Source organism: Mycobacterium sp. IS-1590 (assembly GCF_001500025.1).
GTDB lineage: Bacteria > Actinomycetota > Actinomycetes > Mycobacteriales > Mycobacteriaceae > Mycobacterium.
In genome coordinates, this window is sequence record NZ_LQIW01000049.1 from 57672 (window position 1) to 173014 (window position 115343).

At 68.5% G+C, this 115343-nt stretch carries 95 protein-coding genes, 2 tRNA genes and 2 pseudogenes (2 of these 99 cut by a window edge); 71 read left to right on the top strand and 28 right to left on the bottom strand.

Features of this window, described 5'->3' with window-relative positions; all coding sequences use genetic code 11:
- Positions 1-765, top strand: the 3' portion of a protein-coding gene (locus tag AU197_RS22660) for a hypothetical protein (protein WP_231745165.1). It extends 222 nt beyond the left edge of the window; only the last 765 of its 987 coding nucleotides appear in the window; its start codon lies beyond the left edge, outside the window; its stop codon occupies positions 763-765.
- Here AU197_RS22660 and AU197_RS22665 read toward each other — a convergent pair.
- Together AU197_RS22665 and AU197_RS22670 are read right to left on the bottom strand one after the other, a co-directional pair.
- Positions 755-1975, bottom strand: coding sequence for a peptidoglycan DD-metalloendopeptidase family protein (locus AU197_RS22665; RefSeq protein ID WP_064405965.1), 1221 nt, complete (start codon positions 1973-1975; stop codon positions 755-757). The two genes, AU197_RS22660 and AU197_RS22665, sit on opposite strands and share 11 nt — an antisense overlap.
- Before the next feature lie 175 nt (positions 1976-2150).
- A tRNA-Gly gene (locus AU197_RS22670) sits at positions 2151-2224 on the bottom strand.
- Positions 2225-2379: 155 nt separating this feature from the next.
- Here AU197_RS22670 and AU197_RS22675 point away from each other — a divergent pair.
- From AU197_RS22675 to AU197_RS22705, 7 genes are all read left to right on the top strand, one after another.
- Positions 2380-2453 (top strand) — tRNA-Pro (locus AU197_RS22675).
- A 41-nt stretch (positions 2454-2494) separates the two neighbouring features.
- Complete coding sequence (gene tig, locus AU197_RS22680; RefSeq protein WP_064405966.1) at positions 2495-3898, top strand: trigger factor; 1404 nt, start codon at positions 2495-2497, stop codon at positions 3896-3898.
- 47 nt (positions 3899-3945) lie between these two features.
- Complete coding sequence (locus AU197_RS22685) at positions 3946-4608, top strand: ATP-dependent Clp protease proteolytic subunit (RefSeq protein ID WP_082696809.1); 663 nt, start codon at positions 3946-3948, stop codon at positions 4606-4608.
- Positions 4605-5252 carry an ATP-dependent Clp protease proteolytic subunit gene (locus AU197_RS22690; protein WP_064405694.1) on the top strand — a complete coding sequence of 216 codons (648 nt, stop codon included), beginning with the start codon at positions 4605-4607 and terminating at the stop codon, positions 5250-5252. Before AU197_RS22685 ends, AU197_RS22690 begins: the two co-directional genes overlap by 4 nt.
- Before the next feature lie 91 nt (positions 5253-5343).
- A complete protein-coding gene (locus AU197_RS26350; RefSeq protein WP_064405696.1) occupies positions 5344-5652 on the top strand; it encodes a hypothetical protein in 309 nt (102 codons plus the stop codon).
- Positions 5653-5942: 290 nt separating this feature from the next.
- The gene (clpX, locus tag AU197_RS22700; RefSeq protein ID WP_064405698.1) at positions 5943-7223 is read left to right on the top strand and encodes an ATP-dependent Clp protease ATP-binding subunit ClpX; all 1281 of its coding nucleotides are present in this window, start codon (positions 5943-5945) and stop codon (positions 7221-7223) included.
- Between the two features lie 359 nt (positions 7224-7582).
- Complete coding sequence (locus tag AU197_RS22705; protein ID WP_156434534.1) at positions 7583-8950, top strand: MFS transporter; 1368 nt, start codon at positions 7583-7585, stop codon at positions 8948-8950.
- Here the strand turns inward: AU197_RS22705 and fdhD are convergent.
- Positions 8834-9670, bottom strand: a complete 837-nt coding sequence (gene fdhD, locus AU197_RS22710; RefSeq protein ID WP_064405700.1) for a formate dehydrogenase accessory sulfurtransferase FdhD — start codon at positions 9668-9670, stop codon at positions 8834-8836. The two genes, AU197_RS22705 and fdhD, sit on opposite strands and share 117 nt — an antisense overlap.
- Before the next feature lie 106 nt (positions 9671-9776).
- Between fdhD and AU197_RS26355 the strand changes: the two genes are divergently transcribed.
- The 6 genes and pseudogenes from AU197_RS26355 to AU197_RS22735 all read left to right on the top strand — a co-directional run bounded on the left by AU197_RS26355 (position 9777) and on the right by AU197_RS22735 (position 15959).
- On the top strand, positions 9777-9920 hold the full coding sequence (locus tag AU197_RS26355) for a hypothetical protein (protein ID WP_156434529.1): 144 nt from the start codon (positions 9777-9779) through the stop codon (positions 9918-9920).
- A 319-nt stretch (positions 9921-10239) separates the two neighbouring features.
- Positions 10240-12195 (top strand): 2-oxoacid:acceptor oxidoreductase subunit alpha, encoded by a 1956-nt coding sequence (locus AU197_RS22715; protein WP_064405967.1) that lies wholly within the window; start codon positions 10240-10242, stop codon positions 12193-12195.
- Complete coding sequence (locus tag AU197_RS22720; RefSeq protein WP_064405702.1) at positions 12192-13262, top strand: 2-oxoacid:ferredoxin oxidoreductase subunit beta; 1071 nt, start codon at positions 12192-12194, stop codon at positions 13260-13262. Before AU197_RS22715 ends, AU197_RS22720 begins: the two co-directional genes overlap by 4 nt.
- A 10-nt stretch (positions 13263-13272) precedes the next feature.
- Complete coding sequence (gene mobA, locus AU197_RS22725) at positions 13273-13863, top strand: molybdenum cofactor guanylyltransferase (protein ID WP_064405704.1); 591 nt, start codon at positions 13273-13275, stop codon at positions 13861-13863.
- Positions 13864-15002: 1139 nt separating this feature from the next.
- Positions 15003-15227, top strand: a pseudogene (locus AU197_RS22730) (transglycosylase family protein); the annotation flags it as partial.
- 213 nt (positions 15228-15440) lie between these two features.
- Complete coding sequence (locus tag AU197_RS22735) at positions 15441-15959, top strand: transglycosylase family protein (RefSeq protein ID WP_064405706.1); 519 nt, start codon at positions 15441-15443, stop codon at positions 15957-15959.
- On the opposite strand, the gene AU197_RS22740 is transcribed toward AU197_RS22735, so the two are convergent.
- Together AU197_RS22740 and AU197_RS22745 are read right to left on the bottom strand one after the other, a co-directional pair.
- Complete coding sequence (locus AU197_RS22740) at positions 15925-16503, bottom strand: VOC family protein (RefSeq protein WP_064405708.1); 579 nt, start codon at positions 16501-16503, stop codon at positions 15925-15927. The genes AU197_RS22735 and AU197_RS22740 overlap by 35 nt on opposite strands.
- A complete protein-coding gene (locus tag AU197_RS22745; protein WP_064405710.1) occupies positions 16500-17666 on the bottom strand; it encodes an FAD-dependent oxidoreductase in 1167 nt (388 codons plus the stop codon). Before AU197_RS22745 ends, AU197_RS22740 begins: the two co-directional genes overlap by 4 nt.
- Positions 17667-17759: 93 nt before the next feature.
- Here AU197_RS22745 and AU197_RS22750 point away from each other — a divergent pair, with 93 nt between their 5' ends.
- The 11 genes from AU197_RS22750 (at position 17760) to proB (ending at position 32793) form a co-directional block, all read left to right on the top strand.
- Entirely contained in the window at positions 17760-19784 is a 2025-nt protein-coding gene (locus AU197_RS22750) for an alpha/beta hydrolase family protein (RefSeq protein ID WP_064405712.1), read from the top strand.
- 10 nt (positions 19785-19794) lie between these two features.
- On the top strand, positions 19795-21084 hold the full coding sequence (locus AU197_RS22755; protein WP_064405714.1) for a saccharopine dehydrogenase family protein: 1290 nt from the start codon (positions 19795-19797) through the stop codon (positions 21082-21084).
- Positions 21085-21170: 86 nt separating this feature from the next.
- On the top strand, positions 21171-23831 hold the full coding sequence (locus AU197_RS22760; protein ID WP_064405716.1) for a valine--tRNA ligase: 2661 nt from the start codon (positions 21171-21173) through the stop codon (positions 23829-23831).
- Positions 23828-25309 (top strand): bifunctional tetrahydrofolate synthase/dihydrofolate synthase, encoded by a 1482-nt coding sequence (folC, locus tag AU197_RS22765; protein ID WP_082696811.1) that lies wholly within the window; start codon positions 23828-23830, stop codon positions 25307-25309. Before AU197_RS22760 ends, folC begins: the two co-directional genes overlap by 4 nt.
- The gene (locus AU197_RS22770; RefSeq protein WP_064405717.1) at positions 25306-25701 is read left to right on the top strand and encodes a DUF4233 domain-containing protein; all 396 of its coding nucleotides are present in this window, start codon (positions 25306-25308) and stop codon (positions 25699-25701) included. Before folC ends, AU197_RS22770 begins: the two co-directional genes overlap by 4 nt.
- A gap of 39 nt (positions 25702-25740) precedes the next feature.
- On the top strand, positions 25741-26148 hold the full coding sequence (gene ndk, locus AU197_RS22775) for a nucleoside-diphosphate kinase (RefSeq protein ID WP_064405971.1): 408 nt from the start codon (positions 25741-25743) through the stop codon (positions 26146-26148).
- Positions 26149-26453: 305 nt separating this feature from the next.
- Positions 26454-29363, top strand: coding sequence for a ribonuclease E (gene rne, locus AU197_RS22780; protein ID WP_064405719.1), 2910 nt, complete (start codon positions 26454-26456; stop codon positions 29361-29363).
- Between the two features lie 181 nt (positions 29364-29544).
- On the top strand, positions 29545-29856 hold the full coding sequence (rplU, locus tag AU197_RS22785) for a 50S ribosomal protein L21 (RefSeq protein WP_064405721.1): 312 nt from the start codon (positions 29545-29547) through the stop codon (positions 29854-29856).
- A gap of 11 nt (positions 29857-29867) precedes the next feature.
- Positions 29868-30134, top strand: a complete 267-nt coding sequence (rpmA, locus tag AU197_RS22790) for a 50S ribosomal protein L27 (protein ID WP_064405722.1) — start codon at positions 29868-29870, stop codon at positions 30132-30134.
- Positions 30135-30217: 83 nt separating this feature from the next.
- The gene (gene obgE, locus AU197_RS22795) at positions 30218-31663 is read left to right on the top strand and encodes a GTPase ObgE (RefSeq protein WP_064405724.1); all 1446 of its coding nucleotides are present in this window, start codon (positions 30218-30220) and stop codon (positions 31661-31663) included.
- On the top strand, positions 31660-32793 hold the full coding sequence (proB, locus tag AU197_RS22800) for a glutamate 5-kinase (protein ID WP_064405726.1): 1134 nt from the start codon (positions 31660-31662) through the stop codon (positions 32791-32793). The genes obgE and proB overlap by 4 nt, the downstream gene beginning before the upstream one ends.
- Before the next feature lie 9 nt (positions 32794-32802).
- On the opposite strand, the gene AU197_RS22805 is transcribed toward proB, so the two are convergent.
- The 5 genes from AU197_RS22805 to AU197_RS22825 are packed head-to-tail and all read right to left on the bottom strand — an operon-like array spanning position 32803 to position 37724.
- Entirely contained in the window at positions 32803-33474 is a 672-nt protein-coding gene (locus AU197_RS22805) for a hypothetical protein (protein WP_156434530.1), read from the bottom strand.
- Positions 33471-34322: an NAD-dependent protein deacetylase gene (locus AU197_RS22810; protein WP_064405728.1), complete on the bottom strand. Its 852-nt coding sequence runs from the start codon at positions 34320-34322 to the stop codon at positions 33471-33473. Before AU197_RS22810 ends, AU197_RS22805 begins: the two co-directional genes overlap by 4 nt.
- A gap of 17 nt (positions 34323-34339) precedes the next feature.
- On the bottom strand, positions 34340-34819 hold the full coding sequence (locus AU197_RS22815; RefSeq protein ID WP_064405729.1) for a hypothetical protein: 480 nt from the start codon (positions 34817-34819) through the stop codon (positions 34340-34342).
- Positions 34816-37149, bottom strand: a complete 2334-nt coding sequence (locus tag AU197_RS22820) for a molybdopterin oxidoreductase family protein (RefSeq protein ID WP_064405731.1) — start codon at positions 37147-37149, stop codon at positions 34816-34818. The genes AU197_RS22815 and AU197_RS22820 overlap by 4 nt, the downstream gene beginning before the upstream one ends.
- Positions 37150-37184: 35 nt before the next feature.
- Positions 37185-37724 carry a cysteine hydrolase family protein gene (locus AU197_RS22825; RefSeq protein WP_064405732.1) on the bottom strand — a complete coding sequence of 180 codons (540 nt, stop codon included), beginning with the start codon at positions 37722-37724 and terminating at the stop codon, positions 37185-37187.
- A gap of 43 nt (positions 37725-37767) precedes the next feature.
- Here AU197_RS22825 and AU197_RS22830 point away from each other — a divergent pair, with 43 nt between their 5' ends.
- Positions 37768-39822, top strand: a complete 2055-nt coding sequence (locus AU197_RS22830) for an NAD(+) synthase (RefSeq protein ID WP_064405734.1) — start codon at positions 37768-37770, stop codon at positions 39820-39822.
- Between the two features lie 14 nt (positions 39823-39836).
- On the opposite strand, the gene AU197_RS22835 is transcribed toward AU197_RS22830, so the two are convergent.
- The 4 genes from AU197_RS22835 to AU197_RS22850 form a co-directional block, all read right to left on the bottom strand.
- Positions 39837-40439 (bottom strand): methyltransferase family protein, encoded by a 603-nt coding sequence (locus AU197_RS22835; protein ID WP_064405736.1) that lies wholly within the window; start codon positions 40437-40439, stop codon positions 39837-39839.
- A 5-nt stretch (positions 40440-40444) separates the two neighbouring features.
- The gene (locus AU197_RS22840; RefSeq protein WP_064405738.1) at positions 40445-40774 is read right to left on the bottom strand and encodes an ArsR/SmtB family transcription factor; all 330 of its coding nucleotides are present in this window, start codon (positions 40772-40774) and stop codon (positions 40445-40447) included.
- A 66-nt stretch (positions 40775-40840) separates the two neighbouring features.
- Entirely contained in the window at positions 40841-41677 is an 837-nt protein-coding gene (locus tag AU197_RS22845; RefSeq protein WP_064405741.1) for an enoyl-CoA hydratase/isomerase family protein, read from the bottom strand.
- Positions 41674-42564 carry a ribokinase gene (locus tag AU197_RS22850; protein WP_064405743.1) on the bottom strand — a complete coding sequence of 297 codons (891 nt, stop codon included), beginning with the start codon at positions 42562-42564 and terminating at the stop codon, positions 41674-41676. The genes AU197_RS22845 and AU197_RS22850 overlap by 4 nt, the downstream gene beginning before the upstream one ends.
- A 74-nt stretch (positions 42565-42638) precedes the next feature.
- Between AU197_RS22850 and AU197_RS22855 the strand changes: the two genes are divergently transcribed.
- The 11 genes from AU197_RS22855 to AU197_RS22905 all read left to right on the top strand — a co-directional run bounded on the left by AU197_RS22855 (position 42639) and on the right by AU197_RS22905 (position 51066).
- Positions 42639-43895 carry a glutamate-5-semialdehyde dehydrogenase gene (locus tag AU197_RS22855; protein ID WP_064405745.1) on the top strand — a complete coding sequence of 419 codons (1257 nt, stop codon included), beginning with the start codon at positions 42639-42641 and terminating at the stop codon, positions 43893-43895.
- A gap of 15 nt (positions 43896-43910) precedes the next feature.
- Positions 43911-44786 (top strand): AAA family ATPase, encoded by an 876-nt coding sequence (locus tag AU197_RS22860; RefSeq protein ID WP_064405746.1) that lies wholly within the window; start codon positions 43911-43913, stop codon positions 44784-44786.
- Between the two features lies 1 nt (position 44787).
- On the top strand, positions 44788-46236 hold the full coding sequence (locus tag AU197_RS22865; protein WP_064405749.1) for a vWA domain-containing protein: 1449 nt from the start codon (positions 44788-44790) through the stop codon (positions 46234-46236).
- 91 nt (positions 46237-46327) lie between these two features.
- Positions 46328-46966 carry a nicotinate-nucleotide adenylyltransferase gene (nadD, locus tag AU197_RS22870; protein WP_082696813.1) on the top strand — a complete coding sequence of 213 codons (639 nt, stop codon included), beginning with the start codon at positions 46328-46330 and terminating at the stop codon, positions 46964-46966.
- The gene (gene rsfS, locus AU197_RS22875) at positions 46963-47364 is read left to right on the top strand and encodes a ribosome silencing factor (protein WP_064405753.1); all 402 of its coding nucleotides are present in this window, start codon (positions 46963-46965) and stop codon (positions 47362-47364) included. The genes nadD and rsfS overlap by 4 nt, the downstream gene beginning before the upstream one ends.
- A 20-nt stretch (positions 47365-47384) precedes the next feature.
- Positions 47385-48044 (top strand): glucosyl-3-phosphoglycerate phosphatase, encoded by a 660-nt coding sequence (gene gpgP, locus AU197_RS22880; RefSeq protein ID WP_064405754.1) that lies wholly within the window; start codon positions 47385-47387, stop codon positions 48042-48044.
- The gene (gene octT / locus AU197_RS22885) at positions 48034-48756 is read left to right on the top strand and encodes a diglucosylglycerate octanoyltransferase (RefSeq protein ID WP_064405756.1); all 723 of its coding nucleotides are present in this window, start codon (positions 48034-48036) and stop codon (positions 48754-48756) included. The genes gpgP and octT overlap by 11 nt, the downstream gene beginning before the upstream one ends.
- Entirely contained in the window at positions 48747-49583 is an 837-nt protein-coding gene (locus AU197_RS22890; protein WP_064405758.1) for a DegV family protein, read from the top strand. The genes octT and AU197_RS22890 overlap by 10 nt, the downstream gene beginning before the upstream one ends.
- 99 nt (positions 49584-49682) lie before the next feature.
- Complete coding sequence (locus tag AU197_RS22895; protein ID WP_064405975.1) at positions 49683-49967, top strand: ArsR/SmtB family transcription factor; 285 nt, start codon at positions 49683-49685, stop codon at positions 49965-49967.
- Positions 49964-50449 (top strand): SRPBCC family protein, encoded by a 486-nt coding sequence (locus tag AU197_RS22900; RefSeq protein ID WP_064405759.1) that lies wholly within the window; start codon positions 49964-49966, stop codon positions 50447-50449. Before AU197_RS22895 ends, AU197_RS22900 begins: the two co-directional genes overlap by 4 nt.
- Before the next feature lie 8 nt (positions 50450-50457).
- Positions 50458-51066 carry a maleylpyruvate isomerase family mycothiol-dependent enzyme gene (locus AU197_RS22905; RefSeq protein WP_064405976.1) on the top strand — a complete coding sequence of 203 codons (609 nt, stop codon included), beginning with the start codon at positions 50458-50460 and terminating at the stop codon, positions 51064-51066.
- 78 nt (positions 51067-51144) lie between these two features.
- Here AU197_RS22905 and AU197_RS22910 read toward each other — a convergent pair whose 3' ends face one another.
- The 3 genes and pseudogenes from AU197_RS22910 to AU197_RS22920 form a co-directional block, all read right to left on the bottom strand.
- Positions 51145-52197 carry an NAD(P)H-dependent amine dehydrogenase family protein gene (locus AU197_RS22910; protein ID WP_064405762.1) on the bottom strand — a complete coding sequence of 351 codons (1053 nt, stop codon included), beginning with the start codon at positions 52195-52197 and terminating at the stop codon, positions 51145-51147.
- 23 nt (positions 52198-52220) lie between these two features.
- Positions 52221-53026: pseudogene (locus tag AU197_RS22915) on the bottom strand (SDR family NAD(P)-dependent oxidoreductase).
- Between the two features lie 37 nt (positions 53027-53063).
- Positions 53064-53822, bottom strand: a complete 759-nt coding sequence (locus AU197_RS22920; RefSeq protein WP_231745166.1) for a hypothetical protein — start codon at positions 53820-53822, stop codon at positions 53064-53066.
- A 112-nt stretch (positions 53823-53934) separates the two neighbouring features.
- Here AU197_RS22920 and AU197_RS22925 point away from each other — a divergent pair, with 112 nt between their 5' ends.
- The 3 genes from AU197_RS22925 to holA are packed head-to-tail and all read left to right on the top strand — an operon-like array spanning position 53935 to position 57256.
- The gene (locus AU197_RS22925; RefSeq protein WP_064405763.1) at positions 53935-54753 is read left to right on the top strand and encodes a ComEA family DNA-binding protein; all 819 of its coding nucleotides are present in this window, start codon (positions 53935-53937) and stop codon (positions 54751-54753) included.
- The gene (locus tag AU197_RS22930) at positions 54750-56300 is read left to right on the top strand and encodes a ComEC/Rec2 family competence protein (protein ID WP_231745167.1); all 1551 of its coding nucleotides are present in this window, start codon (positions 54750-54752) and stop codon (positions 56298-56300) included. The genes AU197_RS22925 and AU197_RS22930 overlap by 4 nt, the downstream gene beginning before the upstream one ends.
- 14 nt (positions 56301-56314) lie before the next feature.
- Complete coding sequence (holA, locus tag AU197_RS22935; RefSeq protein ID WP_197415635.1) at positions 56315-57256, top strand: DNA polymerase III subunit delta; 942 nt, start codon at positions 56315-56317, stop codon at positions 57254-57256.
- 30 nt (positions 57257-57286) lie between these two features.
- On the opposite strand, the gene rpsT is transcribed toward holA, so the two are convergent.
- Positions 57287-57547 (bottom strand): 30S ribosomal protein S20, encoded by a 261-nt coding sequence (rpsT, locus tag AU197_RS22940; protein WP_064350435.1) that lies wholly within the window; start codon positions 57545-57547, stop codon positions 57287-57289.
- 148 nt (positions 57548-57695) lie between these two features.
- Between rpsT and AU197_RS22945 the strand changes: the two genes are divergently transcribed.
- The 3 genes from AU197_RS22945 (at position 57696) to AU197_RS22955 (ending at position 61232) form a co-directional block, all read left to right on the top strand.
- Entirely contained in the window at positions 57696-59342 is a 1647-nt protein-coding gene (locus AU197_RS22945) for a circularly permuted type 2 ATP-grasp protein (protein ID WP_197415631.1), read from the top strand.
- Positions 59343-59356: 14 nt separating this feature from the next.
- Entirely contained in the window at positions 59357-60328 is a 972-nt protein-coding gene (locus tag AU197_RS22950; RefSeq protein ID WP_064405768.1) for an alpha-E domain-containing protein, read from the top strand.
- 64 nt (positions 60329-60392) lie between these two features.
- A complete protein-coding gene (locus AU197_RS22955; RefSeq protein WP_064405769.1) occupies positions 60393-61232 on the top strand; it encodes a transglutaminase family protein in 840 nt (279 codons plus the stop codon).
- Between the two features lie 4 nt (positions 61233-61236).
- On the opposite strand, the gene AU197_RS22960 is transcribed toward AU197_RS22955, so the two are convergent.
- Positions 61237-62097 (bottom strand): ribonuclease Z, encoded by an 861-nt coding sequence (locus AU197_RS22960; RefSeq protein ID WP_064405772.1) that lies wholly within the window; start codon positions 62095-62097, stop codon positions 61237-61239.
- 208 nt (positions 62098-62305) lie between these two features.
- Between AU197_RS22960 and AU197_RS22965 the strand changes: the two genes are divergently transcribed.
- Positions 62306-62734 (top strand): CBS domain-containing protein, encoded by a 429-nt coding sequence (locus tag AU197_RS22965; protein WP_064405774.1) that lies wholly within the window; start codon positions 62306-62308, stop codon positions 62732-62734.
- Positions 62727-63332 carry a GNAT family N-acetyltransferase gene (locus tag AU197_RS22970; RefSeq protein WP_064405775.1) on the top strand — a complete coding sequence of 202 codons (606 nt, stop codon included), beginning with the start codon at positions 62727-62729 and terminating at the stop codon, positions 63330-63332. The genes AU197_RS22965 and AU197_RS22970 overlap by 8 nt, the downstream gene beginning before the upstream one ends.
- A 123-nt stretch (positions 63333-63455) precedes the next feature.
- On the opposite strand, the gene AU197_RS22975 is transcribed toward AU197_RS22970, so the two are convergent.
- Complete coding sequence (locus tag AU197_RS22975) at positions 63456-64067, bottom strand: type II toxin-antitoxin system PemK/MazF family toxin (RefSeq protein ID WP_197415636.1); 612 nt, start codon at positions 64065-64067, stop codon at positions 63456-63458.
- 21 nt (positions 64068-64088) lie between these two features.
- Here AU197_RS22975 and lepA point away from each other — a divergent pair, with 21 nt between their 5' ends.
- The 7 genes from lepA to AU197_RS23010 all read left to right on the top strand — a co-directional run bounded on the left by lepA (position 64089) and on the right by AU197_RS23010 (position 71968).
- Positions 64089-66002 (top strand): translation elongation factor 4, encoded by a 1914-nt coding sequence (gene lepA / locus AU197_RS22980; protein ID WP_064405987.1) that lies wholly within the window; start codon positions 64089-64091, stop codon positions 66000-66002.
- Positions 66003-66007: 5 nt separating this feature from the next.
- Positions 66008-66727, top strand: a complete 720-nt coding sequence (locus tag AU197_RS22985; protein WP_082696814.1) for a sensor domain-containing protein — start codon at positions 66008-66010, stop codon at positions 66725-66727.
- A gap of 64 nt (positions 66728-66791) precedes the next feature.
- On the top strand, positions 66792-67499 hold the full coding sequence (locus AU197_RS22990; RefSeq protein ID WP_064405992.1) for a sensor domain-containing protein: 708 nt from the start codon (positions 66792-66794) through the stop codon (positions 67497-67499).
- 118 nt (positions 67500-67617) lie between these two features.
- Complete coding sequence (locus tag AU197_RS22995) at positions 67618-68610, top strand: isopenicillin N synthase family dioxygenase (RefSeq protein ID WP_064405994.1); 993 nt, start codon at positions 67618-67620, stop codon at positions 68608-68610.
- Between the two features lie 63 nt (positions 68611-68673).
- Entirely contained in the window at positions 68674-69630 is a 957-nt protein-coding gene (locus AU197_RS23000; RefSeq protein ID WP_064405777.1) for a LysR substrate-binding domain-containing protein, read from the top strand.
- A gap of 43 nt (positions 69631-69673) precedes the next feature.
- The gene (locus tag AU197_RS23005; protein ID WP_064405779.1) at positions 69674-70906 is read left to right on the top strand and encodes an acyl-CoA dehydrogenase family protein; all 1233 of its coding nucleotides are present in this window, start codon (positions 69674-69676) and stop codon (positions 70904-70906) included.
- 15 nt (positions 70907-70921) lie between these two features.
- Positions 70922-71968 (top strand): uroporphyrinogen decarboxylase/cobalamine-independent methonine synthase family protein, encoded by a 1047-nt coding sequence (locus tag AU197_RS23010; protein WP_064405781.1) that lies wholly within the window; start codon positions 70922-70924, stop codon positions 71966-71968.
- A 21-nt stretch (positions 71969-71989) separates the two neighbouring features.
- On the opposite strand, the gene AU197_RS23015 is transcribed toward AU197_RS23010, so the two are convergent.
- On the bottom strand, positions 71990-74026 hold the full coding sequence (locus AU197_RS23015; protein WP_064405782.1) for a glycoside hydrolase family 15 protein: 2037 nt from the start codon (positions 74024-74026) through the stop codon (positions 71990-71992).
- A 70-nt stretch (positions 74027-74096) separates the two neighbouring features.
- On the bottom strand, positions 74097-75338 hold the full coding sequence (locus AU197_RS23020) for an FAD-dependent oxidoreductase (protein ID WP_064405784.1): 1242 nt from the start codon (positions 75336-75338) through the stop codon (positions 74097-74099).
- A gap of 32 nt (positions 75339-75370) precedes the next feature.
- Between AU197_RS23020 and AU197_RS23025 the strand changes: the two genes are divergently transcribed.
- The 7 genes from AU197_RS23025 (at position 75371) to AU197_RS23050 (ending at position 80807) form a co-directional block, all read left to right on the top strand.
- On the top strand, positions 75371-75568 hold the full coding sequence (locus AU197_RS23025; RefSeq protein WP_064405786.1) for a hypothetical protein: 198 nt from the start codon (positions 75371-75373) through the stop codon (positions 75566-75568).
- A gap of 140 nt (positions 75569-75708) precedes the next feature.
- Positions 75709-75801: an Ms4533A family Cys-rich leader peptide gene (locus AU197_RS26850; RefSeq protein WP_353612094.1), complete on the top strand. Its 93-nt coding sequence runs from the start codon at positions 75709-75711 to the stop codon at positions 75799-75801.
- Positions 75802-75918: 117 nt separating this feature from the next.
- On the top strand, positions 75919-76932 hold the full coding sequence (locus tag AU197_RS23030) for an extracellular solute-binding protein (RefSeq protein ID WP_064405788.1): 1014 nt from the start codon (positions 75919-75921) through the stop codon (positions 76930-76932).
- A complete protein-coding gene (gene cysT / locus AU197_RS23035; protein ID WP_064405790.1) occupies positions 76929-77795 on the top strand; it encodes a sulfate ABC transporter permease subunit CysT in 867 nt (288 codons plus the stop codon). Before AU197_RS23030 ends, cysT begins: the two co-directional genes overlap by 4 nt.
- Positions 77792-78604, top strand: coding sequence for a sulfate ABC transporter permease subunit CysW (gene cysW, locus AU197_RS23040; RefSeq protein WP_064405792.1), 813 nt, complete (start codon positions 77792-77794; stop codon positions 78602-78604). Before cysT ends, cysW begins: the two co-directional genes overlap by 4 nt.
- A gap of 17 nt (positions 78605-78621) precedes the next feature.
- Positions 78622-79677 carry a sulfate/molybdate ABC transporter ATP-binding protein gene (locus AU197_RS23045; protein WP_064405793.1) on the top strand — a complete coding sequence of 352 codons (1056 nt, stop codon included), beginning with the start codon at positions 78622-78624 and terminating at the stop codon, positions 79675-79677.
- 65 nt (positions 79678-79742) lie between these two features.
- Positions 79743-80807: a class I SAM-dependent methyltransferase gene (locus AU197_RS23050; protein WP_064405795.1), complete on the top strand. Its 1065-nt coding sequence runs from the start codon at positions 79743-79745 to the stop codon at positions 80805-80807.
- Positions 80808-80814: 7 nt separating this feature from the next.
- Here AU197_RS23050 and AU197_RS23055 read toward each other — a convergent pair whose 3' ends face one another.
- The 4 genes from AU197_RS23055 to AU197_RS26855 all read right to left on the bottom strand — a co-directional run bounded on the left by AU197_RS23055 (position 80815) and on the right by AU197_RS26855 (position 84128).
- Positions 80815-81522, bottom strand: a complete 708-nt coding sequence (locus AU197_RS23055) for a sirohydrochlorin chelatase (protein ID WP_064405797.1) — start codon at positions 81520-81522, stop codon at positions 80815-80817.
- Positions 81523-81529: 7 nt separating this feature from the next.
- Positions 81530-82222 carry a phosphoadenylyl-sulfate reductase gene (locus AU197_RS23060; protein WP_197415637.1) on the bottom strand — a complete coding sequence of 231 codons (693 nt, stop codon included), beginning with the start codon at positions 82220-82222 and terminating at the stop codon, positions 81530-81532.
- An 8-nt stretch (positions 82223-82230) separates the two neighbouring features.
- Positions 82231-83913: a nitrite/sulfite reductase gene (locus AU197_RS23065; RefSeq protein WP_064405800.1), complete on the bottom strand. Its 1683-nt coding sequence runs from the start codon at positions 83911-83913 to the stop codon at positions 82231-82233.
- A 113-nt stretch (positions 83914-84026) separates the two neighbouring features.
- Complete coding sequence (locus tag AU197_RS26855; protein WP_353612135.1) at positions 84027-84128, bottom strand: Ms4527A family Cys-rich leader peptide; 102 nt, start codon at positions 84126-84128, stop codon at positions 84027-84029.
- A gap of 154 nt (positions 84129-84282) precedes the next feature.
- Here AU197_RS26855 and hemW point away from each other — a divergent pair, with 154 nt between their 5' ends.
- The 4 genes from hemW to AU197_RS23085 all read left to right on the top strand — a co-directional run bounded on the left by hemW (position 84283) and on the right by AU197_RS23085 (position 92194).
- Positions 84283-85476 carry a radical SAM family heme chaperone HemW gene (hemW, locus tag AU197_RS23070; protein WP_064405802.1) on the top strand — a complete coding sequence of 398 codons (1194 nt, stop codon included), beginning with the start codon at positions 84283-84285 and terminating at the stop codon, positions 85474-85476.
- A gap of 132 nt (positions 85477-85608) precedes the next feature.
- Positions 85609-86124: a sigma-70 family RNA polymerase sigma factor gene (locus tag AU197_RS23075; protein WP_064405804.1), complete on the top strand. Its 516-nt coding sequence runs from the start codon at positions 85609-85611 to the stop codon at positions 86122-86124.
- Complete coding sequence (locus AU197_RS23080; RefSeq protein ID WP_064405805.1) at positions 86121-86828, top strand: anti-sigma factor family protein; 708 nt, start codon at positions 86121-86123, stop codon at positions 86826-86828. The genes AU197_RS23075 and AU197_RS23080 overlap by 4 nt, the downstream gene beginning before the upstream one ends.
- A gap of 182 nt (positions 86829-87010) precedes the next feature.
- Positions 87011-92194, top strand: coding sequence for a type I polyketide synthase (locus AU197_RS23085; RefSeq protein ID WP_064405808.1), 5184 nt, complete (start codon positions 87011-87013; stop codon positions 92192-92194).
- A 78-nt stretch (positions 92195-92272) separates the two neighbouring features.
- Here AU197_RS23085 and AU197_RS23090 read toward each other — a convergent pair whose 3' ends face one another.
- A complete protein-coding gene (locus AU197_RS23090; RefSeq protein ID WP_064405809.1) occupies positions 92273-93955 on the bottom strand; it encodes a (2,3-dihydroxybenzoyl)adenylate synthase in 1683 nt (560 codons plus the stop codon).
- 102 nt (positions 93956-94057) lie between these two features.
- On the opposite strand from AU197_RS23090, the gene AU197_RS23095 reads away from it, so the two are divergent.
- A complete protein-coding gene (locus AU197_RS23095; RefSeq protein WP_064405811.1) occupies positions 94058-97546 on the top strand; it encodes a non-ribosomal peptide synthetase in 3489 nt (1162 codons plus the stop codon).
- Here the strand turns inward: AU197_RS23095 and AU197_RS23100 are convergent.
- Positions 97538-98398, bottom strand: a complete 861-nt coding sequence (locus tag AU197_RS23100; protein WP_064405813.1) for an LLM class F420-dependent oxidoreductase — start codon at positions 98396-98398, stop codon at positions 97538-97540. The genes AU197_RS23095 and AU197_RS23100 overlap by 9 nt on opposite strands.
- A 122-nt stretch (positions 98399-98520) precedes the next feature.
- On the opposite strand from AU197_RS23100, the gene AU197_RS23105 reads away from it, so the two are divergent.
- The 7 genes from AU197_RS23105 to AU197_RS23135 all read left to right on the top strand — a co-directional run.
- Entirely contained in the window at positions 98521-100347 is a 1827-nt protein-coding gene (locus AU197_RS23105) for an ABC transporter ATP-binding protein (RefSeq protein WP_064405815.1), read from the top strand.
- Complete coding sequence (locus AU197_RS23110) at positions 100344-102080, top strand: ABC transporter ATP-binding protein (protein ID WP_064405996.1); 1737 nt, start codon at positions 100344-100346, stop codon at positions 102078-102080. Before AU197_RS23105 ends, AU197_RS23110 begins: the two co-directional genes overlap by 4 nt.
- Before the next feature lie 249 nt (positions 102081-102329).
- Entirely contained in the window at positions 102330-103076 is a 747-nt protein-coding gene (locus AU197_RS23115) for a thioesterase II family protein (protein WP_064405817.1), read from the top strand.
- The gene (locus AU197_RS23120; RefSeq protein ID WP_064405819.1) at positions 103066-104397 is read left to right on the top strand and encodes a beta-ketoacyl [acyl carrier protein] synthase domain-containing protein; all 1332 of its coding nucleotides are present in this window, start codon (positions 103066-103068) and stop codon (positions 104395-104397) included. The genes AU197_RS23115 and AU197_RS23120 overlap by 11 nt, the downstream gene beginning before the upstream one ends.
- Complete coding sequence (gene mbtD, locus AU197_RS23125) at positions 104397-107336, top strand: mycobactin polyketide synthase MbtD (RefSeq protein WP_064405821.1); 2940 nt, start codon at positions 104397-104399, stop codon at positions 107334-107336. The genes AU197_RS23120 and mbtD overlap by 1 nt, the downstream gene beginning before the upstream one ends.
- Positions 107333-112420, top strand: a complete 5088-nt coding sequence (locus AU197_RS23130) for a non-ribosomal peptide synthetase (RefSeq protein WP_064405824.1) — start codon at positions 107333-107335, stop codon at positions 112418-112420. Before mbtD ends, AU197_RS23130 begins: the two co-directional genes overlap by 4 nt.
- A gap of 41 nt (positions 112421-112461) precedes the next feature.
- Positions 112462-115343: the 5' portion of a non-ribosomal peptide synthetase gene (locus AU197_RS23135; RefSeq protein WP_064405998.1), read on the top strand. Its footprint extends 1462 nt past the window's final position; only the first 2882 of its 4344 coding nucleotides appear in the window; its start codon is at positions 112462-112464; the stop codon falls past the right edge of the window.

The window sequence follows — 115343 nt, forward strand, 5'->3', positions numbered from 1 at the left end:
GTTCGGTGGCTCATCCCTCGTCTCGACCTGCCCGCTGAACAGCTCGAGCGGATCGAGAACTTGGCGGACAAGCTGGGACTCATCGCCGAGTTACGGCCGCAGGGAACCGAGTTCGATCACCTCATCGTCATCGGCGGCGGGCGGTACACGAACCTGCTCCGCACTCGCTACGCGGCTGAGATGGCGGCGAGCTGCCGAGTCGGCCATGTCGTCCTGGCCGCGGCGTCTCGACGCCTGCTGGAGTCCGAAGCCGACGCCGTCGCCGCGTGCGCGCCGGGCGCCGGTACCGAGTTCGAGTTGATGGTCGCCGCTGCGCGCGACGTCTTCGGTCTCGACGTCGACGATGTTTACGACCACGTGCAGCGTCGGGTCGACCGCGTGCAGTCCAACGAGACGGTGTGGCGCTTTCCCCCTGACAGCAACGAATTCGGAGTTCCGGTCATGCTGCTCGAGACGCCGTCGCCGGATCCCGAACGCCGCCGGGCGAATTCGGCTGACACGTATACGTTCGCCGCACAGACCGCCGGCATGCGCGGCGCGTCGTGTCTGATGGTGACGGGTCAGCCGTTGGTGCCCTACCTACACTTCGAGGCACTACGAACATTGGCGTTGCGGTACGACATCCGTTTGCAGTCAGCGGGTTTCGGTGTGCACGAGTACAACCGGCTCAGCGCGACGGACCAGCAGCATCCGGCCAAGCTGCTTCAGGAGGTGCGTTCGACGATCCGGTCTGCGCGCGCCTTGGACGATCAGCTCAGACGATGATCGCGCACGGCGACGACGGCGGGAACGTGCCCGACACCGGGCGCGGACGGCCCGAAGGCGTCCACGGCTCGAGGCCCATGTTCGCCAGGTGGCGCACGGGGTTGACGTGCTCGCCGTCGACGCGGACCTCGAAATGCAGGAAACCATCGACAGATTCGGCCTGCGCTTGCAGGACGCCTATTTGCGCGCCCGCGTCGACCCGGGAACCCAGGTCGATCCGGCGATCGTCACCGGGCCTGAAGACGTAGCAGCTCTCACTGTCCGCCCCCGCGATCGTCACCGATTGCAGCCCTTCGTCATCGAGGCCCACGACGCGGCTGACGATGCCCGACATCGCGGCGTAAACCGGGGTTCCCGGTGCCGCCGCGAAGTCGACGCCGGGGTGGAAGCCCGTGGCGCGGCGGCCGTAGCCCGACGCGATTGCCAGCCGGTCGCGATCGATGGGCACCCGGGCGCCGGGTTCGGCGGGGTCGAAGTCACCTCGTGCCCGCCGCCGGTAATCGGAGCGAAGGAGGTCGAGCTCGTCGTAGGCGTACCCGAACAGCAGGGCGCGGTCGTAGGGCACGCCGTAGTTCAACTCGGAGTGGGGATCGAGCTTTTGGTAGTGCTCGACCTTGGCGATCCGCTCGGCCAGCGTCGACCACCCGGTGTGCAGCAGGCGTACGTCGGGGGCTACCCCGATGTCACCGTGTTCGGTGATGTTGGCCGGCCAGTGCGGGTTGTGGATCTCGCGCGTCCCGGCGCGCAGACCGGGACGCCAGCGCCAGAACGGTCCGCGCATCGATTCGGCCGTGCCCATCAGCGGGATCATGTCCGGGTAGTCCGGGTCGTCCCAGCTGGGGATCATCGGACACATCAGCGCCGCGACATCGTCGGGGACGTCGGCAAGCATCGCCGGGATATCGATGTCGGTGTGGACCACCTGATCGGAGTCGATCATGAATATCCAGTCGGGCCGGCAGAAGTCGGCCATGCGGTAGAGCAGTTCAAGCCCCGGCGGTTCGGGGATCAGCCACGGGGTCTGCGGGAGATCGGAGCGGGCGTGCACGACGTTGGTGACCGCGGGATGGTTGTGCAGGATCTGCGCGGTTGCGTCGGTGCTGCGGTCGTCGACCGCGTAGACGTCGTCGCACCAGCCGGCCAGGGCGTCGAGCACCCGCGGCAGCACTTCCTCGCCGTTGTGCACGCGGAACATCGCCAGCACCCGCATCATCGCCTACTTCCGCTGACCTGCGGTTCGGCGGTGTGGCATACCGGCGCGGAGAGCATCGCCGAGAGCATAACGATGATCATGTCCGTACCGCGGTCAGTTGCGGGGGTGTCGCCTGCAAGGGACCGCCGAGCGGTTCAAACGCGCGTGCCACCGCGCCGGCGCTGGTGGCCAGTGGAGCGGGCGACGGGAATCGAACCCGCGTAGCTAGTTTGGAAGACTAGGGCTCTACCATTGAGCTACGCCCGCATGTACAGCAAGACCAGATCGTACCGGCGGCAGCCAAATCAAATCCAATTGAAGGCTTCGCGTGTCCAGCCCGTAGTATCTCGCGTGGTCGTTCCGTGTTTTGCGGACGGCCCGCGCGGGCGCAGCGCTCAAGCGCCGGCGCGACGAGCAGAGCACGGGGTGTAGCGCAGCTTGGTAGCGCATCCGCTTTGGGAGCGGAAGGCCGCAGGTTCAAATCCTGTCACCCCGACTGCGACACCGACGACACCAGAAACAATGAGGAGCAAGATCGTGAAGAGCACCGTCGAGAAGTTGAGCCCCACCCGGGTGCGCATCAACGTGGAGGTGCCCTTCACCGAGCTCGAACCCGACTTCGACCGCGCGTTCGCGCAGTTGGCCAAGCAGGTCCGGCTCCCCGGTTTCCGTCCCGGCAAGGCGCCGCGCAAACTGCTCGAGGCCCGCGTCGGCCGCGAAGCGATGCTCGACCAGGTCGTCAGCGAGGCCCTGCCCAACCGCTACAGCGAGGCCGTCACCAGCTCCGAGGTGCAGCCGTTGGGCCAGCCGGAGATCGAGATCACCAACAAGGAGTACGGCCAGGACCTCACCTTCACCGCCGAGGTCGACGTCCGCCCGGAGATCGAGCTTCCCGACCTATCGGCGTTGACCCTGACCGTCGACGCCATCGAGGTGACCGACGAGGAGGTCGACGCCGAACTGCAGTCGCTGCGCGCGCGCTTCGGCACGCTCACGGGCGTGGAGCGCGGCGCCGAGAACGGCGACTTCGTCTCCATCGACCTGTCGGCCACCGTGGACGGGCAGGAGCTGCCCGAGGCCGCCACCGAGGGGCTGTCGCACGAGGTCGGTTCGGGTCAGCTGATCGACGGTCTCGACGAGGCGATCGTCGGCCTCAAGGAGGGGGAGACCCGCGTCTTCACCACCAAGCTGGCCGCCGGTGAGCACGCCGGCAAGGACGCGCAGGTGACCGTCACCGTCAAGTCGGTCAAGGAACGCGAGCTGCCCGAGCCTGACGACGAATTCGCCCAACTGGCAAGCGAATTCGACACCATCGACGAGCTCAAGGAGTCGCTCGTCGAGCAGGTGCGCCGGGTCAAGCGGGTGCAGCAGGCCGAGAAGATCCGCGACAAGGTGCTCGAGACGCTGCTCGAGCAGGTCGAGGTGCCGCTGCCGGAGAAGGTGGTGCAGGCCCAGGTCGACGACGCGTTGCACAACGCCATCCACGGGTTGGACCACGACGAGGCGCGTCTGGCCGAGGCGCTCGAAGCCCAGGGCAGCAGCCGCGAGCAGTTCGACGCCGACAACCGCACCAACGCGGAGAAAGCGGTCAAGACGCAGCTGCTGGTCGACGCGATCGCCGACAAGCTCGACGTCCAGGTCGGCCAGAACGACATCAGCGAGCGCCTGATGCTGATGTCGCAGCAATACGGCCTGCAGCCGCAGCAGTTGATCCAGTCGCTGCAGCAGAACAACCAGCTGCCCGCCCTATTCGCCGACGTGCGTCGCGGGCTGGCGCTGGCCGCTGTCGTCGAGGCCGCCACCGTCACCGACTCCGACGGCAACGTGATCGACACCACGGAGTTCTTCGGCCGCGCCGACGCGCAGACCGAGGATGCTGCCGACGAGGCCTCGGAGGCCGCCGAGCCCGAAGCGGACGAAGAGTCGGCCGACGCGAAGTGACGCTGTGAGCGAACGCGGCCCGTCTAGGGACTGCACGCCCGCGCGGGTTGGTTAGTGTCGGTGAGTATCAAGCTCTTGAAGAAAGCAGGTATCCAGTCGTGACCCACATGCGTGGCGCCTCGCAAGGCCTCAACCTTGTCGACTCGGTCTATGAGCGCTTGCTGGCGGAGCGGATCATCTTCCTGGGCTCGCAGGTCGATGACGACATCGCCAACAAGCTCTGCGCGCAGATTCTGCTGCTGTCGGCCGAGGATCCCACCAAGGACATCCACCTCTACATCAACTCGCCCGGCGGCTCCATCAGCGCCGGCATGGCGGTCTACGACACCATGGTGCTGGCCCCGTGCGACGTCGCCACCTACGCCATGGGTATGGCCGCCTCGATGGGCGAGTTCCTGCTCGCGGCGGGCACCAAGGGTAAGCGCTACGCCCTGCCGCACGCCCGGATCCTGATGCACCAGCCGCTGGGCGGTATCACCGGCGGCGCGGCCGACATCGCGATTCAGGCCGAGCAGTTCGCGGTGATCAAGAAGGAGATGTTCCGGTTGAACGCCGAGTTCACCGGGCAGCCCATCGAGCGGATCGAAGCGGACTCCGACCGCGACCGTTGGTTCACCGCGCAGGAGGCCCTCGAGTACGGCTTCGTCGACCACATCATCACCAGCGCGAGCGTCAACGGCTCAGGACCAGGAGCAGGACTAGACAAATGACCGATCACACCGACGCTCGCCTTACGCCCCAGGCTCGCTACATCCTGCCGTCGTTCATCGAGCACTCCAGCTTCGGCGTCAAGGAGTCCAATCCGTACAACAAGCTGTTCGAGGAACGCATCATCTTCCTCGGTGTGCAGGTCGACGACGCCTCGGCGAACGACATCATGGCCCAGTTGCTGGTGCTGGAGTCGCTCGACCCCGACCGCGACATCACGATGTACATCAACTCGCCGGGCGGCTCGTTCACCTCGCTGATGGCGATTTACGACACCATGCAGTACGTGCGCGCCGACATTCAGACGGTGTGCCTGGGCCAGGCCGCTTCGGCCGCCGCGGTGTTGCTGGCCGCGGGAACCCCCGGAAAGCGGATGGCGTTGCCCAACGCTCGTGTGCTGATTCACCAGCCCGCGCTGTCCGGTGTCATCCAAGGCCAGTTCTCCGATCTCGAGATCCAGGCCAAGGAGATCGAGCGGATGCGCACGCTGATGGAGGTGACGCTGGCCAACCACACCGGCAATACCCCCGAGCAGATCCGCAAGGACACCGACCGCGACAAGATCCTCACCGCCGAAGAGGCCAAGGAATACGGCGTCATCGACACCGTCCTGGAGTACCGCAAGCTGTCGGCTCAAACCGCCTGATCTCAGTCCCGCCGCGCAAACGCCGTGCTCGTGTGCGGTTGGCGTGGCACGCTGTTCGTCTGCATCGCCGGACGGCCAGGGGAGGATTGCGATGACGGTTGGGACGCGAGCGGGTTTTGCGATGACCGCGTGGGCGGCGACGGCCGCGGTGTGCGCTCTGGCGCAGATCACCTCACCGGCGGTGAGCCGGGCTCAGGAGCCGGCCTGTCCCGCCGGGACGTACTGGGACATGTACACCGATCAATGCGTCCCCAATGACGTGAACGTCTATCTCAATCCCGCTCCGGTCGTCGGGCCCGCGGGCCCCGTCGGTGTCGGAGGAGTGGTGGGCCCCGCGGGACCGGGTCCGGTCGGGCCGGGACCGGCGGGGCCGGGTCCCGCCGGCCCCGGGCGCCGATAGCCTGACTCAGATCGGCGGCGTGCACCGCGCCGATTAACGGGTACTTTGGGTGCCGACGCCCTCTCGGTCCGGTCACGGCGACGACACGCCAATGACACGGCGGCGCGTTCGCTGGGGTCCGAGGGTGATCAGACGATATGTTGGCGCGAACACAGATGAATACCACTGGCGCGATTCGGCTTTATCGGTCGCCTCGCGCGGGAACAAACGGGTAGCGTCGGGTTCACCAAACCGAGGCAACCACAGAGAAGAAGCTTCATCGGCTGCGAGGAAAGTAGGGCCCCACCACCATGGCGCGCATTGGAGACGGCGGTGACCTGCTGAAGTGTTCGTTCTGCGGCAAGAGTCAAAAGCAGGTCAAGAAACTCATCGCCGGTCCGGGCGTCTATATCTGCGACGAGTGCATTGATCTCTGCAACGAGATCATCGAGGAGGAGCTCGCCGACGCCGACGACGTGAAGCTCGACGAGTTGCCAAAGCCCGCGGAGATCCGCGAATTCCTCGAGGGTTACGTCATCGGACAGGACACCGCCAAGCGCACTCTGGCGGTCGCCGTCTACAACCATTACAAGCGCATTCAGGCGGGGGAGAAGACCCGGGATTCGCGCTCCGAGCCCGTGGAACTGGCCAAGTCCAACATTTTGATGCTCGGCCCGACCGGCTGCGGTAAGACCTACCTGGCGCAGACGTTGGCCAAGATGCTCAACGTGCCGTTCGCGATCGCCGACGCCACCGCGCTGACCGAAGCCGGATACGTGGGCGAGGACGTCGAGAACATTCTGCTCAAGCTGATCCAAGCGGCCGACTACGACGTCAAGCGCGCCGAGACCGGCATCATCTACATCGACGAGGTCGACAAGATCGCCCGCAAGAGCGAGAACCCGTCGATCACCCGTGACGTCTCCGGCGAAGGTGTCCAGCAGGCGCTGCTGAAGATCCTGGAGGGCACGCAGGCGTCGGTGCCTCCGCAGGGCGGCCGCAAGCATCCCCACCAGGAGTTCATCCAGATCGACACCACGAACGTGTTGTTCATCGTGGCGGGGGCGTTCGCGGGCCTGGAGAAGATCGTCTCCGACCGCGTCGGCAAGCGGGGCCTGGGCTTCGGCGCCGAGGTGCACTCGAAGGCCGACATCGACACCGCCGACCACTTCGCCGAGGTCATGCCCGAGGATCTGATCAAGTTCGGGTTGATCCCGGAGTTCATCGGCCGCCTGCCGGTCGTGGCGTCGGTGACGAATCTGGACAAGGACTCCCTTGTGCAGATTCTGTCCAAGCCCAAGAACGCGTTGGTGAAGCAGTACACGCGCCTGTTCGAGATGGACGGCGTCGAACTCGAGTTCACCGACGAGGCGCTGGAGGCGATCGCCGATCAGGCCATCCATCGCGGCACCGGTGCTCGCGGTCTGCGCGCCATCATGGAGGAAGTCCTGCTGCCGGTGATGTACGACATCCCCAGTCGCGACGACGTCGCCAAGGTGGTCGTCACCAAGGAGACCGTGCAGGACAACGTGCTGCCGACCATCGTGCCGCGTAAGCCGACACGCCCCGAGCGTCGCGACAAGTCCGCCTGACGACGATCAAGCGGCGAGGGACGAGCCGCGTTGAGGAGTCGGGCAATCAGACCCGCCTGACGACGATCAAGCGGCGAGGGTCGAGCCGCGTTGAGGAGTCGGGCAATCAGACCCGCCTGACGACGATCAAGCGGCGAGGGACGAGCCGCGTTGAGAAGGACCGGCCCGCGCGGGGGAGAGTCGGATGATCCGCGGCTGAGAGTCATCGCGATCACGTAGCCGCGCGTGGTCCTCCGATCGGGGGACCACGGATTCCACCCGGTAATCGTCTGATCCGCCGAAGCAGTGTCCGCGCCGGCGCTGTGACCATCGTCGACATGGTTGCAATTGCAGCGCCCGCCCCTGCTGCGTCCCCGTCGATGCGACGCATCTCGATGGCCAGCTATGTCGGCTCGGCCATCGAGTTCTACGACTTCTTCATCTACGGCACCGCGGCCGCGCTGGTGTTCCCGACGGTGTTCTTTCCCGATCTGGGTCATGTCATGGCGACGACGGCCGCGCTGGGCGCGTTCGCGGCGGCATTTCTGGCGCGTCCGGTGGGCGCGGCGGTGTTCGGCCACTTCGGTGACCGGATCGGCCGCAAGCAGACGTTGGTGATGACGCTGCTGCTGATGGGCATCGCCACCGTCGGCGTCGGCCTGATCCCGAGCACCGCGTCGATCGGCATCGCGGCACCGCTGCTGCTCATCACCATGCGACTGATCCAAGGCTTCGCGGTCGGCGGTGAGTGGGCCGGGGCGGTACTGCTCAGCGCGGAGAATGCACCGGCGCACCGCCGCGGCTTCTACGGCATGTTCACCCAGCTCGGACTCGGTACCGCGGTGGTGCTGGCCAACGTGGTGTTCCTGCTGGTGCACTTCGGCTTCGGCTCGCACAACGACGCGTTCCTGCAGTGGGGGTGGCGCATCCCGTTCCTGCTGTCGGCGGTTCTGATTGGGACGGCGCTCTACATCCGGTTGCACGTGGCGGACTCGCCGGCGCTGGACGAGGAACCCGCCGAGCCGGTCACCCCGATCTTGGCGCTGTTGCGACGTCAGGGCCGCCAGATGCTGCTCGCGTCGGGCGTCGCCGTGTGTGCTCCGATGCTCGTCTTCCAGGCCAGCACCTTCTTCACGCATTACGCCACGGACCACTTGGGCTATTCGACGAACTTCGTGCTTCTCGTCGGTGTGATCGGCGGATTGTGCGAGGTGCTGTTCGTGATAGCGGCGGCCGCGCTCAGCGACACCTACGGGCGCAAGCGCGTGGCGGCCGTCGGGTTCGCCGTCGCGGTGCCGTGGTCGTTCGCGCTGTTTCCGTTGGTGCAGAACGGAAGTCGACTGGTGTTCGGCGTAGCGATCGTGGCGACCTACGCGCTGATCGGCGTGTGCATGGGGCCGCTGGCGGCCTTCCTGCCGGAGATCTTCGCACCGCAGTACCGCTACACCGGCGCAGCGCTGGCCCACACGTTCGGTGCCGTCATCGGCGGCGCGCTGCCGCCGGTGATCTCGCCGACCCTCCTCAACTCGTTCGGTGGATGGGCCGTGGCGGTGATGATGGGCTCGCTGGCGGCGGTGAGCCTGATCAGCACCGCCAAGCTGCCCGAGACCGCGGGATCGCGGCTGTCGAGGTCAGTGCACGACGCGGTCGGGACGGGTGTAGACGTTCATCGACCGCCCCCGCAGGAAGGCCACCAGCGTCAGCCCGGACTGGCTGGCCAGGTCGACGGCCAGCGACGACGGCGCTGACACCGCCGCGAGTACCGGAATCCCCGCCATCACCGCCTTCTGTGTCAGCTCGAACGACGCGCGCCCGCTGACCAGCAGCACGGTTCCCGTCAGCGGAATGCGGTCCTGCTCGACCGCCCAGCCGATGACCTTGTCGACGGCGTTGTGCCGGCCGACGTCTTCGCGCACGGCCAGCGTCGTGCCGTCTGAGGCGAACAGCGCAGCGCCGTGCAGGCCGCCGGTGCTGGCGAACACCTTCTGCGCCTTGCGCAGCCGTGCCGGCAGCTGCGACAGCGTCTGCGCGGTGATGGTCGTCGGATCGTCGCCTGGGCCGTGACGGCTGCTCAACTGCACCGCCTCCAGCGACGCCTTGCCGCAGACCCCACACGACGATGTGGTGTAGAAGTTGCGCGTGACATCGACATCGGGCGGCGCGACATGCGGAGCCAGCGTCACGTCGAGGACGTTGTAGGTGTTCTGGGAAAAACCGGCGTCGTCGACGCCCGTGCCCTTGCAGTAGCGCGCCGTGAGCACGTCGTCGCGTCCGCCGATGACACCCTCGGTGAGCAGAAAACCCTGCGCGAGTTCGACGTCGGAGCCCGGAGTGCGCATCGTCACCGTGATGGGCGCGCCGTTGACGCGGATCTCCATCGGCTCCTCGACGACGAGGGTCTCCGGCCGGCCCACCGCGGAGTCCATGGTCACGTGCTGTGCCCGTCGCCTGGCTGTGACCCGACCCATGACTCCACCCTAGAGCGAACCGACGTCGATAACGTTTCCGTGCTGTTCATAACCGGGACCCGCGCGCGGCGCGGCGCGATCGCCCATCGGACGGCACAATGTATGCGTGCACAACGAACTCCAACCGCACCGCCGCACGCCGGTCTGGCGTGATCCGCTGTCGGCCGGTTTCCGCGCGCACCGCCACCTGCTGTTACTGCGCCTGCGCTGGCACGAACGCCGCGGTGAGTCCGCGTCCACCCGGCACTGACAACGGGACGACCAGCATCGACGATGGGGTGCTAGCTACCGGCTACTGAACGGTAACTATTTCCTTAGGATTTTTGTCTCGTAGACGTGACGAACAACACAGTTATGTCTCACGGCGGGGATCGGCACATCGGCTGAGCAGTGTGTTCGACCCTTCGAAGGCGGCACGCCGCGGGCGAGTCCGGTGAAGGGCCGCCTAAGAAAAGTGCAATAATCGGTACTGGTAGTGACATCAAAAATTTTGGTGGACGTCCACCGACGGCGCGTCGACTCGACTGTGACTCGGAGGACGTCCCCACGCAGTGTGGAAGGCAGGCCTCGTGGCAGCGAACGACAACGCGGTCAGTCCGGGGAGTGCGAGTCCTCGACAGAAGCTCGAGAAGGTCGTCATCCGCTTCGCAGGCGACTCCGGCGACGGTATGCAGCTCACCGGTGACCGGTTCACCTCCGAAGCCGCCCTGTTCGGCAACGACCTTGCCACGCAACCGAATTACCCCGCCGAGATCCGTGCGCCGCAGGGCACCCTGCCCGGTGTGTCGTCGTTCCAGATCCAGATTGCCGACTACGACATCCTCACCGCGGGCGATCGTCCCGACGTGCTCGTCGCGATGAACCCCGCGGCGCTAAAGGCCAACGTCTCCGACCTGCCCCGCGGTGGATTGATCATCGCCAACTCCGACGAGTTCACCAAGCGCAACCTCGCCAAGGTCGGCTACGAAGCCAACCCCCTGGAGACCGACGAGCTGTCCGACTACGTCGTGCAGGCCGTGCCGATGACAACGCTGACGCTGGGCGCGGTCGAGCCCATCGGCGCGTCCAAGAAGGACGGCCAGCGCGCGAAGAACATGTTCGCGCTCGGCCTCCTGTCGTGGATGTACGGCCGCGAGCTCAAGCACAGCGAGGCGTTCATCCGCGAGAAGTTCGCGCGCAAGCCCGACGTCGCCGAGGCCAACGTGCTCGCGCTCAAGGCCGGGTGGAACTACGGCGAGACCACCGAGGCCTTCGCCAGCACCTACGAGGTCGCACCCGCAAAGCTCAAAACCGGTGAGTACCGCCAGATTTCCGGTAACACCGCGCTGGCCTACGGAATCGTCACCGCCGGTCAACTCGCCGACCTGCAGGTGGTGCTGGGCACCTACCCGATCACCCCGGCGTCGGACATCCTGCACGAGCTGTCCAAGCACAAGAACTTCAACGTGCTGACCTTCCAGGCCGAGGACGAGATCGCCGGCATCGGCGCGGCCATCGGCGCGTCCTACGGCGGCGCCCTGGGCGTCACCAGCACGTCCGGTCCTGGCATCTCGCTGAAGTCCGAGGCGATCGGTCTGGCGGTGATGACGGAACTGCCGCTGATCATCATCGACGTGCAGCGCGGTGGGCCGTCCACCGGTCTGCCCACCAAGACCGAGCAGGCCGACCTGCTGCAGGTGATGTACGGCCGCAACGGCGAGTCGCCGGTTGCGGTGGTCGCACCGCGCTCGCCGTCGGACTGCTTCGACGTGGCCGTGGAGGCCGCCCGCATCGCGGTCAACTACCACACGCCGGTGGTCATCCTCTCCGACGGTGCGATCGCCAACGGCTCTGAGCCGTGGCGGATTCCGGACGTCAGCGGCTACCCGCGCATCGAGCACACGTTCGCCAAGTCCGGCGAGCCGTTCCAGCCGTACGCCCGCGACCCCGAGACCCTGGCCCGGCAGTTCGCGATCCCCGGTACGCCGGGCCTCGAGCATCGGATCGGCGGCCTCGAAGCGGCCAACGGTTCCGGAAACATCTCCTATGAGCCCAAGAACCACGACCTGATGGTCCGGCTGCGGCAGGCCAAGGTCGACGGCATCGCGGTGCCCGATCTCGAGGTCGACGACCCGACCGGTGACGCGGATCTGCTGATGCTCGGCTGGGGTTCGAGCTTCGGGCCGATCGGTGAGGCGTGCCGGCGGGCGCGTCGCAAGGGCATCAAGGTCGCCCAGGCGCACCTGCGCAACCTCAACCCGTTCCCGGCCAACCTCGGTGAGGTGCTGCGCCGGTATCCGACCGTCGTGTGCCCGGAGATGAACCTCGGCCAACTCGCTCTGCTGCTGCGGGGCAAGTACCTGGTCGACGTCCAGTCGGTCACCAAGGTGGAAGGCATGGCCTTCCTGGCCGACGAAGTCGAGGGCATCATTGATGCGGCGCTGGACGGAACGTTGGGCGAGAAGGAAAGTGACAAAGTGAAGTTCGCACGACTGGCGGCGGCCACCGTCGAAGTCGGCGTGAGCGGTGTGGGAGCGAACGTATGACCGACCTGATCGGAGCAGATCTCGGGTTGACCGCAGGCACCAGCCGGGTGCCGACGACCGATCAACCGCAGAAGTCCAAGGACTTCACCAGCGACCAGGAGGTCCGCTGGTGCCCCGGCTGCGGTGACTACGTCATCCTCAACACCATCCGCAACTTCCTGCCCGAGTTGGGGTTGCGCCGCGAGAACATCGCGTTCGTCAGCGGTATCGGCTGCTCGAGTCGCTTCCCGTACTACCTGGAGACCTACGGGTTCCACTCGATCCACGGCCGTGCCCCGACGATCGCGACCGGCCTGGCCCTGGCCCGCGAGGATCTGTCGGTGTGGGTCGTCACCGGAGACGGCGACGCGCTGTCGATCGGTGGCAACCACCTGATCCATGCGCTGCGCCGCAACATCAACATCACGATCCTGCTGTTCAACAACCGGATCTACGGGCTGACCAAGGGCCAGTACTCCCCGACGTCGGAGGTCGGCAAGGTCACCAAGTCCACCCCGATGGGCTCGCTGGACTACCCGTTCAACCCGGTGTCGCTGGCGCTCGGCGCCGACGCGACGTTCGTCGGCCGTGCACTGGACTCCGACCGCAAGGGATTGTCCGAGGTGCTACGGGCGGCCGCCGCCCACCGCGGTGCGGCCCTGGTCGAGATTCTGCAGGACTGCCCGATCTTCAACGACGGCTCGTTCGACGCCCTGCGCAAGGAAGGCGCCGAGGAGCGGCTGATCAACCTCACCCACGGCGAGCCGGTCACGTTCGGCGCCGACGGCGAGTACTGCGTGGTGAAGTCCGGCTACGGGCTCGAGATCGCCAAGACCGCCGACGTGTCGGCCGACGAGATCGTCGTCCACGACGCCAACCTCGAGGACCCGGCCTACGCGTTCGCGTTGTCGCGACTGTCGGACCAGAGCCTCGAGCACATGGTGATGGGCATCTTCCGTCAGGTGAGCAAGCCGACCTACGATGACGCCGCCCGCCAGCAGATCGCCGCGGCCCGCACCGAGAAGGCGCACGACACGGCCGCACTTCAGTCGCTGCTTCGGGGCAAAGACACCTGGACTGTCGACTAACGTCACGGTCATGACGACCACCGTTCCGCTGGCCGGAATCATCCTGGCGGGCGGGGCTTCCCGCCGCATGGGCCGTGACAAGGCCACGTTGCCGTATGAGGGCACCACGCTTGTCGAGCGGATGGTGAGTATCTTGGCGCCGCGGTGCGCGCCGATCTTCGTCATCGCCGCCCCGGGACAGGCGCTACCCGCGCTCGACGCCGAGGTTCTGCGCGACGAGGTGCTCGGCGTCGGCCCGCTGTTGGCGACCGGCCGGGGGCTGCGGGCGGCCGCCGAGGCCGGATCCGAACTCGCATTCGTGTCCGCGGTGGACACCCCGCTGTTGACCGTCGAGCTGCTCGACACGTTGGTCGCCCCCGCGGTCCGCGTCGGAGCGGATGTGGTGTTGCCCTGGGACGGCCGCGACCATTACCTCGCGGGTGTCTACCGCACCGCGCTGGCCGACCGAGTGGACGCATTGATCGCCGCGGGGGAGCGCAGCATGCGCGCGCTGGTCGACCGGGTCGACACCCAGCGGATCGTGATGCCCGAACAGCGTGCGCTGACCAACATCAACACCGCCGCCGATCTGGCCGCCGTCCGCGACGCGCAAATCGCCTAGCAAATTCACTGCCTGAAATAGGTCCAATTTGCGATCGTGCGAATTGAATTCTTGCCAGTGAATTAGTTCGCATTCTTCCGTGATAAAGCGCACCAACGCGTCGATGAGTGCGCAGTGGGTAAAGCGCCGCGCTGTGATAGCGGTTGTGCGGATACGCTTGACTCCCAGCATCTTTCGGCGACAGCAGCCGCAGCGGTGCACGAATTCTGCCTCCACGGAGCCTGATTCGGTGCCCGAAGCCGTCCAATGGGCGGCTGCAACGGTTGGGCCTGACGTCGCGAAAATAAGCGACGCGCCGGGCGGCGCGAGTCCGCATGCGCGGATCGGCCGGCCGTGATGCGCTGAATGCGGTCGACCTCACCGGCCAAAGGTCCCGTGCCGCAACTGATTCCTCGATGAGCTGCCGACGGCTGCCGCGGACCTGCATATCCAGCCGCGTTCGGAAGTTCTCGTGATGTTGCTGACGCGCAAGGCGTTTCGACTGTCGAACTGCCCGGCGGGCCAGCGAAGTCGCGCCTGGATGGGGTCCGCGGGCGGGACTGGTGGGGTCGTTTCCGTCGACGACGCTGCGGTTTTCGCGGCCGAGGCCGGCCGAGACCGTCTGGAGCCGTGTTCCAGCTCACAAATTGGTCGTGAGATGGCTCACGAGAACGCACACCCACACGCGTTTTACCGCGCCCGTCAAAGCGCCGTACAACCTGGGATTATGCTGAGAATACTTCGCCGTGATCGTTTCGTTATCTTGCCGCGACACGCCTTCGCTCGATATGACGGCGGCCGAACTCTTTTTGTACGGTCCCCAATGGCTCTACCCGGAGCAAACAATTTGAAACCACGAACCTGTGTGTGAGTGGGGCTGTAGGAGGCCAACGGTCTCCGGCGGCCGCCGGCGCTGAGGCCCGGCGAGGCACTTCGGCCTCTCACTGTCGCACCCGACCGAGACGGTGCGGCCCAACTCCTGGCCTGGCCGACAGGCATGCCCACCCCGTGCGCTCTGCGCGGGTGTGGTTGGCGCGCGCGTGGCGAAAGGATAGAAGTTGAAGAACATCCGCAAGACACTTGGCCTGGCGACCTTTGCCGGAGCGCTCGCGTTGGCGCCCATGGCTCTGGCCACCGGCACTGCCAATGCGGACAGCGGTGTGGACTGGGACGCCGTCGCGGCGTGCGAGTCGGGCGGCAATTGGTCCATCAACACCGGTAACGGCTACTACGGCGGCCTGCAGTTCACCATGGGCACGTGGCAATCGAACGGCGGCAGCGGTTCCCCGCACAACGCCAGCCGCGAGGAGCAGATCCGCGTTGCCGAAAACGTGCTGCAGTCGCAGGGCATCGGCGCATGGCCGACCTGCGGCGGTCGCGGCTAAGCACGCGTTTCGTCTTTCAGAGGCGGTGCCGGGTGATCCCGGCACCGCCTCTTATTTCTCAGAAGGCTCTTACGCCAATTAAGTAACGAATAAAACTTTTGACCCTCGCGTAACACGTGACGTTCATCACCCGACACACCGGATAACCGCAGCGGAGATCGAGGGGTTCTCGGATGCGGGCCTTGTGAAAACGGTCGGGGAAGGACCGCAGAGATGAACGTTCGTAGCGCAGTCAGCAAGGGCCTCTTGGCCGCGGCGATCTCCGGAGCGCTGGCGATGGTGCCGATGGCACTGTCCGAGTCGTCGTTGGCCACCGCCAACGCCGATTCGGTGAACTGGGACGCCATCGCCGAGTGCGAATCCGGCGGAAACTGGGCGACCAACACGGGCAACGGCCACTACGGAGGCCTGCAGTTCAAGCCGGCCACCTGGGCCTCCAACGGCGGTGTCGGCAACCCGGCGACCGCATCGCGGGCCGAGCAGATCCGCGTGGCCGAGAACGTCCTGCGCACCCAGGGCCTGAAGGCGTGGCCGAAGTGCGGACCGCGAGGTGCCACGCCCGCCGTGTGGACCACGCCGTCGGGTCCGTCGGCTCCGACCGCACGCACGGTGCCCGCCTCGGCGACCGGTTGCGCGGCGATGCCGTCCAGCGGCCTGTTCGGCTTCGTCAACCCCCGTCAGATGTGCACCGCGCTGCTCAACCCGATCGGGACGATCGCCGGAGCACGCTGAACTCATTGCCCTGCGGGTCGATCGCCTTGTCGGCCCAGTCGACGCTCCATTGCCAGCGGTTCGGAACGACGCGCTCGTCCTCGACGCGGACGAACTTCCAGATGAGGTCCTCCCAGCCGGACGACCCGTAGAGCCACCGCGGCGTCCCGTCGGGGCCGTCCCGCAACTCGGCGCCCACCCGCGGCGCCCACCAGGCGGCGAGCTCTTCGGGCCGGTCGCTGTCCGTACAGACGGCGAAGACGCGGGCGGGAGGGCCCGCATCGGGCTCGCCCGGGAATGCGCAGAATTCGTTGCCCTCGATATCGGCGAAGGTCGTCCACCCGGGGTGTTCGGCGAGCACGCGGGCGCCGAGGTCGAGGAGTGCCGCGATGTCGCTGACGTACAGGTCCAGGTGCACGCGGTTCTTCACCGTCTTCGGGCGGTCCTGCGGACGGAAGACCAGCAGCCGGCGCTGCGCTTCGTCGTCCAGGACCGCCGCCCAGAAGGCCGACAACGCCGGCGGGTCCGCCGCGTCGACGTGCAGGGGGCCCAGCCGCACGCTCACGCCACGAACACGTCGCGGTCGGTGGGCGGTGTGAACGCCGACCGTGCCGCCACGGCGGCCAGGTGGCGGGCCACCAGTGCTTCGGGTCCCAGCACCGTCGCACGACTGACAAGGGCGCTGAGCGCCGGCGGCAGGTTCATGACGCGCCCGATGAACCGCGATTCGCGGACCAGCGAGCGGACCCGCGGCCGGCGAAACGCCGCGAACCGCGCGAACGTCGCAGCGATGTCGTCGTCGCCATCGAGGAACCGTGCGAGGATCGCGGCGTCCTCCAGGCCCTGACAACCACCCTGCCCGAGGTGTGGGCGCATCGGATGCGCGGCGTCACCGACCGTCACGATCGGGCCCCGCGACCACTGCCGCGCCTCGTCGCGGTCGTAGAGGTCATTGCGCAGAACCGCGGCGGGATCCGTGGCGGCCAGGATCTCGGGGACGGGCGGAGCCCAGGAGGCGAACCGCTCCCGAAGGTAGGCCAGTTCACCCTGCGGCGTCGTGGTCGCCTCGGGTACGCGTTCGGTGGCGAACCAATAGGTGTGGTCCTGCCCGAGCGGTACATGGCCGAACTCGACCGCGGGCCCGAGCGTCTCGCCCGCGAGCTCGGGATCGATCGTGCAGTCGGCCACCCCGCGCCAAGCCGTATAGCCGACGTAGCGGTTGTGCAGCGGTCCGTTGAGATGACGGGCGACCACCGAATGGGTGCCGTCGGCGCCCACCACGGCCTCGGCCTCCAGCACCGCCGAGTCGGCGAGTGTGATTCGGACGCCGTCGGCGGTCACCGCCAGCGCCTCCGCCGCCACTCCGGCCCTCACCGTGCCTTCGGCGAGCGCCCCGGCCAGGATCGACGTCAACGCCGAACGGCGGATGACCACCAGAGGTTCGCCGAGAGCCTTGATGAGGCGTTGCCGTTCGGGCCGTCGCAGCCAGCTGCCGTCACGCCAGCGCGCCGCTCCTGCGGTGATCCGGCCGCCGCCCCGACGCACGGGGTCGCCGAGGCCGATGTCGTCGAGTGCGGCCAATGCGTTGGGCCAGATGCTGATTCCGGCCCCGGACGACGTGTCGGTGCGCTCCTCGACAAGCGTGATGTCGTGTCCGCGCTGTTGTAGCGCGACGGCGGTCGCCAGCCCGGCGATTCCCGCCCCGATGACTACGATCCGCTTCGGCATGCGTCGAACGTAGCGCGCCGAGCGTGGCTGAGCGGCGGGTACCGGCGCGGCCGGTCGGGGGGAGGACAGGCGGCCTTGTGCTACGAACGGGGCATGACCGCGATGGCCCTTGACGCCTCGTCCCGCGCACCTTTCGACGACCTTGACGAGTACGTTGCGATGCCCCGCGTCTCGGGGCTGGCGCTGTCGCAGGACGGAACACGGCTGGTGACCACCATCGCGCAACTCAACGACAAGAGAACCGAATACGTCAGCGCGGTCTGGGAGCTCGATTCCACCGGCACCCAACCGGCGCGCCGGCTGACGCGGGGGACCAAGGGCGAGTCGGCCCCCGCGTTCGCGGCCAACGGCGATCTGCTGTTCGTCGCAGTCCGCCCGACCGCGGACGACGACGCGCCACCCGCCGCGCTGTGGCGGCTCCCGGCGACCGGCGGTGAGGCGGCGCAGGTGCTGTCACCGCCCGGCGGCGTCGAGGCGGTGCGCACCGCCCGCGAAGCCGACGTGGCGGTGGTGCGCTCACCGTTGATGCCCTCCGCACGGACCATCGCCGAGGACCGTCGGCTTCGAGACCTGCGCAAGGACAACAAGATCACCGCGATCCTGCACACCGGCTACCCCATTCGGCACTGGGATTCCGATCTGGGGCCGGGCGAGCCGCACCTGCTCGGCGTCGCACTGACCGACGATTCCGCGTGCGGTGAAGACGTGCGCGACCTGACCGCCGCGCCGGGCGGCGCGTTGCGCGAGTCCGACTTCGACATCAGTTCCGACGGGCGGTTCCTGGTCACCACGTGGCAACGGCCCGCGCCCGGTGCGTCCCGCCATTCGGTGCTGATGCGGATCGACCTCGACAGCGGCGAACGCTCGGTGGTGGTGGAGGAGCCCGACGCGGACGTGTGGAGCCCGGCCATCTCACCGGACGGTTCGACCGTGGTCTACCTCCGTGAGACGTTCTCGACGCCGGACACACCTCCGCGAATCACGCTGGGATGCATTCGGTTTGGCGAGAACCCCCGCGTCCTCACCGGCGATTGGGACCGGTGGCCGGCATCGGCGACATGGCTGCGAGACGGCTCGGCGGTGATCGTCACCGCCGATCAGGACGGCAGGGCCCCGGTTTTCCGGGTCGACCCCGCCGACGGTGCGGTAACCCAGCTGACGTTCGACGATCACTGCTACTCCGATGTGGTTGCCGCGCCGGACGGTGTGCTGTTCGCGTTGCGAAGCTCCTACGCCGCGCCACCCCACCCGGTGCGCATCGACCCCGACGGCGGCGTCACCGAGCTTCCGTGTGCGGAGCTGCCGCCGCTGCCGGGGACGCTGACCGAGCTCGAGACGACCTCTCCTGACGGCACGCGGGTGCGTTCGTGGCTGGTGCTGCCGGCCGGCGACGGAACGGCGCCGCTGCTGTTGTGGATCCACGGCGGCCCGTTGGCCAGCTGGAACGTGTGGTCGTGGCGGTGGAATCCGTGGCTGCTGGCGGCTCGCGGGTATGCGGTACTGCTGCCCGATCCCGGGATGTCCACCGGTTACGGGCAGGACTTCATCGCGCGGGGTTGGGGCGCATGGGGCGGTGCCCCTTTCGAGGATCTGATGGCCATCACCGACGCCGCGTGCGCGCATCCCCGCATCGACGCGTCGCGTACCGCGGCGATGGGTGGGTCGTTCGGTGGCTACATGGCCAACTGGGTCGCCGGCCACACCGACAGGTTCGACGCGATCGTCACCCATGCCAGCCTCTGGGCGCTCGATCAGTTCGGCGCCACCACCGACTCGTCGTACTACTGGCTACGGGAGATGACGCGCGACATGGCGGAGGCCAACTCGCCGCATCACCACGTCGGCGAAATCCGTACGCCCATGCTGGTCATCCACGGCGACAAGGACTACCGAGTGCCGATCGGCCAGGCGCTGCGGCTCTGGTACGAGTTGCTCACCCACTCCGCGCTGCCGGCCGATGCCGACGGCGACAGCCCGCACCGGTTTCTGTATTTCCCGTCGGAGAACCACTGGGTGCTCACTCCGCAACACGCCAAGATCTGGTACCAGGTGGTGATCGGGTTCCTAGCCCGGCACGTGCTCGGTGAGGACACCGAGGTGCCCGAGACGCTCGGGTAGCGTCGCGACCATGAGCGCACCGGAGCCGGACGGCCGGCGACCTTCGACATCCGAGCGGGAATTCGACATCGTCGTGTACGGGGCCACCGGGTTCGTCGGGAAACTCACCGCCGAATATCTGGCCAGGACGGCTTCGGGGGCCCGGATCGCGCTCGCCGGCCGATCGCACGACAAGCTGATCGCGGTCCGAGAGTCCCTGGGTGATGCGGCCCGCTCGTGGCCGCTGATCACCGCGGACGCCTCGCAGCCGTCGACACTGAACGCGATGGCCGCACAGGCGCGCGTCGTGGTCACCACGGTGGGGCCCTATGCGAAGTACGGCCTGCCGCTGGTCGCGGCGTGCGCGGCGGCCGGCACCGACTACGCGGATTTGACCGGGGAGTCGCTGTTCATCCGCGACAGCATCGACCAGTACCACAAACAGGCCGCCGACACCGGTGCGCGCATCGTGCACTCGTGCGGATTCGATTCCGTGCCTTCGGATCTCACAGTGTTCGCGTTGTACCGGCGGGCCCAGCGCGACGATGCGGGCGAACTCACCGACACCAACCTGGTGGTGCGGTCCTTCAAGGGCGGCGTGTCCGGTGGCACGGCCGCCTCGATGATCGAGGTCATGCGGGCGGCATCGTCGGACGCCGAGGCGCGTCGGGTGATGAACGACCCGTACACGCTCACCCCGGACCGCGCCGCCGAACCCGAGTTGGGCGGCCAACCCGATCTGCGGTGGCGGCGGGGCGGGGAGATCGCACCCGAGCTCGACGGGTACTGGGTGGCGCCTTTCGTCATGGCCGCGGTGAACACCCGTATCGTGCGGCGCAGCAACGCATTACTCGATTACGCCTACGGTCGACGACTCGAATACGGCGAACAGATGAGCATGGGCAAGTCGGCGCTCGCGCCGGTCGTATCGGCGCTGGCCGCGGCGGGTAACGCTGCGACGATGGCGTTAGGCAGCCGCTACTTCGACCGAGTGCCCGGCAAGCTGGTCGAGCGGGTGCTGCCGAAACCGGGCACCGGGCCCAGCGAGAAGGTCCGCGAAAGCGGCCACTACACCGTCGAGACGTATGCCAGGACCACCACCGGCACCCGGTACCGGGCCGTGATGTCGCAGAAGGGTGACCCGGGCTACAAGGCGACGGCGGTGCTGCTGGGGGAAAGCGCATTGGCGCTGGCTTTCGACCGCGACAAGCTCTCCGACCTTCGCGGCGTGCTCACCCCCGCCGCGGCGATGGGCGACGCGTTGCTCACCCGCCTACCGGCCGCAGGGGTGACGCTGGAGACGACGCGGCTGCAGGGGTAGCGCACGTCACAACGGGTCGGAGGGCGAAAAACCGCTCTGTTCGGGGCACTTGGCGACGCCGCGCGCTGCATTCCTAGAATTGCGGGGTGACCGCCAGCCCCCGATCCTCTGCTGAAGCCCTGCCCAAGTCCTGGGACCCGGCCGCGGTGGAGAGCGATCTCTACGAGGGCTGGGTCAAGGCCGGCTACTTCACCGCCGACGCGACCAGTGACAAGCCGCCCTACTCGATCGTGCTGCCCCCGCCGAACGTCACCGGCAACCTGCACATGGGTCACGCGCTGGACCACACGCTGATGGATGCGCTGACCCGCCGCAAGCGGATGCAGGGTTTCGAGGTGCTGTGGTTGCCGGGCATGGATCACGCCGGCATCGCCACGCAGTCGGTCGTCGAAAAGCAACTCGCGGTCGACGGCAAGACCAAAGAGGACTTCGGCCGCGACCTGTTCATCGACAAGGTCTGGGATTGGAAGCGGGAATCCGGCGGCACCATCGGCGCGCAGATGCGCCGACTCGGTGACGGCGTCGATTGGAGCCGCGAACGGTTCACCATGGACGAGGGCCTGTCGCGCGCGGTGCGCACGATCTTCAAGCGACTCTTCGACGCGGGCCTGATCTACCAGGCCGAGCGGCTGGTCAACTGGTCGCCGGTGCTCGAGACCGCGATCTCCGATCTCGAGGTCAAATACGAGGACATCGAGGGCGAGCTGGTGTCGTTCCGGTACGGCTCCCTCAACGACGGCGAGCCGCATATCGTCGTGGCCACCACCCGCGTGGAGACGATGCTGGGCGACACGGCGATCGCCGTGCACCCCGACGACGAGCGATACCGTGACCTGGTCGGCAAGACGCTGGCGCACCCGTTCGTCGACCGCGACATCGTCATCGTCGCCGACGAACACGTCGACCCCGAATTCGGTACGGGCGCGGTCAAGGTGACTCCCGCCCATGACCCCAACGACTTCGAGATCGGCCTGCGCCACGGGCTACCGATGCCGTCCATCATGGACACCAAAGGCCGAATCACCGGCACCGGAACGGAATTCGACGGCCAAGACCGCTTCGAAGCCCGGGTCAAGGTCCGCGAGGCGCTGGCCGCGCAAGGCCGCATCGTCGCCGAGAAGCGGCCGTACGTGCACAGCGTCGGGCACTCCGAACGCAGCGGTGAGCCGATCGAGCCCAGGCTGTCGCTGCAGTGGTGGGTCAAGGTCGAGGCGTTGGCCAAGGCCGCCGGTGACGCGGTTCGCAACGGCGACACCGTCATTCACCCGCCGAGCCTCGAGCCGCGGTGGTTCGCGTGGGTGGACAACATGCACGACTGGTGCATCTCGCGCCAGCTGTGGTGGGGTCACCGCATCCCGATCTGGCACGGCCCCGACGGCGAGACCGTCTGCGTCGGGCCCGACGAGACGCCGCCCGAGGGCTGGGAGCAGGACCCCGACGTGCTCGACACCTGGTTCAGTTCGGCGCTGTGGCCCTTCTCCACCATGGGCTGGCCGGACCACACGCCCGAGCTCGCCAAGTTCTATCCGACGACCGTGCTGGTCACCGGCTACGACATCCTGTTCTTCTGGGTGGCGCGGATGATGATGTTCGGCACCTTCGTCGCCGACGACCCCGCGATCACGGGAGACGGGCATGCGAAAAAGTCACGTCCGCAGGTTCCATTTGAAAACGTCTTCCTGCACGGTCTGATTCGCGACGAGCACGGCCGCAAGATGAGCAAGTCGCGCGGTAACGGGATCGACCCGCTGGACTGGGTGGAGATCTTCGGCGCCGACGCGTTGCGATTCACGCTGGCCCGCGGGGCGAGCCCCGGCGGTGACCTGTCCATCGGCGAGGATCACGCGCGAGCCTCACGAAACTTCGCCACGAAGCTGTTCAACGCCACGCGGTTCGCGTTGATGAACGGGGCCGCACCCGCTCCGCTGCCCGACACCGCCGAACTGACCGACGCCGACCGGTGGATTCTCGGCCGGATGGAACAGGTTCGCGTCGAAGTGGATTCGGCGTTCGACGCCTACGAGTTCAGCCGTGCGTGCGAGTCGCTCTACCACTTCGCCTGGGACGAGTTCTGCGACTGGTACGTCGAGCTGGCCAAGGTGCAACTCGCCGAGGGGATCACGCACACGACGGCCGTGCTGGCCGCGGTGCTCGACACGCTTCTCAAGCTGCTGCATCCGGTGATGCCGTTCGTCACCGAGGTGTTGTGGAAGACGCTGACCGGAGGCGAGTCGCTGGTGATCGCCGACTGGCCGACACCATCGGGTTTCACGCTCGATCCTCTTGCCGCGCAACGGGTCGCCGACATGCAGAAACTGATCACCGAGGTGCGCCGCTTCCGCAGCGATCAGGGACTCAACGACCGGCAGAAGGTGCCGGCGCGGTTGTCCGACATCGCCGCCGCGGACCTGCAGGCGCAGGTGCCCGCCGTGCGATCGCTGGCCTGGCTGACCACCGACGGTGACGGATTCACCCCGACCGCCGCGATCGAGGTGCGGCTGTCGCGCGGCACGGTGACCGTCGAGGTCGACACCTCCGGCACCGTCGACGTGGCAGCCGAGCGGCGCCGACTGGAAAAGGATCTCGCCGCGGCGCAGAAGGAACTGGCCGGCACGACAGGCAAACTCGGAAACGAGGCGTTCCTGGCGAAGGCACCCGCCGACGTCGTCGACAAGATCCGCGGACGCCAGCAGATCGCCCAGGAGGAAGTCGAGCGCATCACCGCAAGGTTGGCCGCGCTGCGATGACCGACCCCGACCCGGACGACCGGCCCTATCTCGACCCGGAGTCGCCCGGGCGACCGCCTCCGGATCGCGAACCCTCACCCGACGAGATCGCGGCGCTCCTGCAAGTCGAGCACCTACTCGACCAGCGTTGGCCCGAAACGAAACTCGAACCCAGCACGACGCGCATCTCGGCGTTGCTGGAACTGCTCGGTTCGCCGCAGCGCGGCTACCCGTCGATCCACATCGCGGGCACCAACGGGAAGACGTCGGTCGCGCGGATGGTCGACGCGCTGTTGACCGCGTTGCATCGCCGCACCGGCCGCACCACCAGCCCGCATCTGCAATCGGCCGTCGAGCGCATCTCGATCGACGGCAAGCCGATCAGTCCCGCGGCCTATGTCGACACCTATCGCGAGATCGAGCCGTTCGTGCACCTGGTCGATCAGCAGTCCGAGGCCGGCGTTCTCGGAAAGCCCGGGCCCGCCATGAGCAAGTTCGAAGTGGTGACGGCGATGGCGTTCGCCGCGTTCGCCGATGCGCCGATCGACGTCGCGGTGGTCGAGGTCGGCCTCGGCGGTCGCTGGGACGCCACCAACGTCGTGAACGCGCCCGTCACCGTGATCACCCCGATCGGGGTGGACCACGCCGAGTATCTGGGCGACACCCTCGCCGAGATCGCCGCGGAGAAGGCCGGGATCATCGGCAAACAGGAAGAAGATCTGGTGCCGACCGATACGGTCGTGATCATCGGCAGGCAGGCGCCCGAGGCGATGGAGGCGCTGCTGGAACAAACCGTGCGCGTCGATGCGGCGGTCGCCCGCGAGGATTCGGAGTTCGCGGTGCTCGGCAGGCAGGTCGCCGTCGGCGGACAGTTGCTCGAGCTGCAGGGGCTCGGCGGCCTCTACTCCGAAATCTTTCTGCCGCTGCACGGAGAACACCAGGCGCACAACGCCGCGCTGGCGCTGGCGGCGGTCGAGGCGTTCTTCGGCGCGGGGGCGCAGCGCCAACTGGACGTGGACGCCGTGCGGGCGGGCTTCGCCGCGGTGACCAGTCCCGGCCGGCTGGAGCGAATGCGCAGCGCGCCAACGGTTTTCATCGATGCGGCGCACAACCCGGCGGGAGCTGCGGCGTTGGCGCAGGCGCTGCAGGAGGAGTTCGACTTCCGGTTTCTGGTCGGCGTCGTGTCGGTGATGGGCGACAAAGACGTCGACGGCATCCTGGCCGCCCTGGAGCCGGTGTTCGACCAGGTCGTCGTCACCCACAACGGATCACCGCGCGCGCTGGACGTGGCGGCGTTGGCGCTGCTGGCCGAGCAGAGATTCGGCCCCGAGCGGGTGGTCACCGCGGCGACGCTGCCTGACGCGATCGAGACCGCCACCGCGATCGTCGAGGAGTCGGCCATCGAAGGCGAACTGATGGGCGGGGCGGGGATCGTGATCACCGGCTCGGTCGTCACCGCGGGAGCGGCCCGCACGTTGTTCGGAAAGGATCCGCAATGACCGAACCGGCGCCCGAGCAGCAGCCGGATCCGTGGAAGAGCTTCCGCGGGGTGATGGCGGGCACCCTGATCCTCGAAGCCATCGTCGTGCTGCTGGCGCTGCCGGTGGTGGCCAACCTCGGGGGCGGGCTCACGGCGGCCACCGGAGGTTTTCTCATCGGGATGGCGGTGATCCTGGTGCTGTTGGCCGGTGTGCAGGGCAGACCGTGGGCCATCTGGGTGAACGTGGGTCTTCAGGTCGTCTTGATCGCCGGCGTCGTCCTCGACGGGGCGATCGCCTTCGTCGGGGTGATCTTCCTGGTGGTGTGGCTGCTCATCGCATATCTGCGCGCGGAGGTGCTGCGCCGACAGAAGCGGGGACTCCTGCCTGGTCAACAGCGTCCGCCGGAGTAGTCGATCGCGGCGGCTATTCTGTCGGCCGTGACTGAGCCGATTGAACGGACCCTCGTGTTGGTCAAGCCCGACGGCGTCAAGCGGCGTCTTGTCGGCGAGATTCTTTCCCGAGTCGAACGCAAAGGCCTGGCGATCGCCGAGTTGAAGCTGGTGACCGTCAGCGACGAGCTGGCCCGCAGGCATTACGCCGAGCACGAGGGCAAGCCGTTCTTCGATTCGCTGCTCGCGTTCATCACATCGGGCCCGGTCGTGGCGGCGGTCGTCGAAGGCCCGCGTGCCATCGCCGCATTCCGTCAGGTCGCAGGCGGAACCGACCCCGTGGAGAAGGCCGCCCCCGGGACCATTCGCGGTGACCTGGCCCTGATCACCCAGGACAACCTCGTTCACGGCTCGGATTCCCCGGAGTCCGCCGCGCGCGAGATCGATCTCTGGTTCCCCAGCAAGTAGAGGATTTCGCGACCCGTCTCGCCCAGCCTGGTCGGGCGGGGCGTCGTGATGTGGGATACTCGACTCGGGTGACCGGCCGCCAACCGGGACCGGACACCCGAATGAAGACTTAGACGTGCGCGACCATCGCCACGCGTGATGCGGCGCCGACCGTCCAGCCATCATTCAGACCGGCACCGGGATGGTCCCCAGTGGGCCGCTCGGAGCGAGACCACAACAAGCTCGGGGAAGTCACCCGGGTCCATAGCGGAAGCCCTCGCGTGGCCGCGTCAAACATGACGCGCCCGGGGGCTTAAGGAGACTACGTGGCCGAAGATGCCCCAACCGAAGACCTATCTGAAGACACGCGAGAAGCGCAGGACTCTCAGCCGGAGTCGCTGAGAGTCGATTCGCTCGCTCAGGTGCTGGGCACCACCAGCGAGCGGGTTATCCAGGCGCTGACCGAGCTGGACGGACGCCCTCGCAGCGCCGACTCCACTGTCGAGGAGGACGAGGCGCAACGCGTGCGCGAAGCGCTTGCCGACGGTGCCGAGGCGCCGCAGACGCCCCAGGTCGTGGATGCCGCGGAATCCGCGGATGCCGCCGAACCCAGCAACGGAGAAGAGCCGGAGTCCCGTCTGCTCCTGGAGACCCCCACCGAGGAGGCGCCGGAGCGCGCCGAATACATGCCGTTGTTCGTCGCGCCGCAGCCGGTCCGATTCGATTACGACGCCGCCGACGACGATGAGGACGACACGGACGACGACGATGACGACGGCCAGGACAGCGACGACGACCAGTCCGAGCGTCCCTCCGGTCGCCGCCGCCGCCGCGGCAGGCGCGGACGAGGCCGCGGCCGTGGTGAGCAGAACGGCGATGACGCCGACGGCGAAGGGGACGCCGGTCAGGGCGGTTCTCAGGGCACCGACCAGAACGGCGACGACTCGGACGACTCCGACGAAGACAACGGCGACGACGAGAGCACCGGAGCCGACGGCGCGACCCGTCGTCGTCGCCGCCGCCGTCGCCGCAAATCGGGATCGGGCGACGACAGCGACGCGGGTTCGCCCGACGATCCGCCCAACACCGTCGTGCACGAGCGGGAACCGCGGAAGTCGACCAGGAACGACAAGGCCGGCAGCGGCGACGGAGAGATCCAGGGCATCAGCGGGTCGACCCGGCTGGAGGCCAAACGGCAACGCCGGCGTGACGGCCGAGACGCCGGCCGGCGCCGCCCGCCCATCCTGAGCGAGGCCGAATTCCTGGCCAGGCGCGAGGCCGTCGAACGGATGATGGTCGTCCGCGACAAGGTCCGCACCGAACCCCCGCACGAGGGCGCCCGCTACACCCAGATCGCGGTGCTCGAGGACGGCGTCGTCGTCGAGCACTTCGTGACCTCCGCGGCGTCCGCGTCGCTGGTGGGCAACATCTACCTCGGCATCGTGCAGAACGTGTTGCCCTCGATGGAGGCCGCCTTCGTCGACATCGGCCGCGGACGCAACGGTGTCCTCTATGCCGGCGAGGTCAACTGGGAAGCCGCCGGACTCGGCGGCGCGGCCCGCAAGATCGAACAGGCGCTCAAGCCGGGCGACTACGTCGTGGTCCAGGTCAGCAAGGACCCCGTCGGGCACAAGGGCGCCCGGTTGACGACGCAGGTGTCGTTGGCGGGCCGGTACCTGGTCTATGTGCCCGGGGCCTCGTCGACCGGCATCAGCCGCAAACTGCCCGACACGGAACGTCAGCGTCTCAAGGAGATTCTGCGCGAGGTCGTGCCGCCCGACGCCGGGGTGATCATCCGCACCGCGTCGGAGGGCGTCAAAGAAGAGGACATCCGCAACGACGTCGAACGCCTGGCGAAACGCTGGTCCGAGATCGAGGCCAAGGCCGCCGACATCACCGCCAAGAAGGCCGGTGCGGCCGTCGCGCTCTACGAAGAGCCCGATGTGTTGGTCAAGGTGATCCGCGACTTGTTCAACGAGGACTTCACCGGTCTGACGGTCTCCGGCGACGACGCCTGGAACACTATCAACGACTACGTGAATTCTGTTGCGCCCGAACTTCTTCCACGGTTGACGAAGTACGAGCCCGCTTCTCCCGACGGTCCCGACGTGTTCGCGGTGCACCGCATCGACGAGCAGCTGACCAAGGCGATGGACCGCAAGGTGTGGCTACCGTCGGGCGGCACGCTCGTCATCGACCGCACCGAGGCCATGACCGTCGTCGACGTCAACACCGGCAAGTTCACCGGGTCGGGCGGCAACCTCGAGCAGACCGTCACCCGCAACAACCTGGAGGCGGCCGAGGAGATCGTGCGCCAGCTGAGGCTGCGCGACATCGGCGGCATCGTGGTGATCGACTTCATCGACATGGTGCTCGAATCCAACCGCGACCTGGTGCTGCGGCGGCTGACCGAGGCGCTGGCCCGCGACCGGACCCGCCACCAGGTCTCGGAGGTGACCTCGCTGGGCCTGGTCCAGTTGACGCGCAAACGGCTCGGCACGGGTCTGGTGGAGGCGTTCTCGACGCCGTGCACACACTGCGGCGGACGCGGGATCGTGTTGCACGGCGACCCGGTCGACTCGACGTCGAGCGGCGGACGCAAGTCCGACACCGGCGGCCGGCGCGGTAAGCGCGGCAAGCGTGGCGGCAAGGCCGACGACGTCGCGGTGGCCAAGGTGCCGCCCCATCCCGCCGGCGAGCACCCGATGTTCAAGGCGATGGCCGCCGCCAACGGTCGCCACGACGCAGACGACGACACCGACGATGACACCACCGACGATGAGCGCCGGAAGCAGAAGCCGAAGGAGACCGCCGAGACCGACGCGGAAGCCCGTGCCGAAGCCAGTTCGGAGGCCATCCGTACCGCGGTGATCGAGTCGGGCGAGGACGATATCGAGGACCTCGAGGACGAGGACTTCGACGAGTCCGACGAGGACGACGACGAGGATTCCGAGGACGAGGACGAAATCGACCTGGATTCCGACGACGACGAGGACGACATCGACGACGACATCGAGGTCATCGGCGCCGACGACTCCGATGACGACTCCGATGACGACTCAGAGGATGACGACTCAGAGGATGACGACGAGGATTCCGAGGACGAGGATTCATACGAAGACGACGAGTCCGGCGACTACAACCCCAGGGGGGTCGCATCCGCGACCGTCTCCGGCGGGCGGCACCGACGCCGCGCGGCCGCACGACCCGCGGGCCCACCGCGCCGTGAGGACTGACCTGGTGACCGGGTGCCGACGAGCCGTGACCTGCGGTGATTTGACCCTCATGCGGCGGCTCAAGTAGCCTTGAGCAGTTGTCGCCAGGCTGGACCATGCGAGTCGGCGGCAGTCGCAAACCCAGACCAGCGCAGCGGGAAATCGCGCGCGCCCAATGAACGACGTAGGAGTTAGCAGCACGATGGCCACGTACGCAATCGTCAAGACCGGCGGCAAGCAGTACAAGGTCGCCGTCGGCGACGTGGTGAAGGTCGAGAAGCTCGAGTCCGAGCCGGGCGCCAGCGTCTCGTTGCCCGTGGCCCTGCTCGTCGACGGGTCGAAGGTGACCTCCGACGCCAAGTCGCTGGAGAAGGTCGCCGTCACCGGTGAGATCCTCGAGCACACCAAGGGACCGAAGATCCGCATCCACAAGTTCAAGAACAAGACCGGCTACCACAAGCGGCAGGGCCACCGTCAGCAGCTGACCGTCCTCAAGGTCACCGGGATCAAGTAGAGGAATCAGACATGGCACACAAAAAGGGCGCTTCCAGCTCGCGTAACGGTCGTGACTCAGCCGCACAGCGGCTCGGGGTCAAGCGGTTCGGCGGCCAGATCGTCAAGGCCGGCGAAATCCTGGTCCGCCAGCGTGGCACTCACTTCCATCCCGGTGTCAACGTCGGCCGCGGAGGTGACGACACCCTGTTCGCCACCGCCCCCGGCGCCGTCGAGTTCGGCTCTAAGCGCGGCCGCAAGACCGTCAGCGTCGTTCGACCGGCACCGCAGGAGGCCTGACTTCCCGCCGCGAATGTGATGCTGCTGCGACATCCCGGCTGAAGCTGGCAGTAGCTCACACTCGTCACGGAAAGGAAGGACCGATGCCTCGCTTCGTCGACCGCGTCGTCATCCACGCGCGGGCCGGCAACGGTGGTAACGGCTGCGCCTCGGTCCACCGCGAGAAGTTCAAACCCCTCGGCGGCCCCGACGGCGGCAACGGCGGTCGCGGCGGCAGCGTGATCCTGGTCGTCGATCCGCAAGTGCACACGCTGCTCGACTTCCACTTCCATCCCCACGTCGTCGCACCCTCGGGCAAGCAGGGCGCCGGCGGTAACCGTGACGGGGCAGCGGGCGCCGACCTCGAGGTCAAGGTTCCCGACGGCACGGTCGTGCTCGACGAAGACGGCCGGCTGCTCGCCGACCTCGTCGGCGCGGGCACCCGCTTCGAAGCGGCCGCCGGTGGCCGCGGCGGCCTGGGCAATGCCGCGCTGGCGTCGCGGGCACGCAAGGCGCCGGGTTTCGCGCTGCTGGGGGAGAAGGGTCAGGTCCGCGACCTGACGCTCGAACTCAAGACGGTCGCCGACGTCGGACTGGTCGGCTTCCCGTCCGCAGGCAAGTCCTCGTTGGTGTCGGTGATCTCGGCGGCCAAACCGAAGATCGCCGACTATCCGTTCACGACGCTGGCGCCCAACCTGGGCGTGGTGTCCGCAGGCGGGAACACCTTCACCGTCGCCGACGTGCCCGGCCTGATCCCCGGCGCCTCGCAGGGGCGCGGGCTGGGACTGGACTTTCTGCGCCACATCGAACGCTGCGCCGTGCTGGTCCACGTCGTGGACTGCGCGACCATGGAGCCCGGACGCGACCCCGTCTCCGACATCGACGCGCTGGAAGCCGAGCTGGCCGCGTACACCCCGACGCTGCAAGGTGATTCGACGCTGGGCGACCTCGCCGAGCGTCCGCGTGCGGTGGTGTTGAACAAGATCGACGTGCCCGACGCCCGCGAGCTGGCCGAATTCGTCCGCGAGGAGATCGGGCGGCGTTACGGCTGGCCCGTCTTCGAGGTGTCCACCGTGACCCGGGAAGGGTTGCGGCCGTTGACGTTCGCGCTGTGGGAGATGGTGTCGACCTACCGCGAATCCCAACCCCCGGTGGTGCCGCGGCGCCCCGTCATCCGTCCGGTCCCCGTGGACGAGAGCGGTTTCACTGTGGAGCCGGACGGACACGGCGGCTTCGTCGTGCACGGCGTCCGGCCCGAACGGTGGGTCGCGCAAACCGATTTCGACAACGACGAGGCGGTCGGCTACCTCGGTGACCGGCTGGCGCGCCTGGGCGTCGAAGACGAGCTGCTGAAGCTGGGCGCGCGGCCCGGATGTGCGGTGACCATCGGTGAGGTCACCTTCGACTGGGAGCCGCAGACACCCGCCGGGGTGGATGTGCCGATGTCGGGTCGCGGTACCGATCAGCGGCTCGAGCAGACCGATCGCGTCGGGGCCGCCGAACGTAAGGCAGCGCGGCGGGAACGGCGGCGCCCCGGCGGGGAGTCATGACGGACGCCGCGCGCTCCGCGGAGTCGGCGCGCTCCGCACACCGGGAAGCGGTCCGCACCGCGCGCAGCATCGTCGTCAAGATCGGTACCACAGCGCTGACCACACCGTCCGGAGTGTTCGACGCCGGCAGGCTCGCGGTGCTGGTCGAGGCCATCGAGGGCCGGATGCGGTCTGGCTCGGACGTGGTGATCGTGTCGTCGGGCGCGATCGCGGCGGGCATCGAACCGCTGCGGCTGAACAGACGCCCCGCCGACCTGGCCACCAAACAGGCGGCCGCCAGCGTCGGTCAGGTGGCACTGGTCAACGCGTGGAGCGCGGCCTTCGCGCGCTATGACCGCACCGTCGGCCAGGTGCTGCTGACCGCGCACGATATCTCCATGCGGGTGCAGCACACCAACGCCCAGCGCACACTCGACCGGTTGCGGGCGCTGCACGCGGTGGCGATCGTCAACGAGAACGACACCGTGGCCACCAACGAGATCCGGTTCGGCGACAACGACCGGCTCTCGGCACTGGTCGCTCACCTGGTCGGCGCCGACGCGCTGGTCCTGCTGTCCGACATCGACGGGCTCTACGACTCGGATCCGCGAAAAGGTAACGCGCACTTCATCGCCGAGGTGTCGCAGCCGGACGACCTCGACGGCGTGGTGGCCGGCACGGGAAGCCATCTGGGTACCGGCGGGATGGCGTCGAAGCTGTCCTCGGCGCTGCTGGCCGCCGATGCGGGGGTGCCGGTGTTGTTGGCGGCGGCCTCGGATGCGGCGACCGCGCTGGCCGACGCGTCCGTCGGCACGGTGTTCGCCCCGCGGCCCGAACGGATGTCGGCGCGGCGATTCTGGGTGCGCTATGCCGCCGAGGCCGCGGGCGCGCTGACACTCGACGACGGGGCGGTGCGCGCCGTGGTCACGCAGCGACGCTCGCTGCTGCCGGCCGGTATCACCGCGGTGTCGGGGCGCTTCTACGGCGGCGACGTCGTCGAGTTGCGCGCACAGGACGGGACGATGGTCGCGCGCGGTGTCGTCGCCTACGACCGCGGCGAGCTCGCGACGATGCTCGGCCGCTCGACGTCGGACCTGTCCCCGGAGCTGCGACGGCCCGCCGTGCACGCCGACGACCTCGTCGCCGTCTGAGCCGGTGCGTCAGTGATCGCCCAGCGATCGGATGCGCCTCGAGATCCCGTCGAGCACGGTCTTGATCTGCTCGGCACGCTCGTCGGCGCTGGCCATGACGTCGTCTTCGGCCGGCCGCACCCTCACGTCGTTGGCCTGGGCGGTGGCCTCGAAGCATTCGCGGACCACCGGATCGGCCAGGATCACCGCTGCGAGCATTCCCGGTGTGAGCTCGCGAGTGCCCAACAGGCCGTCATAGCGCACCTCCGCCGGGATCCGAATCTCCAATGCGCCGCCTTCGAGCTGCTGCTTGGCCGCTACCAGCAGAAGCGTCAGCGCCGCACGCGAAACCGCGCCGAGCACCTTGCGACGAAACGGGAACCACGGCAGCGGCAGCTTGTCGATCTGCTTGTCCACTCCGCCGGTGAACAGGTACTCGATCAGACTGCGGGTGCGAACCTCTTCGACCTTCGCCCAGTCGACGGTGTCCCCGTCGAACTCGACCGAATCCTCGCTGATGGCCACGCCGCCGAAGTGGTTGAGCTTGCGGATGAGCCACCGCAGTTTGTCCGGTGTCAGCGAGTGCCCGGCGATCACGTCGCCGATGCCCAGCGCCCACCGGCCGGTGACCGGCCCGGGATCAGGACGATGCCGGTCGATCAGCTCACGGAGCCACGAAGCGTCCTCTGATGTCTGCGTCACGCCGTCAATCCAACCGACGTCGCGACGCCTGGCAGCTCGTCGGCCAGCAGCGCCAGCATGGGCGAGCACCCGTTGTCGACCTTGACCGTCGCCAGCGCATCGCCGCGGGTGGGTCCGCGGTTGATGATCGCGATCGGCATACCGGCCGCCGCGGCGTGGCGCACGAACCGGTAGCCCGAGTACACCGTCAGCGACGACCCGGCGACCAGTAGCGCATCTGCCGCATCGACCAGCGAATACGCCTGGGCCACCCGCTCTTTCGGGACACTCTCGCCGAAGTAGACGATGTCGGGTTTGAGCATCCCGCCGCAACTGGGGCAGTCGACGACCCGAAACGATGTGGTCTCGCCGACGACGGCGTCGGCGTCCGGGGCGACCGCGATGCCGCCCACGGACTCCGCGACCCGCTGCGCGAACCCCGGGTTGGCCTCCTCCAACAGGTCGGCCAGGGCGGCGCGGGTCATAGTGTGCGCGCACTCGAGGCAGATCACCTGCGCGTACGTGCCGTGCAGATTGACGACGTTGTCGCTGCCCGCCTTGGTGTGCAACAGGTCGACGTTCTGGGTGATCAGCGCCGACACCGCACCCGCCGCCTCGAGCGCGGCCAGCGCCCGATGGCCGGCGTTGGGCAGCGTGGCATCCATATGGCGCCAGCCGAGGTGGTTGCGCGCCCAGTAGCGCTGTCGAAAAACGGGGTCGGAGGTGAACTGGCGGATCGTCATCGGGTTGCTCGGCGGAGAATCCGGACCACGGTAGTCGGGAATCCCGGAGTCGGTGGACATGCCCGCCCCGGTGAGCACGGCGATCCGCCGGTCACGCAGCAGGGCGACGAGTTCGGGTGCCTCCACCTAGTCGAGGGTAGGCGCTAGTTGGCCAGCGCCTGCGGCGAGAGCTCCTTGAGCATCGCGTTTGCCCACCGCATCTGTCGCAGGGCTTGTGGATGGCACCGCTGGGTCAGCTCGAGTAGCCGCTCGTCCTTGGCCGCCTGGGCGCCCTGGGCCAGCAGTTCCCAGTCCAGCGAGACGCCGGCCGACAGCCGGTGCAGCCGCCTCAGATCCGCCAGCAACAGCAGGGCGGGCTCGGGCCGTCGGCCCAGCCGGTCGCTGACCCACTGCTGGGCCACCTCGGTGACGGCCTTGGTCCGCGGATGCGCGCGCAACCGCACGCCGTAGCGACGCCCGATCTGCGCGATCAGGTCGACGTGCTCGCGTGACCAGACGGTGAGGTCCATCGCGACGTGATAGATGCCGTGGTCGTTGTGGTGGCGCGCGGCGATCGCGTCGAGCGTGCGGGCCAGCCGCAGTTCGGAGCGGTGCAATTCGCGCAACGCCAGGCCGAGTTTCATCGGGACTCCGTTCCGGCCGCAACGACGGCCAGCCGGGCCGCCGCGGTCTTGAAGATCGGTTGCTTGGACACGGGGTCCCAGTCGGTTCGGGTGAGCTCGTTGGCGGCCCGGTCGTGCTCACCGTCGCCGGCGTCCCAGTAGCCGTAGTGGAACGGCAGGAACAGCACGCCCGCGCGGATGCCGGTGATGCGTGCCTTGGCGCGGACGCGCCCGCGCGGTGTCTCGATCTCGGCAAGGTCGCCGTCGCGGACACCGAGGCGCCGCGCATCGGCCTCGGCCATTTCGACCCACACCTCCGGGGCCGCCGCAGTGAGCTCGGGGACCCGCCCGGTCTTGGTCCTGGTGTGAAAGTGATACACCGTCCGGCCGGTGATCAGCGCGAACGGGTAGTCGTCGCTCGGAACCTCATGCGCCGGAAGGTATTCGGCCGCCTTGATGATCGCCTTGCCGTCCGGATTCATCGCCCGGTATTCGGTCGGCTCCAGCGGTGCGCCGGTGATCAGGTCCTTGCCGTACGCCTCGCAGTAGTCGGGCGCCGCCCAGAATCTCCCGTCGGCGTAGAGGCGTTCGGTGCCGTCGGGATGCTCGGCGTTACACGGCCATTGGATTCCGCTGCCGCCGCGCAGCTTGTCGTAGCTCAGGCCGGTGTAGTCGCACGGCCGCCCGGCGCTGCAACGCTGCCACGCGGTGAACGCAGACTCCGGTCCCGTCCAGGACGGCAGCGGATTGCCGTCGCGGTCACGGAAATCCATGCGGCGCGCGTAGTCCAGGAAGATGTCGAGGTCGGGGCGGGCCTGACCGGGCGGGTCGACGGCCTTCTCCGACAGGTGCACGGTGCGATCGGTGTTGGTGAACGTCCCGGTCTTCTCGCCCCACGCGGCGGCGGGCAGCACCACGTCGGCGAGTTCGGTTGTCTCCGTGGGAAAGATATCCTGTACGACGACGAACAGTCGCTGCTGGCTCAGAATGCTGCGGATGCGGCGCAATTCGGGCAGTGACACCGCCGGATTCGTCGCGCTGATCCACAGCAGGCGCAGCGTGCCCTGTTCGGCGTAGCGGAACATCTGCATCGCATGCGTCGGGGGCGCATAGTGCGGGATCTGCGTCATGTCGAGGTTCCACAGTTGGGCCAATTCCTCGATGTGGCTGTCGTTGGACCAGTTCCGGAAGCCGGCCAGGTCGCCGTCGGCGCCGCACTCGCGGGTGTTCTCGGCGGTGGGCTGCCCGTTCATCTGCAGCACCCCACATCCCGGCCGGCCGAGCATGCCGCGCAGGATGTGCACGTTGTTGACCTGAACCGCGGCGGCCGAGGCCTGGTGGGACTGGTAAAAGCCTTGCAGCACCGTCGAAAGCAGTCGTTGCGCGGTGCCCAGCAAGCGTGCCGCGGCGCGGATGTCGGCGGCGGAGACGCCGCAGATCTCGGCGGCGCGCTCGGGCGGGAATTCCGCGACGCGCTTGCGCAGCTCGTCGAAACCGACGGCGTGCGCGCCGATGTAGTCGCGATCGATCCAGTCATTGGCGACGATCTCGTGCAGCAGGCCGTTCATCAGAGCGACGTTGGTGCCGGGCAGCGGTGCCAGATGCACCGTCGCGTGCTCGGCCACCGGGGTCTTCCGCGGATCGACGCACACGATGGCCGGCGGGTTGGGCCCGGCCAGCCGGTCGAGCACCCGCATCCACAACACGGTCTGGGTTTCGGCGACATTGTGGCCGTAGAGCGCGATGACGTCGGCGTGATCGACGTCGGCGTAGGAACCGGGTTGGCCGTCGCAGCCGAAGGACTCCTTGAGCGCCTCGGCGGCCGTCGCGGTGCACAACCGGGTGTTGCCGTCGACGTGGTTGGTGCCGATCGCGCCGTGGGCGATCACCCCGAGCGTGTAGTACTCCTCGAGGAACAGCTGCCCCGAGGTGTAGAACCCGAACGCCGAAGGGCCGTACCGGCGGAGCAGGCGCTTGCTGTGCCGCACCACCTGATCCATGGCGGTGTCCCAATCACATTCGGTCAGTTGCCCGTTGACGCGGACCATCGGCGTGGTGAGGCGATCGGGCGAGGCGTTGGCCTGCCACCCGTAGAAGTCTTTTGGGTCCAGTCGACCGTGGTTCACACGGTCACCCTCGCGGCCCCGCACGCCGACGATCCGGCCGTCCTTGACCGCGATGTCCAAGCCGTCGCCGTTGGAGTGCAGGATGGCTGCCGATTGCACCCAGCGGTCAACCGATTCCGGCGTCACGCCCTCGGCGAGATGCATGTCCGGTCGCGCGGGCCAGTGTCCGTCGCGTGGATACGGAGTCCGCGCGCCCCAGGGTTCGGCGATCCGATTGGCGGGCACCCGGACGGCCTACCCGGTCGAGGCCGGGTGAAACCTCACTGCAAGCACTGCGCCGCGGGCGTGATCTCGGCGCTCATATTGCTTTTCATCATGGTCAGTGCGGCGTCGCTGAGTTCGGGGTCGATATGGGCGACGGCGTCGGGCGGGACGACGACGGGGAAGTGGCGAACATAGGCGTCGAGCGCCGTGTAGAGGATGCACTGCTCGGTGACCTGTCCGGTCAGGATGACCCGCTGAGGCTTCAACTGCCCCAGCAGGTACGCGAGTGCCGTGGCGTAGAAGGCGCTGTGGCGCACCTTCGTCATCAGCCGGCAGCCCTTCTGGGGAACGATCGGCTCGACCAGGTCCGGCCGCTCACCCTTCAGGGCCGATTGCACGATGTCGCTGAATTCCGCGGTGAAATCGCCGTAGTTGTCGTTGACGTAGATGAGGTCCACGTCGTCGCGTTCCCGGGCCTCGGCGACGAGCTTGGAGAGCGGATCGATGATCTCGGCGACGTTCGGCGCCAGCTTCTCGGCGTCAGGATGTTGGTAGGTGTTCATCATGTCGATGACCAGCACGGCGGTGTCACTCATGGGGACTTGCATACCCTGTTCGGTTTTCGGGCAACAATGAGGCATGGATTTCTACTCGGCGTATCGGCACGGGTTCGTCCGCGTCGCAGCCTGCACGCACCACACGGCGCTCGCGGATCCGCAGGCCAACGCCGAGTCGGTGCTGCGGCTGGCGCGCGCCTGCCATGACGACAGCGTCGCGCTCGCGGTCTTTCCCGAGCTGACGCTGTCGGGATATTCCCTCGAGGACATCGTGATGCAGGACGCGCTGCTGGATGCGGTCGAGGACGCGGTGCTCGACATCGTCGTCGCCTCCGCCGACCTGATGCCGGTCCTGGTGATCGGCGCACCGCTGCGCTATCGCCACCGCATCTACAACACCGCCGTCGTGATCCACCGCGGCCAGGTGCTCGGTGTGGTGCCCAAGTCCTACCTGCCGACCTATCGCGAGTTCTACGAGCGCAGGCAGATGGCCCCCGGCGACGATGTGCGTGGCGCGATCCGGATGGGACGCGGGGGGGAGTGGGCCGACGTCCCGTTCGGGCCCGATCTGTTGTTCACCGCGGCCGACCTGCCCGGTTTCGTGTTGCACGTCGAGATCTGTGAGGACATGTTCGTGCCGATCCCGCCGAGCGCGCCGGCGGCACTGGCGGGCGCGACGGTGTTGGCGAACCTGTCCGGAAGCCCGATAACGATCGGACGCTCGGAAGACCGCTGCCTGCTGGCCCGCTCGGCGTCGGCGCGCTGCCTGGCTGCCTATGTGTACGCCGCGGCGGGGGAGGGTGAGTCGACGACCGACCTGGCCTGGGACGGTCAGACGATGATCTGGGAGAACGGCGAATGCCTGGCGCAATCCGAGCGCTTCCCCAAGGGCGAACGACGATCCGTCGCCGACGTCGATCTGGAATTGCTGCGGTCCGAACGCATCCGGATGGGCACCTTCGACGACAACCGCAGGCACCACGCGGCATCGACCGACGCCTATCGGCGGGTGGAGTTCCAGCTCGATCCGCCGACCGGCGATGTCGGGCTGCTGCGCCACATCGAGCGCTTCCCGTTCGTCCCGTCGGATCCCGAACGGCTGGAACAGGATTGCTACGAGGCCTACAGCATTCAGGTGGCCGGGCTCGAACAGCGCCTGCGCGCCCTGGACTTCCCCAAGATCGTGCTCGGGCTGTCCGGAGGACTGGACTCGACGCACGCCTTGATCGTCGCCGCGCGCGCGATGGATCGCGAACAGCGCCCGCGCAGCGACATTCTCGCGTTCACCATGCCCGGATTCGCGACCGGGGAGAGGACCAAGGGCAACGCCGAGCGGCTGGCCGAGGCGCTGGGTGTGACGTTCACCGAACTCGACATCAGTTCCACAGCGGAGTTGATGCTCACAAACATCGACCACCCGTTCGGTCGCGGGGAGAAGGTCTACGACGTCACGTTCGAGAACGTGCAGGCCGGGCTGCGCACCGATTACCTGTTCCGGCTGGCCAACCAGCGCGGTGGAATCGTGCTGGGCACCGGCGACCTGTCGGAGCTCGCGCTGGGCTGGTCGACCTACGGTGTGGGCGATCAGATGTCGCACTACAACGTCAACGGCGGTGTTCCGAAGACGTTGATCCAGCACCTGATTCGCTGGGTGATCTCGTCTCAGCAGTTCGACGACAAGGTCAACGAGGTGCTGCAGTCGGTGCTCGACACCGAGATCTCGCCGGAGCTGGTCCCCGCCGGCGAGGACGAGGAGATCCAGAGCAGCGAGTCCAAGGTCGGGCCCTACGTGCTGCAGGACTTCTCGCTTTTCCAAGTGCTGCGCTTCGGGTTCCGGCCCTCCAAAGTCGCGTTCCTGGCCTGGCACGCCTGGAGCGATCCCCAGCGCGGCGAGTGGCCGACCGGATACCCCGAGAACAAGCGTCCGTCGTATTCGCTCAAGGAGATCCGGCACTGGCTGCAGGTCTTCGCGCAGCGGTACTACTCGTTCGCGCAGTTCAAGCGGTCGGCGGTGCCGAACGGACCCAAGGTGTCCCACGGTGGATCGCTCTCGCCGCGAGGGGACTGGCGCGCGCCGTCGGACATGTCCGCCCGCACCTGGCTCGACGAGATCGAGCGCGAGATTCCCGAAGAGTAAGGGGCGCGATCGCGTCAGCGCCGTCCCACGACGGGAACAAACCGCCCGACGGTTGCGAGGTAGTCGCGGTAGGAATCGCCGTGCACGGTCAACAGGTACGGTTCCTCGACGACACGGACCTGGGTCTCGATCGTCGCGACCAGCAGCACGAAGCCGATCACCGCGACGAGATTCGGTGTGATCAGGGCGATCCCGAAGCCGAACACCATCATCGCGGTGAAGATCGGGTTGCGCACCCACCCGAACACGCCGTGGCGCACCAACGTGGTGGTCTCACTGGCGTCGACCCCGATGCGCCACGAGTCGCCCATGTCGACCTGCGCGTACAGCGTTGCGGCGATGCCGGCCACCGCGATCGCGATGCCTGCGACGTTGAGCCACGGGTGGTCGAGCGGCGCCAGCGGTGAGACGACGCCCGCCAGTTGCAGGATCGGGGCGAACACCGCGGCGCCCATCGAAACGATGAACCCCACGCCGGCTAACCATTCGAGCGACAGCGGGCGGCCGCTGATTCCGCGAAAGCCTGTCGATCCGGTGCGGCGCTTCTGTTGCCAACTGCGCCAACCGAATCCGAGCACGGCGAACACCACGAACAGGGCGATGGCGACGATCGGCATTGTCATCAGCAGCAGGCGTCCTCGGCGGCGGCGGGGCAGCAGGCCGGGTCGACCTCGAGCACCAGACCGACCAGGTCGTCGAGCGCATGCGCGATGCGCTCATCGGCGAGTTCGTAGCGGCTGCGGCGGCCCTCCGGCTGCGCGGTCACCAAACCGCAGCCCCGCAGGCATGCCAGGTGGTTGGACAGGATCTGGCGGGAGACGCCGATCTTGTCGGCCAGCTCGGACGGATATCCGGGGCCATCGCGCAGGATCAGCAGGATCTCGGCCCGCGTCGGGTCCGACAGGGCGCAACCGAACCGTGCCAGCGCATCGCTGTGAGTGACCGTCTGCATGACGCAGACGGTACATCACACGCTGTATTCAGCCAATGCTGAACTATCAGCCGTTCACGATCGCACTCAGAGGCGGCCGTCGATGCGCAGATCCGGGTGCACCCAGTTCGGCGAGCGGCGCTCCTTGAAGGCCATGAAGCCCTCGATCGACTCGGGCGCCCCAAGGCTGGCCTGCATGCCGATCCGGTCGTAGAGGCCGATGTAGTTGTCGAGGCTGGACTTGACCACGGTTCGGGCCGCCGGCGCGGTCCGGCAGCACTGCGCGAGCACCTCGCGGGCCGCGTCGGCCAGCTCGTCGTGCGGCACGACCCGCGCAACCATGCCCCAGTCGTGCGCCTCGGCGGCCGTCAGCGTCCGCCCGGTGAACATCAAGTCGCGGGTGCGGACGGGCCCGATCAGCCTCGCCAGCATGTGGCTGTAGTAGGTGTCGGCGATCCCGCGGTACAGCTCGGGCACCCGAAACGTGGCCCGGTCGCTGACCACGGCGATGTCGGCACACAGCGCGATCTGCAGCCCCCCGCCCTGGCACAGCCCGTTGACCGCGGCCACCACCGGCTTCGCCGACTGGCGCAGCGTGTCGAACGGCAACGCGTCCATACCCAGCGCCGACCCGAACGTCATCCAGTTGTCGGCGCCACCCCCACCCATGTCGCCGCCGGGAGCGAAGACGTCGCCGGTGCCGGTGATCAACAGGCCCGCGAGATCCGGGTCGCTCTCGACGTGCTTGACCGCGTACTTGATGCCGAAGTACATCGCGGGCGTCATCGCGTTGCGGGCCTCCGGCCGGTCGAGCCGGCACACCCCGAACGCACCCTCGCGGGTGAACTTCAGGAACGGGGTGCCGAGCCAGTCCCCCTCGGGCGGCCGCGGGGCGTCGGTGGTGCTCGGCTGGGTGGTCGTCATAACTGCCTTTCTGTTGCCTTGTTGGACACAGCGTCGTCGATGGCGTCGGCGTAGGGCGCGCAGTCACCCGCTCCCGGTATGAGAGTCGACAGGGCCGCCGCTGCGCAGGCCCTGCGCAGGGCGAGTTCGTGGCCGTCGAGCCAGTGCGTGGCGAGCACGCCGGCGAACACGTCACCCGCGCCGGTGGTGTCGACTGCGCGCGCCGCAGGGGCGGGGACGCTGAAGCGTTCGCCGTCGCCCAGATAGCTCGCTCCGCGCGCACCTCGGGTGATCACGAGATGGGGGACCGGCCAGTGCCACGCGCCCGCCTCGGTTTCGTTGACCACGACCACATCGGCCAACTCGGACAGTGCGAGCAGATCGTGCGGCGGTGCCCCGGCGGGCGAGGCGTTGACGACGACGACCACACCGGCATCGGACGCCACCTGCGCAGCGGCGATCGCGGTCGCGATCGGGATCTCCAACTGCAACAACACCACGTCGCTGTCGGCGATCAGGGCGCGCACATCGGCGGAGTCCACGGACAGGGCGCCGTTGGCGCCCGGTGCGACCACGATTGTGTTCTCCGCCGACGAGTCCACCGTGATGACGGCCGATCCGCTCGGCCCGGGCACGGTGACGACGCCGTCGAGTGCGACACCGTTGACGCTGAGGTGGTGGCGCAACATCTCCGCCGAACCGTCGGTGCCGAGCGCGGCGACCAGCCGCACCCGCGCACCCGCCCTGGCCGCGGCGACGGCCTGGTTGCCGCCCTTGCCGCCGGGGGCCATCGACAGATCCGACGCCAGCACCGTCTGGCCCGGGCGGGGCAGGGCGCGAACGGTGAACGTCAGATCGGCGTTGACACTGCCGACCACGCATACCCGGCTGCAGTCCCGCGGCGCCATGGCTCCCAACGCTAATGCAGGGCCCCTGCCTGACACGTGTCGAACGTCCGAACCTCGTTCGATACCCTGGATAAATGAGTGTGGAGGCACCCGTCGGCGCTGTGAGCACCGACCTGCGCCAGCAGGTGCACGACGCTGCCCGCCGGGCCCGCACGGCGGCCCGCGCGCTGGCCACCCTGAGTTCGGAAACCAAGAACCGTGCGCTGAACACCGCCGCCGACCATGTGCTGATGTCGGCGAGCCAGATCCTGGAGGCCAACGAGCGCGATCTCGAGGTCGCCCGTGCCGCAGGCACGCCCGAGGCGATGCTCGATCGGCTCGCGCTGAACCCGAAGCGGATCGACGGCATCGCCGACGGGCTGCGTCAGGTGTCGCGGCTGCCCGATCCGCTCGGCGAGGTGTTGCAGGGCCGCACGCTGCCCAACGGTTTGCAGTTGCGCCAGCTGCGCGTGCCGCTCGGCGTCGTCGGCATCGTCTACGAAGGCCGGCCCAACGTGACGGTCGACGCGTTCGGGTTGACGCTGAAGTCCGGTAACGCGGTGCTGCTTCGCGGTAGCTCCTCGGCGGCCAACTCCAACGCCGCACTGGTGAACGCGTTGCGGGCGGCACTGGCCACCGAACTGCTCGAGGTGGACGCCGTGCAGTTGCTGCCCAGCGCCGACCGCGCCAGCGTGACGCACCTGATTCAGGCCCGCGGGCTGGTCGATGTCGTCATCCCCCGCGGCGGCGCCGGCCTCATCGACGCCGTCGTGCGTGACGCGACCGTGCCGACGATCGAGACCGGTGTCGGGAACTGCCATGTCTACATCCATGAATCGGCCGACCTCGACGTCGCCGAACGAATCCTGCTCAACGCCAAGACCCGTCGACCCAGCGTCTGCAACGCGGCCGAATCGGTTCTGGTCGACGCCGCCATCGCCGACCGCGCGTTGCCGCGGCTGACCGAGGCGCTGCGGCGCGCCGGTGTGACGGTGCACGACGACCCGTCCGAGGACGAGTTGCGCGCGGAGTTCCTGTCGATGGACATCGCGATGGCGGTGGTCGACGGCGTCGATGCCGCGATCGCCCACATCAACGAATACGGCACCGGACACACCGAAGCCATCGTCGCCACCGACCTGGGTGCCGCGCAACGCTTCACCGACCGCGTCGATGCCGCCGCGGTGATGGTGAACGCATCGACGGCGTTCACCGACGGCGAGCAGTTCGGGTTCGGCGCCGAAATCGGCATCTCCACCCAGAAGCTGCACGCCCGCGGACCCATGGGTCTGCCCGAACTGACCTCGACCAAATGGATCGTGTGGGGCGACGGTCATACTCGCCCCGCCTGAACAGGAGACTTATTCGTGAGCGTCCCCGCGCGCCCAGCGCCGCTCTTCGCTGACATCGAAGACGTCGGCAGGCGACTCGCCGAAACCGGCTATCTTCCCGACACCGCAACCGCCACAGCGGTTTTCCTGGCCGATCGGTTGGGCAAGCCGCTGTTGGTGGAGGGGCCCGCCGGGGTCGGCAAGACCGAACTGGCCCGCGCCGTCGCGCAATCGACGGGTTCGGGTCTGGTGCGACTGCAGTGCTACGAAGGCGTCGACGAGGCCCGCGCCCTCTACGAGTGGAACCACGCCAAGCAGATACTCCGTATCCAAGCGGGACACGGCGATTGGGACAGCACGCGCGACGACGTGTTCTCCGAGGAGTTCCTGCTCTCGCGCCCGCTGCTGACCGCGATCCGGCGTACCGAGCCGACCGTGCTGCTGATCGACGAGACGGACAAGGCCGACATCGAGATCGAAGGCCTGCTGCTGGAGGTGCTCTCGGACTTCGCGGTGACCGTCCCGGAGTTGGGCACGATTACCGCCGAGCGGCCACCGTTCGTGGTGCTGACCTCCAACGCCACCCGCGAGCTGTCCGAGGCGCTCAAACGTCGTTGCCTGTTCCTGCACATCGACTTTCCCGATCCCGACCTGGAACGGCGCATCCTGCTGTCCCGGGTGCCCGAGTTGCCCGAGCGGCTCGCCGACGAGATTGTCAAGATCATCGGCGTGTTGCGGGGGATGCAGCTCAAGAAGCTGCCCTCGGTGGCCGAGACGATCGACTGGGGCCGCACGATCCTGGCCCTGGGCATGGACACCATCGACGATGCGACGATCGCGGCCACCCTCGGGGTGGTGCTCAAACACCAGTCGGACCAGGTCAAGGCGTCCGGCGAGCTGAGGCTCAACTGACATGGCCGTCCGCCGGACCCGGCCGCCGCAGCCGCTGGCGCCCCACGGCCTGCCCGGTCATCTCGTCGGGTTCGTCGAAGCGCTACGGGCGCAGGGTATTTCGGTAGGTCCGTCGGAAACCGTCGACGCCGGACGGGTGCTGTCGGTGCTGGGACTGGCCGACCGCGACGCGTTGCGCGAGGGCATCGCGTGCGCGGTGCTGCGCCGTCCCGACCATCGCGACACCTACGACGCGATGTTCGACCTGTGGTTCCCCGCCGCGCTGGGCGCCAAGACGATTCTTCTCGACGAGGAGGGTGAAGCCGACGCCGACCAGCCGGGCCTGCCGCCCGAAGATGTCGAGGCGATGCGCGCGGCGCTGCTGGACATGCTGGCCGAGAACGAGGACCTGGCCAACCTCGACGAGCGAATGGCCGCGATGATCGCCCAAATAGTCGAGGCGTACGGCCGCTACAACTCGAGCCGGGGCCCGTCGTACTCGTCGTATCAGGCGCTCAAGGCGATGAACCTCGACGACCTCGAGGGCCGGCTGCTGGCCGGTCTGCTCGCGCCCTACGGCGACGAGCCCACCCCGACCCAGGAGCAGATCGCCAAAGCGCTTGCCGCGCAACGCATCAACCAACTGCGCAAGATGGTCGAGGGCGAGACCAAACGGCGCACCGCCGAACAGCTCGGCCGTGACCACGTGCAGATGTACGGGGTGCCGCAGCTCGCCGAGAACGTCGAGTTCCTGCGCGCCTCCGGGGACCAGCTGCGCCAGATGCGACGGGTGGTCCAACCGCTGGCCCGCACCCTGGCGACCCGGCTGGCCGCGCGGCGACGACGGTCGCGCGCCGGGGAGATCGACCTGCGCAAGACGCTGCGCAAGTCCATGTCCACCGGCGGGGTGCCGATCGACGTGGTGCTCAAGAAACCTCACCCGGCGCGGCCCGAACTGGTCGTGCTGTGCGACGTGTCGGGTTCGGTCGCCGGCTTCAGCCACTTCACGCTGCTGCTGGTGCACGCGCTGCGCCAGCAGTTCTCGCGCGTGCGGGTGTTCGCCTTCATCGACACCACCGACGAGGTCACCGAACTGTTCGGCCCCGACGCCGACCTGGCGGTCGCGGTGCAGCGGATCACCCGCGAGGCGGGGGTGTACACCCGAGACGGGCATTCCGACTACGGCCACGCGTTCGTGTCGTTCATGGACCGCTGGCCCAACGCGCTCTCGCCGCGCAGCGCGCTGCTGATTCTCGGTGACGGCCGCAACAACTACCGCAACCCCGAGATCGAGTTGCTCGCGCACATGGTCAACTCGAGCAGGCACGCGCACTGGCTCAACCCCGAACCGCGACACCTGTGGGGCAGCGGCGACTCGGCCGTGCCGCGCTACTCCGACGTCATCACCATGCACGAATGCCGCTCGGCCAAGCAGCTCGCCTCGGTGATCGACCAGTTGCTGCCGGTCTGACCACCGGCGCGAACGTGGGTTACCCGCACGCCTCGGCGGCCCGAACCGTGACACGAGCCCCCACTCGGCGCGAGAAGTAAGCTGGCTCTCCATGGCTCCGCGACGCAGGCTCGGCGTAATGGGTGGGACGTTCGATCCCATCCACAACGGCCACCTGGTGGCGGCCAGTGAGGTGGCCGACCTGTTCGGGCTCGACGAGGTCGTGTTCGTGCCGACCGGACAGCCCTGGCAGAAGGACCGCGACGTCACCGCCGCCGAGGACCGCTACCTGATGACGGTGATCGCCACCGCGTCCAATCCCCGGTTCAGCGTGAGCCGCGTCGACATCGACCGGAGCGGGCCGACCTACACCAAGGACACACTTCGCGATCTGCACGCGCTCAACCCCGACGCCGATCTGTACTTCATCACCGGGGCCGATGCGCTCGCGTCGATCCTGACGTGGCAGAACTGGGAGGACATGTTCGCGATCGCGAACTTCGTCGGGGTCAGCAGGCCCGGTTACGAACTGGACGGCAAGCACATCGCCGCCGCGGTCAAGGAGTTGCCCGACGATGCGCTGCGGCTGGTCGAGGTGCCCGCGCTGGCCATCTCCTCGACCGACTGCAGAAAGCGCGCCGAGGAGAACCGGCCGATCTGGTATCTGGTGCCGGACGGCGTCGTTCAGTATGTGGCGAAGCGCAAACTCTATGCGAGACAACCACTGACAACCCAAGGAAAGCATCAATGAGCGCCTCCGACGAAGCCGTTCGCATGGCAGGAGTGGCCGCGAAGGCGGCGGCCTCCAAAGTGGCCGACGACGTCGTCGTGATCGACGTGTCGGGTCAACTCGTCATCACCGACTGCTTCGTGATCGCGTCGGCCTCCAATGAGCGTCAGGTCAACGCGATCGTCGACGAGGTCGAGGAGAAGATGCGCCTCGCCGGCTACAAACCTGCCCGCCGCGAAGGCGCCCGCGAGGGCCGCTGGACACTGCTCGACTACGTCGACATCGTGGTGCACATCCAGCATCAGGACGAGCGCAATTTCTATGCGCTGGACCGTTTGTGGAAGGACTGCCCGACCATCCCCATCGATGTCGACGAGCCGTCGGCGCACACAGCCGGCGACGAGGACGGCGGGCAGTGAGAAGGGTCCGACGCCTGGTCATGCTCCGCCACGGGCAGACCGGGTACAACGCGGGCAGCCGGATGCAGGGCCAACTCGACACCGATCTGACCGATCTGGGACGTCACCAGGCCGTCGCCGCCGCCGAGGTGTTGGCCAAACGACGACCGCTGGCGATCGTGTCGTCTGATCTGCGCCGCGCCCTCGACACCGCCGTCACGCTGGGGGAACACGCGGGTATGCCGGTGGTCGTCGACGTCCGCCTGCGGGAGACCCACCTCGGCCAGTGGCAGGGCATGACGCATCTGGAGGTCGACGCGGTCGCGCCGGGAGCGCGGTTGGCGTGGCGCGACGATTCGCGCTGGGCACCGCCGGGCGGGGAGAGCCGCGTCGACGTCGCCGCACGTAGCAGGCCGCTGGTCGACGAGCTCATCGACGAACACGGCCAGTGGGGGCTGGATCAGGCCGGTGACGGATCGGACCGGCCGGTGGTCCTGGTCGCCCACGGCGGGTTGATCGCGGCGCTGACCGCTTCGCTGCTCGACCTGCCGGTGGACCACTGGCCGATCCTCGGCGGGATGGGCAACGCCAGCTGGGTACAGCTGTCGGGCCACAGCGCCGCCGACGCCGCCGCCGCCGAAATACGCTGGCGGCTCGACGTGTGGAACGCCTCAGCGCAGGTTGCCGGCGATGTCCTCTGAGCGAAAGACCCTGCTGGTCTTCTGCGATTCGCTGTCCTACTACGGGCCGACCGGCGGGCTTCCGTCCGACGATCCGCGAATCTGGCCTAACATCGTTGCCGCACAACTAGATTGGGATGTCGAGCTGATCGGCCGGATCGGTTGGACCTGTCGCGACGTATGGTGGGCGGCCATCCAGGATCCTCGGGCGTGGGCGGCGTTGCCGCGGGCGGGCGCGGTCGTCTTCGCCACCGGCGGGATGGACTCGCTACCGTCGCCGCTGCCGACCGCGCTGCGCGAACTCATCCGCTACGTGCGCCCGCCGTGGCTGCGACGCTGGGTGCGCGACGGGTACGGCTGGGTGCAGCCGCGCCTGTCGCCGGTGGCCCGGGCGGCGCTGCCCCCGCACCTTTCCGCCGAGTATCTCGAGATGACCCGTGGCGCAATCGACTTCAACCGGCCCGGAATCCCCGTCGTCGCGTGCCTGCCGTCGGTCCACATCGCCGACACCTACGGCAGGGCGCACCACGGCCGCGACGGCACGGTGAGGGCGCTCACCGAATGGGCTGAGCAACATGAGGTTCCGCTCGTCGACCTCAAGGCGGCAGTCGGCGAATACGTCATGAGCGGCCAGGGCAACCCCGACGGGATCCACTGGAACTTCAAAGCCCATCAGGCCGTCGCGGACTTGATGCTCAAGGCGCTCGCCGAGGCCGGCGTGCCATGTCGGTGATCGTGGTGACCGACTCGTCGTCGCGGTTGGCGCCCGACGAGTTGAAACAGTGGGACATCCGGCAGGTGCCGTTGCACGTGCTGGTCGACGTGATCGATCTGCGAGACGGGATCGACGAGGTGCCCTACGACATCCACGACGTGCCGCGCGCCAGCACCGCCGGGGCGGCGCCCGCCGACCTCGCGGACACGTACCGGCAAGCACTGCGCGACAGCGGAGGCGACGGCGTGGTCGCCGTGCACCTGTCGTCCGCGCTGTCGAGCAGTTACAGCTCGGCGGTTCAGGCGGCCCGGGAGTTCGGGTCCTCGGTGCGGGTGGTGAACTCGCGTTCGGCGGCGATGGGCGTCGGGTTCACCGCCGTCGCTGCGGCCAAGGCCGCGGCGGCCGGCTCGGACTTGGATTCGGTTGAGGCCGTTGCCCGCTCGGCTGCACAACGCACCCATGCGTTCATCGTGGTGCACCGGCTGGACAACCTGCGCCGGAGCGGGCGGATCGGCACCGCGGCGTCGTGGTTGGGGACCGCGCTGTCACTCAAACCGCTGCTGCGCCTCGATCTCGACGGGCGGCTCGTGCTCGACCAGCGGATCCGGACGATCAGCAAGGCGCACGCCGCGATGGTGGACCGCATCGCCGACCTCGTCGGTGAGAGTCAGGCGTCGATCGCCGTCCACCATGTCGACAACCACGACGGCGCCGATGAGGTCGGCGCCGCGCTGACCGATCGGCTTCCGCAGCTCGAGTCGCTCACCGTCACCGACATGGGGCCGGTGCTGGCGATCCATGTCGGCGCGGGTGCGATCGGCGTCGTCGTCCAACTTGCCGAATAGCCCCGTTCCGCTGTGCTTACCGGACCCTTGCGGCCCAGATTGGTAAGTAGTAACTTACCGTTCGTGCTTGCTTACCAAGAGGGCGATGCGTGGGTGGCGATGGCCGACCGCACCCGGCGATCGATCGTGGAACGGCTCGCGCACCGGCCGATGCCGGTCGGGGAGCTGGCCCGCGAGCTGCCGGTCAGCCGGCCGGCGGTGTCGCAACACCTCAAGGTGCTCAAGCTCGCGGGTTTGGTGTGCGATCGCGCCGACGGCACTCGGCGTGTCTACCAGCTGAACCCGGCGGGCTTGGCCGCGATGCGGGCCGAACTCGACCGCTTCTGGATGCAGGCACTGGCCGGTTTCAAAGAGATAGTCGAAAGCGAAGGAGACCCCCAATGACCTCAGCCCAGTCCGCGGTCATCCGTCACGACATCACGGTCAACGCACCGTTGGAGCGGGCGTTTCGGGTGTTCACCGAGAGATTCGGCGACTTCAAGCCCCGCGAGCACAATCTGCTGGGCGTGCCGATCGCGGAGACGGTCTTGGAACCCCACGTCGGCGGTCGCATATACGACCGTGGCACCGACGGCAGTGTGTGCGCGTGGGCGCGGGTGCTCGACGTCGAGCCGCCGCATCGTCTCGTCTTCTCGTGGGACATCGGCGCGACGTGGCAGATCGAATCCGATCCGGCCCGGTGCAGCGAAGTGGAAGTGGTGTTCACCGCCGAGGCGGAGCACCGCACGCGCGTCACCCTCGAGCACCGCCATATCGAACGGCACGGCGACGGGTGGGATTCGGTCGCCTCGGGTGTCGGCGGGGATGCGGGTTGGCCGCTTTACCTGCGCCGGTTCGGTGAGCTGCTGCAGCGGGAGGCGCAGTGACCGCGCCAATGCAGATGGCGCGCGAGGAGCGCGAGGAGTTCGCCGCGTTGCTCGACCAATTGACCCCCGAGCAATGGGATCAGCCGAGTTTGTGCACGCGCTGGCGGGTTCGCGATGTGGTCGCGCACGCCGTCAGTTACGAGGAGTTGAGCCGGCCCCGGGCAGTGGCCCGGATGCTCTGGGGCGCACTGCGCTACCGGGATCCGAACGCGATCGGCGTCGCGGTGAACGCCGACAAGTCACCGTCCGAACTCACCGCGCTGATGCGCAAGTACGCCCAGCCGCGCGGCAGCACAGCCGGATTCGATGGACGGATCGCGCTCACCGACGGCATGGTTCACCAACAGGACATCCGTCGACCGCTGGACATGCCGCGCTTCATCAAGCCCGAAAGACTGGTCGTCGCATTGGAGTTCGCCAAGTACGCTCCGTTCCTACGAGGAGCGTGGCGGGCACGCGGATTACGGCTCGTCGCAACGGACCTGGACTGGACCCACGGCAGCGGCCCACAGGTGCGGGGCAGCGGCGAGGCGCTGCTGATGGCGATGGCGGGGCGGCGCGCTGCGCTCGAAGATCTCGACGGACCCGGGAAAGCGACACTGGCGCAGCGGCTCTGAAGTCGACCCTGCCGATGAGCGATCATCGTTGTACGGTTTGCGGCCCGGTTTCCGTACCGCAATGAGCGCCGGTTGCCGTCACACCGCGGCGCGGCCCGTGACCGGAGGTAAATCCTTCAGCGTCACGATTCCCGGCGGTGCCGCCACCACCGCGGGTACGGCGTTTGTCACCGGCAGGGCGGTGTAGATCATGCCCAGGCCCATGAAGCCGGGTTCGGTCCAGTCCCTCGGCGGCAAACAGTGCAGCACCGTGCGCATATTCGGGAGTCCGAACACCTGGATGACGTGGCCGTGTTCGAGCGGCTTGGGCGGAGTGACGTGTGCGCCCATGATCCAGTTGAATCCGACGCTGACGACGTTCTTCTCGCCCACCCAGCCGCGGTGGTACCCGTAGACGCCGGCGACGGTGCCGGCGGGGATCTGCATGAACCCGAGGTCGGAATCGCCGGTGGCCGCTGTGAACTCCACCTCAAAGGTCATCCTGTCGAGCTTGGCGCCGATCGCGTCGGCCATCATCGCCGCCGACTCGGCGAACACCTCGCTCTCGCGCCGCACACTTTCTGCCAGGCCCGGGGTGTCGGGGTCTTGCGAAAAGCCCATCGCGGTCTGCGTTCCCGCCGACTCGTAGGTCGAGCAGTCCACCGACTCGGTGATGCGGATCTCGTCGACCCGTTCACAGGCGCCGGAGAGCACCATCCCCACCATGTTGCTCATACCGGGATGTGCTCCGCTGCCGAAGATCGTCGAATTGCCCTTCTGGCAGGCTTTTCGGATCCGGTCCAGGTCCTGGGGCGACTGCTTGCCGCCGGTGATCCACGCCGCGCTCGAGCAGACGTTGACGCCCGCCTCCAGCAGCCGGGTCAACTCGTCGATGTCGGGCCACAACGGGTTGTAGCAGCAGGCGTCGGGTCGCTGGGCCAGCAGCGCATCGATGTCGTTGGTGGCCGTCACCCCGGTGGGTTCGGGCCAGCCCGCCAGTTCTGCCGCGTCGACGCCGACCTTGTCCACGCCGTGGGCGTAGACGCCGACGAGCTCCATGTCGTCGCGCCCGATGATCGCGTGCAGCGACCGGCGGCCGATGTTGCCGGTGGTCCACTGGATGACCCGCAGCGGCCGGTCAGGTGTCGTCACGAAAACTCCTCGGTATCAGCGATTCACATGTGGGTGCCGCCGTCGACGCGGACCTCGGTGCCGGTGACGAAGTAGGCCTCGGGCGCGGCGAGCATGGCGACGACGGCGGCCACGGCGTCGGGTTTGGCGAACATCCCGTCGCCGTCGACGGGCAGGGTCGGCATGATCTTGCCGAACAGCGTGTAGTCGGCGTCCTCGGGCAGGCCCGGTCCGACGCTCTGCCCGGATCGCCCTGTGCCGTCGGTCATTCCCGACGAGATCGACCCGGGCTGGACGCAGTTGAACCGGATGCCCTGCTTGCTGAACTCCAGCGCCAAGGTGTGTGTCATGGCCTGGATGCCGCCCTTGGACGCCGCGTAGGCCGACAATAGGGATGCGCGAAATTCGCCGACGTCGAGCTGAAGTTGACCACCGCCGGCGCCGTGCCGTCGCGTAGCGCGGGCACAGCTTCGCGGGTCACCAGAAACGTCCCGACGAGGTTGACGCGCAGGACCTGTTCGAAGTCGGCCAGCGTGGTGTCGGTGAAGTGCGCCGACCGAAGGATGCCGGCGGCGTTGACGAGCGCATCGAGACCGCCCATCGTGGCGACGGCATGCGAGACCCCGGCGATCACCGATTCCTCGCTGCCGACGTCCATCACCACGGTGGTGAGCCCGGCGGCCGCCTCACCGGCCTTGGCCTCGGTGTCAGCCAACCCGGCCTCGCTGACGTCGGCGGCGACCACAATGCCACCCTCGTCGAGGATCCGCAGGACCGTCGCCTGGCCGATACCGGACCCGCCTCCGGTGATCAGTACCCGACGGTCGGTGAACCGTTGCAACGTCGCCACCGGGGGAATGCTAGTGCGTTCGTGCGCCGCGGCCGGGCTATTCCGGGTCGCGGTCGGCGGCGTCATCCGAGGAGGGGGCGCGGGCATCCTCGACATCCTCGGCGTCCTCGGTGGGGCCGGGCTCGCGGGCACCGGCATCGGCGCCTGCCGGCAACGCCGGCGTCTCGGGCTCGTCGGGCAGCGACAGCGCAACCCCGAGTGCGAGGAAGAACAGGATGAACAACGGCCCGCCGAGGTACATGTTCATCGGACCGCCCGGAGAGATGAAGCTTCCCGGCGGGCCGATGATCGTGATGGTCTCGATCAGCTGCTCGACGGCGAAGACCGCGGCGACGATGCCGAGCCAGCGGGGGAACCGTCCCTCGTTGGCGGCCAACAGGATCGGTGCGGCGACCATGATGTTGGCCACGGTGAGCAGCGGTCCCCACATCGTGACCACGTCGGCGAGCGCCCGCGCGGTCCCCGAGCCGAGATCAGCGGGATGCAACGACAACCCGGCGGTGAACCAGGTCGCGATGCCGATCTGGACGAGGACGACGGCCGAGCCGAGCGTGAAGACGAAAGCGTAGGGTCCCGCGAGTCGGTCACGGGCGTGACCGAGCACCACCACCAGGGCCAGTGCACCGAACGCCAGCAGCAGCGCCTGGGTCCGCATCGCGCCGGAGTGCTCGTTGAGATGGGTGACGATGTCGAGGCCCGGGCGGTCGATCCCGGGCAGCGCCGGAACCATCAGCAGCGCAACGGCGTACAGCACCGCGAACGCGACGGCCGCGACCATCGGCACTCGACGATCCACAGCAACACTGTAGACATCGGCCCTATCCCCAACGCTCATTTCATCCACAGGGCGAGTCGTCCGCCACCGGTGGCGCGCTCCGCGGTCGGTGTCCGCACCTAACTTCACATGCATGCGAACTGAATTGGCTGCCGAGCGCACGCAGCGCAGGCTGGGTGCCGAGGTCGAGCCCGGACCCGACGATGAGGATCGCCGACCGGACACGTCGTTGACGCGCTGGCTTCCGGAATCCGGCGGCGGCGCGGCCGGTTGGATCGCCGCGGTGCGTGCAGATCCCGGCCGTGCCGGCGTCGTGGCGCTCGGCGGCGTGGGTCTCATCGCCGTACTGGTCACGGTGTTCGTGCTGCTGCGCGACGACAGCCCGGCGGTGGCTGCGGCCAAACTGCCGCCGGTGCAGATGGTTTCGTCGGTGAGCCCGACACCGGGCGGTGCGCCGCAGGAGAGTGGGGCGTCCGTCGTCGTCAGCGTCGTGGGCCTGGTACACGAGCCGGGGTTGGTCACACTGGCCGACGGCGCCCGGATCGCCGACGCGCTCACCGCGGCGGGTGGGCCGCTGGACGGTGCCGACCTGGTGGGGCTCAACATGGCCAGACGGGTCACCGATGGTGAGCAGATCGTCGTGGGGATCGCGCCGGTGACGGGTGAACCGGCCGTCATGGGAAGCTCCGTCAGCACGGGCGTCGCGGCGCCCGCGTCGACGAACACGCCGGCATCGGGGGACGGCAGCGCACCGGCGGGCGGCACGGTGGACCTGAACACCGCGACCGTCGAGCAACTCGACACGCTGCCCGGCGTCGGGCCGGTGACCGCCGCGGCGATCGTGGCCTGGCGCGACGCCAACGGCGCGTTCACCAGCGTCGACCAGCTCGGCGACGTCGACGGCATCGGCCCGGCGCGGCTGGAGAAGCTGCGCGACCACGTGCATGTGTGACCGCGGTGGCGGACGCCGACGCGGTCCCGCTCGATCTGCGCCTGGTCCCGGCGGCGCTGACCAGCTGGGCGGTGACCGGTGCCGGGATCCTGTGGCCGGTCGGCGGGTCGGCGGCCGCCGTCGTCGCGACGGTGGCGGTCACCGCAGCGCTGGGGTGGGGTAGTGGCCGGCGGGCGGGGACCGGCGCAACGGGTGTCGGCGCGAGCGTGCTGGCGGTCGGGCTGGTGGCGGCGGGCTTCGCCATCGCGATCGGTCTGCGGGTCGACGAGGTGCGCGACCATCCGCTGACCCAGCGCTACGGGACCGCCGCCGCCGTCGTGGTCATCCCGGCGGAAAGCCCCCGCGCGCTCGGTGGCAACCGAACGATGTTCCGCGGCTCTCTGGTGGTAGTGGACGGACGCGAAATGTCGGGCCGCGTCACGGTTTTCGCGTCGACCTCCCGTATCGGAGAGCTGACAGCGGGCACGCCGGTGGCGTTTCGAGCTCGCATCGGGCGACCGACGCGACGCGATCTGAGCGTGGCGGTGCTGTCGGCGCTCGGCGACCCGACCTACGGCGAGGCGTCCGCCGTCCAACGCGCCGCCGCCCGGGTCCGCGCCGGGTTCGCCGAGGCCGCGCGCCGGTCGATGCCCGCCGATCAGGCCGCTTTGCTGCCCGCGCTCGTACTCGGCGACACCTCGGGCGTGCCGAGTCAGACGACGGCCGACTTCCGTGCGGCCGGGTTGACGCATCTGACCGCGGTTTCCGGGGCGAACGTGACGATCGTCTGCGGGGCCGTGCTGCTGACGGCGGGTCTCGTCGGGCCACGGGCGGCCGTCGGTCTGGCGGCGGTCGCGCTGCTGGCGTTCGTGGTGGTCGTGCAGCCGAGTGCGAGTGTGTTGCGTGCCGCGGTGATGGGGGCGATCACATTGTTGGCGGTGCTGTCGCACCGGCGTCGGCAGGCCATTCCGGCGTTGTCGGCCAGCGTGCTGGCGTTGATGATCGGATCACCGGAGTTAGCCGTCGACGTCGGGTTCGCGCTGTCGGTGTCGGCGACGGCGGCACTGGTCGTAATCGCGCCGGTGTGGTCGCGACGCCTCGTCGATCGGGGCTGGCCCAAGCCGGCGGCCGACGCGCTCAGCGTGGCCGCCGCCGCGCAACTGGTCACCGCACCGCTCGTGGCCGGGATGGCCGGGACGTTCAGCGTGGTATCCGTCGCGGCCAATGTCGCGGTGGCCCCGGTGATTGCGCCGATCACCGTGCTCGGCACCGCCGCGGCTGCGGTGGGCCCGATGTGGCCCGCGGGCGGCGACCTGCTGATCCGGTTCACCGGGCCGGAAGTGTGGTGGCTGCTGCGTGTGTCCCGTTGGGCGGCGGGCGTTCCGGGTTCTTCGGTCTCGGTGCCCTCCGGACTTGCGGGGGTGATGCTGACCGCGGCGCTGGGAGCGGCGGTGGTGCTGGCGTGGCGTTTTCGCTTCGTGCGGATCGCGGCGGGTGCCGCCGCGGTGTGCCTGCTGTCGTGGACGGTGTCGGGGCTGTCGGCCGGCCGTGACACGATCGTGGGGTGAGCGAGGCGTCGCAGTTGCACTTGGTGCTCGGGGACGAGGAGTTGCTGGTCGAACGCGCGGTGGCGGCGGTCCTTCGGGGCGCTCGCAAACAGGCGGGCGTCCACGACATTCCGGTCGATCGCCTGCGCGCCGGGGAGGTCAGCACCAGCGAACTGGCCGAATTGCTGAGCCCGTCGCTGTTCGCTGAGGAGCGAGTGGTGGTGTTGGAGTCGGCGGCCGAGGCGGGCAAGGACGCGGCCGCGCTCATCGCCGAGGCCGCGGCCGACCTGCCGCCGGGCACCCTGCTCGTCGTCGTGCACTCGGGTGGCGGGCGCGCCAAGGCGCTGGCCGATCAGCTCAAGAAGCTCGGCGCGCAGGTACATCCGTGCGCGCGCATCACGAAGGCCGCCGACCGCGCCGACTTCGTCCGCCGCGAGTTCCGCGCATTGAAGGTGAAGGTCGGCGAGGACACTGTCACCGCGGTGCTGGACGCGATCGGCTCCGACATCCGGGAGCTGGCGGCCGCCTGTTCGCAGTTGGTCACCGATACCGGCGGGGCGGTCGACGCGGAGGCGGTGCGCCGCTACCACTCGGGCAAGGCCGAGGTGAAGGGGTTCGACGTCGCCGACAAGGCGGTCGTCGGCGATGTGGCCGGGGCGGCCGAGGCGCTGCGGTGGGCGATGATGCGCGGTGAGCCGCACGTCGTGCTGGCCGACGCGCTGGCCGAAGCGGTCCACACCATCGCCAGGGTGCGGCCGTTGTCGGGCGACCCCTACCGGCTGGCCTCAGAGCTGGGTATGCCGCCATGGCGCGTGCAGAAGGCGCAGAAGCAGGCGCGGCGATGGTCCAACACCACCGTCGCCGAGGCGATGCGATTGGTGGCCGCGCTCAACGCCGATGTCAAGGGGGCCGCAGCGGATGCGGACTACGCGCTGGAGGCGACGGTTCGGCGGGTGGCCGAACTCATAGAGGATTGAGACGGAGCGGGCTCAGAGCTTGGGGAACGCTCAGAGCTTGTTGAACGCGGAAGCCAGCGCCGACTTGCGGTTGGCGGCCTGGTTCTTGTGGATCACGCCCTTGCTGGCGGCCTTGTCCAGCTGACGGCTGGTCGAGGCCAGCAGCTCCTGGGCCTTGTCCTTGTCGCCGGCCTCGACGGCCGCCCGGAAGCCACGCACCGCGGTGTGAAGCGACGACTTGACCGACTTGTTGCGCAGCCTGCGGCGCTCGTTGGTCCGGTTGCGCTTCTCCTGCGACTTGATGTTGGCCACGCGTGTAGTCCTTCGTAAATCCTGTAGGGGTTTCCCAAAGTCTGGTAGGCGCCCGGTAGGCGGGCAGCGAGGGTTCAGGTTACCAGCGGAGTGGGTAAATGCCCAAAGTGAGTCCTCTGGCCTGCCGAAACGTCCGAAGTGTTGCAGCATGGCAGGGGTGAGCCTGCGAACCCTGCCGACCGAGTCCGCACGACCGCCGCGGAGCCCACGCAAGCAGGACAAGCGGTATCAGGGCGTCTTCGCCGGATACAGCGATCTGGGTAGCTACGCCAACGCCTTCGACGAGATGTTCGACGCCCAAGGCAACGTGCGGGGGCCGTACAAGGGCATCTACGCCGAGCTCGCCCCGTCGGACGCCTCCGAGCTCGAAGCCCGCGCCGACGCGCTCGGCCGCGCGTTCATCGATCAAGGCATCACGTTCTCGCTGTCCGGACAGGAACGCCCCTTTCCGCTCGACCTGGTCCCACGGGTGATCTCCGCGGCGGAGTGGACACGCCTGGAACGCGGCATCATCCAGCGCGTCAAGGCGCTCGAGCTCTACCTCGACGACATCTACGGCGAACAGGAAATCCTGCGCGACGGCGTCATCCCGCGCCGGCTGATCACCTCCTGCGAGCACTTCCACCGCGAAGCTGCGGGCATCGTCCCGCCCAACGGGGTGCGCATCCACGTCGCGGGCATCGACCTCATCCGCGACGCCAAGGGCGACTTCCGGGTGCTCGAGGACAACCTGCGCTCACCGTCGGGGGTGTCGTACGTCATGGAGAACCGCCGCACGATGGCGCGGGTGTTTCCGAACCTGTTCGCCACCCACCGGGTGCGCGCGGTCGGCGACTACTCGTCGCATCTGCTGCGCGCATTGCGCAATGCGGCGGCCAACAACGTCGCCGACCCCACCGTCGTCGTGCTCACGCCCGGCGTCTACAACTCCGCGTACTTCGAGCACTCGCTTCTGGCCCGGCAGATGGGTGTCGAGCTGGTGGAGGGCCGCGACCTGTTCTGCCGTGACAACGCCGTCTACATGCGCACCACCGAGGGGGAGCGGCAGGTCGACGTCATCTACCGCCGCATCGACGACGCGTTCCTCGACCCGATGCAGTTCCGGCCGGACTCGGTGCTCGGCGTCGCCGGCCTGCTCAACGCGGCCAGGGCGGGCAACGTGGTGATCTCCAGCGCCGTCGGCAACGGCATCGGCGACGACAAACTCGTCTACACCTACGTGCCGACCATCATCGAGTACTACCTGGGCGAGAAACCGCTGCTGGCCAATGTCGACACCTTCCGCTGCTGGCTCGACGACGAACGCGAGGAGGTGCTCGACCGCATCGACGAGCTCGTCATCAAACCGGTCGAGGGTTCGGGCGGCTACGGCATCGTGTTCGGCCCGGACGCCTCGGAGAAAGAGCTCGCCACCATCTCCAAGAAGATCCGCAACGATCCGCGCGGCTGGATCGCCCAGCCCGTCATGCAGCTGTCGACCGTGCCCACCCAGATCGGCGACCAGCTGGTGCCACGGCACGTCGACCTGCGCCCGTTCGCGGTCAACGACGGCGACGACGTGTGGGTGCTGCCCGGCGGGCTGACCCGCGTCGCACTGCCCGAGGGTTCGCTGGTGGTCAACTCCAGCCAGGGCGGCGGGTCGAAGGACACCTGGGTGCTGGCCTCACGCACCTCGGTCGCCGACCGGGAACTCGGCGCGGCCGAAGTGGTGCGCAAGCTGCCCAAGTCCGCGCGGGGGCCCAAGGCCGAAAGCGGCGACGGGCAGACCCAAGACCAACAGCAACAGCAGCAGTAAGGGGTGGTGCGCTGATGTTGGCCCGCAACGCCGAATCCTTGTACTGGATCGGCCGGTACGTCGAACGCGCCGACGACACCGCCCGCATTCTCGACGTGACCGTGCACCAACTGCTCGAAGACTCCAGCGTCGACCCCGATCAGGCCTCGCGGACGCTGCTGCGGGTGCTGGGGATGGAGGCGCCCGACGCGCCGCTGGACGTGTGGTCGCTGACCGACATCGTGGCCTTCAGCCGCGGCACCCAGGGGTCGATCGTCGATGCGATTTCGGCGGCCCGCGAAAACGCCCGCGGGGCACGGGAAGTCACGTCCACCGAGATCTGGGAGTGCCTCAACACCACCTACAACGCACTAGCCGAGCGGGAACGGGCCGCCAAACGCCTCGGCCCGCACGAGTTCCTCTCGTTCGTCGAGGGCCGGGCCGCGATGTTCGCCGGTTTGGCCGACTCGACGCTGTCTCGCGACGACGGCTACCGCTTCATGGTGCTCGGCCGGGCCATCGAACGGGTGGACATGACCGTGCGGCTGTTGCTTTCGCGGGTCGGGGACAGCGCGTCGTCACCGGCGTGGGTGACACTGCTGCGCTCGGCGGGCGCGCACGACACCTATCTGCGCACCTACCGCGGCGTGCTCGACGCCGGGCGCGTCGTCGAATTCATGCTTCTGGACCGGCTTTTCCCGCGTTCCATCTTCTACTCGTTGCGTCTTGCCGAGCACAGCCTCGACGAGTTGATGAACCGACCCCACAGCCGCCTCGGGGCAACCGCCGAGGCGCAGCGACTCCTCGGCAGGGCCCGCAGCGAGTTGGAGTTCCTGCGTCCCGGTGTGCTGCTCGAATCGCTGGAACAGCGGCTGGCCGGCCTGCAGAAGACCTGCTTCGATGTCGGGGAAGCGTTGGCGCTGCAGTACTTTCACTCCGCGCCGTGGGTGGCATGGCACGACGCGGGACACAACGGCACGCTCGTCATCGAAGAAGGTGAACTCTAACGATGAGCCGATGGCGCAGTGATGAGCCCTCGGGCGAAGAGCAGACGGTGAAGAGGAGACAGTGATGTGGCGGATGCGGGTGGTGCACTCGACCGGCTACGCATACAAGTCGCCGGTGACGGCGTCGTTCAACGAGGCACGGCTGACGCCGCGCTCGGACTCGCGCCAGAACGTGATCCTCAACCGCGTGGAAACCGTGCCTGCCACACGCAACTACCGCTACGTCGACTACTGGGGAACCGCGGTCACGGCGTTCGATCTGCACGCACCGCACGCTGAGCTGGAGGTGACGTCGTCGTCGGTGGTGGAGACCGACGCCGACCAGATGCCAGAACACGAAGTGGCCTGGGAGGACTTGCAGTCCGAGGCCGTCGTCGACAGGTTCGACGAGGTGCTCTCGCCCACCCACTACACACCTGCGAGCAAGCGCATACGCCGGGTGGGTCAGCGTCTGATCAAGGACCGCACGCCGTGCGAGGCCGTCACCGCCGCCGCGTCGTGGGTGCGCAGCGAGTTGGCCTATGTCGCGGGCACCACCGGGGTGCACTCATCGGGGCTCGACGCCTTGCGGGAGGGCAAGGGCGTCTGTCAGGACTTCGCGCACCTGACGCTGATCCTGTTGCGCTCCATGGGCATTCCCGCACGCTACGTGTCGGGGTATCTGCATCCGAACCGCAAAGCGGTGATCGGCGACACCATCGACGGACAGAGCCACGCCTGGGTGCAGGCGTGGACCGGTGGCTGGTGGAACTACGACCCCACCAACGACGTCCCGATCAACGAACAGTACATCAGCGTGGGCGTCGGCCGCGACTACTCCGATGTCACCCCGCTGAAGGGGATCTACTCCGGTGAGGGCTCGACGGACCTCGATGTCGTCGTCGAGATCACCCGACTGGCCTGACCGATCACCCCGTCGGCTTCGCGGAGATGCCGGGATGCACCTCGACGCGCAGCAGATCGTCGCCGAGTTCGATCTGGCGGTCGAAGACCGTTGCGGCCAGCGCGCGCCAATCGTCCTCCTGCCCGGGTTCGATCGCCGGCACATAGTGGGTGAGGATCAGGATCCCCACGCCGGCGCGGGCCGCGGTTTCCGCCGCCTGCTCGACCGAGGAGTGGTAGTCGCAGATGTCGCGGATGCGCTGCATCGGCATCCTGTCCACCAGGTCCTTGCGAATCACGGTGTGCACCAACGCTCCCGCGCCCACAGCCAGCGCATCGAGGCTCTCGCAGGGAACGGTGTCACCGGCGAGCACCACCGACGCGTCGGCGTGCTCGACACGGAAACCGATCGTCGGTTCGACGGGCCGGTGGTCGGTGGGCGCGACCCGAATCGTCACGCCGTCGCGGTTCCACACTTCGCCCTCGGTGTACTCGTGCACCTCCACCGGGGGCGGCGCCGTCAGGTCGGCGTGGTGTGCGATGCGGTATCCGATGTCGAAACCGAACGCCTTGAGGGTGTGGTCGACCACCTCGGCGGTGCCCGGCGGTCCGATGATCTGCAACGGAGTCTGCTCGGGCGTGAACGTCGACACCCATCGGGTGATGATCACGTCGCCCAGATCGGCGATGTGGTCGCTGTGCAGGTGCGTCAACAACAACGCCGACAACCCGTTGGCGGGTGCGCCCGCGGCCGTCAGGCGTTGCTGCACACCGCGACCACAGTCGATCAGGAACGTCTGCCCGCCCGCGCGTACGAGCGTCGACGGGCCCGCGCGGCGGGCGTCGGGGATGGGACTTCCGGTGCCAAGCAGTGTGACCTCGATCATGGCCCCACATATACCCGAGCGGCGCGACGATTTGGCTCCGATAGCGGGTTGAAACGGTATTCCGGTGGGCGTGCACTCGACTTTGCGCTGCTGGAAGGCCGTTTCGCGACTTCGCGCGGCGAGTGTGATCGGGTTGCAACCTCGCAAAGCCTTCCGCGCCGACTCCGTCCAACCTAGCCTGTGAGGAAGATCACGAGCGGAGGCAAGGATGCGGATCGCGGACGTGTTGCGGAACAAGGGCGCCGCGGTGGCCACGATAACTCCGGAGACGTCGGTCTCGGGATTGCTCACTGAGCTGGCGGTGCACAACATCGGCGCGATGGTCGTGGTGTCGCCCGACGGCCTGATGGGGATCGTCTCCGAGCGCGACATCGTGCGGGCGTTGCACCGCCGAGGCGGCGAACTTCTCACCCAGCCGGTGTCGGAGATCATGACCACGCTGGTGGCGACCTGCGCTCCCGACGATTCGGTCGACAGCCTGAGCGCCTTGATGACGACCAACCGGGTCCGGCACGTGCCGGTGATGGACAACGGCAGGCTGGTGGGCATCGTGAGCATCGGCGACGTCGTCAAGACGCGGATGGAAGAACTCGAAGCGCAGCAGGAGCAGCTGCAGGCCTACATCACCCGTGGCTGACGTCGAGGTCGCTCCGGCGGCGCGGCGACACGTGCGCGAGATGTCGGGGGTGCTGGCGCGCGCCTTCTACGACGACCCGGTGATGAAGTGGATGCTGCCGAAGGACGAGGCGCGCGAGCGAAGCCTCGCACGGGTGTTCGCGACCATGATTCGCCACCATTTCCTGCGCACCGAAGGGGTCGAGGTGGCTGGCGGCCCACGCATCGGGGCCGCCGCGCTGTGGGACCCGCCGGGCGAGTGGAGGCAGACCGGGTTTCAGGAGCTGCGGATGATGCCGGCGTTCATCCGCGCGATGGGAGCCAATGTGCGGCGTGGTCAGACGATGGCCGAGCTGATGAAGCAGCACCACCCCGAGGAGCCGCACTGGTACCTGGGCGTGATCGGCAGCGACCCGACGGTGCGCGGCACCGGATACGGGCAGGCCCTGATGCGCTCGCGCCTCGACCGCTGCGACGCCGAGCACGCACCGGCGTACCTCGAGTCCAGCAACCCCGACAACATCGCCTACTACCAGCGCTTCGGCTTCGACGTCACCGGCGAGATCACGTTGCCCGACGGCGGCCCGCCCATGTGGCCCATGTGGCGCCCGCCACGATAAGACAGATGTGGCGGGCGCCGCGCTGACATCCAGAAGCGCCCGGCGAGCGACCGCCGAATGCCGCTTCCGCGCGGTGTGTCGCGGGGCAGACACGGTCACTCGCGGCAGAAGGGGGTGGGTGGGTCAGCTCCAGGAGTATTCGGCGCGAAGCCGGGCGGCCACCACCTCGAACTTCTCCCGGGCGAGGATCGCCCCTTCGCGGCGGATGCCGTCTTCGGGGACGTCGAGCACCCGGTCGAGCCGAACCCAACTGGCTCGCCCCTCGTAATCCCAGGTGCCGGTGCCGATGCCCACCCAATCCGGGTCGTCTCGGTGGTGGTCCCGGCTGGAGAGCATCAGCCCGAGCAGCGTCGAACGGTCGCGGCCCACCACCAGGACCGGTCGGTCCTTGCCCTGCGTCGGGTCGTCCTCGTAGACCACCCACGTCCACACGATCTCGCCCGGGTCGGCGCGGCCGTCGAGGTCGGGGGCGTACACCACCTTGCGGGCGCGGTGGGCGGTCGGCACGAAGTTGCGGCTGACCGGTCGTCCGGTCGTGATCGCCGGCGCCTCGTCTCTTGCCGTGCCGGCGATCGCGTCCAGGCCGATCCTGATGCCCTGCTGGATACCGCGCTGCACGGTGTCGGACTGACCGATCTGACGGATGATCTTCGGTGCCTCGTTGAACACCAGATTCTCGGCAAACCTCTGGAATGTCTGCAGGGGTCTCCAGGGCGCAGGCATATTTCCGAGCATAAGCGAGGCCCGCACCGCGCGATTGTGTGCTCAGGCCACGGCCTGGATACGCTGGTGGCACCCGAAGTCCCCGTTCACCAGGAGATTCCCATCAGCACTTTCGCCGATCAGACCTTCACGGCGCCGGCGCAGATCCGGAACTTCTGCATCATCGCCCACATCGATCACGGCAAGTCGACGCTGGCCGACCGGATGCTGCAACTCACCGGCGTCGTGGCCGATCGTGACATGCGCGCGCAGTACCTCGACCGGATGGACATCGAGCGTGAGCGCGGTATCACGATCAAGGCGCAGAACGTGCGGCTGCCCTGGAAGCTTGGCGACGAGGACTACGTGCTGCATCTGATCGACACCCCCGGCCACGTCGACTTCACCTATGAGGTGTCGCGTGCGCTGGAGGCGTGCGAGGGCGCGGTGCTGCTCGTCGACGCCGCCCAGGGGATCGAGGCGCAGACGCTGGCGAACCTCTACCTGGCCCTGGATCGCGACCTGCACATCATCCCGGTGCTCAACAAGATCGACCTGCCCGCGGCCGACCCCGACCGGTACGCGGCCGAACTCGCCCACATCATCGGTTGCGAGCCCGAAGACGTGCTGCGGGTCTCCGGAAAGACCGGCGTCGGCGTGGCCGACCTGCTCGACCACGTCGTGCGCGAGGTGCCGCCGCCGGTCGGCGACGCAGACGCCCCCGCCCGGGCGATGATCTTCGACTCGGTCTACGACACCTACCGCGGCGTGGTGACCTACGTCCGCGTCGTCGACGGCAGGATCGTGCCTCGCGAACGCATCAAGATGATGTCCACCGGCGCCCACCACGAGCTGCTCGAAGTGGGCATCGTCTCGCCCGAACCCAAGGCCTCCGCAGGTCTGGGGGTCGGTGAGGTCGGCTACCTCATCACCGGCGTGAAGGACGTGCGCCAGTCCAAGGTCGGTGACACCGTGACGACCGCGCGCCACGGCGCGGCCGAACCGCTCACCGGATACCGCGAGCCGCGACCGATGGTGTACTCGGGGCTGTATCCCGTTGACGGCTCGGACTATCCGGACCTGCGCGATGCGCTGGACAAGCTGCAACTCAACGATGCGGCTTTGACGTATGAGCCCGAAACGTCGGTGGCGCTCGGATTCGGTTTCCGCAGCGGCTTTCTGGGCCTGCTGCACATGGAGATCACCCGCGAGCGCCTCGAGCGCGAGTTCAACCTCGACCTGATCTCCACATCGCCCAACGTCGTGTATCGCGTTGTGCAGGAAGATGGTTCGGAGGTCACCGTGACCAATCCGTCGGACTGGCCGGACGGCAAGATCCGCACGGTCTACGAGCCGATCGTCAAGACCACGATCATCGCGCCCAGCGAGTTCATCGGAACCATCATGGAGCTGTGCCAGTCGCGGCGCGGTGAACTCGGCGGCATGGATTACCTCTCCCCGGAACGGGTGGAGCTGCGTTACACGATGCCGTTGGGCGAGATCATCTTCGACTTCTTCGACGCGCTGAAATCACGCACCCGCGGCTACGCCAGCCTGGATTACGAGGAGGCCGGTGAGCAGGAGGCCGACCTGGTCAAGGTCGACATCCTGCTGCAGGGCGAGGCGGTCGACGCGTTCAGCGCGATCGTGCACAAGGAGTCGGCGTACGCCTACGGCAACAAGATGACCACCAAGCTCAAGGAGCTGATTCCGCGCCAGCAGTTCGAGGTTCCGGTGCAGGCGGCGATCGGTTCGAAGATCATAGCTCGCGAAAACATCCGCGCGATCCGCAAAGACGTGCTATCGAAGTGCTATGGCGGGGACATCACCCGCAAGCGCAAGCTGCTCGAGAAGCAGAAGGAAGGCAAGAAGCGGATGAAGACCATCGGCCGGGTCGAGGTGCCCCAGGAGGCGTTCGTCGCCGCCCTGTCCACCGACTCGTCGGCCGCCGACAAGGCCAAGAAGTAGACGGCGTGCGCGCGGCGGCGATGACGGCGGCGGTGGTCGGCGCATGCGCGATCCTCGCGGGCTGTTCGGCGCCCGCCGGAGACGCCCCCTCCCCGCGGATCGCCGAGGTCGTCAAACCGTCGCCCAACCGGATGCTCGACCAGGCGCTGCCCACGGCCGAGGAGCTGACCACGATGTTCGGCACCGGCGGCTTCATGGGCCAGGTCGTCGAAGGCGGCGCCGACATGCTGCTGCAGGGTGTGCGCGAGGTCGAGGCCACACCGCTCGACTGTGTCAGCACCGGATACCGGCTGGAGAAGGTGGTGTATCAGGCCAGTCCGGTGCGCTCGATGGTCAGCCAGTCGTGGGCCGGTGGTGACGCCGACGGCCCCACCGTCACCGGGTTCTTCGGGGTGGTCGAGTTCATCGACGCCGACGCAGCACAGGAGTTCTTCGCCGCGTCGGCCGACAAGTGGCACCGATGCAACGGCCAGACGCTGGTGCTGAACCAACCCGACCGCGGTGCACAGGGTTCCAGCCGGATCACCGAGGTGCGCGTCGGCGACGAGATCGTCTCGGCGGTGGTGATGCAGGATGCCGGGTCGACGCTTCAGCGGGCCCTCGGCGTGGCCGGCGATTGCATCGTGGAGGTGGAGATCACCGACGTCGCCGGGCCCAGCCCCAGCGGCGCCCGGCAGGCGACCGCGGTCGCCGACCTGATGATGGGCAAGATCGGGCCGTCCTGAGAGCACGCCCGACGAAATTGTCGGCCACGCCGCGAATGTGCCCGAAGTCGGTCACAATAACGCGGTGACTCGATTCGGCACGGCCTCGCGGCTGTGCGCCGCGGGTGTCGTCCTGGCGACGTCGGCTGTGTTGGCGGGCTGTGTGAGCACCGTCGCGGGCATCGCGGTGCGCGGCCAGGCCGGGCGTGTCGACGTGCCGGAGCTGACGGCGGCCAAGCTCGACGACGTGTTGCTCACCATCGGTGAATTGAACGGCATCATGGGCTCGACCACGATGAAGGTCACGAGCGAACTGGAGGAGATGACCGATCATTCCGACGACGTGTCGGATCCCGAGTGTTTGGGCGCGATGTACGGCGCCGAGGGCCCGGTGTACGCAGGCAGCGGATGGACCGACGTGCGCGACCAGGTGGCGCGCGAACCCGGCGACGACAACAACCACTGGGTCGAACAGACCGCGGTGCTGTACACCTCGGCCGAGGAGGCGCAGCGTTTCTTCGACAAATCCAGGGGGGCATGGGAAGGTTGCGCCAATTCCACTGTCGTGGTGGGAAGTTCGGGCGACTCGTACCTGTGGGAACTCAGTGAGGTCCGCACCGACGACACGATGATCACTCAGGCCACGACGCAACAGGATGCCGACGGGTGGGCCTGCCAGCATGCGCTGTCGACCGCGTCGAACCTGACCGTCGAGGCGTGGGCGTGCAGTTACTCGATCGGCGACGAGGCGGCCACCATCGCGCAGGACATGCTCGCCAACGCGGCGAAGTAACGACCGCTGCACCGAGACTGGGTTTTTGACGAGGTGGTGGTTCCACCGTTCCTTCACACCCCTGCACGCTCCGTTAAGTCCGATGGCCCGGTGGTGGGTCGCGAACCACAATGGCCGTATGCTTCCGGTTCTCGACCTCACCGACGCGGATACCCGACCCGACCGGTTCCGGTCCCGCTTGCGCGAAGCCGCGCACGACGCCGGGTTCTTCTACCTGGTGGGGCATGGTGTTGCGCGCGCGCAGATGGAACTCGTACTCGGTCTCGCGCGCGAGTTCTTCGCCCTGCCGGCGGAGGCGAAGAACGAGATCAGCCAGCTGAAAAGCCCGCAGTTCCGGGGGTATTCGCGCATCGGCGGTGAGCTGACCAATGGCCGGGTCGACTGGCGCGAGCAGATCGACATCGGTCCGGAGCGGCCGGTCATCGAGGGGGCCGAGGGCTACTGGCGGCTGCAGGGCCCCAACCTGTGGCCGTCGGCGCCAGCGGGTTTCCGGGCCGCCTTCGAAGGCTGGACCGACGCCCTGTCCCTGGTTGGGCTCCGGTTGTTGCGGCACTGGGCGGTGTCGCTGGGCGCGGCCGAGAACACCTTCGACGCGGCCTTTGCCGACCGACCCGCCACCTTGCTGAAGGTGGTGCGATATCCCGGCACCGCCGACACCTCGCAGGGCGTGGGCGCGCACAAGGATTCCGGTGTGCTGACCCTGCTGCTGGTGGAGCAGGGATCCGAAGGCCTGCAGGTCGAGGACGCCGCAGGGGAGTGGATCGACGTGCCCCCGCTGCCCGACGCGTTGATCGTCAACATCGGTGAACTGCTCGAGGTCGCCACGGGGGGCTATCTGCGCGCCACCCGCCACCGGGTGCTGGCACCGCCGCCGGGCACCGACCGCGTGTCGATCCCGTACTTCCTCAATCCGGCCCTCGACGCGTTGATCCCGATCATCGAGCTGCCGCCGCAATTGGCGGCGCTGTCGCGCGGTGTGGAAGCAGATCCGGACAACCCGATCTTCAACACCTACGGAGAGAACGCGTGGAAGTCGCGTACCAGGGCCCATCCCGACGTCGCCGAGCTGCATCACGGCATCACCCCGACGGGCGTCGCGAGCGCGTACTGAGGCGATTACATCGGGCTGATCGCAACCGTCGGCGATTCATCGTAAGGCGGTTACGTTTCGCCCGTGTTCGATGTGCGCCGGTTGGTGGTGTTGCGGGAAGTCGTGAGCTGTGGCTCGCTGTCGGCGGCCGCGGCGGCGCTGAACTATACGACATCGGCTGTGTCGCAACAGATCACCGCACTGGAGCGCGACATCGGCTCGACGCTTTTGGTGCGGAGCCCGAGCGGGGCGCGACCGACGGCCGCCGGGACACGTCTGCTCGAGCACGCGGGGGTGATCATCGCAGCGGTCATGGCCGCCGAACGTGATCTGGCGCAGATGGCCGGCTTTCGGCCCGGTGCCGTGCGGGTCGCGTCCTTCGCCACCGCCGCCGCGACCCTGCTGCCCCGCGCGATCGTGCGTTTCCGCGCGCTGTGTCCCGACATCGACATCGAACTGGTTCCCGCTGACCCCGAGAAGGGCGTCGGGATGCTGGCGGCAGGCGACGTCGACGCGGCGGTCATCACCGAGGTTCCCGGCGAGGACCCGGAATTCCCGCGTGTCCACACCGACGCGGTGTACGACGACGAGTTCTACGCCGTGCTGCCCGCGGCCCATCGGCTGGCGGCCGCCTCGGCGGTGCCGTTCGCGGCGCTGGCCGACGAACGGTGGATCGTCAGCACCGAAACCGGGGTGTGCCCCGATGTCCGTGTGTTCGAGAAAGCCTGCCGAAAAGCGGGATTCGTGCCATCGGTGACGTTCCGCGCGGAGGACTACTCGACCGTGCAGGGCCTGGTGGCCGCCGATCTCGGGGTGTCGCTGGTGCCGTCGCTGGCCGCTCACGGCGGTGTCCACCCGGATGTGACGCTACGACGGATCGCCGGAGGCGCACCGGTGCGGCGCATCGGCGTGGCGACCCCCCGGGAGTCCGCGGTCAACACACCGCTGACGACCTTTGTCTCCCTTGTCCGCTCGGCCGGCGCGCACCTGCGCGCTCAGACCGCTTACAGCGTTGCTGAACGCCCCTTCAGCGTCGCTTGACTCCGGTTCCGCCCCGACACCGACGACCTTAGATTGGCCAACCATGACCACCACCGAGAGCACCACGCCCGTCCTCGCTTCGGCCGAGCACGCGCTGCATACCGCCCATTCGATCGCGGCGGACATCGCTGCCGGCGCGGTCGAGCGGGAACTCAGCGGGGCCTGGCCCGAAGCGGAGCTTCGCCGGGTCGGCGAGTCGGGGCTGCTGGGCATCATCGTCCCCGCCGCACACGGTGGCCCCGACCTTCCGCGCGCTACCGCCGTCGAAGTCCTACGCATTCTGTCGCAGGCGGATTCGGCCGTCGGCCAGTTGTTGCTCTCCCATTACGTACTGAGCCAGGCGATCAGCGGGCTCGAGCACGACGATCCGGCCCCGCGCATCTACGGCGACGTGCTCGCCGGCGCCCAGCTCGGTAACGCCACCGTCGAGCGCGGCACCCGCACCAGCGCCGACCGGCTCACCACCGTGACACGCCGGCCGGACGGCACGTGGCGGCTCAACGGCACCAAGTACTACGCGACCGGAACACTCGGTGCGACCTGGATCGCCGTCGCCGCCCGCATACCTGACACCGAACCATCGCACGGCGCAACGGTGTTCGTCCGGCCCACCGACCCCGGTGTGACGCTCAACCTCGACCGGTGGTCCTCGTTCGGTCAGCGTGGGACCGCCAGCGGTGAGGTCGTCTTCGACAACGTCGTCGTGGAGGGTGAATTCGTCATCGACGAGGGGCCCGACCCCGATCCGGTCACCGCGCCACCTTCGGTGCTCGGCGCGTTCGACCAGGCCCTGCACGCCGCGGTGGACATCGGGATCGCCCGCGCGGCACTGGAGGACGGTGCACGGTTCGTCACCACGAAATCTCGGCCGTGGTTCGAGGCCGGGGTCGACAACGCCGCCGACGAACCACACGTCGTGCGCCGGTTCGGTGAGCTCACGGCGCGGTTGTACGCGCTCGAGGCGCTACTGGCCCAGGGCGCCGGCCTGGTCGACGACGCGTTGAGCGCACCGGAGCTGACCCGCGACGCCGCGGCCGCCGCGTCGCTGCGGGTGGCCGCGGCAAAGGCCCTGGCACAGGAGTTCGCCGTCGAGATCGCCAGCGGCATCTTCGAACTGGCCGGGGCGTCGGCCACCGACCGCGCGCATGCGCTGGACCGGCACTGGCGCAACGTGCGGGTGCACTCGCTGCACGACCCCGCCCGCTGGAAATACGTCCACCTCGGCAACCACACCCTTCGCGGCACCAAACCGCCGCGGCTCGGTGTCCTCCTCTGAACCGAAGGATCCGCGATGACAGGTTTCTATCTCACCGGCAGCATCAACGTCGCCACCGTCGACGACGCCTTCCAGCTCGTCGGCAGTCGGCTGCAACCCGGCGTGACGCGCGTGCCGGACGGTGAACCCGGTGACCGCGCCAACTGGGTTCTCACCCAGGCCGATCACTTCCTGACCAACCCGACGCTCGACGTCGTCGACAACAAGGTCCGGGTACGCGCCGGAACACCGGTGTCATTCGGCGCACTCGACTACCACAGCGTCGCCGCCGGCTCGTACGCGCGATTCATCGCCGCGCGCCGCGACGGCGTGCTGGCCCCCGACTCGCGTTTCCTGGTGTCCATACCGACGCCCTTCAACGCCGTGAACTCGTTCGCGCAGTTCGATTCCCAGGTCGAGGTGGCCTACGCCTACGAGCAGGCGCTGCAGCGAAGCGTCGAGGCGCTGCAGGAGGCGATCCCACCGGGCGACTTGGCGATTCAGTGGGACCTGCCGACCGAACTGGCGACAGTCGAAGGGTGGTTCCCCAATCCCTACGGCGGTTTCGAGCCGATCTTCGCGGCCACGGCCCGGCTGGCGTCCTGGGTTCACGACGACGCCGAGCTGACCTTCCATCTGTGCTACGGCGATTCGAAGTTCGGTGCGTCACCGTTCATGGGTGATCCACCCGACGAGGAGGCGGCCGCCCGCGGCGGCAGGCACATCCTGCCGCGGGACGCCTCAGCGATCGTCACCCTGGCCAACGGGTTGTCGCGCCATGTGCCGCGCCGCATCGACGCCATCCAGGCGGCGACGGTCGCGGCGTGGAACAGGCGGGCGCACTGGCAACCGCTGAGCGGACTGGCGCTAGAGGCCGGAACCGAGATCTATCTGGGCTTGCTGCACGCCGAGGACGGCGCAGACGGCGCGCGGACGCGGGCGGCGCTGGCGGCGGAGTTCCTGCCGGAGTTCGGGATCTCGACCGAATGCGGACTCGGACGGCATTCGGTCGAACAGCTCGAGGCGGTGCTCGTCGCCTGGAACGACTACGCCACTTCGCGCGAACCCGCGCTGGCGGGCTGACTTCGGCCAGCCAACGGCGGCCTACATCGGGGCGTTGGCCGGGACGAACACCCCCGAGCTGTCGGCCTCCTCCTCGGCCCGAATCACGTGCACGACCGCGTTGATCAACGCCAGGTGGGTGAACGCCTGCGGGAAGTTGCCGAGATGGCGGCCGGTGCGCGGCTCGATCTCCTCGGCGTACAGGTGCAGCGGGCTGGCGAACGACAGCAACCGCTCACACAGGTGCTTGGCGCGGCTGATCTCGCCGATCTCGACCAGCGCGGACACCAGCCAGAACGAACAGATCGTGAAGGTGCCCTCCTCGCCGGACAGCCCGTCGTCGGTCTCGTCAACCCGGTAGCGCAGCACCAGGCCTTCCTCGGTGAGCTCGTCGGCGATCGCCAACACCGTCGCCCGCACCCGCGGGTCGTCGGGTGGGAGGAACCGGGTCAGCACGGCCAGCAGCAGCGAGGCGTCGAGTGCGTCGTCGCCGTACCGCTGCGTCAGCACGCCGCGGGAGTCGACGCCGTGTTTGAGCACGTCGGCCTTGATCTCCTCCGCGGTCGCACGCCACTGCTGGGCGTAGGACTTCTCACCCTGCAGTTCGGCGAGCTTGGAGCCGCGGTCCAGCGCCACCCAGCACATGATCTTGCTGCTGGTGAAGTGCTGCGGATCGCCGCGCACCTCCCAGATCCCGCGGTCGGGCTCCTTCCAATGCTTGATCGCCTCTTCGACCTGTTGCTTGCACACCGGCCACAGCGTGTCGGAGATCTGCTCGCGGGACTTGGCGTGCAGGTACACCGAATCGAGCATCGTGCCCCAGATGTCGTGCTGCATCTGGTTGTAGGCGCCGTTGCCGATGCGCACAGGCCGCGCCCCGTCGTATCCAGACAGGTGGCGCAGTTCCTCCTCGACCAGGGTGCGCTCTCCGCCGACGGCGTACATCACCTGAAGTGGGTGTCGTTCACCGTTGTTCGCGCCGGACACGTCGGCGATGAACGCGAAGAAGTCGTCGGCCTCGCGATCCAGCCCCAGTGTGTACAGGCCCCACAGCGCGAACGTCGAATCGCGCACCCACGCATAGCGGTAGTCCCAGTTGCGTTCGCCCTGAGGCGTTTCCGGCAGCGACGTGGTGGGCGCGGCCAACAGCGCGCCGGTGGGCGAGTAGGTCAGCCCCTTCAATGTCAGCGCGCTGCGTTGGAGGTAGGCCCGCCACGGATGGTCGGGGAAGTCGCCGACGTTGATCCACTGGCGCCAGGCCTCGCTGGTCTGCCACATCTTGTCGGCGGCCTCTTCGTAGGTCTGCGGGGCCGGGTGCTTGGACCACGACAGCGCGACGAACGCGTTGTCGCCTTCCTTCATCCGGGTCCGCGCCCGGGCCTCGTGACCCTCCAGGCCGAGCCGCAGGTTCGTGGTGAGCCGCAGCGTGGGGTGTGCGTCGGCGTCGCGGCTGGCGCGCGCGATCGCCTCGCCGTACGCCTGTGCCGAGTACTCCCACGTCGCGGGGATGCGGTGATAGTCGAAGGCCGGCTCGCAGTTCATCACCAGTTCGACGGTGCCGCTCACACACCGCACGGTGCGTAGCAGGATGTGCTCGGCGTCCCAGTCCATCGGGGTGCGGCGGTGGGTGCGCGACCGGGTCTCGAGGTCGTGCCAGGGTCCCATCACCAGCGCCTCGCGCACGATCAGCCATCCGGTGTGCGTCTGCCATGTCGTTTCCAGGATCAGGCTGCCGGGCAGGTAGCGCCTCGCCGAGGGCACCGTCACCCCGTACGGGCCGAGCCGGAAGTGCCCGGCTCCGCGATCGAGGATGGCGCCGAACACGCTCGGCGAGTCGGGCCGCGGCACGCACAGCCACTCGACCGATCCGGCCGACGAGATCAGGCACGTGTTCTCGCAGTCGGACAGAAAGCCGTAGTCGGCGATGGGCGGAAACGGGTTTCGCAACGCTCCGGTGGGCGCGTACGGCGTCGGCGCGGTCACGGTCAGCGGGGTGTTCGCCATGACGGCTTCAGCCGGCTTCGCCCCGTTCTCGGTTTCCGTTGACCCGTCCGACGGCCCGGTTTGTTGCAGAACCATGCCGCCATCATCGACTGCCGACGCGCTCGCCGTCTACTTGTTGGCCGTCAACGGCGCGGCCAGCGGCTCGTCAGCGCCGGGCGAAGGCCGGAATGTGTTCGGGTAGGGGACCGATCGCGACGCCGTAGGCCGCCACTCGGCGCAGCAGCGGCAGGCCGGCGGCCACCCGAACGAGACGGGGCGCCTCGGTCCGGCCGGTGGAGGCGACGGCGACCGCGATGACGCGGCGGTGGATCACCCGTTGCACCGACTGGATCAGCGCGGCGGGTAGCCACCGCCGCACCTGCACGCGGGCCAGATGCCTCGTCGAGAGCGTGCCCGAACGCAACGGGCGTGCCAGGATCCGGCCGGCGGCGACCGCGTCGGCCACCGCGAGGTTGATCCCCACCCCGCCGACCGGTGACATCGCGTGGGCGGCGTCACCGATCAGCAGCAGGCCGTCGCTGTACCAGCGTCTCAGGCGGTTCAACCGCACATCGAGCAGCTTCACGTCGTCGAACGACGTCACCGTCCCGACACGGTCGGCCAGCCACGGCACCAGCGCCACCACACCGCGGTGCAGCGACCCGATTCCCTGCGCCCGCAACTCCTCGTCGCGACCCTTGGGGATGACGTAGGCGCACTGGTAGTAGTCGCCGCGGTCGATGACGATCTGCGCGTGCCCGGCGCCGAGGACACCGGCGAGCCCGTGCGGATCGTCGGGATCGCGGGGCAGCCGGAACCACCAGACGTCCATCGGCACACCGAAGTCCTTCGGCTCGAGCCCCATCGCGGCGCGCAGTGTCGACGACCGCCCGTCGCAGGCGACGGTCAATGTCGCGCGCATCTCGCGCACCTCGCCGTCGGCGCCCCGGTAGCGGACACCGACGACGCTGTCGCCGTGACGGATCGGCCCAAGCACTTCGGTGCTGCGCAGCAAGGTGAACGTCGGTTCCCGCTTTGCCGCGGTGGCCAGCAGTTCCAGGAAATCCCATTGCGGGACCAGAGCAATGTGCTTGTGCGGTCCGGGAATTCGACGCAGATCCATGGTGACCGGCGTGCCCTGCACGCTCATCGACAAGGTCTCGATCTCACGGTGCGGAATGGCCGCGAACTCGTCGGACAGTCCCAACTCGTCGAGCAGCCGCAGGGTGCTGGCGTGCACGGTGTCACCGCGGAAATCACGGAGGAAGTCGGCGTGCTTCTCCATCACTGTGACGTGGACCCCGGCGCGGGCGAGCACCAACGCGAGCATCATGCCCGCCGGACCGCCGCCGGCCACGATGCAGGTGGTGTCCCCGGCCCGGGGGGCGGGGTCCGAGTCGGCGGCCACGTGCCCATCCTCGCATCGCCTAGGCTGGCCGCGTGGCTGGCTTCCTGAGTTGGTGGGACGGTGTCGAGCTCTGGCTCACCGGCCTGCCGTTCGTCGCCCAGACCGCGGTGGTGATGCCGGTGGTGCTCGCGCTGGCCTACGGCACCGCCGTGGTGCTCGACGGCGCCCTCGGTAACGGGATCAGGTTGTGGCGCCAGGTTCGCCACGACGAACGGGACGCTGAGCGATGAGCGGCGGGATGCCGCGGTCGCGGGTGACGTTGGTGCTCGTCATCCTGGTGATCCTGGTGCTCGTCATGTGGCTGTTCACTCGTTGACGGCGCCGAAACCCTCACCGGGCAGGTTACGAGAACTCTGTTAGGCTTCCCGCCATGCAAACAGCGTCCGGCAACAAGAGCGGCCATGTTCTGGCCCTCATTGCCGTGAGTTTCAGCGCTGTTGCTGATGTCTGTTGTTGTTGCTGACTCCTCCGCCCGTCCGCGGTTCGGTGTCGGTAACGGCTGTGGGATGACGCCTCGCGCTGATCCATCGCCTTCCCGTCGGGTCGGGTTCCACCGAAGTCCCCCAAGGAAAGGTCCCCGATGGTCAACATCCGCAGAACCTGGCGCACCGCCGCGGCGCTGGCCACCACCGCCACCGTCCTCGCCGCATGCGGTGGCGGCTCGAGCGATGTGGTGGGTGAGGGCGGCGGGAACGGCGCCGAGACAACGCTGACGCTGGTCGCCTATGCCGTGCCCGAACCCGGCTGGAGCAAGGTCATTCCCGCGTTCGCCGCGACGCCGGAGGGTAAGGGTGTCGGTGTGACGACGTCCTATGGCGCCTCGGGCGACCAGTCGCGTGCCGTCGTCGACGGCAAACCCGCCGACATCGTGAACTTCTCCGTCGAGCCCGACATCGCCCGCCTGGTCAAGGCCGACAAGGTCGCCAAGGACTGGAACGCCGACGCCACCAAGGGCATCCCGTTCGGATCCGTCGTCTCCCTCGCGGTGCGCCCGGGCAACCCCAAGAACATCCGCGACTGGCCGGATCTGCTCAAGCCGGGCGTCGAGGTCATCACGCCCAGCCCGCTCAGTTCCGGCTCGGCCAAGTGGAACCTGCTGGCGCCGTACGCGTGGGCCAGCAAGGGTGGCCAGGACCCCCAGGCCGGGCTGGACTACGTCACCGAGTTGGTGACCCAGCACATCAAGTTGCGCCCGGGTTCGGGCCGGGAGGCCACCGACGTGTTCCGGCAGGGCAGCGGCGATGTTCTCCTGGCCTACGAGAACGAGGCGCTGAACTTCGACCTCGAGTATGTGAACCCGCCGGAGACCTTCAAGATCGAGAACCCGGTCGCGGTGGTGACGTCGAGCGGGCATCTGGACAAGGCGAACGCGCTGAAGAACTTCATCTACACCCCCGAGGCGCAGAAGCTGTGGGCCGAGGCCGGCTTCCGGCCCGTCGATCCCGCCGTGCTCGAGCAGTTCAGGGACAAGTTCCCCGCACCCGCCAAGTTGTGGACCACCCAGGATCTCGGCGGCTGGGCGACACTGGATCCCGAGTTGTTCGACAAGGACAACGGCTCCATCACCAAGATCTACACCCAGGCGACCGGATGACCTCTTCTGTGGCAGCCCGGCCCGAGCTCACCGGTGGTGAGCCGGGCCGGGCATCCCGACTCCTCGAGCGTCGTCACGGAACGACGTCGCTGCGGGTGGGGGCCGCGTCGATCTGGTTGAGCCTGATCGTGCTGCTGCCCCTGGCCGCCATCCTGTGGCAGTCGGTGGGGGGCGGTTGGCGGGCGTTCTGGCTTGCGGTCACCTCGAATGCGGCCCTCGAGTCGTTCAAGGTGACGCTGACCGTGTCGTTCGGGGTGACGGCGGTCAACCTGGTGTTCGGGCTGCTGGTGGCCTGGGTGCTGACACGCGACGAATTCGTCGGCAAGCGGCTGATCGACTCGGTGATCGACCTGCCGTTCGCGTTGCCGACGATCGTCGCCAGCCTGGTCATGCTGGCGCTCTACGGCCCCGCCAGCCCGGTCGGGCTGCACCTGCAGCACACCAAGTGGGGCATCGGGGTGGCGCTGCTGTTCGTCACCCTGCCGTTCGTGGTGCGCTCGGTGCAACCGGTGCTGTTGGAGCTGGACCGCGAGATCGAGGAAGCCGCGGCATCGTTGGGCGCCAGCAACTGGGTCATCTTCACCCGGGTGATGCTGCCGGCGCTCCTGCCGTCGCTGCTGTCAGGCGCCGGTCTGGCGTTCTCCCGCGCGATCGGCGAGTTCGGTTCGGTGGTGCTGATCGGCGGTGCCGTGCCCGGTGAGACCGAAGTGTCTTCGCAGTGGATCCGCACCCTGATCGAGAACGACGACCGCACCGGCGCCGCGGCGATCTCGATCGTGCTGCTGGCCATCTCGTTCGTCGTGCTGTTCATCCTGCGCGCGATCGGCTCGCGCGCGGCCCGGCGGGACGCATTGGCGCCATGATCCTTTCGCCCCCGGTCAAACACCTGCTGCGCTATCTCGCGCTGGCCTACATCGTCATCCTGGTCCTCGTGCCGGTGGGGCTGATCCTGTGGCGCACTTTCTCGCCGGGCGTCGGAGCCTTCATCGGATCGATCAGCACCCCCGCGGCGATCTCGGCGCTGAACCTCTCGTTGCTGGTGGTCGCCATCGTGGTGCCGCTCAATGTGCTGTTCGGGGTGCCGACGGCACTGGTGCTGGCGCGCAACAAGTTTCGGGGCAAGAGTGCCCTACAGGCCGTCATCGATCTGCCGTTCGCGGTGTCGCCGGTGGTGGTCGGCGTCGCGCTGATCCTGCTGTGGGGTTCGGCAGGGCTGTTCGGCTTCGTGGAGAACAACCTCGGATTCAAGATCATTTTCGGGCTTCCCGGCATCGTGCTGGCCAGCATCTTCGTCACCGTGCCGTTCGTGATCCGGGAGGTCGAACCGGTGCTGCACGAGATCGGCACCGATCAGGAGGAGGCCGCGGCCACCTTGGGCTCGCAATGGTGGCAGACGTTCTGGCGGGTCACGTTGCCGTCGATCCGGTGGGGTCTGACCTACGGCGTCGTGCTGACGATCGCGCGCACCCTCGGCGAATACGGCGCGGTGCTGATGGTGTCGTCGAACCTGCCGGGAAGCTCACAGACGCTCACGCTGTTGGTGTCGGACCGTTACACCCGCGGTGCCGAGTACGGCGCCTATGCGGTGTCGACGCTGCTGATGGCGGTCGCGGTGGTGGTGTTGGTCGCGCAGGTGTTGCTTGACGCGCGGCGCGTCCGGACAGGCAAGTAGGGGTAGGGAGAACACAGATGACGAACGCGATCGTCGTGCGCGGCGCGAACAAGCACTATGGTGACTTCGCCGCGTTGGACAACGTCGACTTCGAGGTGCCGTCCGGCTCGTTGACCGCGCTGCTGGGGCCCAGCGGTTCGGGTAAGTCGACGCTGCTGCGGGCCATCGCGGGCCTGGACCAGCCCGATACCGGAACCATTACGATCAACGGCCGCGACGTCACCGACGTGCCGCCGCAGCGCCGCGGCATCGGGTTCGTCTTCCAGCACTATGCCGCGTTCAAGCATCTGACGGTGCGCGACAACGTGGCGTTCGGCCTGAAGATCCGCAAGCGGCCCAAGGCCGAGATCAAGGAGAAGGTCGACAATCTGTTGGAAGTGGTGGGGCTGGCCGGTTTCCAGACCCGCTACCCGAACCAGCTCTCCGGCGGTCAGCGTCAGCGCATGGCCCTGGCCCGCGCGCTCGCGGTCGACCCGCAGGTGTTGTTGCTCGACGAACCGTTCGGGGCGCTGGACGCCAAAGTCCGCGAGGACCTTCGCGCCTGGTTGCGCAGGCTTCACGAAGAGGTGCACGTCACCACGGTGCTGGTCACGCACGATCAGTCCGAGGCGCTCGACGTCGCCGACCGGATCGCGGTGCTGAACAAGGGACGCATCGAACAGATCGGTTCTCCCGAACAGGTTTACGACTCGCCCGCCAACGCGTTTGTGATGTCGTTCCTCGGTGCGGTGTCCTCGCTTAACGGTTCGCTGGTCCGTCCGCATGACATCCGCGTCGGCCGCAACCCGGACATGGCGATCGCCACCAGTGACGAGTCGGTGCAGTCCACTGGGGTGGTTCGTGCGGTCATCGATCGAATCGTGATGCTGGGCTTCGAAGTTCGGGTCGAGTTGCACAGTGCGACCGATCAGACGCCGTTCACCGCGCAGATCACCCGGGGCGACGCCGAGGCGCTCGGCCTGAAGGAGGGTGACACGGTCTACGTTCGTGCCACGCGGGTGCCTCCGTTGCCGGGCGGTACCAATGTTCCGCCGGCTGACAGGGCTGACGCCGAGGCACTGACGACGCCCTGACTGCCGGCCCAAGATGGGGCAATTGCCCCATTACGCGAGGCGCAAATGCTGGTTCAGTTGCTCGCATGAACACCTCGAGCACCCAGGTCGATCCGGACAAATTGATGCAGTTCGTGTTCCGAGCGGTCGAGGAGGCCGGGGCGGCACTGAACTGCGCCCTCGTCGTCATGGGGGACCGCCTCGGGTACTACCGGTCGCTCGTTGAGCACGGGCCGAGCACCCCCGCTGAGTTGGCCGAGCGCACCGGCACCGACGAGCATTACGCCAGGGAGTGGCTCAACGCTCAAACCGCCGGAGGCTTCGTCGATTACGACCCGACGACCGAGCGCTACCGGATGCCGCCCGAGCAGGCTGTGGCGCTCACCGACGAGACCAGCCCGGCGTTCGTGGGCGGTCTCTTCCAGATCGCCCATGGCACCGCATCAGATGCTGGACGCATCATCGAGGCGGCCCGCTCGGGCGTCGGCGTCGCGTGGGGAGATCACAATTCCGACGTCCACGTCGGGTGCGAGCGGTTCTTCCGCCCGACCTACGCCGCACATCTGGTCGACGACTGGATCCCGGCGCTGGACGGCGTCATGGACAAGCTCGTACGCGGCGCGCGCGTCGCCGACGTCGGTTGTGGACACGGGGCGTCGACGCTTCTGATGGGCCAAGCCTTTCCCGCCTCGACGTTCGTCGGCGTGGACGGCCATGCCGAGTCCATCGACGTGGCGCGTGAGCGAAACCTGACACCGGCAACGGTCAGCTTCCAGATCGCGACCGCGGACGCGTTCGGGGGTGGACCGTACGACCTGGTGACCATGTTCGACTGTTTGCACGACATGGGCGATCCGATCGGCGCCGCGCGACACGTCCGGGAGGTCATCGTCGACGACGGAACCTGGATGGTGGTCGAGCCGGCCGCCGGTGACCGGGTGGAAGACAACCTCAACCCGATCGGGCGCGCGTACTACGGCTTTTCCACACTGCTGTGCACACCGTCGTCGCTGGCGCAACCGATCGGTATGGCGCTGGGCACCCAGGCCGGCCCGGCCCGCATTCGAGACGTCGTGAGAGCGGCCGGGTTCAGCCGGTTCCGGCTGGCCGCGCAGACGCCGTTCAACAACGTGTTCGAGGTCAGGTGCTGAGGTTCGATCAGGCGGCGACCGTGGCGCGCGCGGTGATCGCGTCGTAGCGGTCCATCACCGTCGCGGCGACGAGGTTGTGCGATCCGAGCGGTTCGGCCATCGCAACGCCGTGCGCCGCAGCGTATCCGGCGACACGATCGGTGATCCGCCCGTGCGCCAGGAACCACGGCGCGATGACCAGGCGTTGGGCGCCGCGGGCGCGCAGGCGCTCGGCGGTCTCCGGGATATTCGCATAGGGTCCGGTGGCGAACGCGACTTCGGCTCCCGCCCAACGCGTTCCAGAGCGCAGGGCCTGTGCCACCGTAGCGGTGCGCGCGTTCGCGGCGGGATGTGATGAACCGACCGCGACGACGAGGACGCCGAGGCCGTCGTCGTCGGGGGAGGCCCCGAGCTCGGCGAGCCGCTGGCGCAGCACGGTCAACAGCGCCGGATCCTCGCCGAGCACCTCGGCGCGATCGACCACCGCACCGGACTGCTCGACGATCGAGGGGATGTCGACCCGCGCGTGAAATGCGCAGGCGAGCAGGAACGGTACGACCACGGCCGGGGTGTGCAGACCGCTCAGGGTGTCGAGCAGGCCGGGGCCGTTCTGTTCCAGGAACGCAGGACGCACGTCGAGCCAGGGCCGCAGCCGCCGGATCCGGCCTGCCACCGCATGCGTCACCGCCGCCGAACGCGGGTCGGCGCTGCCGTGCGCGGTCAGCACGAGGGTCACGATGAACTCACGAGGCGTGCAGTCCGCATTCGATCTTGCCGGTGCCTGCCCAGCGGCCGCTGCGCGGATCGGCGCCTTCGACGGGCTTGGCCGTGCACGGGGCGCAGCCGATCGACGGATACCCCTCGTAGACGAGCGGATTGACGAGCACGCCGTTGGTGTCGATGTAGGTCTGCATGTCCTCGTCGGTCCACGCCGCCAACGGGTTGATCTTCACCAGCCCGAAAGCCTTGTCCCAACTGATCAATGGCGCGTTGGCGCGCGTGGGCGCCTCGACTCTGCGGATACCCGTCACCCAGGCCGAGTAGCCGCGCAGCGCCGCCGAAAGCGGCTCGACCTTGCGCATCCGGCAGCACTCGTTGGGCTCACGGGCGAACAGGTTCTTGCCGAACAACTCGTCCTGTTCGGCCACGCTCTTCTCGGCGGTGACGTTGACGATGTTGACGTCGTAGACCGCCTCGACGGCGTCGCGGGTGCCGATGGTCTCGACGAAGTGGTATCCGGTGTCCAGGAACAGGATGTCGACGCCGGGCCGCACCTTGGCGGCCAGATCGATGAGCACCGCGTCCTGCATGTTCGACGCCACGACGTAATTGCCGCCGAAATTCTCGTCGGTCCAGCGCAGCAGGTCGTGCGCGCTCGCACCCTCGAGTTCGGCGGCACCGCGCTCGGCCAGTGCCTGCAGTTCGGTCCCGTTCATCAAATCCGTCACCGCAAATCCGCCTCGTCTGCTCGAATGGCCCACGTAGCGAAACGCTCGCCCTGCTCTCGTTGTTTCACGAAATTGCGAACGACCCTGTCGATGTAGTCCCCGAGTTCGGTGGCCAGCACCTTGTGCTGACGCAGCTTGCGCCCGAAGCCGCTGTCCAGACCCAGGCTGCCGCCCAGGTGCACCTGGAAACCCTCGACCGAGTTGCCGTCACCGTCGTCGACCATCTGGCCCTTGAACCCGATGTCGGCGACCTGGATGCGCGCGCACGAGTTCGGGCAGCCGTTGATGTTCACCGTGATCGGTACGTCGAGTTGCGCGTTGAGGTCCTCGAGCCGCTTCTCCAGCTCCGGAACCAACACCTGCGCGCGGGTCCTGGTCTCGGTGAACGACAACTTGCAGAACTCGATACCGGTGCAGGCCATCAGGTTCTTGCGCCAGTGCGACGGCTCCGGCGGAAGCCCCAGCGCCTCGAGGCCCGCGGACAGCTCGGCGAGCTTGTCGTCGGGCACGTCGAGGATGATCAGTTTCTGGTAGGGGGTGAACCGGATCCGGTCCGAACCCGCTGCCTCGGCGAGATCGGCCACCTTGGTCAAGATGGTGCCCGAGACCCGGCCCGCGATCGGCGCGACGCCGACGGCGTTGAGCCCGTTCTTCAGTTTCTGGACGCCGACGTGGTCGATCGGGTGCTTGACCGGTTCCGGCGCGGGCCCGTCGATCAGCTTGCGACCCAGGTACTCCTGTTCGAGAACTTCACGGAATTTTTCTACGCCCCAGTCCTTGATCAGGAACTTCAGCCGGGCCTTGGAGCGCAGCCTTCGATACCCGTAGTCGCGGAACACCGCGGTGACCGCCTCCCAGACGTCGGGCACCTCATCGAGCGGAACCCACGCCCCGAGCCGCTGCGCCAGCATCGGGTTGGTCGACAGGCCGCCACCGACCCACAGATCGAGCCCCGGGCCGTGCTCGGGATGGTTGACGCCGATGAAGGAGATGTCGTTGACCTCGTGGGCCACATCCTGCAGACCGGAGATCGCGGTCTTGTACTTGCGCGGCAGGTTCGAGTACTCGGGGTTGCCGATGTAGCGCCGCGCGATCTCGTCGAGCGCGGGCGTCGGGTCAAGAACCTCCTCGAGCGATTCGCCGGCCAGCGGCGAGCCCAGCATTCCGCGCGGGCAGTCGCCGCACGCCTCGGTGGTCTGCAGACCGTGCGCGGCCAACCGCTCCCAGATCTCGGGCACGTTCTCGACCTCGAGCCAGTGGTACTGCAGGTTCATCCGATCGGAGATGTCGGCGGTGTCGCGGGCGAAGTCGATTGAGATCTGGCCGAGCGTGCGCAGTGCGGCAGCCGACAACGCCTTACCGTCGCAGCGCACCCGCATCATGAAGTACTTGGCCTCGAGCAGATCGGCGTTCTCGTCACCGGTCCAGGTGCCGTCGTAGCCCTGTTCACGCTGGGTGTACAAGCCCATCCAGCGGAACCGGCCGCGCAGGTCCTGCTTGTCGATGCCGTCGAAACCGGTCTTGGAGTAGATGTCGATGATGCGGGCGCGCACATTGAGCGCGTCGTCGTCCTTCTTGAACTGCTCGTTGGCGTTGAGCGGCTCGCGGTAACCGAGCGCCCACTGCCCTTCGGCACGGGTCTTCTTGGGAGGCTTCGGCTTGGATTCCGCGGTGGTCATGGGGTGGCTCCTTGGTGGAGCCGGCGTTCGAATCGCGCGTGGTCACCGGTGGCTGTCCGGCGGCGCAGATCCGGCGGCCAGCTGTACGTACGAGGGTGGGCTGGGGACCTAGATCAAGCGCAAGGCAGACAACAACAGGTACACACGCGCTTGAAGTCGACGTGCCGACGCGCCACCAGCGATACACGCTTGGGGAAAATGCGGGCGGCAGTCACGTCGCCAATTGTGCCACGAACCCCCGCACAGCCCTAACCGGGGGAGATTTGGGCTCATCATGAGCAGAACCTCGCCGAGAACGTGGCCACGTGTCGGAAGTGCGAGGGCACGCCCGCCCGAGTGCAATCTCGCCGCAGGCGGACAATCGTTGACATGACCCGAACCGCAGCGCCCGGACACGCCGCCTCCGCGGCGGTGCTGCCTGCGATGACCCCCGCGCAGGGGCGGCGGTTCGGCGTCTACGTCCATGTGCCGTTCTGCGCCACCCGCTGCGGCTACTGCGACTTCAACACCTACACGCCCGGCGAGCTGGGCGGCGTCAACCCGGACGGCTGGTTGGCGGCGCTGCGGACCGAGCTGGCTCACGCCGCGACGCACCTGGGCCGCATCCCCGAGGTCGACACCGTGTTCGTCGGCGGCGGCACCCCGTCGCTGCTGGGCGGGCCCGGCCTGGCCGCCGTCCTCGACGCGGTGCGTGCGCACTTCCCGCTGGCGGCGGGGGCCGAGGTCACCACCGAAGCCAACCCGGAGTCGACGTCGCCGCCGCTGTTCGACCAGCTCCTGGCGGCCGGGTACACCCGGGTGTCGCTGGGCATGCAGTCGTCGGCCGCGCACGTGTTGGCGACGCTGGACCGGAAACACTCGCCGGGCCGGGCGCTCGCCGCGGCGAGGGAGGCCCGTGCGGCCGGATTCGACCACGTCAACCTCGACCTGATCTACGGCACGCCGGGGGAGTCCGACGACGACCTGCTGCGTTCGGTCGACACCGTCGTCGAGGCGGGCGTCGATCACGTGTCGGCCTACGCCCTGGTCATCGAGGACGGCACCGCGATGGCCCGGCGGGTGCGGCGCGGCGAGCTCGTACCGACCGACGACGACGTGCTGGCGCGCCGCTACGAGCTGCTCGACGCGCGCCTGGCTACTGCCGGTTTCACCTGGTACGAGGTCTCGAACTGGAGCAGGCCGGGCGGTGAGTGCCTGCACAACATCGGCTACTGGAACGGCGGCCAGTGGTGGGGTGCGGGACCGGGCGCGCACGGGTTCGTCGATGCGGTGCGCTGGTGGAACGTCAAGCATCCGAGCGCGTATGCCCGGACGCTGGCCGATGGTCGACTGCCGGTGGCCGATCACGAGCACCTCGACCAAGCCACCCTGCACATCGAGGACGTGATGCTGCGGGTGCGGCTGCGCGACGGGTTGCCGACGAGCGTGCTGAGTGCACCCGAACGGGAGCGCGCCGCCGTCGCGGTCGCCGACGGGCTGTTGCGCCGGGCCGGTGAGCGTCTGGTGCTCACCGATCGCGGCCGGCTGCTGGCCGACGCGGTGGTCCGCGACCTGCTCGACTGATCGCCGATCGTTGATCAACGCGAGGTTCGGGGGCGAATTTCGCGCGGTAAATCAACGTTCGCGGGGGCTTTGGTGAACGATTGTCGGGTGGATGTCGTTGTGATCAGCGATGACGACTGCGGTGGATGAGCGATGACTCCTGACCCCGCGCAGGCCGAGTTGCTGCGCGCGATCCATGACGAACACAGCCAGGCGCTGCTGCGATACGTTCTGCGGCTGACACGCGGCGACATGCCGTTCGCCGAGGACGTGGTGCAGGAAGCGCTGCTTCGGCTATGGCGCAAACCCGAGATCCTGCAACAGCCGGGCGACGCCGCGCGGGCATGGCTGTTCGTCGTCGCACGCAACCTCGTCATCGACGACCGGCGCAGCGCGCGCTTCAGCCGGGAACTGCAGACCGATGACCTTCCCGAACGGCCCTCGCTCGACGCGATCGGGCCCGCGGTCGACAAGTGGGTGCTGGCCGATGCGCTGAAATCGTTGAGCGCCGCGCACCGCACCGCGATCGTGCGCGCCTACTATTTCGGGCAAACTGTCGCTGACATCGCCGAGCACGAGCGGATCGCACCGGGCACCGTCAAGTCCAGGCTCCATTACGCGTTGCGGGCGTTGCGAATGGCGCTGCAGGAAAGGGGGGTGGTCCAATGAGCGACAAGTTCGATCGGACACCCGTCACCGACCTCGCCGAATGGGATGCCGCCTACGTGCTCGGCGCGTTGAGCCCGGAGGATCGCCGTGCCTACGAGGACTACCTGGCCGCGAACCCGGCGCGCGCCGCCGAGTTGGACGACCTGGCCGAGATGCCCGCGATGCTGGCCGCGCTCAGCCGTGAGGAGGCCGCGGCGCTGATCGATGCGGACGAGGGGTCCGCTGTCGATCACCCCGCTGACGTCGCCTCGCTGGCGCAGGCCGCCGCCAAACGGCAACGGCGCTCCCGGCGCTCGATCCTGGCGGCGACCGTCGCGGTGGCCGCGGCCCTGGCGGTCCTCGGCGGCGTCGTGGGCGCCACGGTCTTCCCCCGCACCTCGTCGGTGCAGACGGTGGCGATGGAGCCGATGCAGCCCGGCCAGCGTCAGGGCCTGACCGCGCAGCTGGCGGTGACCGAGAAGAAGTGGGGCACCGAGCTCAATTGGGCCTGCGAGTACACCAAGGACTGGGCCCGCGACGTCGACAGCTACGACATCGTGGTGACCACGCGCGACGGCGTCCAGACGGCCGTGGGTTCGTGGCGTCCGGCGGGGGACGAGGCGACCGGGTTGTCCGCGGCGACGAGCATCCCCACCGCGGAGATCGCCAGCATCGACATCCGGGTGTCGGGCAGCGACGAACCGCTCGCCGTCCGCACCTTGTGACGGTTCGGGTTCGGCGGCCCTGACGTCGGGGATTGACGTCGCGGCAAGCTGATTCGAACGTGATCGGCGCCACGTCGATCAGCCCTGCGTAGGTTCCACAAATGAGCGCAGTTATGCGAGTATGGCCGCCATGGCGTGTGGCTTCTTAGGCAAGGCTATCCAGGCTTCGGGACTCGGCTGACGTGACCGATAACGCCCCATCCGACGAATCCGTACGCCCCGACGCGGTCGCGATCATCGGGATCGGTTGCCGCGTGGCCGGTGCGATCGGCACCCCGGAACAGTTCTGGAACTTCCTTCTCGACGGCGGCAGCGACGTCCGCGAGATTCCGGCCGAGCGCTGGGAGCCGTATCTTCAGCGCGATCCCCGCAACGCCGCGGTGCTCAAGGACGTCACGCGGTGGGGAACGTTCCTCGATGACCTGGCCGGATTCGACGCGGAGTTCTTCGGCGTCTCGCCGCGCGAAGCGGAGCTGATGGACCCCCAGCAGCGGCTGGCGCTCGAGGTGAGTTGGGAGGCGCTCGAACACGCGGGCGTTCCGCCGAAGTCGTTGGCGGGCAGCGATACCGCGGTGCTCATGGGCGTGAACTCTGACGACTACGGCAAGCTGATCATGGAGGATCTGCCGGGTATCGAAGCGTGGACCGGCATCGGCACGTCGCTGTGCGGCATCGCCAACCGCGTCTCGCACCTGCTCGACCTGCGCGGCCCCAGCGTCGCCCTGGACGCGGCGTGCGCGGCCTCGCTGGTCGCGGTGCACCAGGCATGCCAGATGCTCAATGCCGGTGAGACGTCGCTGGCGCTGGCCGGCGGGGTCAGCGCGTTGATCGGACCGGGTCTGACCCGGGTGCTCGACGTGGCGGGCGCGACCGCGCCCGACGGCAGGTGCAAGACCTTCGACGCTTCGGCCGACGGCTACGGGCGCGGCGAAGGTGCCGGCGTGGTGGTGCTCAAGCGGCTGGCCGACGCACTGCGCGACGGCGACCACGTGTACGCGGTCGTGCGGGGCGGCGCGGTGGCGCAGGACGGGCGCACCGTCGGCATCATGTCGCCCAACGGCGACGCGCAGGCCGACATGTTCCGGCGCGCATGCCGATTCGCCGGCATCGCACCCGCGAGCGTCGGCTTCGTCGAGGCGCACGGCACCGGCACACCCTCCGGTGACCCCACCGAGGTCGGGGCGCTCGCGTCGGTCTACGGCGCTGATCGGCCCGCCGATGCGCCGTGCCGAATCGGGTCGGTGAAGCCCAACGTGGGCCACCTCGAAGGCGGTGCCGGAGTGGTGGGACTCATCAAGGCCGCGCTGGCGCTACATCATCGGACCATCCCGCCGACGGCGGGCCTCACCTCGTTGACTCCGGCCATCGACTGGGCCAACAGCGGGCTGCGGGTCCCGACGCGGGTCGAGCCCTGGGACAGTTCCGACGGTGCGCCGCGGCGGGCCGCGGTGTGCAGTTACGGCTACGGCGGAACCATCGCCCATGTGCTCCTCGAGGAGGCGCCTGCCGCGCAACGGTCCGAGAAACGCTCACCGGCCCAACAACTTCCGGCGATCATTCCCGTCTCGGCGCGCAATGTCGCGCGGTTACGCACGCAGGCGGGCGCGCTCGCCGATCACCTGCGCGATCACCCAACGCCCATCGAGGACGTCGCGACGGCGCTGTGGACGCGGCGCTCGCACGAACCGGCCAGGGCCGCCGTCGTGGCCGACGACACCGACGGTGCGGCCGCCGCGTTGACGGCACTGGCCGAAGACGTCCCCGACCCCTCCGTGGTGACGGGCACGGTGCTGCCGGCCGCGGCCAACGGCGCGGTCTGGGTGTTCTCCGGCCACGGCTCGCACTGGGCCGGTATGGGGGGCGAACTGCTCACGGCGGCACCGGAATTCGCCGCGGTGATCGACGCGATCGACCCGGTGTTCACCGCGGAGCTGGGGTTCTCGGCGCGCCAGGCGCTGACCACCGGCGAGCTGGGCGGGACCGACCAGGTGCAGGCGCTGACGTTCGCGATGCAGGTGGGTCTGGCCGCGATGCTGCGGGCGCGCGGCGTTGCCCCGGCCGCGGTGATCGGACACTCGGTCGGCGAGGTCGCGGCATGTGTCATCGCAGGGGTTTTCGATCTCACCGTCGGCGCCGCGGTGGCGTGTTACCGCGCCCGCGGCTTCCGGTCGGTGATGGGCAAGGGTGCGATGGCGCTCGTGCGGCTCCCGTTCGCCGAGGCCGAGCGCCGGCTGGCCGGGCGGACCGACGTGGTGGCGGCGATCAGCGCGTCGCTGGAGTCGACGGTGATATCCGGCACGATCGCTGCGGTCGACGACGTCTGCCGGGAGTGGACCGAGCAAGGCTTCATGGTCCGCCGCGTCAATACCGACGTCGCCTTCCACAGCCCCGCCATGGACGCGCTGACCGATGAGCTCGGACGCCTCACCGCTTCGCTGCCGCCGTCACGCACACCCGAGGTTGCGCTCTACACAACGGCATTGGCCGATCCCCGCTCGGCGGCGCCACGCGATCAGCGCTACTGGGTGGCCAACCTGCGCGACCGGGTGCGGTTCGCCGAAGCCGTTTCGGCGGCCATCGAGGACGGACAACGGCTGTTCCTCGAGGTGTCGGCACATCCGGTGGTGGCGCACTCGATCGTCGAGACGCTCACCACAGCCGGTGCCGACCAACACGCCGTCGTCCCGCTGTTACGTCGTGATCGCCCGCAGATGCATTCGGTGGCAACGGCGGTCGCGGCGCTGCACTGCCACGGTGCACCGGTCGAGCACCGGCGGTCGTCGGCGTCCTGGGCGGCCGATCTGCCGGTGACGCAGTGGCAGCACCGCCGCTTCTGGCGCACTCCCACTCCTCCGCCCGGCGGGCGGGGTGTGCACGACGTCGACTCCCACACCCTGCTCGGCGGTCGCATCGAGGTGACCGGCGCGGTGGCTTCCAAGATGTGGCAGACGCGCGTGGATCTGGACTCCCGTCCCTACCCGGGTGACCATCCGGTGAAGGGCACCGAGATCGTGCCCGCCGCCGTCATCATCAACACCTTCCTCGGCGCGGCCGACGAGCTGGACACGCGCTGTGACCGCGCCGGCCGGGACCTCGTCGACGTCCGGTTGCGCACCCCGGTGGCGCCGGGACGCGCACGCGACGTCCAGGTGGTGCTGCAGGACCGCGGGCTGACGCTGGCCACGCGGCTCGTCGACGACGACGAGGACGCCGTCGACGGCGGCTGGTTGACCCACAGCAGTGCGGTGGTCGCGGCCGACGACGACATCGAGGATCTGCTCGGAGAGGTGCTCGACGAGTCGTCCGTTCGCGACGGCTGCCGTGATCCGTTGCCGCCGAATCACATCGTGGACACGCTCGCGACACTGGGTGTGGCCGCGATGGGATTCGACTGGGAGATTTTCGACCTGCACGGCGGCGAGGGCGAACTGCTCGCCAGGGTCGCCGCACGCGGCGACCGTACACCGCCGGACACCTGGGCTCCGTTGCTGGACGCGGCTACCTCGGCGGCCTCCACCGTGTTCGACGGGCCGCCGCGCCTGCGGATGCCCGCCCACGTCGACCGCGTGCAGGTACACGGCCGGCCTCCCGCCGTGGCGCTGCTGCATGTTCGGCGCAGGCCCGGTACCACCACGACCGATGTGCTGCTCGCCGAAGAGTCCGGCAAGGTCCTCGCGTCACTGACGGGCATGTCGTTCGAGCAACTCGAAAACCCCTCCGGCAGCGACGTTTCCCGGATGCTGCACCGGCTCTCGTGGCACTCGGTGCCGTGGCAGGCCGACAGCCGGCCCAGGGCGGTCGCGATCGTCGGCGGAGACGCCGCCACGCACGAGTTCGTGACGCGGCACCTGTCGGCCGTCGAGGTGCCCTACACGCACTATGACGATGCGACCGAGATCGCCTCTGCGGCAGAGTTGTTCGACCGCGACACCATCGTGCTGGTGCTACCGAGCGGGCACGACACAGCGCAGCAGTCGGTCGGTGTGGTGACGCAGACGCTTCGTGTGCTGCTCGACCACGGGGCCAAGGCGCGGATGTGGGTGCTCACGCAGGGCGTGTACGAGGGCGCGAACGTGGTGCACGCGCCGCTGTGGGGTCTGGCCAGGGTCGCGGCCGCCGAACACCCGAAGATCTTCGGCGGGGTGATCGACGTGGCGACTGCCGAGCTCCCCGTCGGCGTCCTCTCCTCGGTGCAGGGCCATCCGGTCGTGGTGTTCCGTGACGGTGCGGCCGCCTCGGCGCGACTGTCGGCGGCGGGCCGGGGGACGGCAGCGCCGATGCAGTGCTCGGCCGGTGGCACCTATGTCATCACCGGCGGAACCGGTGCGCTGGGTTTGCGAATGGCGCAGCGTCTTGCCGACATCGGTGCGCGGCGACTGGTGTTGCTGTCCCGCAGCGGCATGCCTGATCGTTCCGAGTGGCAACCGGATTCGGACCTGGTCCACACGGTCACCGCGCTCGAGGAGCGAGGTGTGTCCGTGCGCGTGGCGGCGTTGGACATCGCCGCGCCAGGGGCGGCCGACGAACTGCGCAGCGTGCTGCGCGATCTGCCCCCGGTGCGCGGCGTGATCCACGCCGCCGGCGTCGAGGCGGGTGCGCTGCTGGTCAACACCACGCCCGAGGACTTCACCGCGGCGATGCGTCCCAAGGTCGACGGGACGCTGACCCTTCACGAGGTGTTCCCGCCCGAACAGCTGGACTGGCTGGTGTTGTTCTCGTCGTGCGGTTACCTCGCGGGCTTCCCGGGCCAGGGGGCCTACGCGTGCGCGAACTCGTTCCTCGACGGAATGGCGCGCCACCGGCGCGCTCTCGGAGACCGCACCGTCAGCGTCGCCTGGACGGCGTGGCGGGGCCTCGGCATGGGCTCGACGTCGGGCTTCGTGGCGGCCCAACTGGACGCACTCGGCATGGACACCGTCGGGGCCGACGAGGCGATGCGGGCACTCGACCTGGCGATGCGCCACGACGATCCGAATATCGTTGTGCTACCGCTTCTTCCGGCTGCAGCTTCGGTACCGATGCTGGCCGACGTGGCGCCGACGGAACTCGACGCTCCCGAGGGCGGGGACACACCCGAGGTGAGCCTGGTGGACGCCGACCCCGAACGCGTGGCCCAGGTCGTCACCGCCGCCGTAGCCGCACAGCTGGGCGTGGCCGAGGCCGACGTCGACACCGGTTTGCCGCTGGTGGAGGTCGGTGTGGACTCGATCATGACGGTCGGGCTGCTCAAGCAACTGGAGAAGCAGACCGGGTTGTCGTTGCCGCCGACACTTCTGTGGGAGTACCCGACGGCGGCGGCGGTCTCCGAACGCCTCGTCGAGCTGCTCGACGCATCGGAGTGTGCGGAGACGGTGGAGGTGTCCTGAACCCCGCCGAGACTGAAGTTTTGCTCGAGCAGTCGCCGAGTCTTGCTGCAGATCTTCAGCTTCGGCGGTCGACGGCGCTCACGACGTCAACTGCGCGACCACCTTCTTCTTGTCGACCTTGCCGACCGCGGTCTTGGGCAGCGTGGGCAGCGGCACCAGCACGTCGGGCCTGCAGTGCGCCGACACACCCCGCTCGTCGAGGAACTGGTTGAGCTCGGCCAGGGTGATCGGGGCGCCCTTGAACACGACAGCGGCGCATATCTTCTCGCCGAGGAACTCGTCGGGCAGCGCCACCGCCGCCGCGGTGTAGACCGCCGGGTGGGCGAACAGATGCTCTTCGAGGTCCGACGCCGACACCGTCTCACCGCCGCGGTGGATGACGTCCTTGATGCGTCCGGTCACCTCGACGTAGCCGGCGCGTGGACCGTCGGCGAATATCCGCACGCGGTCACCGCTGCGGTAGAAGCCGTCCGGGGTGAACGAACGCGCGTTGGCCTCGTCGGCGCGGTAATAGCCGTTGAGCGTGTAGGGGCCGCGCACGAGCAGCTCGCCCTCCTCACCGGGCGCCACCTCCGCGCCGGACTCGTCGACGACGCGCATCTCGTCGTGCGGCGACATCGGCCTGCCCTGGGTGTTGACCACGACGTCGACGGGATCGCCGGGTCGGGTGAAGTTCAACATGCCCTCGGCCATGCCGAAGATCTGCTGCAGCCCCGGCGTGAGCCCGGACAGGATGTACTCGGCCTCCTGCGGTGTCATGCGCGAACCGCCGACCTGGACGAGCCGCAGCCCCGTCGGCAGCACCGGCTCCCATTCGCACGCCTGGGTCCACACCTTGGCCAGCGCGTTGACCAACGCGGTCACCGTGACGTTGTGCCGATCGATCAGCGCGAACGCGGCCTCAGGGCTCGGGTCGGTGGTGAACACCGATGTCGCGCCGACGGTCATCGACCCCAGGATTCCCGGGCACGCCAGCGGGAAGTTGTGTCCGGCGGGCAACACCACGAGGTAGACGTCGTCGCCGGTGAGACGGCACTCCCGCGCACTGGCCCTGGCGGTGTAGAGGTAGTCGTTGTGGGTCCGGGCGATGAGCTTCGGCAGACCCGTGGTGCCACCGGACACCAGAAGAAGGGCCGGCGCATCGGGGTCGACGGGCGGCAGTTCGGGCAGTGGACCGTCGAAATCGGCCAGCGCAGACCAGGATTGGAACCACCCCGGGTCTCCGTGGACGAACACGTGCTGCAGCGCGGGATTGTCTCGGACGAGCTCCTCGGCGAGCTCGCGGTAGTCGAAGCCGCCGACCGAATCGGGCACGATCAGGCCCACCGCACCGCTGACCGCGGCGAAATGGTTCAGCTCCGCGGACCTGTGTCCCGGCAGGCACATCACCGGCACGACACCCGCCCGCAGCACACCGAACAGCGCCACCGCGAACTCGCAGGTGTTCGGGAGCTGCAGCAGCATGCGGTCGCCGGGGGCGACGCCGCGGTCGGCCAGCGCCGCCGCGATCCGGTCGGCACGGGCATCGAGTTCGGCGAACGTGTAGCTGACGTGCTCGTCGATCACCGCGGTCCGATCGGGCCACGTCGCAACCGCATCGGTCAGGATCGATTCGAGGGGTTCGTCGGTCCAGTAGCCCGCGCGACGGTACTCGTCGGCGCGGTCTGCGGGGAAGGGTGCGAAACCCGTCCAGAGGTCGCCGAGCCCGCCACCGTGAAGCGGCTGATCTTTGTGTGGGCGCTGCTCGAAACCGGTGCTCATAAAGGATGCGACCCCTTGGGGTAGGTGTGTTGGGTACGTCGCGTATAAGGTAGCGTGCCCCGCGTTAGTTAGGGCAGCCTGTACTAATCTGGAGGGCACGTCGTGGGTGTGGGTGAGACTGGTTCGTCGACAGAGCGAACGACCGATCGCACCGTCCGCGAGGAGGTTGCCGAGCTGCTCGGGGTGAGCCCCGACGAGGTCGACCCGCACGCCGACCTGATCGCCTCGGGACTCGACTCGATCCGCATGATGTCGCTGTCCGGTCGGTGGCGCAAGCAGGGCATGGACATCAACTTCGCCGCTCTCGCGGAGAACCCGACCGTCTCGGCGTGGTCGGCGCTGGTCGCCGAGCGGTCCGGTGGCGGCGAAGCCGAGCCGCCAGCCCACACCGCGCCGGCCGGCGACGAGAGCGAACCCTTCCCACTGGCGCCCATGCAGCACGCGATGTGGTTGGGCCGCAACGACGATCAGCAACTCGGCGGGGTGGCCGCGCACCTGTACGTCGAGTTCGACGGCGCCGGCGTCGACCCCGAGCAGTTGCGGCTGGCGGCCACGAAACTCGTTGCACGCCACCCGATGTTGCGTGTCGAGATCCTTCCAGACGGTACCCAGCGGATCGGTGACCGCGGCCTGCCCGTGACGGTCTACGACCTGCGCGATCTGGACGCCGACGCCGCCGAGCAGCGACTCGAGTCCATCCGGCACGAGAAATCGCACCAGATCCTCGACGGCGACGTGCTCGAGTTGAGTTTGTCGCTGTGTCCCGACGGCCGCACCCGGCTGCACGTCGACATGGACATGAACGCCGCCGACGCGGTGAGCTACCGCAAGTTCATGGCCGACCTCGCGGTGTTCTACCGCGGTGGCGAGCTTCCCGACCTGGGATACACCTACCGGGAGTACCGCGCCGCGCTATCCGCGTCCGATCCGGGCCCCTCCGACGAGGATGTGCGGTGGTGGGCCGAGCGCATCCCCGAACTTCCCGAATCGCCTGCGCTGCCGCTGATCCCGCCAGCCGAACAGGACGACCCCCGGCGCAGCGTCCGGCTGTGGCACATCTTCGACGTCGCGACCCGCGACGCCTTGTTCGCCGCCGCGCACCGCCGTGGCATCACGCCCGCGATGGCGGTCGGGGCGTCGTATGCCAATGCCCTGGCACGCTGGTCGAGCGGTTCGCGGTTCCTGCTGAACCTGCCGATGTTCGGCCGTGAACCGTTCCATCCCGACGTCGAGAAGCTCGTGGGCTGCTTCACCTCGTCGTTGATGCTCGACATCGACCTCACCGAAGCCCGAACGCCCGCGCAGCGGGCGCGCGCCGTGCAGGAGACCCTGCACCACACCGCGCGGCACTCGAGATACTCGGGCCTGTCGGTGTTGCGCGACCTCGGACGCCACCGCGGTCACCAGGTGCTGGCACCGATCGTCTACACCAGCGCACTGGGGCTCGGCGATCTCTTCGCCGGCGAGGTCACCGACCAGTTCGGGGCTCCGGTGTGGACGATTTCGCAAGGCCCGCAGGTGCTCATCGATGCGCAGGCGACCCCGCTCGCCGACGGTCTGATGATCAACTGGGATGTGCGGGTCGACGCGTTCCGGCCCGGCGTTGCCGACGCGATGTTCGCCTACCACCTCGCCGAGCTGACCCGGCTCGCAACCGACGACGCCGCCTGGGACGCTCCGGATCCGTCGGCGGTACCCGAGACGCAGCGAGCCGTGCGGCGGGCGGTCAACAGCACCACGGCGCCGCCGAGCGGCGAAGCGATTCACGACGGATTCTTCAACCGGGCGCTCGCCGACCCCGACGCCACCGCGGTGTTCAGCCCCGACGGCGACCTGACCTACACCGAACTTCGCGACCGCGCCCTGGGGGTGTCGGCGACGTTGCGCGACAACGGTGTTCGCCCCGGTGACCTCGTCGCGCTGATCGGGCCCAAGTGCGCCGAGCAGATCCCCGCCGTGCTCGGCATCCTCGCCGCGGGCGCCGCCTATCTCCCGATCGGCGCAGACCAGCCCGCCGAGCGGACCGCGCGGATTCTCGAGTCGAGCGCGGTGGCCGCGGTGCTGGTGTGCGGCGGTGCGAAGACGAACCACACCGGCGTACCTGTCATCACCGTCGCCGATGCGATCACCCGCGCCAGCTCCGACGTGCAGCCCGCCCGGACCGACCCCAACTCGCTTGCCTACGTGCTGTTCACGTCGGGTTCAACCGGTGAACCCAAGGGAGTGGAGCTCACCCATGACGCGGTGATGAACACCGTCGAGTTCGTCTCCGACCATTTCGGGCTGCACCGGGGTGATCGCAGCCTGGCGCTGGCCTCGCTGGAAGCCGACATGTCGGTGCTCGAGATTTTCGCGCTGCTGCGCGCGGGGGGCGCGGTCGTGGTGGTCGACGAGGATCAGCGCCGCGATCCGGACACCTGGGCGCGGTTGATCCAGCAGCACGGCGTGACGTTCCTCAACTGGATGCCCGGATGGCTCGACATGCTGCTCGAGGCCGGCGGCGACCGGCTGACCAGCTTACGGGTGGTGCTGCTCGGCGGCGACTGGGTACGGCCAGAACTGATTCGGGCCCTGCGCAACTCGGCCCCCAACGTCCGCGCCGCCGGCGTGGGCGGCGCAACCGAGACGGCCGTGCACGGAACGATCTGCGAGGTCGACGATCCGCCCGCGCACTGGACATCGGTGCCCTACGGCATCCCCTTCCCGAACAACGCCTGCCGGGTGGTGGCCGCCGACGGTTCGGACTGCCCCGACTGGGTTCCCGGCGAACTGTGGTTCACCGGCCGCGGCATCGCCCGCGGATACCGCGGGCGCCCGGACCTGACCGCCGAGAAGTTCGTCGAGTACGAGGGCCGAACCTGGTACCGCACCGGCGATCTCGTCCGCTACCTTCCCGACGGGACGCTGGAGTTCGTCGGCCGTGTCGACCATCGAGTCAAGATCAGCGGGTACCGTATCGAACTCGGCGAGGTCGAGGCCGCCCTCAAGCGGGTCGCCGGAATCGACGCCGCGGTGGCGGCCGTGCTCCCCGGTGAGCGCGATGTGCTCGCGGCGTTGGTGCGCACCGACGATCCCACGGTCGACGCGCGGACGGTCACCGCGGCCTTGACCGATCTCCTTCCCGCCCACATGATTCCGAAGATCATTGCGGTGGCTGATCACATCCCGTTCACCGTCAACGGCAAAATCGACCGCAAGGCCGTGGCACGCCTGCTGGCCGACGTGGACCCACCCGCCGCACAGGAGTATCGGGCGCCGGCCACGCCGTTGGAGTCCGCATTGGTGGCGATCGTCGAAGACGTGCTCGACGTCGGCGACGACGTCCGCGTGGGTGTCGACGACGACTTCTTCTCCCTCGGAGGGGATTCCGTGATGGCCACCCAGGTGATCGCCCGGGTGCGCGACTGGCTGGACACCCCGACGGTCTTGGTCACCGACATGTTCGCCGCCCGGTGCGTCGCCAAACTCGCCGAACGACTTCTGCGCCGCGAACCCGACGCCCAGCGACTCAACGCCGTCGCCGAGGTGTACTTGGAGGTCGCGCAGATGGACAGCGCCGAAGTGCTGTCCGAACTCGAATCGTCAGCCTAGGGAGCTGGCCAGCCGACGCCACTGCTCGCGCGGGAACGCCCGCGGATCGGCGGTCAGCACCTGCACACAGACGTGGTCGGCACCGGCGTCGAGGTGCTGCTGGACCCGGTTCAGCACGGTCTGTTCGTCGCCCCAGGCGATGATCGCGTCGAACAACCGGTCGCTCACCGTCTCCACGTCCTCCTCGGTGAACCCCGTCCGCAGCAGGTTGTTGCGGTAGTTCGGCAGCGCCAGATACGAACGCAGCCAATCGGTCCCGACCGAACGCGCCTCGTCGCGGTCGGTGGTGAGCAGCACGGTCTGCTCGGGCAGCAGCAGCGGGCCCTCGCCCAGATGCTCGCGGGCGTAGCGCGTGTGGTCGGGGGTGACGAGGTAGGGGTGCGCTCCGCCCGCGCGGGTCGCGGCCAGTTCCAGCATCTTCGGGCCCAGGGCCGCGAGCACCCGGTTGGCGAGCGGAACCGGCTGCGGGGTCGCATCGATGGCTTCCAGGTACTTGCGGGTCGCTGCCAGCGGCTTGCGGTAGAGCCCCGGTTCCTTCGAATCGATCAGCGGCGCGTGGCTGACCCCGATGCCCAGCAGGAAGCGCTCGCCGTGGCTCTCGGTCAACGCCGCGTAGCGCGCCGCCACGTCGGCGGGCTCGTGCATCCAGAGGTTCAGGATGCCCGTGGCGATCACCACCCGTTTGGTCGCCGAGAGCAGGTGCTCCACCGAATCGAGGACCGGCCCGCCGACGTCGGGGATCCACAGTGCGGTGAACCCGAGCTCCTCCAATTCCGCGGCCGCCTCGGCCGCTTGACCCTGATCGCCGTAGCGCAGCTGCGAACTCCAGATACCGACGCCTGCCAGGTCCATGAACGATCCCTTCAAAAGCTGTGAGCTCGTAACCGACTCCTTCACGTTACGTAGCGACCGGCGCCTCTCGTGCGACCGGTAGGGTTAGGCGACCCTTACCCACCGCTAGACCTGGAGGGTGCATGACCGCTGTGCAACCCGCGCCCGCCATCGAGACGGGCACTCCCGAAACCGCGGCCGACGCGGCCAAGCGGGCAGCCACCTACGACAAGCTCGCGCTGCAGCAGCTGCTCGCCCCCACCCGAGCCCGCTCGTCGCGGGCACAGCGGTACCAACTGCTGGCCTCGGCGGCGACGATCGTGCCGTTCATCGGCATCGTGGAAATCGGCCGTGCACTGCTCGCCGACGGACCGCCGGACACCACCAGGCTCTGGACCGTCGTCGCCATCGTGGTCGTCGCGCTGCTCGTGCGCACGCTTGCCGGCGGTGCCGCCCTCACGATCACCCACCTCGCCGACGTGGATCTGCAACGGTCATTGCGGCTGCGGATCGTCGACAAGCTGGGCCGGTTGCCGTTGGGCTGGTTCGGTGACAAGTCGTCGGGCGAGGTGAACAAGGCCGTCCAGAACGACGTCGGCGAATTACATTTCCTCGTCGCCCATTCGGCCGTAGAGAACACCGGAGCGCTGGCCACCCCGCTTTTCGGGCTCATCTACTGCTTCTACCTCGACTGGCGGCTGGGCCTGCTGGCAATGGCCACCGTCCCGTTCTACATCGGCATCTACCTCGCGCTGGGGCGCGACTCCCGAACCCAGATGGAACGGCTCGACCGGGGGGTCGAACGCATCAGCGCCACCATCGTCGAGTTCATCGCCGGCGTGTCGGTGGTCAAGACGTTCGGCCAGGCCGGCAAGGCGCACAAGCGCTTCGCCGACGCCGCCGACGAATTCAACGAGAGCTTCGCGGGATGGATCGGACCCTTGGTCCGGGTCAAGGCCGTGTCGTCGGTCTTCATCGACACCCCGGTGCTGCTGCTGGCCAACCTGGCAGGCGGGTACTGGTTCGTGCGCAGCGGCTGGGTCAGCCCGATCGAGGTGCTGGGCTCGGCGCTGGTCGCGGTGACCATCCCGGCGGCGGTTCTGACCGTCGGCTACTCCACCCACATCAAACGCCAGGCCGCGGCGGCCGCCGGACGCCTGCAGCGTCTGCTGGACACACCCGTCCTCCCCGTTGCGCGTGAACCCCAGGTACCGCAGGACAATTCGATCCGATTCGAGGACGTCCGATTCTCCTACGACGGCGAGAACACCGTCCTGCACGACGTGTCGCTCGCCCTCCCGGCCGGGACCATCACCGCGCTCGTCGGACCGTCGGGCAGCGGTAAGTCGACGCTGGCCACCCTTGTGCCGCGCTTTCATGACGTCACCGCGGGCGCGGTGCGCGTCGGCGGTGTCGACGTCCGCGACATTGCGCCTGCCGAGCTGTACCGGCACGTCGGGTTCGTGCTGCAGGACGTGCAACTCCTCGGCATCAGCGTGGCCGACAACATCCGTCTCGGCCGCGCCGACGCCACCGACGACGACGTGATCGCCGCAGCCAAGGCCGCCCGTATTCACGACCGAATCCTGCAGCTGCCAAGGGGTTACGACTCCGTCATCGACGAGGACGCGCACTTCTCCGGCGGCGAGGCTCAGCGCGTCAGCATCGCACGCGCCGTGCTGGCCGATACACCGATCCTGGTGCTCGACGAGGCGACCGCGTTCGCCGACCCCGATTCGGAGGCCCAGATCCAAGAGGCGTTGTCGCGGCTCATCGTCGGGCGCACCGTGCTGGTCATCGCGCACCGGCTGGGCTCGATCGTCGCCGCCGACACTGTGGTGGTGCTGGATCAGGGGCGCGTCGTCGAACAAGGCAGGCATGACGAACTTCTCGCCGCCGGCGGCCGGTACGCGCGCATGTGGCAGTCGTACACGGCAGACCACGCACGGGAATGGGAGGTGGCCCGATGATCCGGGGCTTTCTGCAGATCCTCGGCCCACAGCGGGGCCGGATGTTCAGCTTCCTGACGGTGGTGACCGTCTACGGCATCCTGCACGGCCTGGTGATGCTGCTTCTGGTGCCGGTGACCGTGACGCTGTTCGACGGCGACTACGCCGCCACCGGCCGCTGGTTGGGGCTGATGGCTATCACCGTGTTGGTCGCGTCGGTGCTCAGCTACGTCCAAGCCAAACTGGCGATCCGCATGGCGCTGACCACGATGCGGCTGCTGCACCACCGGCTCGGTGACCACATGGTGACCCTGCCCCTGGGGTGGTTCAGCCGCGAGACCGTCGGCAAGGTGTCCCAAATCGCCGTCAAGGGAACGGTTTTCGTCGGCACCAGCGGCGGTAACCTGGTCACGCCGCTGGTGGTCAACACCGTCAGCGCGTTGACTGTGGTGGTCGGGCTGTTCTACTTCGACTGGCGGATCGGGCTGGTCGCGCTGGTCGGCGGTGCGCTGCTGGTGGTCTGCGGTCGGTTCGCGTCACGGCTGATCGCGGGTGCCGAGGTGCGCACCCACGATGCGGCGATCGAGGTCAACAACCGGGTGATCGAGTTCGCGCGGTACCAGCCCGTGCTGCGGGCCTTCGGACGCACCGGAGCCGACTACACGCCTCTGGGCGACGCGCTGCAGACCCAACACCGCGCCGGGCGCGCCGCCCTGTGGCAGTCGGTCACCGGGCTGCTGCTGAACGGCGTTGCGGTGCAGGCGGTTTTCTCGGCGCTGATCGCGGCGGGTGTGTGGATCGCGGTGCACGGCGACATCAATCCCGTCACGCTCGTGGCGATCCTCGCGCTCGCCGCCCGGTTCGCCTCACCGCTGTCGCAACTGGCCGAACTGGGGTCCGCGGTCAGGCTGGCGACCGCGGAGCTCAAGCGCATCACCTCGATCCTGGACACCCCGTCCCTGGCGGAGCCGGCCACAGCAAGTGCTCTTGCGGCGCCCGGACGAGTCGAGCTCGACCGCGTCGCGTTCGGCTACTCGGGCCGCAAGGTGCTCACGGACGTGAGTTTCGTCGCCGAACCGGGCAGCATGACCGCACTCGTCGGTCCGTCCGGCTCGGGTAAGTCGACGATCACCAAGCTGATCGCGCGGTTCTACGACGTCGACGGCGGCGTGGTCCGGGTGGGGGGCGTGGATGTGCGCGACCAGCTGACCGCGGACCTGATGTCGCAACTGTCGCTGGTCTTCCAGGACGTGTACCTGTTCGACGACACATTGTGGGAGAACATCCGCATCGGTCGGCCCGACGCCGACGACGCCGCCATCGTGGAGGCGGCTCGAACGGCTGGCCTGTTGTCGGTCGTGGACCGCCTGCCCGACGGCTGGCAGACCCGGGTGGGCGAAGGCGGTTCGGCACTCTCGGGTGGCGAGCGGCAGCGGGTGTCGATCGCGCGGGCGCTGGTCAAGAACGCGCCCATCGTGCTGTTCGACGAGGCGACCAGCGCGCTGGACCCCGAGAACGAACATCATGTCGCCGAGTCGATCCGGACGCTGGCACGACACAGCACGGTCATCGTGATCGCACACAAGCTGTCCACGGTCACCGCCGCCGACAACATCGTGGTGCTCTCCGCTGACGGCACCGTCGAGGACCAGGGCAGCCACTCCGAGCTGATGGCGCGCGGCGGCCAGTACGCACAGTTCTGGAACCAACGCGTCGCCGCCAGCGGATGGGTGATGGCCGCCGCGGACGGGTAGCCGCGTTCGCGCACGTCAGGCCTGGTACAGCTAGGCGAAGTGCCGAACGAGACAGCACCGGAATGCCCCTGAGCGCAGGGGCGACGTAGGCGTGCCCGGGCGGTGAAGGATAGGGTAACCTCACTTCCGATTTAGGACAGCCTGCGCTAATCACACGGAGGAATTCATGGGTGCTTTCACCGCGGAATCGCAGGCCCGCTCAGCGCAGCTGCCCGGTCTTGGACGCCGCCCCGACGCGACCCCGACACCATGATCGACGAACGGAGCCAGCTGACCTTCGCGCCCTGGATCAAACGTTCGGCCGGGCAGTCATCAGACGGTGCGACCGTCGTCTTCCCCCACGCCGGCGGCGCTGCGGCGGCCTACCGGGCGTTCGCCTCGGCGTTGGCCCGCACCGGTGACGACGCGTACGTGGTCCAGTACCCGCAGCGCGCGGACCGGCTGCGCCATCCCGCACCGGAGACGGTGCAGGACCTGGCCGCCGATCTGTTCGCCGCGGGGGACTGGTCGGAGCTGGGGCCGCTGCGGTTGTTCGGCCACTGCATGGGGGCGGTGATCGCGTTCGAGTTCGGTCGCGTGGCCGAGCAAAACGGCGTTCCCGTCCGCCAGCTGTGGGTCTCGGCGAGCCAGGCACCGTCGACCATCGCCACCTCACCGCGGCTGCCGACGGCCGAGTCGGAAGTCGTGGCCAACATGGTCGACCTCGGTGGGACCGACCCCCGCCTGTTGGCCGACGAGGACTTCATCGAACTGCTCGTACGCGCGGTACGTGCGGACTACGCGGCGTTCAACCGCTACGCGTGCGATCCCGACATCCGCCTCGCCGCCGACATACACACCATCGGCGGTCGCGACGATCACCGCATCAACCCAGACATGTTGCGCGCATGGGAAACTCACACCCAAGGCGCCTTCACGCTGTCGTTGTTCGACGGCGGCCACTTCTACATCAACGACCATCTCGATGCCGTCGCGGAGCTGGTCAATGCCGGTTAGCGAGTCCGACTCCGGCAGCGACGATCCGATCGCCATCGTGGGGATGGCGATCGAGGCACCGGGAGGAGTGAGCACCGCCGACGACTACTGGGATCTGTTGGTCAACCGCCGCGAGGGCCTGTGTCCGTTTCCCCGGGACCGCGGCTGGTCGGTCCGCGACATCCTCGACGGGTCGGCGCGCGAAGGCTTCAAACGCATCCACGATCTCGGCGGATTCCTCTCCGGGGCAGCCGAATTCGATCCGGAGTTCTTCGGGATCTCACCACGCGAAGCGGTCGCGATGGACCCGCAGCAGCGGGTCGCGCTCCGCGTGGCGTGGAGGGCGCTGGAGAACAGCGGCATCAACCCCGACGACCTCGCGGGTCACGACGCCGGCTGCTACGTGGGCGCTTCGGTGATGGGCTACGGGCCCGATCTGGCCGAATTCTCCAACCTCACCGGGCATTTGATGTCGGGCACCGCGCTCGGTGTGATCTCGGGGCGCATCGCCTACACGCTCGGCCTCGCCGGGCCCGCGTTGACCATCGACACCTCGTGCTCGTCGACGCTGACCGCTATCCACACCGCTGCCCAGTCACTGCGGTCGGGGGACTGCGACCTGGCGCTGGCCGGAGGTGTCTGCGTCATGGGCTCGGCCGGCTTCTTCGTCGAATTCTCCAAACAGCACGCGCTGTCCGACGACGGTCACTGCCGGCCGTACAGCGCGCAGGCCAGCGGCACCGTATGGGCCGAGGGCGCCGCCATGTTCGTCCTGCAGCGCCGGTCCCGCGCGCTGCGCGACGGACGCCGGGTGCTGGCCGAGTTGCGGGCCACCTGCCTCAACCAGGACGGCCGCTCCGTGGGACTGACCGCGCCGAGCGGCCCGGCGCAGGCGCGGTTGTTCGCGCGCGCACTCGAACAGAGCGGACTGCGTCCGCAGGACATCGGGATGGTCGAGGGGCACGGCACCGGCACCCGACTCGGCGACCGCACCGAGTTGATCTCCCTCGCCGGGACCTACGGCGCCACCGAACCCGGCCACGGCCCGCTGCTAGGCTCGGTGAAGTCGAATCTCGGGCACACCCAGGCCGCCGCCGGGGGACTCGGTCTGGCCAAGGCTCTGATCGCCGCCGAACGCGGCGCCATCCCCGCTACCCTGCACACCGACGAGGCCAGCCGCGAAATCGACTGGGACAGTCAGGGTTTGCGGCTGGCATCGGAGCTGACGCCCTGGGCCGCCACCGACGGTGAGCGCTTCGCAGCGGTCACCGCGTTCGGCATGAGCGGCACCAACGCCCATGTGATCGTGTCGGTCCCGTCGACCCGACCCGAGGCGGCGTGATGGCCCCCGGTTTTCCCGACGGCCGCGTGCCCGTCGTGTTGAGTGCGCACGCCGAGGATCTGCTGGCCACCGACGCCGAGGCGATCCTGCGATACCTCGATCACGAGCCCGACGTGGCGGCAGTGGCCGCGACTTTGCTGCACACCCGGCGCCTGCGTAGGCACCGCGCGGTGGTGCGCGCCGCCGACACCGCCGAACTGGCCGACGGGCTCCGCGCGATCGTCGACGGGGCTGCGCATCCGCTGGTGGCTCACTCATCGCAATCAACCACGGCGCGAACGGCTTTCGTATTCCCCGGACAGGGCAACCAGTGGCCGTCCATGGGGGCCGATGCCTACCGGCTCTCCGCGGTGTACCGCATGCACGTCGACCGGTGCGCCGAGGTGTTCGTCGCAGCGGGGGAGCCGTCACCGCTGACGTACCTGACCGCCGAGACCATCGGCGGGACCTGGTCGCAGACGCAGATCCAGTCGGCGCAGTTCACCCATGCCGTCGCGCTGGCGCAGCTGTGGCGTTCATGCGGAATCGTGCCCGACCTGGTCCTCGGACACAGCCTCGGTGAGGTCGCCGCCGCCTACGTCGCGGGAAGCATCTCGCTGCCCGACGCGGCCGCGGTGGTCATCGCCCGGGCCAAGGCGGTCGAGCGCCTCTCCGGCGACTACGGCATGGCGGCGCTGGGAGTCTCACTCGCCGACGCCGAGCGGCTGATCGAATCGACGCCGGGATGGCTCGAGGTGTCGGCGGTCAACGCCGGTGCGTCGGTCGCGGTGTCGGGCAAGCGGGCCGCGATCAGCGGACTCGTCGCGGCCGCGACCGAACAGGGCCTGTTCGCCCGCGAACTCGACGTGAACTATCCCGGGCACACCAGCGCGTTGGAGCGGGTCCGCGAGGACCTGACCGCGATGCTGCCCGACGCCGAGTTCGCCGACGCCCCAGTCGAATTCATCGGTTCCACCACCGCCGACGTGGTGCCCGCGGGTACCGGGTTCACCTCCTACTGGTACCAGAACCTGCGCAGCACCGTGCGATTCGACCGGGCCGTCGCCGCCGCGGGCCGCCGCGGTGCCGCGGCGTTCATCGAAATGTCGGCGCACCCGGCTCTGCTGTTCGCGCTGGGAGACCTGCTGGCCGATGAGGACCCGCTGGTCGTCGGATCGGGGCACCGCGACCGTCCGATCATCGAGGCGATATCGGCCAACATCGCCACGGCCGCGGTGGCCGACCCCGAATTCCGCTGGATCGACCTGGTCGACGTCGCCGCGCAACCCCAGTTGCGCGGCTTTCCGAACGCGCCGATGCGGGCGGTCCGGCTGTGGGCACAACCGCAGCCGTTGGCCCCGGTGTGCGGCCTCACCGTCGCCCGCGAGAAATGGGTCGCCACCACCGCGCGATCAGAACGAACCGCGCAGCGCGTCGCCGTCATCGAGCTCGCCGGCCCACGCGGGCCCCTCGGGCAACGGCTGCGGACGGCATTGCAGGACAACGGGTGTGACGTGGTCGAGCCGTCCGACGCCGAGCTCGTCGTCGCGGTCGCGCCCCTGCTGGATCACCCCGACGCCGAACGCGCCGCCCACGACGTCTCCCAACTGACGGGCGAGGGGCTGCTCGAATACGTCGAGGCGCCCGGACCGGACTGCCGTGCGGTGTGCCTGGTCACGGTCGGCGGCGAGCACGTCCAGCCGGGGGAGCCGGTGGCGTTGCCCGCGCAGACCGCGCTGGCGGCGATGCACCGCAGTCTCGGCTTCGAGCGGCCCGAGCAGGCGTTCAGACATCTCGACCTGCCGTCCTGGGAACCCGACGACGCCCTCACCGCCGCCGCGGTGAGCGCACTTGTGTCCGGCGGCGACGAGGTGGCCGTGCGCGACGATGCCTCGGGCCCGAGGATCTTCCTCCGGTCCGTCGGCGAGGCAATGGAATTCGCACCGTCGTGGCTGTCGGCGCCCGGCGTGTTCGACAATGTCGTGATCACCGGCGGCAACGGCGCGGTGGGCATGCATTTCGCGCGGTATCTGGCCGGTCACGGGGCGCGTCGCATCGTGCTGCTCAGCCGGCGCGGCGTCGACGACGCGGTCAGGGCCGAACTCGCCGCGATCGCACCGAATCTGGACGTGGTCGCGCCGCGATGTGACATCACCCGCACCGACGAGGTGGCCGCTGCGGCCGAGCAGTTCGGCGGCGACGGCGCGTCCCTGCTCATCCACGCCGCGGGCGCGGCGGCCTTCGCCGACCGCGACGCGCTCACACCCGAGACGTTCGCCCGGGCGGCAGCGGCGAAGATCGGCGGGCTGGCCAGGACGGCCGAGCTCTGGCCGATGCGCGCAGACGCCCGAATCCTGGTGTGCTCCTCGGTGTCGGGGGTGTGGGGTGGGCGTGGGCACGCGGCGTACTCGGCCGCCAACCGGATGCTCGACGTGATGTCGGGCCAGCTGCGGGCCGACGGGCGGCACTGCGTGGCCGCCAGGTACGGACTGTGGCGCGGCGGCGGCATCGCAGACGCAGACGAGGTGACCAAGATCGAGCGGTCCGGGCTGATGGCGATGCCGCCGGACGCCGCCGTCGAGGCCAGCCTGCGCGACCACGGCGCGGATCCGCTGCTGTTCAGCGCCGATCAGGCCCGGTTGCGGGTCTTCCTGGAGACCCGGACCAGCGAGGTGGCCGAGACAGCAACGGCCACAATTCAACCCGATGCCGATACCGCCGCGCTGGTGACGGCGGAGCTGGGCGCGGTGCTCGACATCGACGCGGACTCGATCGACCTGGAGACCCCGCTGCTCGACCTGGGGGTCGACTCGCTTCTGGCCTTGGATTTGCGTAAGCGCCTGCAACGGACGACCGGACACAAGGTGTCGCTGGCAGTCCTGCTGGGCGGCATCACCGGCGGCGAACTCATCGCCGACCTCGACAGCAGAGAACGATCAGAGAAGGTGGACAACGCGTGACTGACACGGTCGATATCCGCGAGCAGGTTCAGGACCGCCGGCTGGAGCTGTTGCGCCGCAAGCTCGCCGAGCGGGGCCTGCGCGGGGAGAGCACCTCGACCGGCGAACAGGACGGACTGTCCGACGGGCAGCGCCGCATGTGGTTCGTCCAAGCCGCCGACCCGACCGGAGCCATCCTCAACATCTGCCTGTCCTACCGGCTCACCGGTGACCTGGATGTCGCCCGGTTGCACGACGCCGTCGACGCGGTCGCCGCGCGGCACGCCGCGCTGCGCACCACCTACGGCGTCGACGACGCCGGCGAACCACAACCGACCGTGCACGAGAACCTGGCCCCGGGTTGGACCGTCCACGACCTGACCGAGTTGTCCGAGCATGCCCGCCGGCTGCGCCTGGAGGTGCTCGCCCAGCGTGAGTTCTGCGCTCCCTTCGACCTGAGCACCGACTCGCCGCTGCGGCTCACCGTCGTCCGCACCGCCCCCGACGAGCATGTCCTGCTGCTCGTCGCGCACCACATCGCCTGGGACGACGGCTGCTGGCAGGTTTTCTTCGGCGATCTCACCCGCGCGTACGCCGGTGAGGCGCTGGCGCCCGCGCCGCCCTCGCACACGCCCGGCGCGGTCGACGAGGATCTGGACTATTGGCGCGCCGCGCTCGCCGACCCGCCGGAGCCACTTGAGCTGCCGGGGCCCAACGGCTCGGCGGTGCCGACGAACTGGCGTTCGCAGCGGCTGACCCTGCAGCTGCCGGACGCGACGGTCGAGCGGGTCACCACGCTGGCCAAGGAGGCCGGCGCGACCCCGTACATGGTGCTGCTGGCGGCCTTCGGGGTACTGCTGCAGCGCTACACCCATGCCGACGACTTCCTGGTCGCCACGCCGGTCCTGAACCGCACGGCCGACGTCGAGGACGTGATCGGCTACTACGGCAACACCGTGGCGCTGCGCTTGCGGCCCGGCGCCCATGAGAGTTTCCGCGACGTCGTCGCGCACGCCCGTGACACGGCGGTCGGTGCGTTCGCGCATCAGCGCGTCAACCTGGACCGGGTGGTGCGCGAACTGAACCCCGACCGCCGCCACGGCGTGGAGCGGATGACGCGGGTGAGCTTCGGTGCCCGCGGCGCCGACGGTCATGGCTTCAATCCGCCCGGAATCAGCTGCCGCCGAGCCGAATTGCGCAGTCATCTCACCCAGCTGCCGTTGGGCTTCATGGTGGAATTCGACGCGCCCGGGATCGTGGTGGAGGCCGAGTACCTCGTCGAGATCCTCGACGCGCCGCTGGTGCGCCAGCTGCTCGAGCACTACGCGGTACTGCTCGACGACGCGCTACGACGGCCCGACCTCCCCGTCAACGAGCTCGACCTGATGGCGCCCGAGGACGTCGAATGGTTGCGCCGGGTCTCGGCGGGAGAGGAATTCGACACCGCTGCGTCGACGATGACGGCGCTGGTGGAGGCGCAGGCCGCACGCACACCCGAGGCCGTCGCCGTCGTCTATGAGGGACGCAACTACACGTACCGGGAGCTCAACGAGTCGGCGAACCGGTTGGCGCACTGGTTGATCGAGCGCGGCATCGGCACCGAGGACCGCGTGGCGGTGCTGCTGGACCGCTCACCGGAGCTGGTGATCACCGCGCTCGGGGTGATCAAGGCCGGCGCGGTGTACCAGCCTGTCGACCCGACCTATCCCGAGGACCGGCTGACATTCATCCTGTCGGATTCCGATCCGAAACTGGCGATCCGCGAACCGGTCACCGATCTCGACCGGTTCCCGACCACCAACCCCACCGACGCCGAGCGGGTCCGCCCGCTGTACCCGGAGAGCACCGCCTACCTGATCTACACCTCGGGTTCCACCGGTCTGCCCAAGGGCGTCCCGGTGGCCCACAAGCCCGTCGCCGAATATTTCGTCTGGTTCAAGGGCGACTACGGAATCGACGAGAAGGAGCGGTTGCTGCAGGTCGCCTCGCCGAGCTTCGACGTCTCGATCGCCGAGATCTTCGGCATGCTCGCATGCGGCGGCCGGCTGGTCATCCCGCGCCCGGACGGACTTCGCGACGTCGGCTACCTCACCGACCTGCTGCACGACGAGGGCATCACCTCGATGCACTTCGTGCCCTCGCTGCTGGGCCTGTTCCTGTCGCTGCCCGGGGTCAACCAGTGGCGGACCCTGCAACGGGTGCCCATCGGCGGCGAGGCGCTGCCCGGTGAGCTGGCCGACAAGTTCCACGCCACCTTCGACGCGCTGCTGCACAATTTCTACGGACCGACCGAGACGGTCATCAACGCGAGCCGGTACAAGGTCGAGGGCAAGCAGGGCACCCGCATCGTGCCCATCGGCAAGCCCAAGATCAACACCCAGATCCACCTGCTCGACGACGCCCTGCGGCCGGTCCCTGTCGGGGTGATCGGCGAAATCTACATCGGCGGAACACATGTCGCACACGGCTATCACGATCGTTCCAAGCTGACGGCGGAGCGGTTCGTCGCCGATCCGTTCAATCCCGGCGGCCGGCTGTACCGGTCGGGCGACCTGGCGCGGCGTAACGCCGACGGCGACATCGAATTCGTCGGCCGAGCCGACGAACAGGTCAAGATCCGCGGGTTCCGCATCGAACTCGGCGAGGTGGCGGCGGCGATCTCCGTCGACCCGAGCGTCGGACAGGCGGTCGTGGTGGTGAGCGATCTGCCCGGCGTCGGCAAGAGTCTCGTCGGGTACGTCACGCCGGCCGAGGACATCGAAACCGTGGACGTGGAGCGGATCCGCAACCGCGTTGCGGCCGCACTGCCGGAGTACATGGTTCCCGCGGCCTACGTCGTGCTCGAAGAGATCCCGATCACCGCACACGGCAAGATCGACCGGGCCGCGCTGCCCGAACCCGACATCGACTCCGGCGCGGCGTTCCGCGAACCGGCCGAAGGTACCGAACGCGGGATCGCCGACCTGTTCGCCGAACTGCTCGAACGCGACCGTATCGGCGCCGACGACTCGTTCTTCGACCTGGGCGGTCACTCGCTGCTGGCCACCAAACTCGTTGCCGCGGTTCGCAATACGTTCAATGTCGACATCGGCGTGCGCGAGGTCTTCGAGCTGGGCACCGTGGCGGCCCTGGCGCAGCGGATCGATTCGTCGTCGGTGGCCGGCGGCCCCGCCCGCCCCCAACTGGTCCGCGTCCCGCACGACGGGCCGCTGCTCATGTCGGCTTCGCAGCTGCGGATGTGGTTCCAGTACCGCATCGACGGTCCCAGCCCGGTCAACAACATCCCGTTCGCGGCCCGCATCAGCGGGCCCTGCGACACCGACGCGTTCGTGCACGCGGTGCGCGACGTGGTGGCGCGCCACGAGGTATTGCGCACGACTTACCGCGAAATCGACGGTGCCCCTTATCAGATCGTCAACGACGATCTGGAGGTCGCGGTGCGCCGCGCCCACGGCGCCGACGACGTCTGGCTCGACACCGAACTCGGCAAGGAGTGCAGGCACGTCTTCGACCTCGAAGCCGACCCACCCGTTCGCGCCGCCGTCCTCGCGACGCCGGACGCGCATGTGGTGTCGCTCGTGGTGCATCACATCGCGGCCGACCACTGGTCGGCGATGGTGCTGTTCACCGACCTGCTCACGGCCTACCGGGCCAGGCGCGCCGGCCAGGCACCGGGATTCGCGCCCCTGCCGGTCCAGTACGCGGACTACGCCGCGTGGCAGGCGGCGCTGCTCGGCGAAACCGACGGGCCCGTCGGCGCGCAGCGCGACTACTGGCGCGAGCAGTTGGCCGGGCTGCACGAGGATCCGGGCCTGACCCCGGACTTCCCGCGCCCGCCGGTGCTCAGCGGGGAAGGGGACGCCGTCGAGTTCGGCGTCGAAGCCGCCACCCGCGGCAGGCTCGCCGAACTCAGTCAGGAGCTCGGTGTCACCGAGTTCATGCTGCTGCAGGCAGCAGTGGCGGTCGCGTTGCACAAAGCCGGTGAGCGCCCGGACATTCCGCTGGGCACCCCGGTCGCAGGCCGCACCGAGGCCGAACTGGACCAGCTCGTCGGCTTCTTCATCAACATCGTGGTGCTGCGCAATGACCTGACCGACAACCCCACGCTGCGAGAGGTGCTGCGCCGGGCGCGCGACACCGCGCTGGAGGCCTACGCCCACCAGGACCTGCCGTTCGACCAGGTGGTCGATGCGGTCAGCCCGGCACGGTCATTGTCGCGTAACCCATTGTTCGGCGTCGTCGTACACGTGCGCGAGGCGCTGCCCGCCGACCAGGTGATCGAATCGCGGCCCGACGGCGACACCACGTTCACGGCGCTCGAGCCGCCGTTCGACGTCGCGCACGCCGACCTGTCGGTGAACTTCTTCGGTGCCGAGGACGGCTACCGCGGCCACGTCATCTACCGCACCGACCTGTACCGGCGCAGCACCGCCGAACGGTTCGTCCGGTGGCTGGACCGCGTGCTCGCCGCCTTCGCCGACGATCCCGGTCAACGGGTGCGCGACGTGCAGATCGCAGACGGCGAGGAGCGCCGGCTGGTAGCGCGGTTCAGCGCGGCGGCATCGGCCAGCATCCTCGACCTCTGGCGCGATCCGGTGGCGATCGGCGTGGTCGGCGACGTCTACGAGCACATCGTCGACGAGACCGGCGCCGACCTGCGTGCCACGGGCAAACGTGGACGCTGGACCGCCGACGGTGAACTGGAGCTCATCGAGGCCGTCGAGCCTCGTCGCCCGGCGGCGTCGGCGGGTCCGGCCGAACCCGCGCGCACCGAGACCGAACGCGTGCTGGCGACGCTGCTCGCCGATGTCGTGAACGTGCCCGAGGTGAACCGCACCGACGACTTCTTCGAGCTCGGGGGCGACTCCATCCTCGCGGTGCAGCTCGCCGCCCGTGCCCGTGACGCCGGGCTGACGGTCACTGCGCGAATGGTGTTCGAGCACCCCACGATTCACGAACTGGCCGCCAAGGTCGACGCCGGCACGGACACGGAGACGGAGACGCCCGACGTCCATCACGAGCCGATGGCGGCCTCCGGGCTGTCGGCCGACGAGTTGGCGGCGGTCACGTCGATGTGGTCGGCGTCGCAAGAGGGCGCACCGTGACCTCGACACAGACCGAGCCGAAGGTCGCCATCGAGGACGTGATGGCGCTCAGCCCGCTGCAGCAGGGGCTGTTCTCGCTTGCCCAGCTGAACGCCGCCGAAGACGGCGGCGAGGACCCCTACGTCATCACCATGGCGGCCGATGTCACGGGCTCACTCGATGCGGCCCTGCTGCGCGAGTGCGCGGCCGCGATGCTCGTCCGTCACCCCAACCTGAGGGCGAGTTTCGTTCGAGCACAAAGCAAACCCGTTCAGGTGGTGCCGAACCGCGTCGACGTGCCGTGGCGGCACGTCACCGCGGCCGCCGAGGAGGTCGAGGCGCTCGAGGCCGACGAATACCGCCGGCCGTTCGATCTCGCGCGCGGACCGGCGATCCGGTTCCTGTTGATCGAAATCCCGGACCACAAGGAAGGCGATCGCTTTCGTTTCAATGTGGTCGCCCACCACATCATCATCGACGGCTGGTCGCTGCCGCTGTTCGTCGGCGAGCTGATCTCGCTGTACCGCTCGGGCGGCGACGCGGCCGTGCTGCCCCCGCCGCCGCGCCCGTACCGCGACTACATCGGCTGGCTGGCCGGACGCGATCAGGAGACCAGCCGCGTCCTGTGGCGTGAGCACCTGGCCGGCCTCGACGGCCCCACGCTCGTCACACCCGCCCTCACCTCCGGGGAGCCGCCGACCGGTGAACCGCACCGCACCGAGCTGAGCCTGGATCGGGCCGCGACGCAGCAGTTGGCGGACGCCGCCCGGTCCCGCGGCGTCACCGTCAACACCCTGGTCCAGATGGCCTGGGCGGCAGTGCTCTCGGCGTTCACCGACCGCTCCGATGTGGTCTTCGGCGTGACGGTGTCCGGGCGCCCCGGCGAGCTGGCGGGCGTGGAGACCATGGTCGGACTCTTCATCAACACGGTGCCGCTGCGGGTGCGACTGGACCCAGCGGCCCGGGTGGGTGCGCAATGCGTTGCGCTGCAACGAGAAGCGGCGAAGCTGCGCGATCACGGATACCTGCCTCACAACGAACTGCGGGCACTGGGTGGCATCGGCGAGATGTACGACACCCTGCTGGTCTACGAGAACTTCCCGCCCGGCGGTCTGGTCGGCGGCGGTGACTTCGTCGCCGGCGGTGCGACATTCCGGCCTGCCGCGTTGGAGAGCGTGTCGCACTTCCCGGTCACCATCGCCGCGCACATGATCGACGACGAGCTCACGGTTCTGGTCGAGGTCGTCGAGGGGGCGCTCGGCCAGATGAGTCCCGAGTCGCTCGGGCACCGACTGCTCGCCACCACCGAGCGACTGATCGCAGGCTGGGATCGCCCGCTACGCGACGTCAGTGTCCTGCTCGACGGTGAGGGTGCGACCGCGGCGGCCGAGCCCGCACCGGCGAGCGAACATCTCGGCGTGCACACCGCGTTCGCCGAAGCCGCGAGCGCGCGGCTGGGCTCACCGGCGCTGAGCTGGTCCGGCGGCGAACTCACCTACCGGCAGCTCGACGAGGCCGCCGATCAGCTCGCCGCTGCGCTGGTGGCGAAGGGCGTACACGCCGAAACACCCGTCGCGATCCGGCTTTCGCGAGGACCGCGGTATGTCGTCGCGATGCTGGCGGTGCTCAAGGCCGGCGGCGTGATCGTGCCGCTGGACCCCGGGATGCCCGCGGAGCGGATCGCCGACATCCTCGACCAGTGCCGCGCGACGGTCGTCATCGACGACGAACTGCTCGCCGAGGTCCCGGCCGAGCCCGCAGAGGACTTCCGGCCGGTGGCCGCGCTGCCGGGCCAGGCCGCGTACATGGTGTTCACCTCCGGCACCACCGGCAGGCCCAAGGGCGTCATCGGAACCCACCAGGCGCTGCTGGCCTACGCCGAGGACCACGCCCGAAACGTACTGCGCCCGGCCGCTGCCAGACTGCGCCACCCGCTGCGGGTCGCGCACGCCTGGTCATTCACCTTCGACGCCGCATGGCAGCCGCTGGCCGCGCTGCTCGACGGGCACGCGGTGCACATCGTCGACGACGAAATCCAGCGTGACGCCGAGGCTCTGGTCGAAACCATCGGCCGGTACGGGATCGACCTGATCGACACCACCCCGTCGATGTTCGCCCAACTGCACGCGGTCGGGCTGCTCACGACGGTGCCGCTCGGTGTGCTCGCGCTCGGCGGCGAGGCCGTCGGGATCCCGGCGTGGAACCTGATCCGCGACGAATGCGCGCGCACCGGCATGGCGGCCTACAACTGTTACGGCCCAACGGAAACCACCGTCGAGGCCGTCGTCGCCACGATCGCCGAACACGATCAGCCGACCATCGGGCATCCCACCTCGCCCAGTCGGGCCTACGTGTTGGACTCGTGGTTGCGACCGGTTCCCGACGGGGTGCCCGGCGAGCTGTACCTGTCGGGCGGTCAACTGACCCGCGGCTATCTGGGCCGGTTCGGTGAGACCGCCTCCCGGTTCGTCGCCGACCCGTTCGGCGACGGCGAGCGCATGTACCGGACCGGTGACGTGGTGCGACGCCAGCCCGGCGGGGCGCTGGAATTCCTCGGGCGCTCCGATGCGCAGGTGAAGATCCGGGGCTTCCGGGTGGAGCCGAGCGAAATCTCGGCGGTTCTGCACACCCATCCCGCGGTGCGCCACGCTCACGTGGCGGTGCGCCGGCAACGGTGGGGTGCGCAGCTGGTGGCGTTCGTCGTCGCCGAACCCGCGCCCGCGGCCGCCGAGTTGCGCGCCCTGGTGTCAAAACGACTGCCGCGGTACATGGTTCCGCATTCGATCGTGGTCATCGAGCAGATGCCGCTGACCACACACGGCAAGGTCGACGAGGCGGCACTGAACGCGATCGCCGTCGCCGAGGGGCCCTCGACCGCCCCGGAGACCGACACCGAGAAGGCGCTGGCGGCCGTGCTCGGCGAGCTGCTCGAAGGCCCCGACGC

Bases quoted from the DNA above. Each gene is read 5' to 3' on its own strand.
- AU197_RS23115 (WP_064405817.1), top strand. From the start codon at position 102,330: ATGATCGACGAACGGAGCCAGCTGACCTTCGCGCCCTGGATCAAACGT.
- AU197_RS22925 (WP_064405763.1), top strand. From the start codon at position 53,935: ATGCGAACTGAATTGGCTGCCGAGCGCACGCAGCGCAGGCTGGGTGCC.
- obgE (WP_064405724.1), top strand. From the start codon at position 30,218: ATGCCTCGCTTCGTCGACCGCGTCGTCATCCACGCGCGGGCCGGCAAC.
- octT (WP_064405756.1), top strand. From the start codon at position 48,034: ATGTCCTCTGAGCGAAAGACCCTGCTGGTCTTCTGCGATTCGCTGTCC.
- rsfS (WP_064405753.1), top strand. From the start codon at position 46,963: ATGAGCGCCTCCGACGAAGCCGTTCGCATGGCAGGAGTGGCCGCGAAG.
- fdhD (WP_064405700.1), bottom strand. From the start codon at position 9,670: ATGGGTCGGGTCACAGCCAGGCGACGGGCACAGCACGTGACCATGGAC.
- folC (WP_082696811.1), top strand. From the start codon at position 23,828: ATGACCGACCCCGACCCGGACGACCGGCCCTATCTCGACCCGGAGTCG.
- AU197_RS22890 (WP_064405758.1), top strand. From the start codon at position 48,747: ATGTCGGTGATCGTGGTGACCGACTCGTCGTCGCGGTTGGCGCCCGAC.
- hemW (WP_064405802.1), top strand. From the start codon at position 84,283: ATGACCCGAACCGCAGCGCCCGGACACGCCGCCTCCGCGGCGGTGCTG.
- AU197_RS22965 (WP_064405774.1), top strand. From the start codon at position 62,306: ATGCGGATCGCGGACGTGTTGCGGAACAAGGGCGCCGCGGTGGCCACG.
- AU197_RS23050 (WP_064405795.1), top strand. From the start codon at position 79,743: ATGAACACCTCGAGCACCCAGGTCGATCCGGACAAATTGATGCAGTTC.
- AU197_RS23060 (WP_197415637.1), bottom strand. From the start codon at position 82,222: ATGAACGGGACCGAACTGCAGGCACTGGCCGAGCGCGGTGCCGCCGAA.
- AU197_RS22845 (WP_064405741.1), bottom strand. From the start codon at position 41,677: ATGACGACCACCCAGCCGAGCACCACCGACGCCCCGCGGCCGCCCGAG.
- rpmA (WP_064405722.1), top strand. From the start codon at position 29,868: ATGGCACACAAAAAGGGCGCTTCCAGCTCGCGTAACGGTCGTGACTCA.
- AU197_RS22720 (WP_064405702.1), top strand. From the start codon at position 12,192: ATGACCGACCTGATCGGAGCAGATCTCGGGTTGACCGCAGGCACCAGC.
- AU197_RS23075 (WP_064405804.1), top strand. From the start codon at position 85,609: ATGACTCCTGACCCCGCGCAGGCCGAGTTGCTGCGCGCGATCCATGAC.
- cysT (WP_064405790.1), top strand. From the start codon at position 76,929: ATGACCTCTTCTGTGGCAGCCCGGCCCGAGCTCACCGGTGGTGAGCCG.
- AU197_RS22895 (WP_064405975.1), top strand. From the start codon at position 49,683: ATGGCCGACCGCACCCGGCGATCGATCGTGGAACGGCTCGCGCACCGG.
- AU197_RS23015 (WP_064405782.1), bottom strand. From the start codon at position 74,026: ATGGTTCTGCAACAAACCGGGCCGTCGGACGGGTCAACGGAAACCGAG.
- mbtD (WP_064405821.1), top strand. From the start codon at position 104,397: ATGGCCCCCGGTTTTCCCGACGGCCGCGTGCCCGTCGTGTTGAGTGCG.
- AU197_RS23080 (WP_064405805.1), top strand. From the start codon at position 86,121: ATGAGCGACAAGTTCGATCGGACACCCGTCACCGACCTCGCCGAATGG.
- AU197_RS22850 (WP_064405743.1), bottom strand. From the start codon at position 42,564: ATGGCGCCGCGGGACTGCAGCCGGGTATGCGTGGTCGGCAGTGTCAAC.
- cysW (WP_064405792.1), top strand. From the start codon at position 77,792: ATGATCCTTTCGCCCCCGGTCAAACACCTGCTGCGCTATCTCGCGCTG.
- AU197_RS22995 (WP_064405994.1), top strand. From the start codon at position 67,618: ATGCTTCCGGTTCTCGACCTCACCGACGCGGATACCCGACCCGACCGG.
- AU197_RS22960 (WP_064405772.1), bottom strand. From the start codon at position 62,097: ATGATCGAGGTCACACTGCTTGGCACCGGAAGTCCCATCCCCGACGCC.
- AU197_RS22905 (WP_064405976.1), top strand. From the start codon at position 50,458: ATGCAGATGGCGCGCGAGGAGCGCGAGGAGTTCGCCGCGTTGCTCGAC.
- AU197_RS23100 (WP_064405813.1), bottom strand. From the start codon at position 98,398: ATGGACCTGGCAGGCGTCGGTATCTGGAGTTCGCAGCTGCGCTACGGC.
- nadD (WP_082696813.1), top strand. From the start codon at position 46,328: ATGGCTCCGCGACGCAGGCTCGGCGTAATGGGTGGGACGTTCGATCCC.
- AU197_RS22735 (WP_064405706.1), top strand. From the start codon at position 15,441: ATGAACGTTCGTAGCGCAGTCAGCAAGGGCCTCTTGGCCGCGGCGATC.
- AU197_RS22665 (WP_064405965.1), bottom strand. From the start codon at position 1,975: ATGCGGGTGCTGGCGATGTTCCGCGTGCACAACGGCGAGGAAGTGCTG.
- AU197_RS23105 (WP_064405815.1), top strand. From the start codon at position 98,521: ATGACCGCTGTGCAACCCGCGCCCGCCATCGAGACGGGCACTCCCGAA.
- AU197_RS22825 (WP_064405732.1), bottom strand. From the start codon at position 37,724: ATGAGTGACACCGCCGTGCTGGTCATCGACATGATGAACACCTACCAA.
- AU197_RS23045 (WP_064405793.1), top strand. From the start codon at position 78,622: ATGACGAACGCGATCGTCGTGCGCGGCGCGAACAAGCACTATGGTGAC.
- AU197_RS23010 (WP_064405781.1), top strand. From the start codon at position 70,922: ATGACAGGTTTCTATCTCACCGGCAGCATCAACGTCGCCACCGTCGAC.
- AU197_RS26350 (WP_064405696.1), top strand. From the start codon at position 5,344: ATGACGGTTGGGACGCGAGCGGGTTTTGCGATGACCGCGTGGGCGGCG.
- AU197_RS22755 (WP_064405714.1), top strand. From the start codon at position 19,795: ATGAGCGCACCGGAGCCGGACGGCCGGCGACCTTCGACATCCGAGCGG.
- AU197_RS22830 (WP_064405734.1), top strand. From the start codon at position 37,768: ATGGATTTCTACTCGGCGTATCGGCACGGGTTCGTCCGCGTCGCAGCC.
- AU197_RS22840 (WP_064405738.1), bottom strand. From the start codon at position 40,774: ATGCAGACGGTCACTCACAGCGATGCGCTGGCACGGTTCGGTTGCGCC.
- AU197_RS22945 (WP_197415631.1), top strand. From the start codon at position 57,696: ATGGCAGGGGTGAGCCTGCGAACCCTGCCGACCGAGTCCGCACGACCG.
- AU197_RS22865 (WP_064405749.1), top strand. From the start codon at position 44,788: ATGGCCGTCCGCCGGACCCGGCCGCCGCAGCCGCTGGCGCCCCACGGC.
- rplU (WP_064405721.1), top strand. From the start codon at position 29,545: ATGGCCACGTACGCAATCGTCAAGACCGGCGGCAAGCAGTACAAGGTC.
- AU197_RS22705 (WP_156434534.1), top strand. From the start codon at position 7,583: ATGCGACGCATCTCGATGGCCAGCTATGTCGGCTCGGCCATCGAGTTC.
- AU197_RS23065 (WP_064405800.1), bottom strand. From the start codon at position 83,913: ATGACCACCGCGGAATCCAAGCCGAAGCCTCCCAAGAAGACCCGTGCC.
- clpX (WP_064405698.1), top strand. From the start codon at position 5,943: ATGGCGCGCATTGGAGACGGCGGTGACCTGCTGAAGTGTTCGTTCTGC.
- AU197_RS22975 (WP_197415636.1), bottom strand. From the start codon at position 64,067: ATGCTCGGAAATATGCCTGCGCCCTGGAGACCCCTGCAGACATTCCAG.
- proB (WP_064405726.1), top strand. From the start codon at position 31,660: ATGACGGACGCCGCGCGCTCCGCGGAGTCGGCGCGCTCCGCACACCGG.
- mobA (WP_064405704.1), top strand. From the start codon at position 13,273: ATGACGACCACCGTTCCGCTGGCCGGAATCATCCTGGCGGGCGGGGCT.
- AU197_RS22750 (WP_064405712.1), top strand. From the start codon at position 17,760: ATGACCGCGATGGCCCTTGACGCCTCGTCCCGCGCACCTTTCGACGAC.
- AU197_RS22835 (WP_064405736.1), bottom strand. From the start codon at position 40,439: ATGCCGATCGTCGCCATCGCCCTGTTCGTGGTGTTCGCCGTGCTCGGA.
- AU197_RS22815 (WP_064405729.1), bottom strand. From the start codon at position 34,819: ATGAAACTCGGCCTGGCGTTGCGCGAATTGCACCGCTCCGAACTGCGG.
- AU197_RS22770 (WP_064405717.1), top strand. From the start codon at position 25,306: ATGACCGAACCGGCGCCCGAGCAGCAGCCGGATCCGTGGAAGAGCTTC.
- AU197_RS23120 (WP_064405819.1), top strand. From the start codon at position 103,066: ATGCCGGTTAGCGAGTCCGACTCCGGCAGCGACGATCCGATCGCCATC.
- AU197_RS23030 (WP_064405788.1), top strand. From the start codon at position 75,919: ATGGTCAACATCCGCAGAACCTGGCGCACCGCCGCGGCGCTGGCCACC.
- AU197_RS22690 (WP_064405694.1), top strand. From the start codon at position 4,605: ATGACCGATCACACCGACGCTCGCCTTACGCCCCAGGCTCGCTACATC.
- AU197_RS22855 (WP_064405745.1), top strand. From the start codon at position 42,639: ATGAGTGTGGAGGCACCCGTCGGCGCTGTGAGCACCGACCTGCGCCAG.
- AU197_RS22950 (WP_064405768.1), top strand. From the start codon at position 59,357: ATGTTGGCCCGCAACGCCGAATCCTTGTACTGGATCGGCCGGTACGTC.
- gpgP (WP_064405754.1), top strand. From the start codon at position 47,385: ATGCTCCGCCACGGGCAGACCGGGTACAACGCGGGCAGCCGGATGCAG.
- AU197_RS23005 (WP_064405779.1), top strand. From the start codon at position 69,674: ATGACCACCACCGAGAGCACCACGCCCGTCCTCGCTTCGGCCGAGCAC.
- AU197_RS22955 (WP_064405769.1), top strand. From the start codon at position 60,393: ATGTGGCGGATGCGGGTGGTGCACTCGACCGGCTACGCATACAAGTCG.
- AU197_RS23090 (WP_064405809.1), bottom strand. From the start codon at position 93,955: ATGAGCACCGGTTTCGAGCAGCGCCCACACAAAGATCAGCCGCTTCAC.
- AU197_RS26850 (WP_353612094.1), top strand. From the start codon at position 75,709: ATGCAAACAGCGTCCGGCAACAAGAGCGGCCATGTTCTGGCCCTCATT.
- AU197_RS22900 (WP_064405759.1), top strand. From the start codon at position 49,964: ATGACCTCAGCCCAGTCCGCGGTCATCCGTCACGACATCACGGTCAAC.
- AU197_RS22745 (WP_064405710.1), bottom strand. From the start codon at position 17,666: ATGCCGAAGCGGATCGTAGTCATCGGGGCGGGAATCGCCGGGCTGGCG.
- AU197_RS23110 (WP_064405996.1), top strand. From the start codon at position 100,344: ATGATCCGGGGCTTTCTGCAGATCCTCGGCCCACAGCGGGGCCGGATG.